The organism is Tritonibacter sp. AK171 (genome assembly GCF_030127025.1).
GTDB classification, from domain to species: domain Bacteria; phylum Pseudomonadota; class Alphaproteobacteria; order Rhodobacterales; family Rhodobacteraceae; genus Epibacterium; species Epibacterium mobile.
This window is the reverse complement of the sequence record NZ_CP126134.1, coordinates 898851-1012360: the sequence shown is the minus strand read 5'-3', so window position 1 is coordinate 1012360 and position 113510 is coordinate 898851. Positions and strand designations below refer to the sequence as shown.

Sequence of the window (113510 nt, the reverse complement as noted above, 5' to 3'; positions counted from 1 at the left end):
TTTCACTTGTCAACGACGGTCCTGTTACAATCTGGCTCGACACCGATGACCGTCCACACAAACCCGCAAGACCGGGGTAACACCCCCCGCTCGAGCCAGAGGATGTGCGGGCTGACATGGGGGCGATAATGGCCGGTTTTCCCGGCACCCCCAGCAAGGTTCAGGCAATTTTCTGGCATTATTCCTTGCCCCAGTGTGCCAAATCGGCAAATCTTGATTCACCATTCAAGAAAAAAGCCGGGGCCTACCCGTAACCTCGACAGGGAGACAACGAATGAACGATTATCTCAAGCACCTCGCACTGGAAGCCGCTCTGGGCCGTATGGGCCGACGCGAATTCCTCGGCCGCGCTGCGGCGCTGGGTGTGGCCGCACTGGGGGCCAACACGCTGTTGGCCACTGCTGCCAAGGCCGCAGGTCCGCAAAAGGGCGGCACCATCCGGGTTGGTATTCAGGGCGGCAGCTCTGCTGACAGCCTTGATCCGGCACTGGCTGCAAATGCCACCGCAACCTCAGTGTCCCGTCTCTGGGGCGAGCCGCTGGTCGAACTCGACCCGATGGGCGGCATCTGGCACCGTCTGGCCGAAAGCTATGACGCCTCTGCCGACGCCCGCGTCTGGACCTTCAAGATCCGTCAGGGTGTAACCTTCTCCAACGGCAAGGAACTGACCGCCGAAGACGTGCTTGCCACGATGGAGCGTCACTCCGGTGAGGAAAGTAAATCCGGCGCGCTCGGCATTATGCGCGGGATCAAATCCATGCGCGCCGAAGGGTCTGATTTCATCATCGAACTGGATGAACCCAACGCCGACCTGCCCTATCTGCTGACCGACTATCACCTGCTGATCCAGCCGGGTGGTGGCAAGGACGATCCGGCGGCAGGGATCGGTACTGGCCCCTACATCCTGAAATCGGTCGAGCCCGGCGTGCGCTTTGTTGCGGAAAAGAACCCCAACTACTGGGACGACTCGCTGGGTCATGCCGACACCATCGAGTTTATCGTCATCAACGACGATACCGCGCGTGTTGCTGCCCTGCAGTCTGGCCAAGTGCATATGATCAACCGCGTCCCGCCACGCACTGCCCGCCTTGTGGACCGTGCGCCGACCATCGACGTGCGCGAAACCGCAGGTCCGGGTCACTATGTGTTCATTGCCCATTGCGACAAAGATCCCTTTGCCAACAACGATGTGCGCATGGCGCTGAAATACGGCATCAACCGTCAGGAAATGGTCGACAAGATCCTGAACGGCTACGGCTCTATTGGTAACGACACGCCGATCAACTCGTCCTATCCGCTGTTCACTGAACTCGAGCAGCGCACCTACGATCCCGACAAGGCGAAGTTCCACATGCAGAAATCGGGCTATGACGGCTCTATTTTGCTGCGGACCTCCGATAACTCCTTCCCGGGTGCGCCGGATGCGGCTGCGCTGTTCCAGCAATCGCTTTCGGCAGCGGGCATCAACCTCGAAATCAAGCGTGAGCCAAACGATGGCTACTGGTCCGAGGTCTGGAACAAACAGCCCTTCTGTACCTCCTACTGGGGTGGCCGTCCGACGCAGGATTCGATGTTCTCAACCGCCTATCTGTCCACCGCAGACTGGAACGACACCCGTTTCAACAACGAGCAATTCGACCAATTGCTCTATGCGGCACGCGCAGAACTGGATGAGGCCAAGCGGACGCAGATGTATGCGGATATGTCCACCATGGTCCGCGACGAAGGTGGCTTGGTCTGCCCGATGTTCAACAGCTTCATTGACGGTGTCAGCACCGAAGTGGACGGCTGGGTCGATGCCAAGACAGGCTTTGAGCTGAACAACTTCTATGCGCCCATGAAAATGTGGGTCAAAGCCTGATATGAATCCGGTTCTAAAGCTACTGGCTCAGCGCATTGCGCTGAGCCTCTTCCTCCTGTTGATGATCTCGGCACTGATCTTTGCGGGCACCATGATCCTGCCCGGTGACGTCGCCCAGTCCATCCTCGGACAATCCGCAACCCCCGAAGCGCTCGCCAACCTGCGCGCAGATCTTGGCCTGAACGACCCTCCGCTTACTCGCTATTTTGAGTGGCTTTTCGGTGCGTTACAGGGTGATCTTGGCACTGCCTTGACCTCTGGACAGGACATCACTTCTGCGATTGGCTCGCGCCTCTCCAACACGCTGTTCCTCGCCTTCTGGGCCGCCATCATTGCGGTGCCTTTGGCCATTTTCCTCGGTCTTTTGGCGGTACGCTACAAAGATCGCTGGCCCGATAAGCTGATCTCAGGCGTCACTTTGGCGTCGATCTCCATTCCTGAATTCCTGATCGGCTACGTTCTGATGTATCTGATCGCCGTGAAACTGCGCTGGTTTCCCTCTGTCGCCATGATCAACGACAGTATGAGCCTGTGGCAGAAGCTCAATTCCATCGCCCTGCCCGTTGCGGTGCTGACGCTTGTGGTGCTTGCCCACATGATGCGGATGACCCGTGCGGCGATCCTCAACGTGATGCAGTCCGCCTATATCGAGACCGCTGAACTGAAAGGGCTTTCGACCTTCAAGGTCATCTGGCGCCACGCCTTTCCCAACTCGGTTGCACCGATTGTGAATGTGGTGATGCTGAACCTTGCGTATCTGGTCGTCGGTGTCGTGGTGATCGAAGTGGTCTTCGTCTATCCCGGCATGGGGCAATATCTGGTGGATCATGTCTCCAAACGTGACGTGCCGGTGGTGCAGGCCTGTGGCCTGATCTTTGCCGCCGTCTATATCGGCCTCAACATGGTTGCCGATATCGTGTCGATCCTGTCGAACCCGCGTCTGAGGCATCCGAAATGAAGAATATACCCGTATCCGCTTTGATCGGGCTGTTTTTCACGGCCCTTTACTTCCTCGGCGCGATCTTTGCGCCGCTCTTGGCCCCCTATGGCATGGCCGAAGTGGTCGGCGACGTCTGGGAACCTTCCAGCGCCGACTACTGGCTGGGCACCGACAACATCGGCCGCGACCTCCTGAGCCGCATGATCTACGGCGGGCGCACCACCATCTTTATCGCCACAATGGCGACGGTGATCTCCTTCACCACCGGTGCGATCCTCGGCATCTTTGCTGCGGTCTCCGGTGGTTGGGTTGACCAGCTGCTGTCGCGCTTTGTCGATCTGATCATGTCGATCCCGACTCTGATCTTTGCGCTGGTGGTGCTGTCGGTCACACCGGTGACCGTGCCTATGCTGATCCTCGTGATGGGTCTATTGGACTCCACCCGCGTGTTCCGTCTGGCCCGCGCCGTTGCCGTCGATATCGAGGTGATGGACTATGTGGAGGCCGCCCGTTTGCGCGGCGAGAAAACCGCATGGATCATCTTCCGCGAAATCCTGCCCAACGCGCTATCTCCGCTGGTGGCAGAGATGGGTCTGCGCTTTATCTTCATGGTGCTCTTTGTCTCCACCCTCTCGTTCCTTGGTCTGGGCGTACAGCCCCCCGAGGCAGACTGGGGCGGCATCGTGAAAGAAAACAAGGACGGTATCGTCTATGGCATCCCCGCCGCCCTGATCCCCGCCTTCGCCATCGCAACCCTTGCGATCTCGGTGAACCTCGTGGCGGATTGGGTTCTGAACCGAACCACATCGCTGAAAGGAGGCCGGGGATGAGCGAACCACTCCTGAAGGTCCGCGACCTGAAAATCGGCGCCACGGTCTATCCGCCCGGCGAAAAACCCCATGACATCGAGATCGTGCATGGCGTCAGTTTTGATCTGATGCCCGGCAAGGTGCTGGGGCTCATTGGGGAATCCGGTGCAGGCAAATCCACCATCGGTCTGTCGTCCATGGCTTACGGTCGGGGCGGCGTGAAGATCACCGGCGGCGAGGTCTGGGTCAACGGGCGCGATATCCTCAAATCCAAACTGAGCGACATCCGCAAACTGCGCGGCGGCGAGGTGACCTATGTGTCGCAATCCGCAGCCGCGTCGTTCAACCCGGCCAAGACAATCATGGAACAGGTGATCGAGGCCGCTGTCGAGCAGGGCAAGTTTTCGCGCAAAGTGGCCGAAGATCGCGCCCGCAACCTCTTTGCCAAGCTCGGCCTGCCCGATCCCGACAACATCGGTGCCCGCTATCCGCATCAGGTCTCCGGCGGCCAGTTGCAGCGCTGCATGACCGCACTGGCGCTCTGTCCTGAGCCCGATCTGGTGGTCTTTGACGAGCCCACGACGGCGCTCGATGTGACCACGCAGATCGATGTTCTGATGGCCATCAAGGAAGCGATCCGCGACACCGGTGTGGCCGCGCTTTATATCACCCACGATCTCGCGGTGGTGGCGCAGGTCTCTGATGACATCATGGTGCTGCGCCACGGCAATACCGTGGAATACGGCACCGTCGATCAGATCATCAACAACCCACAAGAAGAGTACACGCAGGCGCTGGTGTCCGTGCGCTCCATCGAGCATGAGGAAAAGGCCCCCACCGAGGAGCCGGTCCTGTCGGTGCGCAATATCACCGCGCGCTATCAGGGCACCAAATTCGATGTGCTGCACAATGTGAACGTGGATCTCTACCCCGGTCAAACGCTGGCCGTGGTGGGCGAGTCTGGTTCAGGCAAATCGACGCTCGCGCGGGTCATCACCGGGCTGTTGCCGCCACGCGAGGGGGAGATTTACTTCAACGGGCGCACCCTCACGCCGGACTTCAAACACCGCACCCGCGAGGATCTGCGCGAGTTGCAGATGATCTACCAGATGGCGGATGTGGCGATGAACCCACGCCAGACCGTGGGCACCATCATCGGTCGCCCGCTGGAGTTCTACTTCGGCCTCCGGGGCAGCGAAAAGCGCAAGCGGATCATCGAGTTGCTCGATGAGATTGAACTTGGCGAGAGCTTTATGGACCGCTACCCGGCAGAGCTGTCGGGCGGGCAGAAACAGCGTGTCTGTATCGCCCGCGCATTGGCGGCAAAGCCCAAGATGATCATCTGCGACGAGGTCACCTCGGCGCTTGATCCACTGGTCGCCGATGGCATCCTGAAGCTGTTGCTCAACCTGCAAAAGATCGAGGATGTGGCCTATCTCTTTATCACCCACGATCTGGCGACGGTGCGCGCGATTTCGGACAATATCGCGGTGATGTATAAGGGGAAGGTGCAGCGCTACGGCGGCAAAACGCAGGTGCTGAGCCCGCCCTTTGATGATTACACCGACCTTCTGCTGAGTTCCGTGCCAGAGATGAAACTGGGCTGGCTCGAAGAGGTCATCGCCAATCGCAAGATGGAGAGCGCGGGCAACTGATGTCCGCCTCCTGCCAACCGGCAGCGCCCGCTCGATGCGGGCGCAAGACAATAGAAGTCCTGTTCGGCCGCAAGGCCGGACAGCGCCCGACCCTCCCCCCAGGGAGGGCGCTTCACGCCCACCCTAGGCTCGGGCGCTGACCTGAGCACCATAGATCAAACCCCAGCCCAGGACCTCTCCCATGGACCGCAAACTTCTGCTCATCATCCTTGACGGCGTGCCCTACCGCAATTTCCGCCGTCTGTTTGGCAACCTCGAAGGCTGGGTTGCGTCTGGCGACGCGCGCGTCTGGAAACACCGCGCGGTGCTGCCCTCGATCTCCGCGAGTTGCTATGCCTCTATCCACACCGGGGTCAGCCCGCAGGAACATGGCTGCACCGGTAACGGCAATGTCTTTCGCCTCAGCCACGACGATGTGTTCTCTCAAGTGCGCAAAGGGGGCGGCACCACGGGTGCCGTGGCGCATAGCTTCTGGTCGGAGTTCTTCAACCGCTCGCCCTTCGATTATGTGCGCGACATTGAGTATGACGAACCGCAAAGCGCCACGATCAACCATGGCCGGTTTCACTCCATGACCGGTTATGGCCACGACAACCAGATGACCCCCTCGGATGTGGATCTCTTTGCCACGCTCACCAACCTCTGCGGTCGCTTTGATCTGAACTACGGCATGTTGCACACCTGCACGCTGGACAGCATGGGGCACCGGTTCTTTCACGAAAGCGCCGAGATGGACAAAGCCTGCTTTGTCATGGACGAGATGCTCGCGCCTTTTATTCCGCGCTGGCGCGCCATGGGCTATGAGGTGATCGTGACTGCAGACCACGGTCAGGACGACCGCGGCCACCACGGCGGACGCCATCCGCTGCAACAGGAAACTGCGCTTTATTACTTTGGCGATGCCGAAGGCCCGGCTGAGGATGACGTGATCGACCAGCTACAGCTGGCCCCGACGATCCTCAATCGCCTTGGCGCGCCTGTTGCACAGAGCATGAAAGCTGGGGCATTCTTGCGCTGAGGTCACGCATTTCGGCCTCGCCCAGCCTTTCATGAGGTCCGATATGAAGCTCATTGTTACCCTCCTCACACTCGCCGCAGCCGCCCCGGCTGTGGCGGGGGATTACTGCGCCGATCTGTGGTTCACTCGAAACGCCATTATAGATCGTGCGGGATATTGCTTTGGCTCCACATTGGGGCAGCGGCTGTTTGACAATGGCGACTGCATCGCAAAATCCGTGAGCCTCTCTGATGCGGATAAGGGCAAGGTGGCCCTTATTCAGCAACAGGAAAAAGATGCGGCCTGTCGCGTCGACACCAGCCGCACAGCACTGGATCTGCCGGATATTGCCACCCGCAGGCGGCTCATTGACCTCCCCGTCAGCGATGGGTTTGAGAGCGCCTGTATCGGCTGGCTGGGCGATCCGGTGCCCCTGCGCGCAGGCCACAGCCAGAATACGGAGGTCATCGGGCAAATCCTCCCCGGCGATACCATCAGCTATGGCCACCTCCCGGAGGGCGGCTGGACCTATGTCACGATCTCAAGCGGTGACTGGCAGATCAAAAGCGCGGGCTGGTATCACTTTGAGGCCTATCAGGAAACCTGCGCACAATACGCAGGCTAACGCGCTCATACCGCTACGGGCTTGGGCCTCCATGCGCCAACCAAGGCCGCCGCTGCGATTGCAATGATCCCAAGCCATGACAGTGGCGTCGGCACATGGCTGAACAACAAGAGGTCAAACAGCATCGCCCAGATCAACCCCGTGTAGTCAAACACCGCCAGCGCAGATATCGGACTGCGCGCCACCGCCTCGGTCGAGGCAATATGCGCAAGACCGCCAAGCAGCCCTGCCCCGATCAGCAGTGCCCAGACCGATGGCGTCAGCGTCAGCCAGCCAAACGGCAGCGTCGCCAGACCGATCACGCTACAGGTCAGGGCAAAGTAAAACGCAATCGCCGCCGGGGTCTCATTGCGGGTCAGCGCTTTGACATGCACCCGCACCACCGCCATCGTCAGCGCATAGGCAAGCCCTGCCCCGATGCCCCAAAGCGCCCCCTGTCCCGGTGTCTCAAGCGCGTCCCACAAAAAAGCAACCGCGCCCAGCAGCCCCAAAATTGCGCCCAGAATGACCGGAACGCTCAGACGTTCTCCGAGAAAATGCGCCGCCAGTGGCAACGTCAGAACCGGCGCGAGGTAACTCAGCGCCTGAGCATTCGCCACCGGCAACCAGATCAAGGAAGCGAATGAACATAGCATCGCAAAAGCCCCAAAAAGGCTGCGCAGGATATGCCCGCGCGGATTGCGAGTGCTGAGTTGTGCCCTCAGGCCTGCCTGCGCTCCGCCCCGAAGCGCCGCATAGATGGTAATCGGCACTAAGGCCACCGCCGAGCGCCAGAATATGATCTGTCCCAGTTCAGCCTGTTGCCCAACCGCATGGATCAGCGCTGACATTGCGGTGATCAAAAACACCGCCAATATCCTCAACCCGAACCCGTAATGAACTGAAGACGTTACCCCAGAGATCGCGGCATTGGTCACATTGCAAATCCAGACCTAAAATGAATGACCCCGGAGGGCTTAATCCTCGTAGGGCCAGATTTCTTGGCCAAGCCCCTCAATCGCCAGCACGATCCGCTCAAAACTGTCGCGTGCGCGGCCCACGCTGTGACGGGCGCGCAGGTATCCGTGTACCAGTCCCGCCTCATTGATCCACTCTGCCAAGCCCCCTGCGGCGTGGATCGCATCGCGGTAAGCGCGGCAGTCATCGCGCAGCGGGTCGCAATCGGCTGAAAACATTACCGTTGGCGGCAGTCCTGCAAAATCGCTGTCCTGCAATGGCGCATAGGTGGGGTCATTTTGCACCTCGGCGCCGCCGCTGCGAATGCCTGCATAGAATTTGACATCCTCAAGCGTCAGCATCGGCGCCTGCGCATGTTCTCTATACGAGGGCAAAGCATGATCGCCGCCAAGCCCCGGATAGATCAGCACCTGCCCCAGAACGTCATCAATGCGGCCCCGCGCGTGCTGCGCGACACAGGCGCTGAGCATGCCGCCCGCACTGTCGCCTGCCAGCACAACTCCGCCCTCATAGGTCTTGGCGATCCATTCCAGAACCGCCCATGCGTCATCAAACTGCGCCGGGTGCTCATGTTCGGGGGCCAGCCGATAATCCACCGAGACCACGCGATACCCGGTCTGCTCGCAAATTTCAGAACACACATCGTCGTGGCTGTTGAGATCACCCACCACAAAACCGCCGCCATGGCAGTACATCACGGTGCGGGTTGGATCGCCCGCCTCATAGATACGTACGGAAACGGTGCCGACGATGTGCTCGCTCACTTCGACCACGGCAGAACGCGGTTTGCGAAACGCCGCGGCCATTTTGTTGTAGACCTCGCGCTGCTCATCAATCGAGAGATCCACAGAGTCCTCCGGGTAGTGCCGGCCCGTCTCCCGGATAAAGGCCCAGGTCTCTTCGTCGATCAGCTTTTCATAATCCATCACACTCACCGTCGCTGGTGTCACTCAGATGGAGCCTAGGACCGCAAAACCCTGTTGAAAACGGCAAAATGCAAAAAGCACGCCAAACGTGGCGTGCTTTTCAATCTCATTGGGCTGGCTGGGTTGGGTTCAGGCTTTGGCCTCTTCCCACGGGCGGGTGTAGACCGACAGAACATTGCCCACATCCTCGGCGCTGCTGCCGTTCAGGACAACCTGCGCCACCAGACCGCGTTTCTTGTCATCAATCACAGACCCCACCCGCGCATTGAGGCCCGCGCTCTCCAGCGCCCCATCATAGATACGGGTGATCGCATGGCGGCGCAGGTCGGGTTTGAAAATCTTGCCCACTGCGGTCTTGGGCAGTTCAGGCATGATTGTCATGTGTTTCGGGATTGCAGCGCGTTCGCGGACGTGGCGCTTGCAATATTCCAGCAGCTCCTCTTCGGTGGCCGTTGCGCCATCCACCAGTTCGACAAAGGCACAAGGCAACTCTCCCGAATGCGCGTCGGGCTGGCCAATGGCCCCTGCAAAGGCCACCGCATCATGACCCAGCAGCGCTTCTTCGATATCGGCGGGATCAATATTGTGACCGCCGCGAATGATCAGATCCTTGGCCCGCCCGGTGATCCAGAGATAGCCATCCGGATCAACCCGCCCCAGATCGCCGGTGCGCAGGTATTTCTCCTGATAGTAGAGGTCGATGTTCTTATCGGCCTCGGTATAGGTGTGGCCCGCAAACACGCCGGGGGTGGAGACGCAAATCTCACCGATTTCATCCGCGCCGCATTCCTGCATCCCGTCGGGGGTGCCCTTGACGATCTTCACATCGCAATAGGGGAAGGGAATCCCGATGGAGCCCACCTTCTTTTCCCCCTCGACCGGGTTACAGGACACCAGACAGGTCGCCTCGGTCAGGCCGTAGCCTTCGACAATTGTGATGCCCGTGGCTTTTTCAAAACGGCGGAACAGTTCCAGCGGCAAAGGCGCAGAGCCCGAAAACGCGGTTTTTACGGTCGAGACATCCGCATTCACAGGCCGCTGCATCTTGGCCGAAATCGCCGTCGGTACGGTGATGATAAAGGTGATCTTCCAACGCTCGCAGAGCTTCCAGAAGTTGTCAAAAACGCCGTCGCCGCGATAGCCCTGCGGCGTCGGGAACACCACATGCGCGCCAGAGGCCACCGCCGCCATCACGATCACATGGCAGGCAAAGACGTGAAACAGCGGCAGCGGGCACATGATGTTGTCTTCTTCGGTGAACAACAGCGTATGCCCCAGCCAGCCATTGTAAATCAGTCCCTCATAGGTGTGCTGCGCAACCTTGGGCATGCCGGTGGTGCCGCCGGTGTGGAAATAGCACGCCACCCGGTCGCCATCGCTGTCGGCAAATGTCAGCTCGGTAGGTTGCTTGGCCAGCTCACGGTTGAAGTTTTTATAATCCGCATGGGCATGGGCCTTGTTCACCTTGGGGCGAATGAGCGGCACAATCCATGATTTCGGCGGCGTGAGATAGCGGTTGAGATCCACCTCCAGCACGGTTTTGACGTTGGGCGCATGCGCCACCGCCTCGGCCACTTTTTGTGGCACGTCGGTCTTGGGAAAGCCCTTGAGCGTCACCACCACCTTAGCCCCGGTTTCGCGCAGGATGGATGCGATCTGCTCCGGCTCCAGCAGCGGGTTGATCGGGTTCACAATCCCCGCCACCGCACCGCCCAAGAGTGTGATCAGCGTCTCATTGGCGTTGGGCAGCACATAGGCCACGACATCCTTTTCGCCGATCCCAAGCGAGCGAAACAGATTGGCGGCCTGACAGGTCTTTGCCTTAAGCTCGCGCCACGTCAGGGTTTCCGCCTTATCGGTGGGGCCGGAAAAGATCTGATAGCTGACCGCGTCGTTGTTCGGAAAACGCTCAGCCGTGCGTGACAGCAGACCATAGAGCGTACGCGGAACGTCGCGCTCCGCCCAGGTGCATTCCTGTTCGATCGCCGCGACATCCGCCACCGTTGCAAAAGTCATTCAAGTTCCTCCCCTGGGGCGGATCGGCATATGCCAAGCGCCCCCAATCGTCAATTTCGCAACTCACAGGCACATCAGGCGACCTCGCCGTTTTCAACGCAATCGCAGCCCGTGCATCTGAGCCTAATTTGTTCCTCTGAGCCAAGATGATTGGAATTTGAAGACCACGCAAGCGAGACCGTAAATTCACGTAAGGGAACGCTCAAAGTGACGCTGCGCTATTTTGACCGGATCGCAGTCACGCAGGCGCATCACCCCCGGTGGACGTGGCCGCAATCACCCGGATTTCGACCAATGCCCCCTCTCGTCTCAGTCCCGCAACCTCTACCGCGGTCCATGCGGGATATGGCGCGCGGACGTAATCAGACCGGACCTCGTTGAACAAATCGAAATGTTCCCGCAGGCCTAGATGATAGCTCGTCATCTCCACTACAGCGCCAAAATCCAGCCCCGCTTCCCCCAGGACGGCCGCGACCTTGTCAAAGGCTTGCCGGAACTGCTGCTCCGGTGCCTCCGGCATGGTTCCATCCGGGCTGCTGCCGGTCATACCCGTCACAAAGACATGCCCGGCGGACAAAACGCCGGGCGACAGTTTGAGCGCCGCCACGGCCCCCTCTGCGCCTTCTGGAATAAGGGACTGATGTGTCATTTGCCTGCTCCTGCTGAACTCCGCCCCCGCCCGCCCAAATATCAGGCCGGGGGACGTGTTCAGCATAGCAAGACTGTCAAGCCTGCACCTGCCCGTCGGTAAACTGCAGCCGCGCCAGACGCGCATAAAGCCCACCCTCTGCCACAAGGCTCTCATGGCTGCCCACGGCAACAATGCGCCCCTGATCCATAACCACGATGCGGTCCGCCTTTTTGACCGTCGCCAAACGATGCGCCACCACAATGGTCGTGCGGTCCCGGCTCAGGTCATCGAATGCCGCCTGCACCAGACGCTCGCTCTCGGCATCCAGCGCCGAGGTTGCCTCATCCAGCAAAAGCACAGGCGCGTCGCGCAGGATCGCACGCGCAATGGCGATGCGCTGCTTTTGCCCGCCCGACAGCATTACGCCCCGCTCGCCCACATAGGCATCATAGCCTTCCGGCAGGTTCATGATGAACTCATGCGCGGCGGCAGCTTTGGCAGCAGCTTCGACCTCTGCATCCGTCGCATCGGGGCGACCAAAGCGGATGTTGTCACGCGCGGTGGCGGCAAAAATGATTGGGTCCTGCGGCACCAGCGCGATATGACGACGGAAGGCATCCCGCATCAGCGCTGTCAGCGGCACACCGTCCAGACGCACCTCGCCCGATTGCGGATCGTAAAACCGCTGGATCATCTGGATGATCGTGGTCTTGCCCGCCCCCGACGGGCCGACAAAGGCAACCGTTTCCCCCGGCTGAATGGTCAGGTTCACCTGATCCAGCGCCGATGTATCCGGCCGCGACGGATAGGTGAAAGAGACATTATCAAACGTCAACTCACCGCGCACAGGTTCCGCCAAGGTCTGCGCCTGCACCGGGTCGCGCACACTATCGTCGGCCTGCAACAGCTCCACCAGACGCTCCGTTGCGCCTGCGGCACGTTGCAGCTCGCTCCAGATTTCCGAGAGCGCCGCGACAGAGCCTGCCACCATCACCGCGTAGATCACAAATTGCACCAAGGCGCCCTCGCTCATGGAGCCAAAGCGCACATCATTGGCCCCGATCCACAACACGCCGACAACGCCGGAAAACACCAAAAAGATCACAATCACAGTGAGCCACGCCCGCGTCTGGATGCGCCGTTTGGACACCTCATAAGAGGTCTCGGTCATCTCAGAGAAATGCTGGCGGCTCAGATCCTCATGGGTAAAGGCCTGCACGGTCTGCACCGCGCCCAGAGCCTCGCCCGCATTGCCCGAAGAGGCGGCGATCCAGTCCTGATTTTCCTTTGAAATTGCCCGAAGACGACGGCCCAGAAACAGGATCGGCACGATCACCGCAGGCACGATCAACAGCACCAGCGCCGTGAGCTTGGCCGAGGTCAGCAGCATCAAGACCAAACCACCGAGGAAAATCAACAGGTTGCGCAGCGCAACAGAGGCGGAAGAGCCCAGCACCGATTGAATAAGCGTGGTGTCGGTGGTGATGCGGCTCAGCACCTCGCCGGTCATGATGCGCTCAAAAAACGCCGGACTCATGCCGATGATCCGGTCAAACACCGCCTTGCGGATGTCGGCGACCACCCGCTCGCCCAGTTTCGTCACCAGCGCGTAGCGCAGGCCCGTGCCAAAGGCCAACAGCGCGGCCATAATCATCGCCGCCGTGAAATACTGGTTCAACAATGCGGCATCGGTGATGCGAAAGTTATCAACCACCCGCCGCACGGCCAGCGGCAGCGACAGCGACACGCCTGCGGTCAATGTCAGCGCGCCAAGTGCGGCAAAAATCATACCGCGATACGGGCGCATAAACGGCCAGAGCGCCTTTAGAACTCCAATTCGGCGCGAGGTTTCGCGTTCCTCGTTGCTGCCCGCATTTTGCACTGCACGTCGTGCCATGAGCGCTCCTTTGTTCGCCGCCTGAAGTCTGGCACGCAAGGCGCACCCGTTTCGTGCGTGTCATGGCCCTGCACCACTGGCAGGTCAAGGCTGCATTCTCCGCAAGGCTGGGAACAATCGACGCAGCCGCGGGGTAACAAACAGGACCCACCCAAGGGAAAAGTGCCACACCGGCAACGGCTTATCCCCTGTTTTACAGCTAGCCCCCAATCACATATCCTGCGCGGCTGCGCCCATAGGGGAATGCACCGCGCGCTATATTTCCGGCCCAGCCGGGACAGAGCCAACGGGGGGACTTCCCCACCCGATACCTAAAGGGATGCGCTCAGGCTCAGTTTCGTGTAAAAGCCCCGAAACCGTTCAAAATATATATATTATTCAATTCTCTAACAACCATTGCTCAGCCTGCAAAAGGATTACACAAAGATGAAGGTATTTCTCGGCATCGTTGCAGGGGTTTTGGTCGTTGCCATATTGGTGGTGCAATGGGGCTTGTGGGTCTTAAGCGGCTCCCCGGCACCCAATATTCCACCTGCCCGAACACCCGCTCCAGCGGGATTTGATGCCTCTGCATATCAGGACATGGACTCTGTGGTATCGACCGAGGATGCAGATGTCCGGGTCCTCTCCAGCGATATGGGCTTTCGTGAGTATTACACCATCCCAGATCTGGGAGTCACTTACCTGATCCTCTCGACCGCCGAGGGCAAAAAACATTATATATTTCTCAACGCACAGGGACAGGAGATCGGTGAAATCATCGATCAGCCTCAGGCATTTTCCCTGGGTCGATACATCGTGACGCTGGATGGGTATTATGTCGTTTCATCCCAGAGCGTGACTGAGCGTCTTCCATATGTTGATGTCGAAACGCCCTCTGCCGCAGACCTCAAGGCAATGGTCGAGCAAAGCACCCACTACCGCTCCTACTCACGTTCAGAGCTGCCGGGAAATGACTTTGCAAAGGGGATCAATCGCGAGAAGCATGTCATGCTCCACGATGGCGTCTGGAAGCGGTTCACCACCCCTGAGCCGCAGCTCGCAAATTGGAAAGGGACAGATTTTCCGGGCCTTATTCAAACATATGGCGTTTATCGGTCTGGCTACGCCCCCAATATCGAGGATATCGAACGCCTGCGTTTTCGTGTGGAACTCACGCATTTCGACCAGAATGAATTCCTGCCGCGTCGAGGTGCCGCTTTTGGTAGCCCGACAGGTCAAGGGCGCCGGGCGCAATGGATTGGCACAGGATATTACACAGTATTCATCGACGACAAACCTGTGCTGCGCTTTAAGCTCAACAATGATCGTGAATACATCGGCAGAAAGGGCACGGATCTGTTCCCGGCGCTCAGTCCTGAGGGGACGTTCATCTTAATCGAGAAGTCGCATCGCAATGGCAAGAGGCAGGCGCTGATCGTGCGGGATGCGCGATTGAACGAGCGCTGAGCCAGTGCGGCGTTCCCTGCCCGTTTCATTCCATGCGCCATCCCGGAGACCGGAAAGCTCAACACCAGGCGCTGCCTAAAAAATTGACACGTTTAAAATGTTAAGTGAAGTTCGCTTTGCGTGGGCGGTCTAAACGCCGTTATTAATTTCAAAATCATGATTTAGCCATATTTTCACGCAAGGAGAGATTCGAAATTTGCTGTATGTAGGCCTGCGTGAGGAGTGTCAGGACGTTCAGCGTAAGGAGAGAGCAAATGCTGAAGATCTCGCCTGAACTTGCGATATCCGTGGCCGCTCAGAATGATCTGGTGCGCGCGGATCTCCCTACCCGCTTTGCCTCGATCACCATCGTCTCTCTGTTATCGCTGTTTTTCCTGCCCGCGACAGTGCTTGGGGCGGTCTATCTCGCCTATGCGGTGACGGAGATTGTCGGTGTCTTCGTCTATCGTATGCTGGCAAGCGAAGTGACCTGGCGCGGTATTGTGCTGTTTAGCACTTCTGCCTTCCTTGGGGTCTGGATCTTCAATCTGATCCCGCTGCTGTTGTTCCTTGAGCAAGACCCCTTCCTCAAAATGATCGGAGCAATGTTGCTGATCATCGCGCTCAATCATTGCGTGGTGGCCCGCGCGACGTGGATATTCTTCGGTTTTTTGACCACAATCCCGATCATTTGCGTGGTCGGGTTCATCATCGTCAGCTTCCTGAGAGAGTTCGCGACTCCGGCTGAGATGGTGACCACGGCGATCATCACTGTGATCGGTGCCGCCTACATGCTCCATGCCCTGTGGACCCAGCATCGGTTGACCGCACGCCTGCGAGGGGCGCTGGAGGAAGCAGAAGCCGGTAGCCGCGCCAAGAGCCGGTTCCTTGCCGCCATGAGCCATGAGATCCGAACACCCCTCAACGCGATCTGCGGCATGTCGGAACTCATCGACGAGGAAAACAAGGATCGCCCGCTGCTGCAGGAGCGCAGCAAGCTGTTGCGCACATCGGCGCTGGCATTGGCGGGCATTCTCGATGACGTGCTGGATCATGCGAAGATCGAGGCCGGGTTGATGGAGTTGAGTCTGGCGGCTGCGGCACCGGCGGTAGAGATCCGAAGCGCCATAGAGATGTTCCGTGCCTCAGCCGAGGAAAAAGGGTTGCGGCTAGAGTTCACCATAGACGAGAGCCTGCCGGCCTACGCCGAATGCGATGCGCTCCGGCTGCGCCAGGTCATCGGCAACCTGTTGTCGAACGCCGTCAAATATACCGACACGGGTCAGGTGACGGTGCACGCCAGCGCTGTGACAGAGGGCGATCAGGCGATCATTGAGGTCAAGGTCGCAGACACCGGGCGCGGGATGACGCCGGAACAGACCGAGCGACTGTTTCAGGACTTTTACCGGGCGGTCGACAAGAATGCGCCCACCGTGCCCGGCACGGGGCTGGGCCTGTCGATTGCCCGACAGTTCGCGCGGATGATGAACGGTGACATTACCTTGACCACTAGCCCGGCTAAGGGCAGCTGCTTCACCTTCACGTGCCGCGTGCAGGTTCTGGAGATGGCGGCGCTCTCTGGCACCAATCCGCCCACCCAAGATACGATCTTCACCGACCTCGGGGTGCGGTCCATCCTGCTGGTGGATGACACCGCCTCCAACCGTCTGGTGGTACGCTCCTTCCTGAAGGACTTTGATCTTGACCTCATAGAGGCCTGCAACGGCGCCGATGCGCTCGCTATTCTTGATCATTCCTCCGTGGATCTGGTTCTGCTGGACATGAAGATGCCTGTGATGGATGGGCAGGACACCTTGTTGGCCATGACTGCGCGCGGCGGGCGGATTGCCGCGACCCCGGTGGTGATGTTGACCGCAAATGCTGCGCCCGAGGATCGCGAACTGTTCCTGAGCTTGGGCGCGGTCGGCTATATCGCCAAACCGGTCCGCAAGGCACAGCTGCTCGCAGAAATCCAACGTGTCGCCGCTGCCCATGGTCCTAAGCCAATCGAGACCAGACAGAGCGCGCGCACAGGTACCTAAACGCCGCGCGCACGCCGACCTCTCGGGCCGATCATCCCCCCCAAAATGATGCCAAGACCTGCCTCTTGGCCGCCAAATCTCCGTCATTAACGGTTAATTTACCGACTCACCTAAAAGTTGATTAAAATTATTGAAACTGCCGCAGCTGACCTTGGGCGCTGCGGGAAAAGGCGTGGCGATCCATGCGGTCAACTGAAATTACTTTTGATAACTTGAGCGAAACTGGCGACCTGTTCACCGCCCTTCTGCGCGCGCGCTATCACCATTTCATAATGGTGCGCGGCTGGCCGATGCCGAATGTGCGCGGTCTGGAGTTCGACCAATACGACACACCGGAAAGCGTCTATTGCGCCATCCATGATGGGGCCTCGGTGCAAGGTGGCTTTCGCATAACACCAACCACTGCGCGATGCATGAACTCCACCTACATGCTGCGCGACGCACAGCGTGGCCTGCTGCCAGATCTACCGCGGGATGTGCTCGACACAGAGGCACCGCAAGATCCCCATATCTGGGAGGTCAGCCGGGTCTTTGTCTCCGACCGCCTGAAGAGCCGTGAGCGCATGCTTGTACGCCACGCCATGGGGCGCAGCTTTGCGCAGCTTTCACAGAAATGGCGCATCAACGCTTTTCTCTGTCTGACCTCCGTGACATCCGCGCTGTTGACCCGGCGCTCTGGCCTCGAGCTAACGCCAGCCGGTCCTCGCTTTGACGCGGCTGGAGAGATCTGCCAAGCCTACCACCTGAAGGTGCGCAGCCGCACTTCCGAAGGACTGCCTCAGATGCGGGCCGAAGGCATTCGCAACGCGGGCTAGGCAATCAGACCGGGGGCTATTCAGTCGTGTTTCTCTCGCTCCCCTCTCGCCTCTGCCGTCTCGGTGACGGATGCTCCGACGCCCGACCATGAAAAGAATCCTTGCATTGTCGCGACAAAAAGACCATCTGTGACGGGCTAACGTTTCTTCTCTTCGAATTTCTGCTCCCGTGAAAACGGTATCGGTTGGTCGACTTGGATCGACTTTTGCCGACCTGTCGCAATTCCGCGGACAGATTTTTTAGGAGATTACGGATATGGCCAATGGCACCGTAAAATGGTTCAACTCTACCAAAGGCTTCGGCTTCATTCAGCCTGAAGATGGCACTCAGGACGTGTTCCTGCACGTGTCCGCAGTTGAGCGCGCTGGGATTAACCGCATCGATGACGGTCAGAAAGTGACCTACGACCTCGAAAGCGGTCGTGACGGTCGCACGTCAGCCAGCAATCTGGCACTCGCTTGATAGCCATTGCTGGGGAGAAGGACAGATGACCGACGCCCCAGCAAACAAAGACAGCGTGGATATCTTCGGGTATCTATCTGTATCTGCAGCGAAATCAAAAACTGCGGGTGCAATGTCTTCGGCTGATCGAACAACTCAAATCGTCAAGCGACTGCAAGACGAGGAAGCCAAAGCAAACGCAGAAAAGACCGCGCGTCTCAGAGCGTTTCGGAAAAAGAGTGTTCAAAAATCGGGGGAGTGACACGCTCCCTCTATTGCTTCCTTGCACTGTGAGAGCATGTGCAACGTGCAAATCCCTCCAAGCAAATGCGTTGAGTGGCCCCACCTTGCACAAGGTGATCGCTCCGCACCTCGCTTGGAGAACCTGTGGCGAGGCCCGCCTCGCCACAGGCGCTTGCAAGACTTGCAGCTCCCTACCCTGACGCTCGGCAGCGCGTTCATCGCGTGGCGCGAGCGTGCGACCTCCCACAGATGAGATTGCTTGGTGTGTTCCTTGGCTACATGTGAGCGCCATCTCAATCTACCCTCCATCACGTCAAACACATCCGCTCGCTGTAAAACAGACCAGCCACGGCCACACGCAGGCCAAGACCTCCGAGGTATACAGAAAAGGCGTGGAGCGATGTCTCTGGCAAAGGATGCCATGACCAAACGCGAGGAGCTGGATTGAAAGATCTGTCCCAAAGAACTTGTGAACGTGGAACAAATCACCCCTTAAGAGGCTGATATTACTGGCACTTGAGGGAGGATTTGGAGCGGGTAGCGGGAATCGAACCCGCACCTTAAGCTTGGAAGGCTCTTATGATACCATTTCACCATACCCGCTTCGTAGACCGTGATGTATGTGAAGGATTTTTGGCCGTCAACCACATATCCGGGATTTTTGCACCTTGCGGCCATCAGAGCGCCAGTCACACGGGCTTGCGCCAGCTGCGCGCCGCAGATCAAACCACACTATTTCCGCCGCTGACCCTTTCCCAAGTGCAGGCGGCGATCTAAGTTCTGGGTCTCAAAGCAGTTTTAGGACCCACATGAGCGCGCGCCCCCGCATTGCCATTCTCACGTCGCACGGCCAGCCGTCTGCGCCGCCGCCGCCGGAAATCCATCTCGCTGCGGTGGCCGCAGCGGTGCAGGATCATTTGCCGGGGTGGGATGTGCGGTCCGCGACCCTCTCGTCCAAAGGCTTCCTTGAGGCCGCCATGCGCGAAGATGGTGCGGTGATCTACCCGTTTTTTATGGCGCGCGGCTGGTTCACCGGCAAGGTGCTGCCCGGCAGGCTCTCCGGCTGGCGCTACCGTATGGCGACGCCCTTTGGACTGGACCCTGCGCTCCCTGATCTCACGGTGGCGGCGATCCGCGCGGAACTCGCACACCGGGGCTGGCAGCCCGAGGCCTCCGAGATCTTGATCGCCGCCCATGGTTCTGCGCGCGGTCCAAAAGCCGCCGAGGCCGCCGAGGCTTTTGCCGCCAAGCTCCGCCCTGCCCTGCCCGGCCTGCGCCTGATCACCGGGTTTGTCGAGCAATCGCCCTTTATCGCAGAGGCTGCGCGGGACTGTGGCCCCCAAACCCTCTGCCTGCCTTTCTTTGCGCAATCAGGTGCCCATGTGCGCCACGACATTCCCGAGGCCCTCGCTGTGGCCGGTTTTCAAGGCGACCTGCTGCCGGTCCTCGGCGCCCTGCCCGATGTGCCACGCCTGATCGCCAACGCCATCGAACGGGCACAGGGGGCCGAGATGTCACCGGTCGATACCGACTAGCGATTGCGCATATTCCAAGTGCTGCGCCCCTATCGGCCGTCACAACCTGTGTATCAATCAGTGGCAACGTCATGCAGTTATGCTACTGCGGCACCGTGCATTACTGCATCAAACGCCGTGCATTTCGGCGCCAAGACCGACAGCGGCCATTCCACACTGGCGCAGCGAAAAGCTGGCGAAGAGCCCAAGTTGACCGATGCTGCGCGATGAGGGAATGTCTGCGATTGAGATGTTCAACTGGCGGTACGGGGTCAATGGAATGGCAAGTGACAAAAAAGGTACTTTCAGCATTCTGCAAAAAACTGTGGAACAGAAAGACCCAGACGGATTTGAAGAAGCGTTGCGCGCTTGCTTTCCCATCCAACACTGGGACGGAGTTTGCGAATTACTCGCTGAAGCGCTTGTCGCAGATTGGCACTTCCGCCATGAAGATATTGCTCTGGCCATACAAGACTTGAAATGTGCATGTGCCGTGGAGGCGCTTGAACAAAGAGCCGCAAGCAATCCTGATTACCTTGAATGGGACGAAAATCATGCCCTGGCTCGGAAGTGCACTTGGGCTCTCGCAGATATCGGGTCGGACGCTGCCAAACAGGCACTTGAAAGATTGTCAAAGTCGGACATTTTGGTCGTCCGCGGCTTCGCGCAAAAACGTATCGACAACTGGCACCTAGAAATATCGCGCAAGGGTGGTTGATCTTTCGAGTGAAGGAAAAGCAGCCATTCGCGCTCAGGCGACAGACTGCAGCTCCGTTCGCAACCCGTGAACTCAGTTTTCAAAATTGAATGACCACAACACGGAGGTGGGGGTGTCGGCCCTGCCGCTTCTTCTGTGTAAAATCGGGTTCTGTCCATCACTCCCGCTGCGACCCCTTTCAATTGGCATGGCTTTGCCGCCTCTCGCGTACGCGACAGTCAGTTCCATCTGACATTCAACCGCCTCTCGCCCGCAGCCTTTGCCCGCCCCTGTCGACAATTTTTGATCAAATTCTCTTGCCAGAGCCATCTGGCCGCGCCAATGTGTCTTTAGCAAGACAAGGAGCACGCGCATGGACCTCTCTGCGCTCAGAACAATCCGCATCGCCGCCTGTGACCTCAATGGACAGATGCGCGGCAAACGACTTCCCGCTGGCATGGCGGCAAAACTGGGCGAAGGCTCGGCCCGGATGCCGTTCTCGGTCCTAAACGTCGACATCTGGGGCCGCGACATCGAAGACAGCCCTTTGGTGTTTGAAACCGGCGATGCCGATGGCATCCTGTTGCCCACCAAACGCGGCGCGGTGCCGATGCCCTGGCTTGCGACCCCTTCGGCGCTGGTGCCGATGAAAATGGTGCATGAAGATGGTCGCCCCTTCCTTGGCGATCCGCGTCAGGTGCTGGCGCATGTGCTGGACCGCTACACCGAAAAAGGCTGGCAGGTGGCCGCCGCGACGGAACTCGAATTCATCCTGATCGACGACGCAGGCACCGAACCGCTGCCGCCGATTGACCCCCTCACGGGGCGGGCGCTCGATCAGCAATCGGTGCTCTCGATTGCGGAACTGGACGCCTATGACGACTTCTTTACCGATCTCTATGACGGCGCCGAGGCGATGGGCATCCCGGCACAGGATGCAATTTCCGAGGCCGGTCTGGGCCAGTTTGAAATCAACCTGACCCATCAGGACGCCATGCGCGCCGCCGATGACACATGGCTCTTTAAGGCGCTGGTCAAAGGAGTCGCGCGCAAACATGGCTTTGCCGCAACCTTTATGGCCAAACCCTACGCCGAGGAATCCGGCAACGGCATGCATGTGCATTTCTCGGTTGTGGACCGCGACGGCAACAACATCTTTGACAATGGCGGCCCCGAGGGCACGCCTGCGCTACATGCCGCCGTGGCGGGCTGCATCAACGCGATGCGCGACAGCACGCTGGTCTTTGCCCCGCATGGCAATTCCTACGACCGTCTGGTGCCGGGCGCCCATGCCCCGACCTCTGCCGCCTGGGCCTACGAGAACCGCACTGCCGCCATTCGTATTCCCGGTGGCAGCCCCAAGGCGCGGCGCATCGAACACCGGGTCTCGGGCGGCGACATCAACCCCTATCTGATGCTGGCAACCGTCCTTGGCGCGGCCCTCATCGGCATGGAAGATGGCGCGACACCCCCGCCCCCCTCCGAGGGCAATATCTACGACATCGAGGGCCTGCCACAGCTGGCGGGCAGTTGGGCCGAGGCGATTGACCTCTTTGAAAACAGCCCCCTCATCGCGCGCATCCTGCCGCCAATGGCGATCCGCAATCTGGTGATGACCAAACGCCAGGAGCTCAAGGGCTTTGCCGAGCGCCCGGCAGAGAGTCATTGGCTCTCGTGGCTGGAGGCCGTATGAGGCAGGGAGAGACCTCTGTGTCCCGCCCTTGTATTTTGATCATATTTGGTGACCTATGAAGATCGGCATCCTGCAAACCGGCCACGCCCCAGACGAACTGAAATCCGCCTCCGGGAACTATGACGAAATGTTCCGCACGCTCCTTGATGGGCATGGGTTCAGCTTTGACACCTATCCGGTGCTGGATGGTGTGTTCCCCGATAGCGCAGAGGCGGCGGATGGCTGGCTTATCACCGGATCAAAACATGGCGCCTATGAGGATCACGACTGGATTCCCCCGCTCGAAGACCTGATCCGCGAGATCCACGCGCGCAAGATGCCCTTGGTGGGGGTCTGCTTTGGCCATCAGATCATCGCGCAGGCCCTTGGCGGCAAGGTGGTCAAATATGATGGCGGCTGGAGCGTCGGCCATACCGAATATCGCCTGCATGGCGCGCCGGTGCAGCTGAATGCCTGGCATCAGGACCAGGTGGTGGAGCTCCCCGCCGAGGCCCGCGTGATCGGCCAGAGCGATTTCTGCGCCAATGCCTTTCTGGCTTATGGCGACCACATCTGGACCTCGCAGCCGCACCCGGAGTTCGAGAACGCCTTTGTCGACGGGTTGTTGCGCACCCGTGGCAAGGGCGTGGTGCCAGATGAACAACTCAACGCGGCCGGGGCCTCCCTCGATCGCCCGACCGATTCCAACCTAATAGCCAACGAGATTGCCGACTTCTTCAAGAAAGTGAGGACCTGATGCCCACCCCGACGCGCTGGCAAGAGCAACTGCCCGAAGCAGCCAAGACCTATCTGGAGGGCCGTCGTCTCGACGAGGTTGAATGCGTTATCTCAGACCTGCCGGGCATCGCCCGGGGCAAGGCGGTGCCAGCGTCAAAATTTGCCAAGCAGGACTATTTCCACCTGCCCGACAGCATCTTTTACCAGACCATCACCGGCGACTGGGCGGATGCCGCCGACGAGGATGGCTGGATCGAAAAAGACATGATCCTGCGCCCCGACATGAGCACCGCAACGGCGGCTCCATGGACCGGCGACTGGACGCTTCAGGTGATCCATGACGCTTATGACCGTGACGGCGACCCGATCCCGTTCAGCCCGCGCAACGTGCTGAAACATGTGGTTGGCCTCTATGAGGCGCAGGGCTGGAAACCTGTGGTGGCGCCTGAGATGGAATTCTATCTGGTGGCTCGCAACGTCGATCCTGCCCGCGACATCCAGCCGATGATGGGCCGCTCTGGCCGTCCAGCGGCGGCGCGTCAGGCCTATTCCATGACCGCAGTGGATGAATTTGGCCCCGTCATCGACGACATCTATGACTTTGCCGAGGCGCAAGGCTTTGAAATCGATGGCATCACCCAAGAGGGCGGCGCGGGCCAGTTGGAAATCAACCTGCGCCACGGCTCTCCGGTGAAGCTCGCGGATGAGGTGTTTTACTTCAAACGTCTGATCCGTGAGGCGGCGCTGCGCCATGATTGCTTTGCGACTTTTATGGCGAAACCCATCGCGGATGAGCCGGGCTCTGCCATGCATATCCACCATTCGGTGATCGATATTGAGAGCGGCGAGAACATCTTTTCCGGACCGCAAGGTGGCGAAACGGATGCGTTTTATCACTTTATCGCCGGGCTTCAGAACCACCTGCCCGCCGGACTGGCGGTGATGGCGCCTTATGTGAACTCTTACCGGCGCTACGTGAAGAACCACGCAGCCCCGATCAATCTGGAATGGGCGCGGGATAACCGCACCACCGGCATCCGGGTGCCCCTGTCCAGTGCCGCCTCGCGCCGGGTTGAAAACCGCATCGCAGGGATGGATTGCAACCCCTACCTCGGCATCGCGGTATCATTGGCCTGTGGCTATCTCGGCCTGATGGAAGAACGCCGCCCCACCCGCCAATTCAAGGGCGATGCCTATGAAGGCGAAGGCGATTTCCCACAAGTGATGGGTCAGGCGCTTGATCTCTTTGAGGAGTCAAATGCCCTGCATGAGGTGCTCGGCCCCGAATTCGCCCGCGTCTACAGTACTGTGAAACGGGCCGAATACGACGAGTTCCTGCAAGTGATCTCGCCGTGGGAGCGCGAGCATCTGCTGCTGAACGTCTGATCCATTGGTGCTGCGTCCAGTCTCGGGCGCGGCGCATTGGATATTTAAGAGAAGCTGAAAGACCAGCCCCCTGCGATCAAACTCCAGGGGGTGGCAGATCCATGAGGCCGACCCGATGGCGCTGAACCTTCTGCACGCAAACGACCGCCCCGGCAAATATCCCCAAAGCTGGTATGCCGCCACCGCGACGCCGGGGGTGCATTACCCCTCGCTGTCGGGCGGGGTGCGGGCGGATGTCTGCATTGTGGGCGCGGGCTACACGGGGCTTTCCGCAGCGCTGCATCTGGCCGAAGCGGGACGCTCGGTGGTGCTGTTGGATGCGCAGCGGGTGGGCTTTGGCGCGTCGGGGCGCAACGGCGGCCAGCTTGGCTCTGGCCAGCGTCAGGACCAAGAAGCGCTGGAAAAGATGGTCGGGCAACAGGATGCCACCCACCTCTGGGCCTTGGGCGAAGAGGCCAAGGATCTGGTGAAATCCCTGATCGCCAAGCACCAGATCGACTGCCACCTGAAACCGGGCGTCGCCTGGACCGCCGAGAGCGCGCGGGACGTGCGTCATCTGCATGACTATGGCCACCATCTGCAAGACCGCTATGGCTATGATCAGATCGAGGTTCTGGATCAAGACGCCTGCCACGCCATGTGCCCCTCACCCGCCTATAAGGGCGGCATTCTGGACCATGGTGCCGGGCATCTGCATCCGTTGAATTTTGCCCTCGGTCTGGCCCGTGCAGCAACTGCCGCAGGCGCGCAGATTTATGAACGCAGCGAAGTCTTTGCCATCGAGGACGGTCCGCAGGTCGAGGTGCGCACCGGCGAAGGCACCGTGCGCGCCGATCATCTGATCCTCGCCTGTAATGGCTATCTTGGCGGCCTGAACGAACAGGTCGCCGCACGGGTGATGCCGATCAACAATTTTGTCGCCGCGACCGAGCCTCTGGGCGATGCCGCTGCGCAGGTTCTGGCCCGTGACGTGGCGGTGGCGGACAGCAAATTTGTGGTGAATTACTTCCGCCTCAGCCATGATAAGCGGCTGTTGTTTGGCGGCGGCGAGAGCTATGGCTACCGCTTTCCCAGCGATATTGCCGCCAAGGTGCGCGGCCCCATGAGCGAGATCTTCCCGCATCTTCGCGACATAAAGATCGACTACGCATGGGGCGGCACTCTTGGGATCACTATGAAACGGCTGCCCTATCTGGCGCGGGTCTCGCCGCGCATCCTGTCGGCCTCTGGCTATTCCGGGCATGGGGTCGGCACCGCCACCCATGCGGGCCGTCTGATGGCCGAGGCCATTGCCGGCCAAAGCGACGGGTTCAACACCATGGCCCGCATTCCCACCACGCCATTTCCCGGTGGTGCCCGTATGCGCTCGCCGCTGCTCGTGCTGGCGATGACGTGGTTCTCATTGCGCGACCGGCTTGGGATCTGAGCCGGCCTGTCGCGGGAGCCTTACCTGCAGTTTTAGATATCCGGGGGCTCCGCCCACAGGTCTAAATGTTCGGGGGCTCCGCCCACAGTTTTAGATATTCGGGGGGCTCTGCCCCCCGTGGACCCCCGAGGTATTTCCGAAAAGATGAAGCAGACCTAAATCCAGCGAATCTGGTTTATTGCTCAGTGGGCCACCTGCCGCTCTCTGAGGGCAAAAACCTCCGTCTGAAGGCAACAGTTTCGTGAAATTCCTGCCAACTAAACCCCTGAGTACAGGGGAATCCTTGGCTTCCTTGCGCCGTTGTTTTATAATTTTGAAAAGGTAAATTCAGGATTTTGAAATATGAAGCAGGCATCCTCCCCCCAAGTCCCGAACACCGAGGTTCCAAATGTGCATCAGGGCGAGCCAATCCCTGAGGCTGCGCGCGAAGCGATTGAGGCTTTGATGCAATCGGGCGATCTGTTTCGCTACACTGCGCCGCAGGATGCGCCGGTGTCGCTGCTTGAGACAGAGTTTGCCGAGCTTTTGGGCTCCAAATACGCGCTGGCGGTGTCGTCCTGCTCGGCGGCGCTGTTTTTGTCGCTCAAGGCGCTGGACCTGCCCCGGGATGCGCGGGTCTTGATCCCCGGCTTTACCTTTGCGGCGGTGCCATCGTCGGTGGTGCATGCAGACTGCGTGCCAGTGCTCTGCGAGGTGGGCGAAAACTACCGCATCAATATGGCGGATTTTGAGGCCAAGATCGATCAGGACATCGCGGCAGTGATCATCTCGCACATGCGTGGGCATACCTCGGATATGGATGCGATCATGGCGCTCTGTGAGGCGCGCGACATCCCCGTGGTCGAGGACGCGGCCCATTCGCTCGGCACCACATGGCATGGGCGCAATATCGGCACGCTTGGCAAGGTCGGGTGTTTTTCGTTCCAATCCTACAAGATGCTGAACGCCGGCGAAGGCGGTATTCTGGTCACCAATGACGCAGATGTGGTGGCGCGCGCGGTGATCATGTCCGGCGCTTATGAGCACAATTGGCAGAAACACAAACCCGCCCGCGGCGACAATGGCACTGCGCTGGCAGAGGCTTTTGGCCGCTGGCAGAACCTGCTGCCGCTTTATAACCTGCGGATGAGCAACCTCTCAGCGGCTGTCATTCGCCCCCAGATCCCGGAGCTGGCGCGCCGGGTCGCGGATGGGCTGAAGAACCACGACTACGTGGCGGCAAAACTGAATGCGCATGCCAATTTCCACGTCCCCGCGCCTTTGGTGCCGGAGCGGCGCGCCCCGGATTCGATCCAGTTCAATCTGGTCGGCATGGATGATGCGCAGATCGAAGCCTTTGCGCAGGCCACCGCCGACAAAGGCGTGAAGGTCCAGATCTTTGGCCGCTCCACCGACAATGCCCGCGCGTTCTGGAACTGGCAGTTTCTGAAGGATCTGCCAGAGCTGCCCGAAACCCGCGCCATGCTGATGCGCGCCTGTGACGTGCGCCTGCCGGTGCGGCTGACGCAGGAGGAGCTGGATGTGATTGCGCAGATCCTTTTGTCCTCGGTCGAGGAAACCATGGCCCGCGCTGCAGCGGCCTGACCGATCGGTCAGCCTTTCAAACTCCTCAGGGTCGCGTGAAGACGCAGCCCTTTCTTTTTGACCGGCCTGTGCCACCTGCCCCCGCCGCGCGCCAGCGCGGCGCCCGGCCCAACTGGCGGCGCCACATCTTGATGTGGCGCCGCTGGGCGGGAGCGCTCCCGCGCAGCTGCAGGACATCAAAGATGTCCTGCAACCCCTTGGGCCGGGCAGCGCGCCTGCGGCGCGCTGCCCTCCTCCCGGATTTCACCGAACCACAAAAAAGCCCCGGATGATCCGGGGCCTTCTGATCGCAGGTCGCAGTCTATCGCTTAGCTGAGTTTGGAGAGCTTTTCCTGCAACTCCGCCAACTGGCGTTTGATGGCACTGAGGTCTTCTTCGCCTTCGGTGCCGGCGCCTTCTTCACCGCCACCGGTCCAGCCGCCGCCAAAGCCGCCTGTCATTGCCTTGAGGAATGCTTCTTGTTGGGCTTTCATCGCCTCGAACCCCGGGATCTGCGCCATCGGGTTCATGGCGTTCATATTCTCCATCATCTTCGACTGGCTGTCGCGCAGCATATCGAATGAGGCCTGCAAGAATTGCGGCATCACACCGCCACCGGGCACCATATAGCTGCGCACCAGATCATTGAGCACATTGACCGGCAGCACGTTTTCGCCCCGGCTCTCATGTTCCGCAATGATCTGCAGCAGGTATTGGCGGGTCAGGTCATCGCCGGTCTTCAGGTCGAGGATCTGCACCTCGCGCCCGTCGCGGATAAAGCCCGCGATATCTTCCAGCGTCACATAATCGCTGGTCTCGGTGTTGTAGAGCCTGCGGCTGGCATAGCGTTTGATGAGCAGAGGCTTATCCTGTTCCGCCATTCTCTTTTCCCCCGGAATTCTGCGCGTTGCAGAAAATCCTAGGCGAGCCGCTCACAAAAAGAAAGTGCTGAAAGCAAAAGGAGATGCCGCCATTGCCACCACATTGGCCGCTCAGACGGTGCTGCGCCTGCGATATCGCATTGGTCAGCACCTCTTCCTCGACAAAAAACTTGCGAATCGAGACCACGGGGATCGACCTATTAGCTAGGCCCCGGCCACTTCCTCATACAAGGACCCGTTTTTAGTGACCAAGGAACCGATCTACCTGACCGCCCCCGCAGGTGCGCCTGTCGTCGTCTTTGCTGCGGGACGTGGCGGCAACCCAGAACGCCACCTGCCTTTGCTGGAAACGCTGCACCGGGAGGGCTGCACAGTGCTTGCACCGCATTTTCAGATGCTGCCCTCACCCGTCCCGACCGCACAGGATATGGACGGTCGCCTCAACCGGATATGTGACGCAATAGATCGCCACCTTCCCACGCCGCAGTCGCTTGTCGGGATTGGTCACTCCATCGGGGCGACCACATTGCTCGCCCTAAGCGGCGCGCGCGGATATACTAAAGACGGCGCCGCATTCGGAGGCCGCAGCCTGCCTTTTTCCCGGCTCGCGCTCCTTGCGCCGCCCACTGGTTTTTTTCGCGCCCCGCAGGCTCTGCGCCGCGTTTGCATTCCTCTTCAAATCAGGATTGGCGATGCTGACACCATCACCCCAATGCAAAACGCCACGATGATAAAAGACGCCCTTGCAGGACAGGCCCCGGTCGATTGTCGCTGCGATCGCGGTGCAGACCATTTCACCTATATGGACAGCCCGCCGCCGGGCGCGGTGGATGCCCACCCGGATCGTGCCGCTTTTTTGCGTGAACTGGCCTCGGACCTGCGTGCGTTTGCCAGAGGCTAGCCCCCAGTGCCCCTGTCCTTACAGCCAATCGGGCACCACCTCACTCTGCGTTGGTGTCCCAAATGACCGTGCTGCCGCCAAAATTGTTGAACCGCCCACCGACGAAAGTCCGGTGAGCGGGATAGAACCGACCTTCGGCACGCCCTTGCGAGCATGCCGATGCCATCGGTGACATTGCCTCATTCAGCAAGAATGCGTGTGATCAGCTCAAGGGTCGCGCGGACCCGAGCTTCGTTGGGGTAGTTGCGGTTGGCAAGGACCACGACCCCCAGATCTTTGCGAGGGACCAGAGCAATATATGCACCGAACCCGTTCGTGGCGCCCGTCTTGTTCAGGATGATATCCTCATCGGACTGATCCGCCACCTCATGCATCGGTTGGGGATTGAGGATGAAATCATAGCCATTCCCCTCCACCATGCGTTCCGGTGCGGCAGGCCAGGGATAAGCCTCCCAGATCATGGCCTGCGTATAAAGTCGCGTCTGGAACTGCCCCTTCTGAGTGCGAGACACCGCATTTCGGATTTCAGGAGAGACATCCCCCTTCGCAAGCTCAACGTCCAGGAGCGTCAGCATGTCACGCGCAGAGGACTTTACACCATAGGCTTCATCGTCAAGAACGCCGGGTGTGACACGGATTGGCGCATTCGTTTTCCGGTCGTAACCATATGCGTAAGAGGCCGCTGCGTCCTCGGGAACATTGATCCACGTATTCGTCAGCCCGAGCGCGGGGAGGAGATCCGTCTGCAGGGCATCAGCATAGCTCATGCCCATCGCGTCTGAGGTGATGCGCCCCAGCAGGCCAATGCTGATATTGGAGTAGCTGCGCGCTCCCGGTTCAGATGGCTGCCAGTCCGCCAGCCAGTCCACCAGTTGATCGACATCTGCCACCTCACTTGGAACCTGCAAGGGCAAGCCACCAGAATGATGCGTTGCAAGATCCATCAGCGTCAACTCCCCTGCGGGTGCCCCTTGCAGGGCCGGAAGATAGGTCGAGACCGGCGCATCAAGCGACAGCTTTCCCCGCTCCTTGGCCAAGGCCGCCAATGTGACATTGAAAATCTTACTGATGGAGCCAAGCTCGAACAGCGTATCAGGCGTCACAGGCCGCTGGTCCTCGCGCGAGGCCAGCCCGGTTTGATAGAACTGGTGCTGCCCATTATGGGTTACGCCCACGATCAGGCCGGGGATATCGTAGTCCGCGATTGCACTCTCAAAGCTTGCGGCGGCGTCAGTTTCAAACCTCTGCTGGCTGTCTTGCGCAAACACTGGGCTAAACGAAGCTGTCACGATCAAGGTGGAGAGGAGGGAGTTGCGTTTCATGTCTGGTCCATTTCAGTTTTCGAGGCTGAAATATCCGCAGCGGCGCGCAATAAGAAGACGACAACATATTGACCTGCATATAAGCTCAGCTCATGCCAGATCGTCCCGACCTTCCCCTGAATGCCTTGCGTACCTTTGAGGTGGCCGCACGTCAGGGCAGCTTTACCCGCGCCGCCATCGAACTTCGCGTGACGCAAGCGGCGGTCAGTCACCAGATCGCGCGGCTGGAGGATGTGCTGCGCGTGACCCTGTTCCACCGCACCCCTGCGGGGCTGGTCATGACCGACGCCGGACAGGCGCTGTTCCCGGTGATGGAGCGGGGGTTGGATGACATTGCCCGCGTGCTCGACCGCGTTGCCGGTGGCCCGCCGACCGAAATTCTCAACATCGGCGCCGTGACAACCTTCGCCGTGGGATGGCTCATTCCCCGACTTCAGGCGTTTGATCGGGCGCATCCCGGAATCACGCTGCGTCTGTCCACCCACAACAATCGCGTGGAAATCGCCCGCGAGGGATTGGATGCCGCCATCCGCTTTGGCGACGGCCAATGGCCGGGGGTCGAAGCCTATCACATCATGGATGCGCCCATGGCGCCGCTCTGTTCCCCCAATCTGGACATCCAGACCCCGGCGGATATGCGCAAGCACACGCTTTTGCGCAGCTACCGAGCCGACGAATGGTCCGCCTGGTTTGCGCAGGCCGGAGAGGCTTGTCCTTCCCTCACAGGGCCGGTTCTGGACAGCTCGCTTGGGCTGGCGGATGTTGCCGCCGAGGGCTTCGGCATCGCGCTGCTGCCCGTGTCGATGTTCCAACACCATCTTTTTTCAGGTCGATTGGTACGTCCATTCGCAACGACCGTGACACTCGGGAGCTATTGGCTAACCGTGCCCAAGGATCGCCGAATAACGAGTGCTGCAAAGATGCTGCTGGATTGGATGCGCAATGAAGCGGGCGATCACCAACGTGGTGAATGATTAGATCCGGTTTGGCCTCAATCCGCTCGCCGCGTGACACATGAACGCGGGCCGACAATATCGCCCCGGCATAGGTCAGATAGCTAGCCAATCACCCGATACGCACAGGCCGCACACATACAGGCCGCACATACAAAAGGGCAGGCGCGCGGCCTGCCCTTTTCTTCGGGGTCTCATCTCTTGGGAGGAGAGCTAAGTGAGCCCCCGGACTTTCCTTGCGGCGATTATTTCGCAGCAGCAGCTTTTTTCGCAGCGGTGGAGACCTCTTCAGTGGCCTTCTTCACAGCAGCGGTTGCTTCCTCGGACATGTCCTTGCCAGCCGCCATCAGCAGCTCAACGGTGTCCATCTGAACTTTTTTGGCAACTTCAGCAAAGGCCGCCATGTTCTCAGCCGCAACTTCAGCAGAAGCGGATGCGAAATCGGTTGCCGCTTTGGCGTAATCCGCAGGCTCTGCCTTCGCTTTGGAGATTTCACCCATTTTGGTCAGGGTGTCTTTGGTCCATTTGGAGGAGATTTCTGCGTTCTTCTCAGCGGCTTGCAGCGCAACGGAAGACAGCTTTTCGTTCAAAGCTGCGGTGTTCTTGAAGAAATCTTCCATCGCGGATGTGTCAACCGGGAAGGATGCCATCATGTCTTTCATCATAGCGGAAAAATCTTGGGTCTTGGCCATGGTACTCATTCCTTAGTTTACGTGTCCCCGGCCACGAGCCGGTGGGGTCCCGAGCGGGCCACTCCCGCCGTTGCCCACAATATGCATGCCGCAGCGCAGCATTTCAAGAGATTTTTGCTGCGTTGCAGAAAATTCATCCTGTTTTTACGAAACTGCCATCTGCAGTGCCCGCCTTCTGTCCCCACCTGTCCCCGTAGGGGACAGCCTGCACTCATCTGCAGTCTTGGCCCCAATCAGAGCGGCCTATCCCGAATGTACGTGATGCCGCATTTGCACAATTGCGCCCCTGCCCGCGTCCTCAGATTGCCCTCAGACCGCGCTCTGCTCCGAGAGCGATTTATGCGCCAAGGCGGCGATCAGATCGGTGCCGGTCACAATGCCCACCAGACGCTCTTCGTCCAGCACCGGCACCGCATCGACCTCCCCGTCCGCCATCATCGGCAACAGCTGCGCAACCGGTGCATCCGGGCTTACATAGGGGCTGGAAGCATCCATGATATCCGCCGCCCGCAAACGCCCCGTTCGCCCCCCTGCCAGCAGATGCCGCAGCGCCGCGATATATCCGCCCTCCAGCGCCAGCGCCTCGCCCCGCGCTCGGGTGATCAGATGCAACTGAAAGATCACTCCCAGATACCGCTCCCCCTCGCCAACCACCGGGATCGAGGTGATCCGGTGCTGTGCAAACAGATCCGCCACCTCAGAAAGCCGCGCGCCGGGGGAGACTGTGATCAGGTCACACGACATCAGATCCCGCGCCGCAATCGCACCGCTGCCATGGGTCGCGGCCTGCAATTCCGCCGCACTGATCAGCCGCGCCAGATCCTCCACCCCAAGGTTAAAGCTCTGTCGATAACGGTCCAGAAGCGCGCTCAACTCGTCTTGCGAGAGGCCAAGCCGCTCTTGTGCGGGACGATCCCGGGTGCCCTGCGGGCTTGGGTCATCGAACTGGCGAAACGGGTAGCGCCGCCCGGTCAGCCGCGCATAGGCCGCAGCCAGAATCACCAATGCGACCGTCCCCACGGCCACCGGCGCCAGCGCAAACCCAAAGCCCAGCCGCTCCACCGCCTCGGGGCTCATGGCGGCGGTCATCGCAACCGCACCCGCAGGGGGATGCACCGCGCGGCACAGCATGGTAGCCGCAATCGCCAGCCCCACCGCCAGGGCCACCCGCAAGGTCGGGTCCGCTACGCTCAGACAGACCGCAACCCCCACCAGTGCGGCAACCGTATTGCCCACAATGGCCGACCACGGCTGCGCCAGCGGGCTGTTGGGCACCGCAAACAGCAATACCGAACTGGCCCCAAACGGGGCCACCAGATACAGCCCCAGTTGCAGATCCACCGCAGGTGACAGCAGCAACAAACCGATCAGCGCCAGCGCCACCATAGCGCCCGCCCCCGCCCGGAGCGCCTCTGTCGCAGGCACCCGCGCCACTGCCGGACCAAGGGATCGAAGAAACTGCTGCATAGGCTTGGCTCCTGCGGCGCGCTGCCTGCTATCTGCCAGAGGGCACAGGCCCTCTGACCCACCGCAGGCCTGCGGGGTCAATACTTTGGCGCAAAGTTTCACCCTCGGAGGTGAAATGCAATCACCCGCCGCTATTGACCCGAATAGGGGGCAAAGCTGGTGCGATCCGCATCCGTGCGCGCCGGACGCCCCGACATGGGAAAGGCCCGCTGTGGGCAGGCCGGGCGGTCACAGACCTTGCACCCCGCTCCGATGGGGGTCGCCAGATCCGGATTGCGCAGATCAACACCGCGCGCATAGACCAGCCGCTCCGCATGGGCCAGATCGCAGCCCAGCGCCACCGCGAACCGCTTGACCGGCGCTCCAAAGCCACCGGTGCCATGGCTCACCGTGCGCGCGATCCACAGGTAGCTGCGCCCATCCGGCATCTGCGCCACCTGCGTCAGCACCTCGCCGGGGCGGGAAAACGCCTCATAGACGTTCCACAGCGGACAGGAGCCGCCAATGCGCGAGAAATGAAAATCGGTGGCCGATTGCCGCTTGGAGATATTGCCCGCCCGGTCCACCCGGATAAAGAAGAACGGCACCCCCCGCGCCTCGGGCCGCTGCAGGGTCGACAGGCGGTGGCAGGTGGTTTCAAACCCCACGCCAAAGCGATGCGCCAGACGCTCGATGTCATAACCTTCGCTTTCGGCCGCCTCCAGAAAGCTGCGATAGGGCAGGATCACCGCACCAGCGAAATAATTGGCAAGGCCGATGCGCAGCAGCGTGCGGGCATCCTCTCCGGCAAGACCCGCGCCATCCGCAAGCTGCGCGATCACGTCGCCCTGCTCCAGAAATGCCAGTTGCGTGGCCATCTGAAACGCCCGCTGCCCCGGTGTCAGCCGCGACGACAAATGCAACACCCCGCCACTATCGTCAAAGTGACGCAGGGCGCTGGTGTCGTCATCCATCGAAACCCGAATCCCATGCCGCCCCGCCAGCCGCTCGCTCAGCCCCTCTGCCATTCGCCCGGCGCGAATGCCCTGCCCCAGCGCCTCGCCCGCCTCATCAAGCGCCGCGATATAGTTTCGGTTGTGGTAGAAATAGTCGCGCACCGCCTCAAAAGGCGCAGGCTCAGCACCCGTCTCGCCGCTCAGACGCCCAGCCATCAGATCGACCTGTTCAGAGGTGTCCCGCAGCCGGTTTTGCATGCTGATGATCGCCTGCGCGATGCCCGGCATATTGGCCGCAATCTCCCGCACCTCCGCCAACGAGGCCACAGCACCCTGATCCGCCAGCGCGGCCCGCAAGTCCGGGATCAGCCGGGCTTCTTCCGCCTCGGAGAACAGCTGCACATCCAGACCAAAAACCGCGTTGAGACGCAACAACACCGGCACTGTCAGTGGCCGCTGATTGCGTTCCATCTGGTTCAGATAGCTCGGGCTCAACTCCAGCGTCCGGGCCAGCGCGGCTTGGGTCATGCCCCGCTCCTCGCGAAGCCGTCTGAGTCGTACTCCCATATAGGCTTTCTTCACACCATCACCTTCGCAAACTTCGCAAAACTCAATGCAACCCTTCGCAAGATTACGCATTTTCAGTAGTTTAGCCTATGTGTGCGGTTGTGAAAAGGTGGTGTTGCGAAACTTGCGAAGGCCCGGACGGCATGACCCAGCCCCCCTCAATCACCACCTCGGAACTGATCCTGCCGGATCAGGCCAATCACTACGGAACCCTGTTTGGCGGTCACGCGCTGCGGCTTCTGGCCAGTGCAGCCTTTGCCGCCGCCTACGCCACAGCCGGGGGCGCGGTGGTCATGGCGGCGGTAGAGCGGGCGGATTTTTCCAGCCCGGTGCCCGTGGGCAGCCTGCTCGGTCTCGCCGCCCACGTGCTTGAGATCAGGCACAGCTCCATGACCATCACCGTCACCGGCACGCTCGGCGCGGAACACGTGCTGACGGCGCGGTTTGTGATGGTCGCCGTCGATGCCGAGGGCCGCCCCCGCCACATCCCGTCACCCTCCAAAAAGGAAGCGCAGTCATGAAGACGCATGAAGTTCGGACCTATAAATCCGCCGAGGATTTGCCCCGCGAAAACCAACTGGCCTGGAAAATTGCCGAAGTGGCCGCCGATCCGGTCGCGGTGGATGCTGATGTGACCGACATGATTATCAACCGGGTGATCGACAATGCCGCGGTCGCCGCAGCCTCTGTCGCGCGCCGCCCCGTCGCATCTGCCCGTGCCCAGGCCCTGAGCCATCCGATGTCCCCCGGCGCAACCGTTTTTGGCGTCGACAGCGCGCAGCGTGTCAGCCCCGAATGGGCCGCCTACGCCAATGGCACCGCCGTGCGCGAATTAGACTTTCACGACACGTTTCTGGCCGCAGACTACTCCCACCCCGGCGACAACATCCCGCCGATCCTCGCCGTGGCCCAGCATTGCGGTCTGTCTGGCGCGGATCTGATCCGGGGGCTTGCCACCGGCTATGAGATCCAGGTGAACCTCGTCAAAGGCATCTGCCTGCATGAGCATAAGATCGACCATATCGCCCATCTTGGCCCCTCGGCGGCGGCGGGCATCGGCACCTTGCTGAACCTGCCCACAGAAACGATCTATCAGGCGGTGCAGCAGGCCCTGCATGTGACCACCACCACCCGCCAGAGCCGCAAGGGAGAGATCTCCTCGTGGAAAGCCTTCGCCCCGGCCTTTGCGGGCAAAATGGCGACCGAAGCGGTGGACCGCGTGATGCGAGGCGAAGGCGCGCCAAGCCCGGCTTGGGAAGGCGAAGATGGCTTTATCGCATGGCTCCTCTCCGGCCCCGAAGCGGTCTACCATGTGCCGCTGCCCACCTCTGGCGAAGCCAAACGCGCCATATTGGACACCTACACCAAGGAGCATTCCGCCGAGTATCAGTCGCAGGCGCTGATTGATCTGGCCCGCCGCATGGGACCAAAGGTCGGTGATCTCTCTCAGGTCAAATCCATCCTGATCGAGACCTCGCATCACACCCACTATGTGATCGGCACCGGCGCCAATGACCCGCAAAAGATGGACCCCAACGCAAGCCGCGAGACGCTTGATCACTCCATCATGTATATCTTCTCGGTCGCGCTCGAAGATGGTGGTTGGCACCATGAGGCCAGCTACGCCCCCGCCCGCGCCCAGCGCCCGGAAACCAAGGCGCTCTGGCACAAGATCACCACCAAGGAAGACCCCGAATGGACCCGCCGCTACCACGCGCGCGATCCCAAGGAAAAAGCCTTTGGCGGCAAGGTCACGATCACGATGCAGGACGGCTCCACCGTGGTGGACGAACTGGCGCTTGCGGATGCCCATCCCGATGGTGCGCGCCCCTTCAAGCGCGAGCACTACGTCAAGAAATTCCTGACCCTCTCAGAAGGCGTGCTGAGCGTGGAGGCGCAAAAACGCTTCCTGAACGCGGCGGAAGGGCTGGCGGATCTCAAGGCAGGCGCGCTGGACGCACTCAATTTCACGGTCGACGCCGCGCGCCTTGGCGCACCGCGCCCGACTGGCATTTTCGACCGGAGCTGAGGAGGACAGACCATGACACCCCCCACCAGAAAACCAAAGAAATCCGTGGCGCTTTCGGGCGTCACCGCAGGCAATACCGCGCTCTGCTCTGTCGGTCAAAGCGGCAATGACCTGCATTATCGCGGCTATGACATTCTCGATCTGGCTGAGGCCTGCAGCTTTGAGGAGGTGGCGCATCTGCTGATCCACGGGCATTTGCCTTCGGACGCCGAACTGACCAGCTATCGCCACAAGCTGCGCGGCTTGCGTGGCCTGCCGCGCGCGGTGCGCGACACGCTGGAGGCCATCCCGGCAGCGGCGCATCCGATGGATGTGCTGCGCTCCGGCGTCTCGGCGCTGGGCTGCGCGCTGCCAGAGGCCAGCGATCACAACCTTGCCGGGGCGCGCGACATCACCGACCGGCTGATCGCAGCGCAGGGCTCCATGCTGCTCTACTGGTATCACTTCGCCCAGAACGGTCGCCGCATCGAGGTGGAGACCGACGACGACAGTATCGCCGCCCACTTCCTGCATCTGTTGCATGGCGCGCGCGCGACCGAGGCGCAGATCCGCGCCATGGACACCACGCTCAATCTCTATGCCGAGCATGAATTCAACGCCTCCACCTTTACCGCGCGCTCCATCGCCGGAACCGGCTCGGACGTCTACTCGGCTGTGACTGGCGCGATTGGAGCCTTGCGCGGTCCCAAACACGGCGGCGCCAATGAGGTGGCGTTTGAAACCCAGCGCCGATACAGCAACCCCGACGCGGCCGAGGCCGACATTCGCGCCCGCGTCGCCGCGCGCGAGGTCATCATCGGCTTTGGCCATCCGGTCTATACCATCTCCGATCCGCGCAACGTGGTCATCAAACGGGTGGCGCAGCAGCTCGCGCGCGAGGCCGGGTCACTTAAGATGTTCGCCATTGCCGAACGGATCGAACGCGTGATGATGGAGGCCAAACAGATGTTTCCAAACCTCGATTGGTATTCTGCGGTCTCTTATCACCTGCTTGGGGTGCCTACCGCGATGTTCACCCCGATCTTTGTGATTTCACGCACTGCAGGTTGGGGCGCGCATGTGATCGAACAGCGCGAGGACAATAAGATCATCCGCCCCTCTGCCCATTACACCGGGCCTGACAATCGGGCGTTTGTGCCACTTGCACAGCGCGGCCAGATCCTCGCGGCAGCGGCGGAGTAGACCCATGACCTATCTCAATGCCGACACCCTGTCCCAACAGAGCGCAGGCCGCCGTTTTCGCGCCTTGATGGATCAACCGGGCATCCTGCGCCTGCCCGGTGCCCACAATGGGCAGGCCGCCCTACAGGCCCGCGCCGCCGGGTTTGACGGGCTGTATCTCTCCGGAGCCGCAATGACCGCCTCTATGGGGTTGCCCGATCTTGGCATTATCACTGTGGATGAGGTCAGTTTCTTTATTCGCCAGATCGCGCGGGCCTCGGGTTTGCCGCTCTTGGTGGATGGCGACACCGGCTATGGAGAGGCCCTGAACGCCATGCATATGGTGCGCTGCTTTGAGGAAGCTGGCGCAGGCGCGGTCCACCTAGAAGATCAGATCCTGCCCAAAAAATGCGGCCATCTCAATGACAAGCGCCTGCTACCAGCCGCCGATATGGCCGCTAAGGTCGCCGCAGCCACCCGTGCCGCGCGTGATCTGGTGGTGATCGCCCGCACCGATGCCGCCGCCTCCGAAGGGGTCGAGGGCACGGTGGCACGCGCCAAACTCTATATCGAGGCGGGGGCCGATGCGATCTTTACCGAGGCCCTCACCTCAGTTGAGATGTTTCGCGAGATTCGCGCCGCCCTGCCGGGTGTGCGGCTGCTGGCCAATATGACAGAGTTCGGCCGCACCCCCCCCCCTCACCGCGCAGGAGTTTGAGGATCTGGGATATGACATGGTGATCTGGCCGGTCTCTTCGCTGCGCGTGGCGAACCGCGCCCAGCAACGGCTCTATGAGGCCTTGCAGCGCGACGGGGCCACCACCGCGCTGCTGCCCGAGATGCAAACCCGATCAGAGCTTTACCAGACCATTGGGCTGGGAGAATTTGAGGCGCTGGATAAAAGCATTATCGCCTCTGCAGCGCCCAACTGGGCGGGCTGACGGCACCTGACTAGCCCACAGGTCCATCCAGCAAACACTCAGTAACCGCATCAGAGAACTGACGCGGTCGTCCCGCCATCAGAACTGCGCCGGGGTGGTTGGGGTCACGCCGCACGCCGGGCATGCCGTGCTCCAGCAAGGCCTCGGCGCAGGCGACCCAATCGCCCTCGGGGACGGGGCGGTTTTGCGAGGCCCAGCACAGGGTGCCAGAGACATCGTCGCCAAACCCGTGCTGCGCCTGCCACGACGCGCCCCGCTCCAGCAAGAACCGCGTCATCTGCGCATCGCCGCGAAACACCGCCTGATTGAGCGCACTTGCCCCCCAATCACCGCCCTTCACCTCTATCGGCCAACCCAATTCCACCATCAGCCGCACCGCCTTTGATGCGCCCGCTGCCGCGAGTTCCGGCAGCAATGTCAGCTCCGCCTCCTTTAGCGCCGCAATCAGCCCCGGCTCTTGGCTAAGGAGATCACGGGCAACAGCAGCCTCACCCGCAGCACAGGCCGCAAGAAACCGGTCCTGACCGGACATTGCTGTAGGACTGCCCGGTGCGCGCAGCATCTCTGCCACCTCCCGCAGACCATAGCGCAGCGCCAGCTCCCAAAGGCTCTGCCCTTGCGCCGTGCGCGCAGCGGGGTCGCATCCCCCCTCCAGCAATACGGCAACGATCTCCGGTGCGCGCCGCCGCCGGATCGCCCATGCCAGCAGGCCTGCGCCCTGCAACTCCGGCGCACCCGGCGCAGCCTTCAACAACAGCGCCAGCGCAATGGGTGCATGAAAATCCAACACACGATAGAGCGCATTGGTGCCCTCAACCCGCGCTCCGGCCTCCAGCAACAGGCGCAAGCAGTCCACATTCTCCACCGCGTGATAAAGCGACTCGCCATCATTGGGATCAGCGCCCGCCGCCAACAGCATCCGCACCGCCTCCGGGTCACGGATCACCCCGGCGGCCCCATAAAGCGGTGACAGCGGTGTGGTCTCATCCGGCGCATGAAGCGACGCCGGGGGCCAGCGGCTTGCCACGCTTGCGCTGACGTCCGCTCCGGCCTCCAGCAGCAGCCGGATCACCTCCAGCACAGCGGCGCGGTGTTCGTGTTGGCCCAGCAGACCGGAATGACAGGCCGCCATCAAAGGCGTCAGCATCAGGGGCCCGCCCGGTTGGTCGATCCAATCGGTGCCCCTCTGCAGGGCGGCCCGCACCGGCTCCACCGCCCCCGCACCGGCTGCTGTCACCACGCAGCCTTGGGTGATCTCGGGGTGACGCTCAAGAACCTGCGCGGCTGCGCGCGGCTGCGCGCCATCCATATGGCCGCTCAGATCCCCACCATAGGCGCGCTGCGCAAACAGCAGCCGCAGCGCAGGCACATCACTTGCCCGCAGCCGCAACAGCTCCACCATGGCGCGCAGATCCGCCCATGACGCATAGCCATACGCCCGCGCAATGCAGGACTGCGCATCCGCCAGCCGCAAAGCTGCGGCCTTCAGATCCGCATCACTCGCGCCGCGCGCCACAGGAAGATGCCGCCGGAACTGCTCCATCGCCTCGGGCTGGTGCCTGCGATAGGCCGCAAGCAGATCCTTGGCCTGACGTTTCAGATGATCAAGATTGGGAGTCTCGGGAAGAGAGTTCATAAAAAACCTCCGTGCGCATATCACGCCGATGACCCGCAAATTCGGCTGCACAAAGGTTGAAAACCTTAGGTTAGATCTCTCAAGAGGGCTCAGCCCTTCCCGCGGGTCCGGAAGCGGCTTGACCCGCTGCCTGTTCATTCGCGCAATCGGTGCGAGCTGTCAAGGCGCGGGGCGGCACAAGCAAGATCGGGGCCGCTGTTGCGCAGGCGGCGCACGCCCCTCTCACCAGAGGTAAAACCCAGCCTGTCATACTGAAGGCGTCGCGACATCGGGCGGCGGGCTGACACCCCGCTGCCACAGGAGAACAGGCCCCAGAGACCACCCCTTCATTGGGTGCAGGGGATCAGGCTTGATGCGGTGAGTGCCGCACCACCTCTCCGCCTCCCCGGGGATCATATCTCTGGTGGCGGCGCCGCCATTCGCTCTTTTGTGCCATGCAGAGGCTGGCCAGACCGCAGCATTATATAGATCCCTACAGGACATGACGCCCCCGCACTCTCGCAGGTCGGGCGCTTTGGGCGTGCCATAGGCGCGCTCACGATTGTTTCAGAAATCCGACGTAGTGCCGCGGTCTTCGGCCCGCTAAGATGCCGAGAATGGCCGCCCCATATGTATTTCGCCGGAGCCCCAATGCCTGCCCAACAAACCTCGCTGCCCCGCCCTCCCCTTCGGCGACGCATGATCCAGACTGGCGCGATGGCCTCTGTGCTGCTGGCGCTCACGTTTCTTGCGGCCTGCGGACGCAGCCCGACCGAGCGCGAACAAATGTTTCTGGGCACCATCCATGGCGACAGTCTGGATTACAGCCGCATGCGACTGGTGGAGGGCGCCCCCTTGCGCGCGGTCACATTCCGCCGCCCCCAACGCCCGCGTGTCACCTGCCGCGAACGCATTGTCCCGCCACGCCCTGCAGGCGAGATGGTCACGGCCTCTCCGGCAGCGCTCGCGCTGTTCAACCGGATCTTTTTTACCCGCGACTGGTTCTTGCCCGACTACACACCGGAATACCCCGACGCTCTGCATCTGGTAGAGGCCATGCTGCTGGCGCATGAGGCCACCCATGTCTGGCAATGGCAAAACCGCAAATTGACTGGCTACACGCCGCTCAAGGCACTGCGCGAACACAGCACCTCACCAGATCCCTATCTCTTTGATGTGAATGGTCCTGCGGATTTCCTCGCCTACGGCTACGAGCAACAAGGCACCATCGTCGAGGAATACGTCTGCTGCCGCGCCCTCGCCCCCAAAGCCGCCCGGACACGCCGCCTGCACGATATGCTCGCAAAAGTAATGCCGGTCTCAGATCTGCCCCAAAGCCGCGAGCAGGATGTGTACCTGCCGTGGAAAGACGCAACAGTCAAAGGCATCTGTGACTAAGGCCTGAGTTTAGGGGGCGCTGCCCCCGGCCCCTTGGGCCTCCCCCGGGATATTTTCAGTTAGAAGAATAAGGGAGGAAGCACTTTTCCCTCTTCTAACCGCCAATATCCCGGAGCGCGAGGCAGAGCCTCGCTCCCACGGGGCCAGGTTCGGCCACTTAGCTTTGGCGCAAAACGCCCTCTTCCAGATGCAGCACCCGGTCCATCCGCGATGCAAGCTCCAGGTTGTGGGTCGCGATCAACGCCGACAGGCCGGTTTCTGAGACCAGCCGCATCAACACCTCAAACACCTGATCCGAGGTCGCCGGATCAAGGTTTCCTGTCGGCTCATCCGCCAGCAGGATACGCGGGCTGTTGGCCAGCGCCCGGCAAAACGCCACCCGTTGCTGCTCGCCGCCAGAAAGCGCTGCCGGTCGATGCGCGGCGCGGTCTTTCAGCCCCACAAGCGCCAAGAGTTCGGCGCCGCGCGCCTCTGCAGCGCGTTGGGACACCCCATTGGCGAGTTGCGGCAGAACGATGTTTTCCAGCGCCGTGAACTCCGGCAGCAGGTGATGGAACTGGTAGACAAAGCCCACATCCTGCCGCCGCACCCGCGTGCGCTTGCGCTCACCCGCTCCGGTCATGTCTTGCCCGCCGATCTGTACCAGACCGCTGTCCGCCACATCCAACAGCCCCGCGATTTGCAACAGCGTCGATTTGCCCGCACCGGAAGGCGCAACCAGCGCCACAACTTCACCCGCGCGCAGGGTCAGGTCTGCTCCGCGCAGGACCGAGACTTCACCGGGCGTGCCCGCCAGGTAGGTCTTGCTCAGCCCTTCGATTTGCAAGGTGATCTCACTCATAGCGCAGCGCCTCCACAGGGTTCAGCCGCGCCGCGCGGCGGGCCGGGAAAATGGTGACAACAAACGACAGACCCAGCGACAGGCCCACGGCCTTGATCACATCGCCCGCCCGCAGTTCAGCTGGTAGCGCGTAGATGCCCCGGATCGACGGATCCCAGACCCCGCCCCCCATGACGTAATTCACAAACGAGAAGATCGGGTCGATATAGATCGCAAACAGGCAACCAAGGATCACCCCAAGTAGGGTGCCGATCACCCCGGTGATCGACCCGCAGATGAAGAACACCCGCATCACCGACCCTTCGCTGAGGCCAATGGTGCGCAGAATGCCGATGTCGCGCCCCTTGTTCTTTACCAGCATGATGAGGCCGGAGACGATATTCATCGTCGCAATCAGCACCAGAATCGACAGGATCACGAACATCACGTTGTCCTCAACCTCCAGCGCCCGCAGGAATCCCCCCGAACTGTCACGCCAGCTCCAGACGCCATAGCTTTGCCCCGCCGCCCTTAGCAGCGGCAGGATGTATTGATCCACCCGCTCGGGGTCATCAACCATCACCTCGATCTCATCTGCCGCACCTTCGCGGTTGAAATAGCTCTGCGCCTCGGCAAAGGGCAGATAGGCGCGGGTGTTGTCGATGTCATAGCGCCCGGCGGTAAAGACATAGACCACCTCATAGGCGTTCACGCGTGGACTGGTGCCAAAGGCGGTCTTGACGCCGTTGGGCGAGATCAGCTTGACCTTGTCCCCGATGCTGAGGCCCAAGGCGCGCGCAACACCCGATCCAATCGCAACTCCTTCGTCAAAACGGTCGAGATCGCCATAGGCCGCGTCGCTTTGGGCAACACCTGGGATCTCGGCCAGATCCGCCGCGTGGATACCATAGACCTGCACACCGGCGTTGCGGTCGCCCCGGCTCGCCATCACCTGACCTTTGATCAGCGGGGCCGCCTGCAACACGCCGGGCACTTGCCCTACCGCTTCCGCCAATGCGGCATAATCGGTGATGCGTCGATCAAGCGTGCCGGCTTCGGTGACTTCGCCGTGGGCGTAGACCGTAGCATGGGCATTGGCACCCAAAATGGTGCCCACAAATTCCGACCGAAAGCCTGAGCGCACCGCCAGTGTCGCGATCAGCGCAAAGACCGCCAGCGTGATGCCGATTAGGGAAATCCAGGTCATTACCGACACGCCGCCTTCGCTACGGCGGGCGCGCAAATAGCGCCAGGCAATCATCCATTCGAAACGGGAAAAAGGCGCAGGTGCGGCCATTTAGGCGGTCTTCCTCTTGCGATGAAAATGCGGCTCTGCCAAGGCAGAGCGCGTGTCGCGCAGACCCTAGGGGCGCGAGGGTGTGCGGTCAAGCAAGCCTGTCGCGGCGGCGCGCACTGCGGGCAAAGAGACGCCGCACCCCCGCCATCAGCCCCCAGATGAGGCCACCGCCCAAAAGCACCCCCACCGCCGCCAGCATCATTGCATCAAGCGAGACCGGCACCGCAGGTTCAAACGCCTGAAGCGTCGCAGAGGCGATCTCACTTTCGGCAAAGCGCCCCAGATGCAGCGCGCGCTCCACCGGGGCCATGGCGCTCAACTCACGCAAGTCAGACGACAGGCGACCATAGCGGTCGATGGTGGCCGCCATGGTTTCGGCGCGCGCGGCCCCCATGTCGCCACCCTGGGCCAATTGTACCAAAGCGGCATTGCGCTCTAGCCCAAGCGACGCCGCATCGGCATCAAACTCTGCCACCGTGCGGCGCAGCGCGTCCACGTGCCCACCCAGCCGTTGCAGATAGGCCTGCGCATAGGCGGGAAACTGTGACAGGCCCACACCTGCGCCCGCCCCACCCAGCAGTGACACCAGCCGCGTGATCATAGTCATCGTCCTTCTCTCACCCCTCAAAGCCTATAGGCAGGCACAGGCCCAAAGGTTTCAACCCTCGACCTGAACGCGCTATCAAATCGGCCAAAACCTCCCCTGTGAAGGGGGAAAGGGGGGTGCTCCCGCCCCCTTTTGGTGTTTTGCATGCGCAAAACGCCGAAAAGGCGTTGGGGGTGGCGCCGGGCCCAACCGGATCAGGCATGTTTCATGCCCGCAAGACGGGCGGGAGCTTGCCCCGGCCTGCAGAGGTTCAAATGAGTTTTCGCAAAATGCTCCACAAAAACCATAGGCCATGGGCCGACATCCCGGAGTGCGCAACCTTTTGGTAAGCACTCAGGAATCACACTCCCATAGGTAGATTGACCCCTTCACCATATCGATCAGCGCCATGAGGAGATTGATATCATGACCGCAATTTTGCCGGGACAAGATCCTCGGGTCGCACAGATTTTTCAGGACATGGCCAGCAACCAACGCGCCCTCAAGGATGCTGATGAGGTCGAACAGGCAGGTAAACGCGGCCAGGCGGCCATGCACACCGAATATCAGATGCGGGCAGACGACGGTCTCACCGTCAAGGAAGGCATGGGCGTTGGTGACATCAACCTCACCGCCCAGCGCTATCGCCAGCAGGCCGCGGACATGCGCGTTGCCATTGCAAAACTGCGCGATGAAGATCCCGATCACGCGGATTATGCCACCACAATCGCCATGCAGATCCTCGGGCAGGTCAGCACCGGCGACACGATGGCGGATACGATCCTGATGTCGATCGTGGGCGGTGACGCGACGGATGACACGTTCCTCAGCGCCAAATTCGCCATGCCCGATGCGGTGGGCACCGCAGGCGCGGATGAGGTTTCGGTCGACACCGAGGGTATGATCTTTGGCGTCAAGACCGGCGACGGGGCTGATGTGGTCTCGCTCAGCGGTGCGCAGGTCTTTGACGTCAGCACCGATGCCACACCCACCATTGCCATCACGATTGCGGACAAAAATGGCTCCAAAACCTGGAACAGCGCGCAAACTTTTGCCAATAATGACAGGTTGACCATTCAGGCCGGAACCGCGGGGTCCATCAGCACCGGTGGCGGTGACGACAGGCTCACTATTGATGCGGACAACCTCTACAGCGTCTCCGCTGGCGATGGGAACGACAGGCTGCGGATCTCCGCCGATTATGCGCAGGGCATCAACGCCGGTGCAGGCAATGATATCATCAGCTTACACGCCACAATTGCCGAACGCATCAGCGGCGGCGATGGGGCCGATGCGATTGACGTGACGGCGGCGCGGGGCTCTGTGGATGGCGGTGAGGGCGACGATCTGATCCGCATTTCCGCAACCGAAGCCGTGACCGTAAGCGGGGGGCGTGGCAATGACCTGATCGAGGTACGCAACGGCGGCGGCACCGTCACCCTGTCGCGCAAGACCGGGGACGGCGATGATATCGCCATGCTGGCACCGGGGGCGAACCTGACCATTGCCTCTGCCGCGCCCACCAGCATCACCCGCGAGGGCGACAAACTGCTCCTGCGCTATGCCGATGGCGGCAGCCTCACCCTGAGCGGGATTGATCAGGCGGGAGAGATTTCCCTCGCCAATGCCCGCGGCGGTGATCCGGTACCGCTGCAAATCCCACCGGCAGACGCCAATGGTGTCGATCTGAGGATCTGACATTCGGATCTGTCAGAGGCTAGGGTTGCCGCGCCTTCAGATGACCCCCGGACGACATGAGTATTGGTCTGCACGCAGTGGACGCACTCGCGCCCCGGTGTGCGCGCCGTTCACCGGCGTTGCGCGTATCACTCGAACAAAGACATCTGATCTGGATGCGGCTGCGTGGGTGTCACGGGGCTGTCCGCACGAACTGCACCAACCAACGCGCGGAGATCTCTGGCCAAGTCCGGGCACAGCTCTTGCAGACGCGCGGCCTCCTGCGATGCAAAACTGATTTCGCGCGCGCTCATGTGAAACGGCGCATCCTCGTCTGCCTCCAAGGTTTCGAGCATCTCTTCGATTGACCAGCCATCAGACAGAAACCCGAGTGCCCGCTCAAAACTCTCGTACTCGGGATGCACCCAAGCGGTAATTCCGCGCAAATAGTGGGCAGCCTGCGCGCGATCTGCGCCCTCGATCAACCTGTTCAACGCACGGCAGACCTGCACGGCCCATGGTTCGATCCAAACCACCAGCGCCTCAAACAGCGCATCCGCAGGCGGGATCATCGCGGGTGGTGCCGAGACATGCCAATGACCCAGATCCGCCCCCGAGAGCGGCAATCCTTCGTAGGCGCAGTAGCTTGCAGGCGCACGCTTGGCCAGAGCGAGAAGATGGGCGAAAAAATCAAAGAGCGGTGCCACCGCATCCGCGTGGCGACCTGCGATCTGCCAGAGCCACGGCAGTGCCGCCCAAGTGGCCGGGTAGAGCGATTCCTGATGATAAAGGCGATCCCACAGCAACGTGTTGCACAGCTCCGGGTCCCATTGCTCCAAGAGGCTGGAAAGAGGTCCCCGCACATCCTCCACGCCGTAAGCGCCGGGCAAATGGTCCCAAAGCGGATCATCAAGTGAAAGTTGCATCGTGGTAATATCCGAACTGTAATCTGGTCGAAATGTTACACAACATGCGGCATAGAAAAACCCCGCCCGACGGACCTGTCGGGCGGGGTCTCAATCAGGTTCTGCTCAGCGCAATACTAATTCCGGCATTCCCTTAACCAAATCATCTACCGCCTTCATCTGTATCAGGAATTCTTTCAGGCGATCCAATGGCAACGCGCTCGGGCCATCACACTTGGCGTTGTCTGGGTCAGGATGAGCTTCAAGGAAGAGGCCTGCGATACCCACCGCCAAGCCTGACCGTCCTAGTTCAGCAACTTGGCTGCGTCGACCACCAGATGCATCCGCAGTCGCATCTCTGATTTGCAAAGCATGAGTCACATCGAAAATTACTGGCGCATCCCCGCTGTTTTCCCGCATTGTTCTGATGCCGAGCATATCAACAACCAAGTTATCGTATCCAAAACATGACCCCCGTTCGCACAGCATTACGCTGCTGTTGCCACATTCTTTGAGTTTTTCGATAAGGTTCTTAACCTGTGACGGGCTCATGAACTGCGGTTTTTTCACATTTATTGCTGCGCCAGTGGCGGCTACTGCCGCGATCAAATCTGTCTGGCGGGCCAGAAACGCTGGCACCTGCAATATATCGCAAACCTCCGCTGTTGGGGCGGCCTGCGAAACTTCATGCACGTCTGTAACAACCGGCACGCCAAACTCGGATTTGATTTCCGAAAGCACCTTCAATCCTTCGTCCAGCCCAGGCCCTCTAAACGAGTGGATCGACGACCTGTTTGCTTTGTCGAACGAGGCTTTGAATATATAGGGAATGCCCAACTCCTCGGTAACTTTCGCGAATTCTTCTGCAACACGAAGCGCAATGTCACGGGATTCGATCACATTCATGCCGCCTATTAGCGTCATTGGATTGCGGTTCCCTATGGAGATACCGGCTACTGTAACATCTACCAATTGTTGTCTCCTGCTCTCTATCGCGTAGAGACTTCTAACACAGCAAAATCACTATGAAATCCATTGTTTCTTCAACACCGGTCTTGTTGCGAGACGTCGACGACAGACTTTCGTGCCAGCTGCGGCATTAGTCAACAAGGGCTCGAAGCCGATCTTTGCGGATATGCTTAGCGTTCACAGCATTGCTGGCCAAACACAACATTCGACATAGAAAACCCCGCCCGACGGGTCTGTCGGACGGGGTTCTCAATTCTGTATGTGCCGGTGGCTTTAGAAGCCGCGTGGCGTGGGGTGGTTGGCGTAGATCGCGGCGATTTTCTTTACTGCGTCTTCCGGGCTCATCTCTTCGCTTTCGCCGGTGCGGCGGCTGGTCACCTCGACGACGCCGTTCTTCAGCCCGCGCGGTCCGACAGTGATGCGCCATGGCAGGCCGATAAGGTCCATGCTGGCGAATTTGCCGCCCGCACGTTCCTTGCGATCATCATAAAGCGGCTCCAGACCAATGGCGGTGAGCGCGGCATAGAGCTGCTCGCAGGCGGCATCCGCTTCATCGTCGCCCTGCTTGAGGTTCACGATCCCGCAGTGGAAGGGGGTGACACCTTCGGGCCAGATGATGCCCTTGTCGTCGTGGCTGGCCTCGATGATGGCACCAAGAAGACGCGAGACACCAATCCCGTGCGAGCCCATGTGGACCGGCACGCTGTCGCCCTCGGCGGTCTGCACGGTGGCGCCCAGCGCCTCGGAGTATTTGGTGCCGAAGTAGAAGATCTGGCCAACCTCGATACCGCGGGCGACGCGACGGCGGTCTTCTGGCACCGCGTTGAACAGCGCCTCGTCGTGGGTCTCGTCGGTGCGGGCATATCGGGAGGTGAACTCTTCGAGCACGGCCTGACATTGTTCGACACTGTCATAGTCGATCTCGCGCGCGCCAAAGCTCAGATCGGTGATCTCGCTGTCATAAAAGACCTCCGACTCGCCGGTTTCGGCCAGCACGAGGAATTCGTGGGTGTAGTCACCACCAATCGGGCCACCATCAGCGCGCATCGGGATCGCCTGCAGCCCCATGCGTTCATAGGTGCGCAGGTAGGTGACCAGATGGCGGTTGTAAGCGTGCAGCGCGTCCTCTTTGGTGAGGTCGAAGTTATAGCCGTCCTTCATGTAGAATTCGCGCCCCCGCATCACGCCAAAGCGCGGGCGGATCTCGTCGCGGAATTTCCACTGGATCTGATACATCGTCAGCGGCAGATCTTTGTAGCTGGAAACATTAGAGCGGAAGATGTCGGTGATCAGCTCCTCGGCGGTGGGGGTGAACAGCATATCGCGGTCATGGCGGTCGCGGATGCGCAGCATCTCCTCACCGTAAGCATCATAGCGCCCGGACTCGCGCCACAGGTCGGCCGACTGGATGGTGGGCATCAGCATCGGGATGTGGCCCGCGCGCATCTGCTCCTCATGCACGATGCCTTCGATCTTTTTCAGCGCGCGATAACCCAGCGGCAGCCAGGAGTAGATCCCGGCGGCGGACTGTTTGATCATGCCGGCGCGCAGCATGTAACGGTGGCTGACGACCTGCGCCTCGGAGGGGGTCTCCTTGAGGACAGGCAGGAAATAGCGAGACAGGCGCATAATGGCTCCATGCGGTGAAAGATGTTTCGCCCGGTTTAGTGGCTGCGGCGGGTGTGGACAAGAGTTGAGATCAGACCGCCCTGCCCGCCACCTGTGGGCTGCGGCAGTTCTCAACCCTGACAGGCGCTATCACACGCTAGAGTAATCAACATCAAAATATCTCATATTTGATATTTGAAAATTACGCATCCAATTATCGAGCTTCATTTCCCGAGCGTTTGTCAGTTTTGACATCGTCAATCTAACGCAGACCCCTTACGCAATTTTGCGCTCATTTCACGAAATACCAAATTGCGCTCGCCCGGGATGAGCGGAGCATCCCTGCGCCGGGCGTGTTGCGCAACAGGATCTGGCGGCGACGCTTTTCCCCGGTTCTGGTCTGATGGCCCCGAATGCGGCATGCCGCACGCTCCTCTGAGAACTGAACGAGTCGGTCGATTCTGCACCTTTTGAGAGAATTTTCCCCGTGTCTGAGCGCCAAGGCGGGCTAGACATAAAATTTCGCGACGACTCAGATTTCACGCCGCTCGCTGTCATTAAAGCGTATAACCAATTGGCCCCTCGCCATTTTTGGCGAGGCAATACTTCAAGGCTGCAGCAAAGAAAAATTCCCGCCCGAAAAAATAAATTCAATTCAATATAGTTTTTTGACACATTCGCTCCGATTGTGCGTATTCAATGAATGGAATTTAGTCACAATGTCCGGGCTACCCCATTTTTTCGATGCCCGATCCGCAGATGTTAAAGATGTGTTGTTCATGACCCAAGCTGCAAAATTGACGCCTGATCCCTATGATGTGCAGCTGCGCGAGCTGGGGCTTGTGAAACATGAACGTGAAGCCGACATTGACAATCTGACCACGCTTGCGGCGCGGCTCCTGAATGCGCCGACCGCATTGGTATCGGTGGTGCAGCGCAGTCTGGACCGACAGTTTTTCAAAAGCTGCATCGGTCTGCCGGAACTGTCGAGCGAACTGCGCCAGACGCCGCTGTCGCATTCCTTCTGTCAGTTTGTGCAGGATACCAATCAGCCCTTGGTGGTCACGGACAGTCGCAAGGATGCGCAACTGCGCGACAATGCGGCGGTGATTGATCTGGGCATGGTGGCCTATCTGGGCGTACCGATCCACCTGCCGGATGGCAAACCCATCGGGGCGCTCTGCGTGATTGACCGGGTGCCCCGGCAATGGAGCCATGATGACCTGAAAACCATGCAGCAACTGGGCTGTGCGCTGGATGATATGATTGCGCTAAAGCGGGCACGTGATGTTGCAGCGGATGCGGAGGCGCGTGCGCAGCAGGATGCTGAGGCGCGCAAGACCCATCTTGCTCATATGAGCCATGAAATCCGCACGCCGCTCAATGGGATTATCGGCTCGGTCGATCTGCTGATGCGCGGGGCCTCCAGCCTCAATGCAGATCTGCGGGAACAAAACGATCTGCTGCGCACCATCAACCGTTCTGCCCAGAGCCTGCAGCGCCTGCTGAACGATGCGCTCGATATTGCCAAGATCGACGCAGGTAAGCTGGAGCTGGCCCCGGCCGCCTTTGATCTGCGCGAGGTGGTGAATGATGCGGTCAAACTGTTTTCGGCGCAGGCCAGCCAGAAAGGGGTCGATCTGACCCATAGTTTCCGCGAGATTGATGCCAAGGAATGGCGCTATGGCGATCAGTTCCGCTTGTCGCAGATCCTTGGAAACTTGTTGAGCAATGCGATCAAATTCACCGATCAGGGCACGGTTGGCCTGCATCTGCATGGCACCCCTGACGCGCTGCATCTGACCCTGAGGGACAGCGGCTGCGGGATCGCGTCGGATCGGCTGGACAAGCTGTTCCTCCCTTTCACGCAGGCCAGCGCGCATGTGGCTCATGAAAAAGGTGGCACCGGGTTGGGGCTGACGATCGTGCATCAGATGGTGGAGTTGATGCAAGGGCGCATCCGGGCCGAAAGCACCCCCGGCGAGGGCACCATCTTTCACCTCTACCTGCCGTTGCCGGTGACCGACGCCGAGATTGAACCTGTGATCGAAGAGTTCGATTTCGACGTCCCCACCCGCAGGGCAGAGGACTTGCCGCTGCTGGGCAAACGGGTCTTGGTGGCCGATGACAGCCCGGCCAACCGCTTGGTCCTGCAGAAGATGCTGGAAAACCTCGGGGCGAGTGTCGACAAGGCCTATGACGGCAGCGATGCCTTTGGCCGCGCAGTGACCACCCGCTATGACGTGCTGTTGCTGGACATACAGATGCCGGGCCACAAGGGCACCGAAGTGGTGCGCAAATTGCGCGCGCATCCCCGCCATCTTGCCCATTCCGCGCTATGTATCGCCGTCACTGGCAATACCTATGGCGATCAGGTCGAAGAATATCTGGACGCCGGTTTTGACGCTTGGCTCGGCAAGCCGCTGCGCCAGCCGGACTTGTTGCGGGTGCTCTCCCCGCTGATCCCGGATCTCGAAACAGACGCCTAGCCCTCCAGAGGTAGGAACTGAGGCGCTGCAAACGCCAACTCTCTCTTGCAACTGAAGAGAGCATGGGCGATCACAGACGCATCCGCGAACAGCCATAGCGAGGATGCCGGATCATGGCTCTGCCCGCCCGCAAACAATTGAAATACTGGGGCCTTGCCGCAGTCATATTCGCAGTGATCATGTGGGCGCTTGGCAATGTGCTGATGCCCTTTATCCTTGGTGGGGCGATTGCCTATATCATCGACCCGCTCGCCGACCGGCTGGAGCGGGCGGGACTGAGCCGCGAAGGCGCCACTGCGGTGATCACAGTGGGGGCGGTGCTGATTTTCCTCATCATGCTGCTGCTGATCGTGCCAGCCCTGATCAACCAGATGATCGATCTGGTGCAGACCCTGCCGCAGGCGATGTCGAATCTGCGTTCCTTTGCACAGGAGCATTTCCCGTCGCTGTTTGAAGACAACAGCCAGGTCCGCGAGGCGCTGGCGGGACTTTGGAAAATTGTTCAGGACAAGAGCGTCACCTTGCTGCAGACCTTTGTCGGCTCGGCGATGTCGCTTTTGAATATCGTGGTGCTTCTGGTGATCGTGCCGGTGGTGGCTGTCTATCTCTTGGTGGATTGGGACCGGATGGTGGCGCGCATTGATGATCTGCTGCCGCGCGACCATGCGCCGGTGGTGCGCCATCTGGCGCGCGAGATTGACCGGGTGCTGTCGTCTTTTATTCGCGGCATGGGCATGGTCTGCGTGATCCTTGGCAGCTATTACGCGGTGGCCTTGATGCTGGTGGGGCTGAACTTCGGTCTGGCGGTGGGCTTTGTCGCGGGGCTGGTTACGTTTATCCCCTACCTCGGGGCCATTATTGGCGGTGTTCTGGCCATTGGGCTGGCGCTGTTTCAGTTCTGGGGTGCCGTGGAAGGCGCGGATGGCGAGATGATCCGGCAGGGCACCGACTGGCTGCGGATTGCGCTGGTGGCGGGCATCTTTGTGATCGGCCAGATGGTCGAAGGCAATTTCCTGACGCCCAAGCTGGTGGGGAACTCAGTCGGGCTGCATCCCGTTTGGCTGCTGCTGGCGCTGTCGGTGTTTGGCGCATTGTTCGGCTTTGTCGGCATGTTGATCGCGGTGCCGGTGGCGGCGGTCATCGGGGTGGTTGCACGTTTCGCCGTGGATCAGTATTTGCACAGTCGCCTCTATCAGGGGCTCTCACACCGGGATGCCGCCACCCTCGCGTCTGAGGACCAGCGCTCCGACATCTGAAACATAGGGTTCGACCCGCCCGACCCATACGCATAAAACAAGCAGACTGCCGATGTCCGAACAGCTGAGCTTTGATCTCCCGGCGAAACCCGCGCTGGGGCGGGATGATTTCTTTGTGGCACCATCAAACGCCATGGCGGTCGCACTGATCGACCCGGCCTTTGCGTGGCCTTCGGGAAAGCTGGTCCTGACCGGGCCAAAGGGGTCCGGCAAAACCCACCTCGCCCATGTCTGGGCCAAAGAGAGCGGCGCCCGTGTGGTGCCGGCCCGTGCCCTGACCGAGGCCGATGTGCCCGATCTGGCAAGCGGTCCGGTCGCCATCGAGGATGTTCCGGCAATCGCCGAGGATGCGCGGGCGCAAAAGGCACTGTTTCACCTGCATAATATGGTGCTGACCCATGGGCACCGGCTGATGCTGACGGGCCGCCCTGCCCCAAATCTTTGGGGTCTGGGGTTGGCGGATCTGCAAAGCCGGGTGCAGGCGGCGACCCATGCCGCCCTTGAAGCCCCGGATGACGCGCTGCTGGCGGTGGTGCTGGCAAAACTCTTTAATGACCGACAGATCACCCCCAAGCCCGATGTGATCCCCTATCTGGTCGGGCGAATGGATCGCAGCTTTGCCGCTGCGGCAGCGGTGGTGGATCAGTTGGACCGTCTGGCGCTCGCAGAACAGCGCACCCTCAGCCGCGCGCTGGCGATCCGCATGATGTCGAGCGATCAGGAGGGCTGAGGCGATGGGCAAGCCGCAGGAGAGCGACACAGGACAGTTTTGCGCCCTGCCCGCCCCTGTCTCTGTCTTACCTGCGCCTGTGCCTCAGCCCGCTCAGCGACAGCTGATATCGAGACGCAAGGAAATTGCCGCAATGCTGCATGTGCGAATTGACCTGATCGCCTTGATACCCCATTCTTTCCAAAGTCAAAACGCCCCGGAGCCTGCATGACCATTCAGCCCGCTGCCCCGCACCGTGACCTCGATACAGCGACCTCCGGGTCGGACCCGTCAGAGGCCGCGCGATCTGATGCACCGGCAGAGGATTGGGGCCCCTATGGCCGTCCTCTGTTTAATGACCCCGATGCCCGCGCGCTGAGCCGGGTGGGCGTGGTCGATGTGGGGTCGAACTCTGTGCGGCTGGTGGTGTTTGATGGCGCAGCGCGCAGCCCCGCCTATTTCTACAACGAGAAAATCATGTGTGGCCTTGGCGCGGGTCTGTCCGACACCGGCAAGCTTAACCCCAAGGGCCGCGCCCGCGCGCTGGAAGCGCTCAAGCGGTTTCAGATGCTGGCAAAGGGCCTGCTCAAAGACCCGCTCACTGTGGTGGCGACAGCGGCGGTGCGCGACGCCAGCGATGGGCCGGAGTTCTGCGCAGAGGTTGAGGCCGCGACGGGCCTGCGCATCCGCGTCATCACCGGCGAAGAAGAGGCGCGGCTGTCGGCACAGGGCGTGCTCTTGGGCTGGCCCGGTGCCTATGGGCTGATCTGCGATATCGGCGGCTCCTCCATGGAGTTGGCGGAAATCCACGACGGTGAGGTCGGCAAATGTGTGACCTCGAACCTCGGGCCGCTGAAGCTCAAGGACATCAAAGGCGGTCGCCGGGGCCGCAAGGCGCATATCGACGAGGTGATGGCCTCGCTGCGTGACCAGCTTGGCGATCAGCGGGATCGTCTGTTCCTTGTGGGCGGCAGCTGGCGAGCGATTGCGCGACTGGATATGCTGCGGCGCAACTACCCGCTGACGGTGCAGCACGAATATCGCATGACCGCCAAGGACGTGCGCGAGACGGTCAAATTCATTGAAAAGGGCGATCTGGAAAAGCTGCGCTCCGAGTGCGGCGTATCCTCGGCGCGGATGGCATTGGTGCCTTACGCGATCGATGTGCTCTCGCGCCTTATCAAGACCTTTCGCCCCAAGGATATCGCGATTTCCAGCTATGGGATTCGCGAGGGACTCTTGTATGAACAGATGCCCGACCGTCTGCGCCAGCGCGACCCGCTGATTGAGGCGGCGCGCTTTGCCGAGGCCAAGGACGCGCGGGTGCCGGGCTTTGGCAAGACGCTATACACCTTTGTAAAACCGCTGTTTTCCGGCGCGCCCTACGCCAAGATGCGCCTTGTTAAGGCAGCCTGTGTGCTGCATGACGTCAGTTGGCGCGCGCACCCGGATTATCGCGCCGAGGTCTGTTTTGACAACGCCACCCGCGCCAATCTCGGCGGGCTGAAACACTCCGAACGGATCTTTCTTGGGCTGGCGCTGCTGCACCGCTATCGCAACAAACGGCAGGGCACCCATTTCGAACATCTCTACGATCTGCTGCCGCCGGAAAAACAGAAAGAGGCCGAAATCCTCGGCAAGGCGATGCGCTTTGGCGCGATGCTGATGGTGGGCGAGGATCAGGACATCGGGAGCCTGCGCTGGCAGCCTCGCAAACGCCTCCTGCATGTGGAATTGCCCGCCGCCAGCACCGCGCTGTTTGGCGAGGTGGCAGAGTCGCGGCTGATGTCGCTGGTCAACACGCTAAAGGCCGAGGTGCGGGTGACCGTTGCGGGCACACGCGGCGCGCTGTTGGAAAAGGACGCGCGGGACTAGCGCCTATCCGTCGCGTCCCGGCTCGTTCGGATTGCTGGCATAAAGGGCGATCTTATTGCCCTGCGGGTCGCGCAAATAGCCTACGTAGAACCGCGGACCATAAGCGGCGCGAAAGCCCGGCTGCCCCTCGTCGCTGCCGCCCGCGCGCAGCGCTGCGGCGTGGAGGTCGCGGACCTGCGCTTGGCTTTGCGCCTCAAACGCCACCATCGCGCCATTGCCCGCCGAGGCAGGCCGCCCGTCAAAGGTGGGTTTCACGTAATAGTCAGGCGCGACCGGTGACTGCCCGGTTGCTGTCGGCAAGACATAACTCAGCCCCTCTGGCCCCTCTGTTAGCGTATAGCCAAGAGCGGGCATAAAGGCGGAATAGAACCTCTTGGCGCGCGGGATGTCATCCGCGCCGACCGTAACATATGAGATCATGACCTTCTTTCCCCGCGGCAGATCATAGCTCGATGCTGCCGTCCTCAGTCGCTTTTGGCGTGGTCTCGGGCTGTGGGTCCTTGCGGCGGATGATGATGTCGCCGTTGGGCAGGATTTCAGGCATCTCATAGACGCTCCAGTCCTCCACCTGATCGGCGATATCCGCCAGCGCAGGCCCCATTTCGGTGAGGAAGCTGCGCATGGAGGGGCCGATTTCCGCAAAGAGGCGCGCGGCCTCTTCGAGCGTCGGCTCCATCTCGCGGCGCAGCCCCTCGAAGAACAGCTCCATCCCGCGATCCATCAGTGTGGGGCCTTCGTCCGTCGGGGCGTCTTCTGCGGCGAGCGGCAGTGCCAACAGGGCCGCAACCCCGGCCCCAAGGGCAAGGCGGCGAAACATGCGGGGGCGAATATCCTGTGTCATGGCTTAGAGTATAGCGCGCTTCTGTAACAGGCATAGGGGGACAAATCCGCGCCGCTTACCCCCGCCACATCGGCTTGGCGATCTCTTGCCGAAGGGCGGCGCGGGTCCAGCCTGCGTCGTGCAAGGCGCTGTCGGGCGCGCCGAGCAACTCGCGTGCCAGCATCAGGCGCAGACGACGCCGGGCAAGCCACAGCGCCAGCCCCCGCTGATCCTGGGCGTAACAGGTCGGGCGCAAGGGGCGCACGTGCGGCAGGGTCAGAATATCGGCAGACATAAGAGGCTCCTTTGTTCCAATACCGCCAGCTTAGCCCTATAGTGACCACAGAAAAATTGAGTTCTTCTCCTGCCCTTTGGTCTTTCTAGGAACATATGAGACATCTGCCTCCCCTCTCCGCCCTGCCCGCATTCGAGGCCACCGCCCGGCTTGGATCCGTCACCGCTGCGGCCGCCGAACTGGGCCGGACCCATAGCGCCATCAGCAAGCAGCTGCGTCATCTGGGCGAGGATCTGGGCGGCGCGCTGTTTGAAAAGGACGGCACCGGATTGCGACTGACCCAGCGCGGTGCACAGTTGCAGGCGGAGCTGCGGCCCATGCTGGACCGGCTGGATCATGTGGCGCAGCAGTTGCGACAGCAGCAGGATCAGCGCCGGGTGCGACTGGCGGTGAGCGCCACCTTCGCCACCCGCTGGCTGACCCCGCGCCTGCCCCGGTTTTATGCGCAGCACCCCGATGTGGAGGTGGATCTGCTGATGTCCGGACCCCACCGCGACATGCGCGACACCTATGATCTGATCCTGAGCTATGACCGTCTGCGCGGCCCTCTGCGGGACACGCGCAAGCCCGAAATCCTTGGCGATACCTCTTATGGTCCGGTCTGTGCGCCGGGCTATCCGCTGGTGCAATCGCCCGAGGGCTGGCGCGCGGAGCTGCGTTTGGTGCATGCAGGCGCGCCGCAATCCTGGGACGCGTGGTGCCGTCTGAGCGGCATGGCCCTGCTCGCGGCGCGTGAGAGCGCCTATCCGCACCACATCCTCGCACTGGAGGCGGCGGCAGCGGGGCTTGGCGTGGCAGTGGCAGAGCGGCGGCTGGTGGCGGATGATCTGGCCTCGGGGCGGCTGATTGCGCCGCTGGGGTTTGTGCGCGTGTCCAATGGCTTGCAGGCGATTGTCACCCCCGCAGGTGAGACCAGCGGCCAACACAAACATGCGGTGCGCGCGGTGCTGGACTGGCTGCGCGCCAGCGTCGCCGAAGAAAACACACAGGATTAGCCGGAGGCAAACTCCAGATCCAGCGTGACCGGGAAATGGTCTGATGCGGTCAACAGCGCCTGACAGAGCGTGGGCGTGCCATAGCAGGCGGCATCCTCAAACGGGTGCCAGATGCGCCATTTCGGCTGATGCGCCTGCAAGGGTGGCGAGATCATAATGTAATCCAGCAGCGCCTGAAAATACCGCCCTTCCAGATGGTTATAGAACCGCGCTGAGGTCGGCAGCCCCTGTTGATTGGGCCGAAGCAAATGACGCGCGTGGGGGTCAAACAGCTCTGCCCCCATGATGATTTCCACCGAAGAGCGGCCAAAGAGCGCCTCGTAGACATCAAGGCCGGGACCGTCGTTCAAATCCCCCATCACGACCAGCGGATCGCCCGCCTCCAGATGGTCCTCCACCCGCGCCCTGAGCCAGACCGCCTGCGCCAGTTGCTTGCGGCGGTTGGCAATGGAGATCGCGCGGGCTTCTTCCGGGGTGCGCGCGCCATGGGGGGCCTTGGATTTCAGATGCGCGCCGATCAGGCGAAAGGGCATGCCATCCGCCGGGGTCACCATAAGCTCCATCGGGGGTTTGGAAAACCGCACCATATCGGCCTTGGCATCCACGTCGAGGTCGATTTCAAACGTCGCATCAAACCGGGGTGCGCGGGGCGATGAGATGGGCGCATGTTCCGCCTGCATCACATTGGAATCAAACAGGAATGCGATTTCTTGACGGGTGTCATTGGCAAAGCCCATCACCACGTCCCTTGTGCGCAGATCACCCCATTCGGCAAACCGCGTGAGGGCGCGCACGGTGCTTTGACGTTTGCCGGTGTCGGGGCCCTCAATGATGGTAATGCCATCGGCATCAATGGCGCGCAGCACATCGGCAATGGCCTCGGCCTGCGCACGGCGGCTGACCTCGTGACGGGCGGAGGGGGCCGCATCCAGACGCAAGTGATCGCTCTCGTCAAAGAGCGCCTCGAACCATTCGATATTATACGTGCTCAGGCGCATGATCGCGGGCTTGCGCCTTGCCACTGAGGTCTTCCCACGCGCGGTTGATGTCGATCATGCGCTTTTCGGCCAGCCGGATCGCTTCTTGCGGGACGCCGCGCGCGATCATCGCGTCGGGGTGATTGTCGCGCACCAGCCGACGCCAGATGCGGCGAATGTCTTCCATCGGGGTGCCGGGGGCGACGCCCAGCACCTCATGCGGGTCCTTGGGGGCATCCTCGACAAACCGCGCCCGAAGCGAGCGGAACTGTGCCTCGGACTGGCCAAAGATGCGGCTCACCTCCTCAAGGAACACGTCCTCATTGGGGTGATAGAACCCGTCGGCAATGGCGATGTGAAACAGCCCCTCCATCAGGTCACAAAGCGTTTCGGGATCATCCGAGAACATCGCCCGGATGCGGCGGGCATAATCGTCGTAGCCTGCGATATCCTGCCGGGCGAGATTGAAGACCCGCGCCGCCTGCGCCTCATCCTCGGCGGCGATCTGGAACACCTCGCGAAAGGCGGCGACCTCATCGCGGGTCACCTGCCCGTCGGCCTTGGCCATTTTGGCCCCCAGCGCAATCACCGCGATGGTGAAGCCGACGGAGCGTTCCGGCGGCGTGCGCAGGCGGTCGAACACCTCGGCCAGGCTTTCGCCCTGCGTCAGCGCCGCAAGCGCCTCGGTTATGCGGGTCCAGAGTGACATAAGGCCAGTTTAGCCGGGATTGGCTGCGCTGTCAGGCGGGGCAATGCCGTCCTCACGCAGAATTTTCTGCATCAGCACAAGATCGAGCCACTGATCCCATTTGCGCCCCACCTGCGGCAGGCGTCCGACCTCAGTATAGCCACAGGCGGCGTGGAACTGTTGGGCGGTGGGGTTGGCGCTGCTGATGGCAGCGACCATGACGTGGATGCCGCCTTCAATGGCTCGGTTTTCCAGGTCTGTCAGGAGCTTACGGCCTGCCCCTCGTCCACGGGCGGCCTCGGAGAGGTAGATCGACAGCTCTGCCGTGTGGCGATAGCCTTCGCTGCTGCGGAAGCCCGTGTAGGTGGCGTAGCCAAGGAAGTCCCCATCCGTATCTTCGGCCACCAGAATGGGCGGATCACCATAGAGGATATCGTCCTGCCAGTCGCTGAGCGAGCGCGCCTCGGTGGCGAAGGTCATAAGCGTGGTGTCAACGATGTGGCGCTGCAGATGCGTGATCGCCTCGGTATCGCGGTCGCGGGCGGGTCTGATCCGCGTCGTCTGTGCGGCGGTCATGACAGATGGCGCAGCCCGTGCGGCGTGTCGATTTCCGCTCGTAGCGCTGCGGGGCCGGGTTCAAACACCACCCGCGCATCACCAAGCGGCAGCAGCTCTGCCAGAGCCTGCGCCTCCGGGTGGGAGACCACCAGACGACGCAGGCTACAGCCCTGTTGCGTCAGGCGCGGTGCAGGGTGCGGCCCCTGCCACTGGATCAGCGCGGGAAAGATATTGTCATAGGGCAGGATGCCGCTGTTGGGCACCGCCATCTGCCAGCTGAGATCCCCACGGGTGAGCGAGCCCGGCGCACCCGCATCCACCGACAGCGCGGCCAGCGTGCTGGCCAGATCGCTGCTGCGGCAGATCCAATTGGTGATCCGGGCCGCACCTGCAAACCGGTCCAGATCAAACCAGCGCGGCTGACGCTCCGGCGTGGCCTCCGGGTCGATGGCGATGGCCTCCAGATAAAGCCCGTCTGCCAGCCCCAGAAGACGGTTGTGGGTGCCAAAGACCACATGTTCCCCGCCCGGCTGCAGGGGCACGCCAAGTGCTTCCTCGACATGGGCGGTGGCCTCGGCCAACGTGTTGGCGGCAATGGCGAAATGGTCGAGTTCCATGGTGAGGTCCCTTGGCTGGATCGGTGTGGTCCTGGGCGGCAGCCTAGCAAATCCGGGGGGGAAGGAAACCCGCATTGCACGCGGATCGCAGAGGCATGGCGGTCTTGATCTACGGCTTTCGTGTTTTGCGCTTGATCTAAAGTGAGCTTGAGGAATTACGGTGTGAGTCGCCGCCCCGGTTGTGCTGCTCTGCACCCCACGGGACGCACCGACGATGACTGGAGCTCACATATGCACGACCCTCTGACGCCTGAAGACTGGGCAGCAAACCACATCCTTGGCATCTATGAGACGCATCTGCCGGTGCGGGATCTGGACCGTTCGCTGGCGTTTTATACCGGCCAGTTGGGATTAAAGCTGGCGCATCGTCTGCCCGCGCGCAATGTCGCCTTTGTCTGGGCCGGCCCCAAGGAGGTGGGCATGCTGGGCCTCTGGGGGGCGGGCAGCGCGCCGCTGAGCATGACGATGCATTTTGCGTTTCGCGCGACAAAATCCGCCGTGTTGAGCGCCTGTGAGGTATTGCCGAGCCGGGGCATCACGCCGCTTGGCTTTGGTGGAACACCGGTCACCGAACCGGTGGTGTTTGGCTGGATGCCTGCGATGTCGATCTATTTCAAGGACCCTGACGGCCATTCCATCGAGATGCTGCATATGCTGGAAGATGAGCCGGATGCGGGTTTCGGCGTGCAGGGCTATTCCGACTGGCTCAACCGGGCGTAACAGGCGCGATAACCGGGGCCGCTCCCGCCCGTCCCGGTGGCATGGCACATGCCACCACGCCCGTTGGGCGTGGCGCGTCGCACCCAATGGGTGCGACGCGCGCAGCCGACCCTCTCGTTGAGGGTCGGCTGCCACCGCCAGGATGAGACCCAGCGCCCAACGTCAGAACTCTAGTCTTCGGTGATTTCATACGCGCGACGTATGCCCTGCGTTTTTTGGCCCCAGAGGGAGGCCCCTGCCCGCAGTTGATGCGCGTCAAACGCCGTGCGATCCGTAAAACACTCCTCCACCCGCCAGACGGATGGATCATCGGTTTGCGTCACTTCAAAGGACAAGCACCCCGGCTCCGCCCGCGTGAGGCGGATGTGCTCCGGCAGATATTGCGCCACCAGGGCCCGCTCCTGCGCCGAGGCGCAGAAGAGATGACCCGAGAGGTGCAAGCGGCCCTTGGGGGGTGCATCGCTCATATCGCACCCCTCGCGTCAGCTGCGGGCATCGCGGATCAGCTCCAGAATGTCTTGCGCGGCGGTGGGGATATTGGTGCCGGGGCCAAAAATGGCCTTCACCCCTGCCTTATACAGGAACTCATAATCCTGCTGCGGGATCACCCCGCCACAGATCACGATGATATCCTCGGCCCCTTGCGCCTTCAGCTCGGCGATCAGCTGCGGTGCCAGCGTCTTATGCCCCGCCGCCTGAGAGGAGATGCCGATCACATGCACGTCATTGTCGATGGCGTCTTGCGCGGCCTCGGCCGGGGTCTGGAACAGCGGCCCCACATCCACGTCAAAGCCGATGTCGGCAAAGGCGGTGGCGATCACCTTGGCGCCCCGGTCATGGCCGTCCTGCCCCATCTTGACCACCAGAAGACGCGGGCGGCGGCCCTCTTCTTCGGCAAAGGTCTCAATAGATTTCTGGATCGCGGCAAAGCCTTCGTCGCCCTCATAGGCCGCGCCATACACACCGGCGAGGGTTTTCACCTCGGCGCGGTGGCGGCCGAACTCTTTTTCCATTGCCATGCTGATTTCTCCGACTGAGGCCCGGGCGCGGGCAGCCTCGACCGCCGCTTCGAGCAGGTTGCCGCCCTCGGACGCGCGGCGGGTCAGCTCGGCCAGTGCCGCCTCGCAGGCCGCCGTATCACGGCTGGCGCGGATCTGTTCGAGCCGGGCGATCTGGCTGTCGCGCACCTTGACGTTGTCCACATCAAGAATGTCGATCGGGTCTTCCTTGTCCTTGCGGTATTTGTTGACGCCGACGATCACCTCTTCGCCGCGGTCGATCATCGCCTGACGGCGGGCGGCGGTTTCCTCGATGCGCAGCTTGGGCATGCCGGAGGCCACGGCCTTGGTCATGCCGCCCATCTCCTCGACTTCCTGCATCATCGCCCAGGCCTTATCGACGAGCTCTGCGGTGAGGCTTTCGACATAATAGCTGCCGGCGAGTGGATCGACGACATTGGTGACGCCGGTTTCTTCCTGCAAGATCAACTGGGTATTGCGCGCAATTCGGGCAGAAAAATCGGTGGGCAGCGCGATCGCCTCATCAAGCGCATTGGTGTGCAGACTTTGCGTGCCGCCCAGAACCGCGCTCATCGCCTCGTAGGCGGTGCGGATCACGTTGTTGTAGGGATCCTGTTCCTGCAGGCTCACGCCCGAGGTCTGGCAATGGGTGCGCAGCATCTTGGAGCGTTCGGATTTGGCGTCAAACTCCGTCATCACCCGATGCCAGAGCGTGCGGGCGGCGCGCAGCTTGGCGGATTCCATGAAAAAGTTCATGCCAATCGCAAAGAAGAACGACAGGCGGCCTGCAAATTTGTCCACGTCCATGCCCGCCTCGATGGCGGCTTTGACGTATTCGCGCCCATCCGCCAGCGTATAGGCGAGTTCCTGAACGAGGTTCGCGCCCGCCTCCTGCATGTGGTAGCCGGAGATCGAGATGGAGTTGAATTTCGGCATCTCGTTTGAGGTGTATTCAATGATATCCGCAATGATCCGCATCGAGGGTTCGGGCGGATAGATATAGGTGTTGCGGACCATGAACTCCTTGAGGATGTCGTTCTGAATGGTCCCGGAGAGGAGCGCCTTGTCGTGGCCCTGTTCTTCGCCTGCGACGATGAAGGAGGCCAGGATCGGGATCACCGCACCATTCATGGTCATGGAGACCGAAACCTGATCCAGCGGGATGCCGTCAAAGAGGATTTTCATATCCTCGACGCTGTCGATGGCCACACCCGCCTTGCCAACGTCGCCCATCACCCGTTCATGGTCACTGTCATAGCCGCGGTGGGTGGCGAGATCGAAGGCGACGGAGACGCCTTGCTGACCGGCGGCAAGGTTGCGGCGGTAAAAGGCGTTGGATTCCTCGGCCGTGGAAAAGCCCGCATATTGGCGGATGGTCCAGGGGCGGCCTGCGTACATGGTGGCCTTTACCCCGCGGGTGAAAGGGCCAAAGCCTGGCAGAGTCCCCATATGGCCAAGGTTTGCGGTATCCTCAGCCGTATAGATTGGCTTTACGTCGATGCCCTCCAAGGTCTGCCAGGTGAGATCCTCGAGCGGGCGGCCGCGCAGTTCTTTTTCAGCCAGTGCCCGCCAATCGTCCGGTGTCTGGGTCATGCAATCGTCCTCTTGTCAGATCTTCCTGCGCGATTTGGTCAGGCGCAGGTGTGTTGGTGGTCGTGTCCGATTTATTCGGATCTTCGGCCAGTTCAGCGAGGCCATCGGCCCCGCCGACCAGCCACATCATATCATCATAGTAACTCTCGCGCAGGCGCGCGGCCTCAACCTCGGAAAAGGGCATCCAGCGGCCCTCCCCTTCGGGCAGGAGGTTGGTGATGCGCTTTGGCAGTTCTGCACGCAGTTCCGGCAGGCGCAGACTGGCGTTCAGGCGAAAGCTGCCACGCACCCGCGGGCAGTCAACGCCGGTCACCGCCGAAAGCTGTGCTTCGGGCTGCGCTGCGAAAACCTCATGTGCAAAGACCCGGATGCGGGCTCCGGGCATGGCGCAATAAATGTCCTGAATAACATCACGCCAGCTGCGCGTGGCCTCTGCGATGCGCGACAGTGTTCGCGCGTTGGGCAGACGCAGGGAGTGTTCAAGCCGCACCGCCATGGCGGAGGCCCAGAAGCTCTCCGGGCTGCGGATATTGAGCATCACATCCGTAACAGCGCCGGAAAAAGCATGATCCAGCCGAGACAGATGTTCGCCCGCACCGGGATAGAGCGCGCCCAATGCAAAGCACTGTTCCAGCGGTTGCAGCATGGCCGCATCAGAGATCACCACAGCGGCAGTGCCTGCGTTATGCAACCCCGCCAACTGCAAGGAGATCCGCCCGCGCGCGCGTTCAACCGGGTTGCGCCCGGTGACAGAAATCGCCCCCGGCTGCACCCCGTGCAACAGCCCCTTGCGCGTGCGCTCCGGTCCCATGAACGCAATGCCGTGTTGCGACAGGGTTTCGCTTTTGCGGGTCATATAGTTCTGAAAGCTGCGGGTGGCGCAGCGGTGGGCACCGATATGCAAAATGACTTTCATCGCAGGTTCTCCTTGCGCAGGCTGAGGGCTCTGCAGAAAACCATGCGCGAAAGGGGTTCCTTCACGCTTAACAGAAGATGATTTTTTTGTGTCCTTGGGGGTTTCAGCGGTCGCTTTTACGCTGGGAACACATATATTTGCGCTTAGAGGAGAGCCTATGAACAGATTGCAAAGCCTCGCGCTGCTTGCCGCCCTGACCACCCTGCCCTTCACGCTGGCCCTTGCGGCGCAGGAGGCTGACGCCCCGCCGCGCGCGCCGGATGCCGGATTGAGCGAAGACGCCGCCCCCGAAGAGCTGAGCGTTGAAGAGGCCGCGCCCGCATTTGAGATCCGCGATGGATACGACGTGGATATCGAGGAATTCCAGTGGACCCATCGTCCGGTGGTGGTCTTTGCCGACAGCCCGGCAGATCCGCGATACCAAGAGCAGATCGACGAGCTGTTACAAGACATCCCGGCGTTGATGACGCGCGATGTGGTGGTGTTTGTGGACACTGATCCAAAGGCGCGCTCTGCCCTGCGCAAAAAGCTGCGCCCGCGCGGGTTCATGCTGGTTCTGATTGGCAAGGATGGCGGCGTGAAGCTGCGCAAACCGCTGCCGTGGAGCGTGCGTGAATTGAGCCGCAGCATCGACAAGATGCCCACCCGGCAACGCGAAATCGAGGCCCGGCGCGGCGGGTAACCTCTGTTTCGTGCAAAGCGCGCGCCTAGTGGGTGCGACCGCGCGAATAAAACAGACGCATGTTGCGCCGGTCGAAGATCGCGGTGAACTTGGCCTCGGGGTCGAAGATCAGCACCGATGTGGGGTCGAGAAGCGCGTTGAAATAGGCATCTTCCATCTCGACCGCCATGCAATCCTTGCCACCGGTGCCCGAGGACAGCACCCCAAGCCCTAGTGGCAGATCGCGGGTCATGATCTGTTCGGTCACGACAGTGGGCGACATGTTGGAGATTTCGAAGGCCACCGGCTTGCCCTCGGTGATGGCGCGCATGCCCGTGTCGACGTCGCGGACCTTTTTCACCATGGAGGTGATCCGGCTTGCCTTCACCTCGAAGAGGGCGGCGGTGCAATTGACCCGCGAGAAGAAGTAATAGGTCTCTCCCAGCTTCACCCAATCCTGAATTTGCGAGCGGACCTTTTCCTCCTGATCGAGGCTGCAGGCCGCCATCAAAGCAGAGCCAACCAGCACCCCGGTGAGGGTACGCAGAAGGCGGCGAGGACGGGAAAGCGGCACGAGCAAAATCTCCGGCAATATCGGCATGGTAAAAACACCGGCAGGCAGAGACCTGCGGCAGGGCATATGCGTCAAAAATAGGCGCGCGCCCTTCAGAAAGGCTTAACGCCCCGGCCCGGTTGCTGGATTTTTGCGGAAATTTTGGCCCGCACGCGCTGATCTGCTCCGCGCGCGGATGCGGCGGGCTGAGATCAGGGGATATGCGGGCCAAATGGGTCAATGGATCACTCGAATTCGATGATCACATCATCCACCGCGAGGCTGTCGCCAGCGCCCGCGTTGATTTTGGAGACCACGGATTTTTTCTCGGCGCGCAGGATGTTTTCCATCTTCATCGCTTCAATGGTACAAAGCGCCTGCCCTTCCTGCACTTCTTGGCCCACCTCGACGTTGATTTTCACAACAAGACCGGGCATCGGGCACAGGAGCATCTTGGAGGTATCCGGCGGCAGTTTTTCCGGCATCAAAGCGGCCAGTTCGGCCTGACGCGGACGGCGCACATGGACCTTGAGGTCAGCCCCCCGGCTGCGCACCCGGAAGCCTTGGGTGATCTTGTCGACCTTCAGAACCAAGGGCGCACCATCGGTCAGCACATGCGCAAGGCTATCCCCCGGCGTCCAGTCGGAGCTGACGCGGATTTCGCTCTTGTCCTCAAACCGCACGGTGGCGCCTTCGGGATCTGCGGAGATGCGCAGCGCATAAGAGTGATCGCCAATGGCCACCACCCAGTTGTTGCCGACACGGCGTTCGTGGTTATCCATGCGGCCCGAGACCTGCGTGCGGCGGATTTCGGCAACACGGTGCATGGCCGCACAAGACGCCGCAATCCGGCGCAGGTCGCTTTCGGGCAGGTTCACACCGTCAAAGCCCTCGGGGTATTCCTCGGCAATAAAGGCGGTGGTCATATCGCCCGAGACGAATTTAGGATGATCCATCACCGCCGACAGGAACGGCAGGTTGTGACCGATGCCTTCGACCTCGAAACTATCAAGCGCCACGCGCATCGCCTCAATGGCTGCCTCACGGGTCGGCGCCCAGGTGCAGAGCTTGGCGATCATCGGGTCGTAATACATTGAAATCTCACCGCCTTCATAGACGCCGGTGTCATTGCGCACGACCACATCGCCTGCATCCCCCGGTGCCACGCCGGGCGTATAGGCCGCTGTTTCCGCCGGGGGGCGATAGCGGGTGAGACGCCCGATGGAGGGGAGGAAGTTGCGATAGGGATCTTCGGCATAAAGGCGGTTTTCAATCGCCCAGCCGGTGAGTTTGACGTCGTCCTGAGTGATCGACAGCTCCTTGCCAGCGGCCACGCGGATCATCTGCTCCACAAGGTCAACGCCGGTGATGAGTTCGGTCACCGGGTGTTCCACCTGCAAACGGGTGTTCATCTCAAGGAAGTAGAAGTTCTTGTTGCCATCAACGATGAATTCCACCGTGCCCGCAGAGGCATAGCCAACGGCCTTGGCCAGTGCGACGGATTGCTCGCCCATGGCGCGGCGGGTCTCCTCATCAAGGAAGGGGCTGGGCGCTTCTTCGACGACCTTCTGGTTGCGGCGCTGGATGGAGCATTCACGCTCACCCAAGTAAACGCCGTTGCCATGGGCGTCGCAAAGCACCTGAATTTCGATGTGGCGTGGTTGGGTGACGAATTTCTCAATGAAAATCCGGTCATCGCCAAAGGAGTTCGCGGCCTCGTTTTTGGACGACTGGAAGCCTTCGCGCGCTTCTTCGTCGTTCCATGCAATCCGCATGCCCTTGCCGCCGCCGCCCGCAGAGGCTTTGATCATCACTGGATAGCCGATCTCGCCCGAGATCTTCACCGCCTCATCGGCATCCGCGATCAGGCCCATGTAGCCCGGCACGGTGGAAACGCCTGCTTCCTGGGCGATTTTCTTTGAGGTGATCTTGTCCCCCATCGCCTCGATTGCGCCTTTGGGCGGGCCGACGAAGGCGACACCTGCGGCCTCAAGCGCCTCGGCGAATTTGGCGTTTTCCGACAGGAAGCCATAGCCCGGATGCACCGCCTGCGCGCCCGAGGATTTGATCGCCGCCATGACGTTGTCAATGACGATATAGGATTGGTTGGCGGGGGCTGGCCCCACATGCACCGCCTCATCCGCCATTTGCACATGCAGCGCTTGACGGTCGGCATCAGAGTAGATGGCGACGGTCTCAATGCCCATCTTGCGCGCGGTCTTGATGACGCGACAGGCGATTTCCCCCCGGTTGGCGATCAGGATCTTATCAAACATGGGCTGTCCCTTGTGGTCCGTGTTGATGGGTCTGACGCGCGCACAAAAAACCGCCGCGCACGGGGATGTCCCGTGGCGGCGGTGCGCCCGCGTCAAAGCGAGATGTCAGCAGGGCGCGGAGTGCCCGCGCGCCCGAGGCCGGTTTAGCAGCGGCCCGGATTTTCCTTGCAGTAGATGAGGTTGCCAGCAACGCCGACGGCTGCGCCGGTGACGAGGCTGCCGTTGAGCAATGCGGCCCCTGCCGCCCCTGCACCGGCACCATAGAGCACCTGTTCACCGGTGGTATCGCCGCAGGCCGCAACGGCTGCGGTGCCTGCGAGCAGGGCCGCAATGAGTGATTTACGCATCGAAATGCTCCTTTGGATCGTTCTGCATGGTTGAGAGCCAATTTGCCGGTCCAACGCATATCGTCCAGATAAGTTCCGCGCAATCTTGCCGCATGGGCGACAGATCGCCCGCGATAACCACGCGATTGGCGGGCTTTCGCCCATTCTTGAGGCGCGCGTGCGCAGATGCACAGGGATTGCGCGGCGGCAAGGCCAGAGCTTTGATCAATATGCAGATTTTCGCCGCGTACAGCGTCTTTGCCGGATCGGCACAAAGACAGCTGAGACGCGGGAGAGAGAGACCCAAAAGCGGGCAGCTGGCGCGGGGGGGCGCACAGCTGCCCAGTCAGGTTTTGGGGCCAGAACAACAGCCAGAAGGGACGAAAAGGCTGCGTAGGCATATCTACCCTGCCAGCGCCGGAACGCCTTGAAAACCGCGCCGTTAAATCAGCGGGATTATTGGCAGCAGGCCGCGCAAATTCCAGAATGGTTAGCAAAAAGACGCCGATACACGCATGAGGTGTAAAACAACACGCGGATTTCCGCTGCCGTAATGAACCCATTTCGGTAATATGACGCCCCTTTTGCATTCCTCAGCCCCCAAACGCCTCGGGGAAGGAGCGGCGCGCCACGTCAACGTCGATCACCAGAAGCGACTCGTAGCTTTCGGGATCAAAGGGATCATCAACCGCAACCACCTCGCGCCCGAACAGCCAGCTCAGCCGTCCTGCGTCCAGATTGCCACGTTCAAAGGGCTGGTCGCCAAAGTTTTCCCAGAGCGCTTTCATAAAGCCCGCATCCGCCCGCCGATCCGCGGGTTTGCGGTCGCGAAACCGCTCACGCCGGGTGATCGGCGTGATGCCCTTTGGGTTGGGGCGACGGATGACAAATTGGAAATCGGTGCCGGGAAGACGGCCGGGAAAGCCGCGATGTTTTAGCATGGGAGTGCCTCCGGTCCGGCACCCCGCAGGTCGGAAAGGTCCGGCCACAGGGCCGGACCCCTGAAGTGATTACTTGTACTTACCGGTGTAGACCGGCTCTTGAGAGATCGGCTCGGGATCAACCACGACGAACTCTTCTTCGCGCTGACCTGCGCATGCGGAAACTGCGGCCAGCAGGCCTGCGAGGGTGATGAGTTTGATGCTCTTGGACATGTCTGTCTCCTAAGATCATTGCTGAAACCTGCGCGGGCGAATGCCCGCACCTCTGACAATCCGACAGGCAAAAAACCTGTGGACCGAGGCGCATATTTGCGTCCTGCGCGTAGCATAGCGCCATTGGTTTCAAGGATATATGTAAATTCTGCAGTGTCGCCGCCCTGTGGCGCGAAAATCGCAGAAAAATGCCGAAATTGCGTCTCAACCGCCATCAGAACCCCTCCCAGACGCAAGCGTTGTCCTCAACGCGGTAGGTCTCAAAGAACTGGGTGGCCTCAGGCTCGCTGCTGCCGAAGGGCAGAACACGGTCCGAGAGCGAGATGACCACGCGCTCCGGCGCGATCTCATAAAGCCGCAGATAAGGCACCGCGACCTCTGTGCAGAGGTAGTCGATATCGGCGGCTCTGGCGTCCGGATCACCGTCTTTGGCGATCTCGGCTGCAACAAAGCGAAAGCGCGCCCAAAGCGCACCGGGCGCATCATCCAGCAAGACTTCAGACAGTGTCACCGGCTGCGCGGAGGGCACCGGTATCAATGCGGGCATCTGTTCCGTGGTATCCCCCCCCGCACCGGACGCCGCAAAAGACGCCGAGAGCGGAAGCGTGAGACAGGCCGCGATGGTGGCCAGGCGGCAAATTGCGGACAGTTGCGCGCCGCGCAACACAACCCAACGCTGTATGGATTTACCTACCAAATTGCCGCAGCCCCGACCCCAATCAGATTGGGCTCCTCCTGCCGGGGCTGCGGGCGCAGCGCCGGTGGCGCGCGCTAAACTCAGTCTGGCTGAGCCGGAGCATGCAACCGATTCGGCCTCTGTGTCAAATACTGTTACAAATTTGTGCAAGAGCACCCCGCCCCGCCCGATCTGCGCGCAGATTGTAAACATGTTACAAGAATTCAGGGGCTTATTGGGCATATCACTTGCCATTTGGCGTGGTTCTGGCCTGTTTCCATACAGAATGGAGATCATTTTAACCTCCTCTGGGAACGCTTTGCCTGTGCCACCCAACGTGCGCGATGCGCCGGGCACGCCAAGAGAGCCGCAATCTTTGCGCTCAGACCCGGCGCGACCGGGGCGGCAACGCGTCCGCCCGCTTTGATTCGAATCACATCGCCCTCACGAGTGAGCTGAACCACAGGGGAAAACCCCCGCACCCGTTTGAGCATCCGCCACATATCCTGTCGGATCTGATGGGCCAGTCGCAAAGGATCGCCCTCTGGTAGAGTGGTGGACGCCACCACATCAAAGCGCGCGGGCAGTTGGCGCGACAGCGTCAGCTCCCCCTCCCCGCGCGTGATATGCCAGCGCACCGTCATGCGCGCGCCCAACCGGACGCGTACATGACGAGATGGCGAGCACTGCGCTGCGGAACATGCCTCCCATGATATGTGGCCACCGCTGTCATTAACGCGAACGGGTCCCGAAATGGCGTAGCGCGCTGCATTTTTTCGTCATCACCGCCGCTTGGTTGGGGAAGCGATGATCCAGCTTCTGAATTCCTTCTGCAGCCGCTTTCTCTGGCCAGAGCATGCTTACGATGATGTTTCTGTCCTGCGTTCTACCCGCAAACAGATCAGGGGATTTCGAACGCATCACCTGACAGATCTCTTTCATCCGCTTCTCGCTGGTCCCCATGCGCTTAGAGAATGCGCCATTCATGGCCACCACAAAGATATGAGCCTGATTAGAACTCGATTTCGAGTTTCCATCGTCGCGCGACAACGTCGAGGTCAAAGTGGTTTTGCCAGAGTGCAGCAAGCACCAGGTGCTGCCATCCGACAGCGCGTAGGACTGTTGCCCCTTGCAGGCTGCTGAAGGCTGCGCGGCGGCAGCCGGCAGGGCCAGCATCATGAAAATGCACGTGAATAGATAACGCATAAGTCGCTCCTTGATTGAATAGACCTTCTGCATAGGGCAGTTTTTCTCAGAGCGGAATATTGTCGTGCTTTTTCCACGGGTTCGCGAGCTTCTTGCCACGCAGGCTGGCAAAGGCGCGCGCCACGCGGCGGCGGGTGGATTTGGGCTGGATCACCTCATCAATGAACCCCCGCTCTGCCGCCACAAATGGATTGGCAAAGCGGTCCTCATAGTCGGCCGTATGCGCCGCAATCTTCTCGGGGTCGTTCAGATCGGCGCGGTGGATAATCTCGGTTGCGCCCTTGGCGCCCATCACCGCGATCTCGGCGGTGGGCCATGCGTAGTTGAAATCGCCGCGCAGGTGCTTGGAGGCCATCACGTCATAGGCACCACCATAGGCCTTGCGGGTAATGACCGTGACCTTTGGCACCGTGGCCTCACCATAGGCAAACAGGAGCTTCGCACCATGTTTGATGACGCCGCCATACTCCTGAGCTGTCCCCGGCAAGAACCCCGGCACATCCACAAAGGTCAGGATCGGAATTTCAAAGGCATCGCAGAACCGCACAAAGCGCGCCGCCTTGCGCGAGGAGTCGATATCGAGACAGCCCGCCAGAACCATCGGCTGATTTGCCACCACGCCCACACTCTGCCCCTCAAGGCGAATGAACCCGGTGATGATGTTCTTGGCGAAGTCTTCCTGGATCTCGTAGAAATCGCCCTCATCCGCCACTTTGGTGATGAGTTCCTTCATGTCATAAGGTGTGTTGGCGTTTTCCGGGATCAGAGTATCAAGGCTGTCCTCGATCCGCGCGGGGTCGTCAAAGAACGGGCGCACGGGCGGTTTTTCGCGATTGTTCGCAGGCAGAAAGTCCACCAGACGGCGCACTTCGGCCAGCGCTTCGACGTCGTTTTCAAACGCGCCATCGGCGACGGAGGATTTCTTGGTATGGGTGGAGGCCCCGCCCAGCTCTTCGGCAGTGACCTGTTCGTTGGTCACGGTTTTTACAACGTCCGGGCCGGTCACGAACATGTAGGATGTGTCCTTCACCATAAAGATGAAGTCGGTCATCGCGGGGCTATAGACCGCACCACCCGCACAGGGCCCCATGATGACGGAGATCTGCGGGATCACGCCAGAGGCCATGATGTTGCGCTGAAAGATCTCGGCATAGCCCGCAAGTGCATCGACACCTTCCTGGATGCGGGCACCACCGGAGTCGTTCAGACCGATGATCGGCGCGCCGTTCTGGATTGCCATATCCTGAATCTTGCAAATCTTTTGCGCGTGAGTTGCGGAAACCGAGCCGCCCAGCACGGTGAAATCCTGTGAGAACACATAGACCTGACGGCCATTGATGGTGCCCCAGCCAGTGATCACACCGTCGCCCGCGGGCTTGTTGTTCTCCATGCCAAAATCGGTGCAGCGATGGCTGATGAACATATCAAACTCTTCAAAGCTGCCTTCATCCAGCAGGAGTTCGATGCGTTCGCGGGCGGTCAGCTTGCCGCGCGCGTGCTGTGCATCAATGCGTTTTTGTCCACCGCCGAGCCGCGCATTTTCGCGGCGCTCTTCGAGTTCGGCAAGGATATCCTTCATGGCAAATGCCCCCTGATCAGTTTGGGCCCACTGTTTTGAACAGAGTTGAACCGGGTTCGTTGGGGCCGACCCTAGCTTGGCCCCGCCCCTCACCCAAGGCAAATATCGCAAATTTGCAAATACAATGCATACCCATGATGCAAACTAGCAAATTAGCTAATTCAAAGCACAAAATGGATCGTGCGGCCTGCACCGCACTCCACAGAGGAAACGTGCCACTAAGTGACCTGCGACACAGACAGGCTTTGGCGTGGCGCACAAGATTGTACCCTTGAGTGCGGGTTTATTGGACAAGCACCGCTCCGCGCCGTAAACGGTTAACACGCAAACTAAACCGAGACGTATAGTGACACGCAGCACCCCACCGACCATTTGGACCCTGATCCTGCTTTCTGGCCTCTCCGCGCTTGGCATGAACATCTTTCAGCCCTCATTGCCCGGCATGGCCACCTATTTCGGGGTTGAATATCGGCTAATCGCGCTGTCGGTGCCGCTTTATCTGGCTGCAAGCACGGTGATCCAGATCGTTGTCGGGCCGATTTCGGACAAGATGGGGCGGCGTCCGGTGATGATGGCGTCATTGGTGTTGTTCTTGCTGGCCACATTGGGCTGTATCTTTGCAACCACGGCCGAGGGGTTTTTGGTCTTTCGCATGGCGCAGGCGGTGGTCGCCACCTGCATGGTACTGAGCCGTGCCGCCGTCCGCGACATGTATGAGGGACCAAAGGCCGCGAGCATGATCGGCTATGTCACCATGGGGATGACGGTGGTGCCGATGATGGGGCCGGCGCTTGGCGGGATTTTGGATCAGGCCTTTGGCTGGCATGCGAATTTCTGGCTGCTGTTTGCCGCCGCTGCGGTGACGCTGGCGATCTTCTACGCCGATTTTGGCGAGACCGCGACCGCGAGCGGCAAGCCGTTGATCGCGCAGTTTCGCGAATACCCGGCGCTGCTGCGCTCGCCGCGCTTTTGGGGCTACTCCTTGGCGGCGGGCCTATCGTCTGGCAGCTTCTTTGCCTATCTCGGCGGCAGCCCCTTTGTGGGCACCAATGTCTACGGGCTGAACAGCGCCCAGCTGGGGATCTATTTCTCGGCCCCGGCGCTGGGGTATTTCCTCGGCAACTTCCTGTCCGGGCGCTATTCGGAGCGGTTCGGGATCAATGCGATGGTGTTCTGGGGCGCAATCATCAACATCTTTGGCGTCGGGCTATCGCTGACCATCACCCTTGTCGGGATGGACTCGGTCTGGACCTTCTTTGGCCTGATGTGTTTTGTCGGGCTCGGCAACGGTATGGCGATCCCGAACGGCACCACAGGCGCGATCAGCGTGCGCCCGCATCTGGCAGGGACCGCTGCGGGGCTGTCATCGGCGATCATGATCGGCGCGGGTGCGGCGCTCTCGGCCACGGCAAGCTGGCTACTGGTGCCGGGCTCCGATGCTTCGCCGCTTCTGGAGATCATGTTTGGAAGCGGTGTCTGCGGGTTGGTCGCCATCCTCTATGTGATGCGCCGCGAGCGGCAGTTGGGCCTTGCGGCCTGATCCTTCTGACATTTCCAACTGACATTTCCGCCTGATCAGAGGTGTTTCGCTTCGGGCTTTGCGCGGCGCGCGCCCCTGCGGGCCTTGCTTTTTCAAAGCAGGGGCCGTGGGCGGGAGGTCTCCCCTCGCCCTTTCAGGTTGCTCTATGTAGGCGCAATTAAAACCAGCGCAGCTTGCCAGAGTGAGTTTGCAGTTATACAAATTAACTCAGCTCAATTTGCAAAGGTACGCCACATGGCCACCCAAAAGCTCTATGCCGGGGCGAAACTGCGCGAGATGCGCAACCGGATCGGCCTCACCCAGAAGGACTTTGCCGCCAAGCTCGGCGTCTCGCTGCCCTATCTGAACCAGATGGAGAACAACAACCGGCCCGTGTCCACCACCGTGGTTCTGGCGCTGGCACAGGAGTTCGGGCTGGATGTGACGGAGCTGTCGTCGGGGGATAGCGAGCGGCTGATTTCCGACATGCGCGAGGCGATGGCCGATCCGGTCTTTGCCGATGATGTCCCGCCGCTTGCGGATCTGCGTCTCACCGCCTCAAACGCGCCAGCGCTCGCCCGCGCTTTCCTCAGCCTGCACCGCGCGTACCGGCAAACCCATGAACGGCTTGCCTCGCTGGATGAGGCGCTGGGGCGTGCGGATGCGCGCATTCAGGCCAGCCCCTGGGAAGAGGTCCGCGACTTCTTTCACTACTGCGACAACTATATCGACGCCGTGGACCGCGCAGCTGAGCGGTTTTCAGGCAGCGGCGACACACGTATGAACGCCGAAGCCGCGCTGCAACAGATCGGCGTCACCCTCACCCTGCGAGACATGGAGGGGCTGCGCGCCTATGATCCGGAGACCAAGGTGCTGGCGCTCTCGCATCGCTCCGCGCCGCAGACGCGGCTGTTCCAGATGCTCTTGCAACTGGCGTTGCTGCGCTACGGGGATTTGCTGGAAGCAACCTTGGACTTTGCAAAGTTTCAGACCGAGGAAGCGCGCTCCATCGCAAAGATCGGCCTTGCCAACTATTTCGCAGGCGCGGCCCTGATGCCCTACACAAGGTTTCTGGAGGCCGCACAATCCTGCCGCCACGATCTGGAACTGCTGGCGATCCGATTTGGCGCATCGATCGAGCAGGTGGCGCATCGCCTCTCCACCCTGCAACGCCCCGGTGCCAAGGGCATTCCGTTCTTCTTCGTGCGTGTCGATCAGGCTGGCACCATCACCAAGCGCCACTCTGCCACGCGCCTGCAATTTGCCCGTTTTGGCGGTGCCTGCCCCCTGTGGAACGTCCACCGGGCGTTTGAGACGCCGGGGCGATTTCTACGCCAACTGGCAGAGACACCTGACGGGGTGCGCTATATCTCGCTGGCGCGCGATGTGTCGAAACCGGGCGGATCGTTCGGGGCACCGGTGCGGCGCTATGCGATCTCGCTGGGCTGCGAGGTCAGCCACGCGGATGCGCTGGTCTTTGCGGATGGGCTGGATGTGACGCAAGCCTCGGCGTTTGAGCCGATCGGCATTTCCTGCCGGATCTGCGAGCGCCAGCACTGCCACCAGCGTTCGGTGCCGCCGCTGGAGCGACGCCTGTCGGTCGATACCAATGAGCGCAGCGTGCTGCCCTACCGGGTCAACTAGTCACGCAAAAGGGCCGCCCAAATCCGAGCGACCCTTGGTGTTCATCAGGAAGGCTCAGGCCTTGGACAGAATGCCCCAGATCTCATCCTTGAGGGCGGCACGTTTCTTGCGCATGTCGTTCTCGGCCTGCTCGGACACCGGCTCCACATTGGTTTCGGCGCGGTGCACGGCGCGGTTTACCTCGTGATACTCCTCCGAGAGCTTTGCAAAATGCGCATCTGACTGTTTGAGATCGCTCATCAGCGCGGCTTTTTCAGGGAATTCTTCGGCCAGTTCATGCGGGGTATGAGACATCTGTTCGCTCCTTCAATGTGTTGTTTGACAAGAGCTTAGAAGATGACTCGCAGGCACACTTTGACCGGGATCAAGTTTTGGCGGAATTCCAAATCCCAAATGACGTGCGGCCGGCATCGCTGCGATGTCCGGGCCTCAAGTCAAGGTGCCGCACCAGCGCCCGATTTAAAGCGCCGCTACATTTTATGCGGTGTGGTGACAGAGGTTTCGAACTGTGTGAGGAACTGCTCATCTGCTCCACCCCACTCCGATACGGAGCGGCTATCTGATCGAGCACAGGGAGAGGAATACAGGACAGCCTTCAAATCAGGCTGATCTGCTTTGAGCCCTTCACTGCTATAAAGCGTTGTTCGCTGGCTCGGATTATGCGAGCCGTTTCTTCCATGACAGACCTGTATTTGACCGAGCCTGACTTCGAAGCTGAGATTACGATCCTTACCGAAGAGCAGCGAGGGCGCCAAGCGCCGCCACACAACTACATTCGCTGGGATTTCGGCTATGCAGAGGACAATCCTCTAGAGCCGGAGCGCAATCTGGATGCAGAAATCTACATGATTTGGCCAAACTTTCTGGATACCGAAGGCACACCTATTCAGAAGGGCATCCCGCTTGTAGGAACATACAAGGCTTGGATGCACATCTTGGCGAGAGAAATGGTGTGCTACCACCGGAAACGGATATCGGCTGGTCTAAAATTCAATTGCTATGAAGGTGGCCAGATCGTGGCAAGAGGGGTTGTAACAGAGCTTCGGGCCATTTCGCCCAACGGCAACTAAATCTCGCTTTCCGACCAACAGGAATTTCAGATATACCCATAAAAAACCGCCCCACTGCGGATGCAGGGGGCGGCTAGGCGTGACTGACAGTGCAGGTCTCAGCGCTGCGAGGTCTCCCAATCCGGGTTGAACCAAGGCTCTGCGTTTGAGGACGGCAGACGGCGCCCCAGAATATGATCGGAGGCCTTCTCGCCGGTCATGATCGAGGGTCCGTTGAGGTTCCCATTGGTGATGCGCGGGAAGATCGAACTATCGGCCACCCGCAACCCCTCGACGCCGATCACCCGGCATTCGGGGTCAACCACCGCCATCGGGTCATCCACCGCACCCATCTTGCAGGTGCCGCAGGGGTGATAGGCGCTTTCGACGTGTTCGCGCAGGAAACCGTCGATCTCCTCGTCCGTTTGCAGATCGGTGCCGGGCTGGATCTCGTGCTTCAGGTAGGGTTTCATCGCGTCCTGAGCAAAGATCTCTCGCGTGAGGCGCACGCATTTGCGGAAATCGATCCAGTCCTGTTCGGTCGACATGTAGTTGAACAGGATCTTCGGCGCGGCACTGGGATCGGCGCTGGCCAATGTGACCTCACCGCGCGAGGCGGAGCGCATCGGGCCGACATGGGCCTGAAAGCCATGGCCCTCGGCTGCCGCCTGCCCATCATAGCGCACGGCAATTGGCAGGAAGTGATACTGGATGTCGGGGTAGTCGATCCCCTTGTCAGAGCGAATAAAGGCCGCGCTTTCAAACTGGTTTGAGGCCCCGAGCCCGGTCTTGGTAAAGAGCCACTGCGCGCCGACCAAAGCCTTTCCGAAGAGGTTCCAGTATTTATAGAGCGTGATCGGCAATTTGGAGGCGAACTGGAAGTAGAACTCCAGGTGGTCCTGCAGGTTCTGGCCGACGCCGGGGCGGTCTGCGACCACCTCGATGCCGTGTTCAGCCAGATGTTTGGCGGGACCAATGCCCGAGAGCATCAGGAGTTTCGGCGAGTTGAGCGAGGAGGCTGCGAGGATCACTTCCACATCCGCGCGGATCACCTCGATCTGGCCACCGCGCTCGATCTCGACACCAACGGCGCGGCCGTCTTCGATCACCACCTTGCGGGCCAGCGCACGGATCATGGTGCAATTGTCGCGCTTCAGGGCGGGCTTCAGATAGGCGTTGGCGGCGGACCAGCGGCGGCCCTTGTAGACCGTCATCTCCATCGGGCCAAAGCCCTCTTGCTGCTCGCCGTTGTAGTCTTTGGTGACCGGATAGCCTGCCTGCTGCCCGGCCTTCACAAAGGCATCATGCAGCGGGTTGTCGCGCGGGCCGCGGGTGACATGCAGCGGGCCATCTTTACCGCGCCAGTCGGGATCGCCGCCATGGCCGCGGTCGTCCCACGTCTCCATGCGTTTGAAATAAGGCAGCACATCGGCATAGGACCAGCCCGTGGCACCGCTTTCGGCCCAGTGGTTGTAGTCGCCCGCGTGGCCGCGCACATAGACCATGCCGTTGATCGAGGACGAGCCACCGACCACCTTGCCGCGCGGGGTGACCAGCTCGCGCCCGCCCAGATGCGGCTCGGGCTGGGATTTGTAGCCCCAGTCATACATCGACATGTTCATGGGATAGCTCAATGCGCCCGGCATCTGGATGAACGGGCCTGCATCGGTGCCGCCATGTTCGATCACCAGCACCGATTTCCCCGCCTCGCTCAGACGGTAGGCCATGGCGCAGCCTGCGCTGCCGGCCCCAACAATCACGTAATCCGCGTTCATCGCGTCCATTCTCCTGTCACAGGGCCGCACCCGCCGGGGCTGACCACAAGGCATAGCTTCTCAGTTCGCCCGCGTCCTTTTGGGCGACGGGGCGGGTGGGTGGGCGTCGTCCAAAAGGACGCGCCCTATCGTTTAGATGCAGACCTCAGAAGGCTGCTTCGCAATCGCCCATGCGCACATAGACCGACTTCACCTGGCTGAAGTGCTTGATCGCCTCCTTGGAGTTTTCACGCCCCACGCCAGAGGCCTTCACGCCGCCAAACGGCGCTTCGACCGGCGCGTCATTGTAGGAATTGATAAAGCAGCTGCCGGCCTCAAGCTGACCGATCACCCGGTGGGCGCGGGTGAAATCCTTGGTGAAGACCCCGGCGGAGAGGCCGAACTCAGTGTCATTGGCGCGCGCGATCACGTCCTCTTCGCTGTCAAAATCCAGCACGCACATGACCGGGCCAAAGATCTCTTCGCGGGCGATGGTCATATCGTCAGTGACATCGGCAAAGACGGTGGGCTGCACGTAGTAACCCTCCATCTCGGCGCGTCCGCCGCCGCAGATCAGCCGTGCGCCCTCGGATTTGCCCTTCTCGATATAGCCAAGGACGATCTCCATCTGACGTGCGCTGACCATCGGGCCGAAATTCACGCTCTCATCCATCGGGTCGCCCAGTTTGGCGGTGGCCGTACGCTCGGCCAGACGGGCGAGGAATTTCTCCTTAATGTCCTTGTGCACGAACACCCGCGTGCCGTTGGAGCAGACCTGACCGGAAGAGTAGAAATTGCCATTGATGGCACCGGAGATGGCGCTCTCGATGTCGGCGTCTTCAAAGACGATCATCGGAGATTTACCGCCCAGTTCCATGGTCACATGCTTCATGCCGGAAGCCGCTGCCGCGTAGACCTTCTTGCCGGTGGGTACGGAGCCGGTCAGCGAGACCTTGTCGACGCGCGGGTCGGTCACAAGCGCACCGCCAACCTCGCCCATACCTTGGATGACATTATAAAGCCCCGCAGGCGCGCCCGCTTCGATCAGGATCTCGGCCACCTTGAGCGCGCAGAGCGGCGTGGTCTCGGAGGGTTTGAACACCATGGAGTTGCCACAAGCCAATGCAGGCGCACCCTTCCAGCAGGCGATCTGGGTGGGGTAGTTCCACGCGCCGATGCCCACACAGAGGCCCAGCGGTTCGCGGATGGTATAGACCCAATCCTCGCCCAGCGGGATATGCTCGCCGGTGAGGCTTGCCGCCAGACCGCCGAAATACTCCAGCGCGTCGGCGCCGGAGGTGGCATCCGCGACCAGCGTTTCCTGCAGCGGTTTGCCAGTGTCATAGGTTTCCAGAACCGAAAGCTCGTGATTGCGTTCGCGCATGATCTCAGCGGCGCGGCGCAGGACGCGACCCCGCTCGGTGCCGGTTTTCTTGGCCCATTCCTTTTGCGCGGCCTGCGCCGAGGTCAGGGCCTGCTCGATAATGGCCGGGGTGGCGGCATAGACGGTGGCGATCTCTTCGCCGGTGGCGGCGTAGATCACCGGGATCGGGGTGCCGGAGGTATCTTCAACATAGGCGCCATTGATAAAATGGCTGGCTTTGGGCTGAGCCGGATGTGTCATGTCTTTCGCCTCTTTCGTGTTCGAGGTGTCCCGCGCAGGTGCGGGGCGTGATGTTTGGACCTTCGCGGCCAACAGGTGGCGCGCGAAGCTGTGCGGTTTTTTTCGGGGACCGGCACATGCAGGACGGGCGCGCAGGCGTCTGTCGTGGATGGGTCGGCGGTGCAGCGCCCCCGCCGGGGACGCTGCGATGTCACAGGTTTAGTGAACGGTTTCGATCTTGGTGAAATCGAGGTCGTTTTCTTCCGGGCTGGCCTCAATCGCCATGACCTCTTCGCGTTTGTTGACGAAGATATAGATCAGGCAGGCCACGTAGAGACCGATCACCACGGCACCGATCCATTCAATCTGCAGCCACTGGCTTTGGAAGGCGACGGTCAGCGCGAAAAGCACCACCGCATTGCCGATCACATAGACCGGGCGGCCCAGACGGCGCGAGCTGAGGTTGAGGTTGTCAGTGTAGAGACGGATCAGCGAGTCAAAGGAGTTGATCACAAAGATCACGCCCACAACCACCATGGAGATGTTGATGAACAGCGTCGTCGGGATCTCGTTGAGGTGGTAGTAATAGAGCACCGAGAACCACACCGCGAGCGGGATGGACGGGAACACCAGAAGCGAGACCAGCACCTGCCATGTTTTGAGCCCCCCTACAAAGCGCGAGGTGAACTGACCGATCATGATCGACCATGCAAACCACCAGAACAGGTAGAATTCATGGTAGTCGGTGAGCGGCAGCACGAATTTGTGGATATTGGCAAAGTAGCCGCCGATGTTGGAGGCGGTGGAGGCGAACTCGCCCAGCCCCATGCCGGAATAGGCCCACATGCCAAGGATCAACAGCGCAAACAACCCGGTCGAGCTGAGCGACAGGATGCGCACATATTTGATGTCAGTGGACGAAAACGCCGCAAACAGCACCACGAGGAAGGTCACAGCATAAAACGCCGGGATCACCGTCTCGCCGTCGCCCACGAAAGTGGCGTAATAGGGCAGATAGTTCAGGAACAATGCGCCGGTAAAGGCACAGGTGCCGATAATGACGATGTTGTTGATCCATTTGACCACCGGGATCTCGAAGAATTTGACCTTCGGTTCGATCACGCAGAAGTAGAACGTGGTCAGGAAATAAAAGCCCCAAATCAAGAAGCCCCAGAAACCGAACTCCAGCGCCAGCGGGTTGGTGAACCCGTAAGCGGGCTCTGTTGCGGTATCCGCATAGAGCGGGAAGTCCCACGCCAGCGGGAACATCACGAGGCCCACGTCGAGGCCCGATGTGAACAGGATTGCGATAAATGTGAACAGCGGTACAGGCGTCACGCCGACCACCTCCAGATTCCACCACTTGATGACGCAGAATGCCACCAGCGCGAAGGCCAGCAGAATACCTGCAGAGATCAAATACGTCATTCGTTTTCACCTCCCAGTGAATAAGTCGCAGGGGCACCCTCTGGCGCCCGCTTCGGTCGATGTTATTATTATTGGTGGCGTCGGCTGAGTGGCCTGCGCCTGAACAATCTAACCAAATTTTGAATGGCCATTCAAGTTTTGGTTTTTTGAGGTCAATTATTGAAACTTCTGCCCCACTGGCGCACTCTGATTTTATGGCACGTAAACGCATTCGCGACATCCGCAACGAAGAGCTTATTGAAGCAACTATCATCACCGTCCACAAACGTGGCTACGGCACTGTAACCATGGCGGAAATCGCGCGTGAAGCGGGGGCTTCGGCCGCCTCTATCAGCTATTATTTCGGCTCCAAAGAAGGGTTGATGGAAGCCACGATGCGACATCTGTTGCGCAAGCTCAGAGACGCGATGGTCGCAGGCTACGCGCAGGCGCAATCGCCGCTGGAGCGACTCTATGCGGTGATGGATGCGAACTTTGCAGATTCGCTTTACACGGTGCCGCAATGCAGCATCTGGATGCAGTTCTGGGCCAATGCCCCCTACTCCACCAGTCTGGCGCGGCTCCATCGGATCAACCGCGCCCGTGTGCGCAGCCATTTTGTCGCCGAACTGAGCCAGCTGGTGGCCCTCGATCAGGTGGAAACCGCACGTCAGGCGCTGCAAAGCTATATGGATGGTGTCTGGCTGCAGGCCGCTCAATCGGATCAGCCGCTGGATACCCAAGCCGCACGGCGCGCCGCGCATCGGGTGGTGGATCTGGTCACCTCGCGCGAATTGGTCGCCTAGGGTCAGGCTAGGGTCAGGATTGAGGCGCCAGACCGGGGCGCTGCCCCGGACCCCGGGATATTTGGCGTTAGAAGAGAGGCTCAGCCCTCGCGGCGATAGACCAGTTCGGTGCCCCGTGGCAGGTAGGTCAGGGCCAGTTCTTCGTCTGAGATACGGGTGATCTGATAGCACAGGCTGGTGCCTGCGTTATTGTCCCATGTATAGAGGAACACCCCTTCGCCATCGTAGTCAGCACAGCTGTCTTGCAACGAGATATATTCCACCGAGGTTTCCGCGCCCGCATAGGAGTTGATCCGCTCTGCGCCGCTGACGCGGAAGCTGTCGTTGGGATCCATGGTAGAGAGCCACAGCCCCTGCAGGCTTGCCAGGAGCCGGTCAAATCGGTTTTCGGGCTGCACGACCAGGGCGGTGAGGACCAGTTCCGATGTGGTGTCGAAGAGATCCTCGCGCTGGCCATAGAGTTCGACCCGGCGGCCGCGCGGGATCTCCTGCATTTGTTGCCAGAGCTTGCTGGAGGTGCGCCCATCATCATAGACCAAAAAGCGCCGTCCGGTGCCGATGAAGGTACAAAAGCTGGAGTAACTCGCGACCTCGGTTTCACAGCCCTGAAACACCGCCTCGCTGACAAATTGAGGGTGCACTGCGATGCGTGCCGCGCGGTCGGGATCGGCGGGTTTGAGATTGAGGCTCAGACTATGGCTGTAGTCGGGTGTTTCCGGCCCGGTGTCTATGCGTGCGAAATTCTCGTGGCGAAAGCCCCGGCGGGCGCAGGAATCGTCCCCACTGATCGAGAAATCATCGTCATCGACGCAAAACCCCAGCTTGTCGTCAGTGAAGACCCAGCCCTCGGTTTCGACCCGCAAGTAGTAAAACCGGCGCGGCAGCACGCCGGGCACCACCTCGGCGCACTCTCCGACGGGGACTTGCCACCAGCCTTCGGACACCCAGCTGTCAGCGTTCTTATACCCGATGGCGACATTTTGTGGATCGCTGGTGTCGTTGCACAGATCCAGCGCCGCCTGAGCCACAGACGGCAGCACCAGCGACATCGCCAGCACCAACAAAAGCCTAAGATCGGGCAAGGACATAGCGCTACACTTCATACATCTCGACGCGGATATCTATGACAGAAGTGTAACGGGCTGACGACACGGCCTGCGGGAAGTTGTTAACTTTTTTGAAGATATGACGTTTGGTTTCTGCAAACCCGCCGTGTCACCGGTGTTTTGGGCGTAAAATGCTGCGCTTTGGCGTCAGGATTTCACCGCATGTGGCGCAGGAGTGATGGCGCGCCGTTTCAGCACGGCTTCGCGCCAGGTGATGAAGGTGACAGCCGCAAGGATCATACTGCCGCCCAGAACCACCCAGATATCGACGCTTTCGCCAAAGGCCAATGCACCTAGAAGCGTGGCCCAGATCAACTGCAGGAAGGTCACCGGCTGGGTTACCGTCAGCGGGGCCGAGGCGAAGGCCAGCGTCATGGTGTAATGGCCTGCTGTCGCAAAACAGGCGACCCCAAAGAGCACCGTGAGTTCATAAAGCGTGGGCGTTACCCAATTGGCCAAGGCAAAGGGGGCCAGCGCAACGGTCACCCAGAGCGACAGCATCGCCACCACCACAGTGGGGTTTGTGCGCCCCACCATGGTCTTGGCCAAAAGATAAGAGATCCCGAAGGCAAACCCTGTGACCAGCATCGCCAGATGTCCGGGAGAGACCTCGCGGAAACCGGGCCGCAGGATCACCACCACCCCCAACAGCGCCACCGCAACCGCGGCAATGCGGCGAAAGGCCAGCTTTTCGCCCATAAAAATCGCAGCGCCCAGCGTCACATAGACCGGCGAGAGGTAGTTCATCGCCGTGACCTCGGCCAGCGGAATGCGGGTCATGGCAAAGAACCACATGATGACCCCAAGCGCATGTACCCCACCGCGCAACGCGAACAGACCGTGTAGTTTCGGGGTCCAGGCCACCGCCCTGAGCGAGCCGATCATCGGGATCAGGAACACCAGCCCCAGTAAATATCGCAAAAACGCGCTCTCAGCGGGAGGGATGCGCGGTCCCATGTATTTCACCAGCGCCGTCACCGCCACGAAGTTAAGCCCCGTCACCAGCATCCAGAAGACGCCGCGCATGGGATTGGAGGTTGGCTGGGCTGGCTGGCTTGCCATCTCTTTGGTCAGGGTTGCATCGCTCATGGGCGCAAGCAGACACCCATTGCGGGGTCAAGACAACCCTTCACTTGTGAAATATTGTACCTCTTTTTGCGCTGACATGATGGGTACAAGCGGCCATCATGTCAGCGCAGTCTTGCCTGACGTATCGTTCCTGTCGAGACCTCTTGCCTTTCGCGTTCTGGCGCATATGTTTCTTGGCAGGAGCAACAGAGGAAGACCCTACCCATGATCCAGACCCTTGCCGCACTCGCCCTATTTGTGTCGCTGCACGTGGTTCTTTATCATGCCCTCTCCCACCGCCTCCGTCCGTCTCGACAGCCTGCATTGGTCCGCCGCTGACGCGCGACCTGTTCTCTCGGACATCACTCTCAGTTTTCACCCCGGTCGCACCGGGATTGTGGGCCGCAATGGCACCGGCAAGACGACGCTGCTGCGCCTGATAGCGGGGGATCTGACGCCTGCATCGGGTCGTATCGTGACCACCGGCACGGTCGGTTGGATGCGACAGGAGGTGGCCGCGCAGGATCACCTGACGGTCGCGGAGCTGTTTGGCGCGGCCTCCGGTCTGGCGCGGCTGACACGCGCTGAGGCGGGCTGTGCGAGTACCGCCGATCTAGCCGAAGCCGATTGGACGCTGCCCGCCCGGATGGAGGCCGCCATGCAGCGCTGCGGCCTGTCGCTGCGCCCGGAGGCCACGCTGGCGCAGCTGTCGGGCGGGCAGCGCACCCGGCTTGCTCTGGCGGCGCTGCTGTTTCAGGAGCCGGATATCCTGCTGCTGGACGAGCCGACCAATACCCTCGACACCGAAGGGCGCGCCACGGTGCGGCAGGTTCTGCGCGACTGGCGGGGCACCGCGCTGGTGGTGAGCCATGATCGTGAACTGCTTGACGACATGGATGCCATCGTGGAACTGAGCCCGCTTGGGGCCAGCCGCTTTCATGGGCCCTACAGCCAGTATCGGGCGGAAAAGGACGCAGCCTTGGCGGCGGCGCATCATGATCTGAACGAGGCCGAAAAAGCCCGCAAGGACACCGCCCGCCGCGCGCAGGAGGCCGCCGAGCGCAAGGCGCGACGCGACAGCGCGGGCAAGGCGGCGCGGGCGTCAGGAAGCCAGCCCAAAGTCCTGATGGACAAGGCAAAAGAGCGCGCCGAGGCCTCCAAAGGCGCAGGCGTGCGGCTGCGCGAGGCGCGGCAGACGGCGGCGGATGAGGCGCTGGCGGAGGCCCGCGCCCGTATCGAAATTCTGGAGCCGATCCGCATGGACATCCCCGCAACCGGTGTGCAGCCCAGCACGCGCATCCTGACCCTGCAAGGGGTCACCGCTGGCTACGGCACCCGCGACGTGCTGCGGGATCTGTCGCTGGAGATCACCGGGCCGGAACGGATTGCGCTGCACGGCCCCAATGGCTGCGGCAAGACCACGCTTGTGTCGGTGATCCTCGGGCAGCTTGCACCCCGCGCCGGATCTGTGGAACGCCACGCAGATGCCGCGCTATTGGATCAGCATGTGAGCCTGCTGGAGGCCTCCGAGACGCTGGTGGAGAACTTCCAGCGCCTCAGCCCGGAGGCCACCCTGAATGAGGCCCGCGCGGCGCTGGCGCGGTTTCGGTTTCGCGCCGAAGACGGCCTGCAAGTGGCGGGCACACTCAGCAGCGGGCAGCGGTTGCGGGCGGGACTGGCCTGCACCCTTGGCCGCCCGGTGCCGCCGCAGCTATTGGTGCTGGACGAGCCGACAAACCACCTCGACCTAGAAGCGGTTGAGGCCCTGGAGGCCGCGCTGCGGGACTATGACGGCGCGCTCCTCGTAGTGAGCCACGACAGCGCCTTTCTCGACCGGATCACTCTGACCCGGCACATCAGCCTGGGGCCTTAACGGTTTGGCAACGGGATGAATTCCGCGTCATCGCCGGGCGGCAGGTGAAAGCGCGGGTTATTGGCAAAATCCCCGCGTGCCCAGGCCTGTTTGGCCTCTTCAATCTTTTCCTTGGAGGAGGCGACGAAGTTCCACCAGATGTGGCGCGGCCCGCCCATGGTCTCGCCGCCCAGCGCCATCAGCCGTGCGCCCTTCGGCCCGGCGGTGACGGTGATCGCATCGCCGGGGCGAAACACCATCATCTGCCCCGCCTCAAAGGTCTGGCCTGCAATCTCGACCGCGCCGCGGGTGATATAAAGCCCACGATCCTCGTGATTATCCGGCATCGGCAGCTTGGCCCCGGCGTCCAGAATGACATCGGCATAGAAGGTCTCTGACAGCATGGTCACGGGCGCATTCTCGCCCCAGGCGGAACCGAGGATCAGCCGCACGTCCTTGCCCTCGCCCAAAAGATGCGGCAGCGCCTCTTTGCCGTGGTGTTCAAACACCGGCGTCATGTCTTCCTTGTCTTCGGGCAGCGCGATCCATGTCTGGATGCCAAAGAGGCTGCTGTGCCCCTTCCGGGTGGCCTCAGAGGTGCGTTCGGAATGGGTGACGCCATTGCCGGCGACCATCCAGTTGACCTCGCCCGGGTAGATCATCTGATGGGTGCCGAGGCTGTCGCGGTGTTCAAACTCGCCCTGATAAAGATAGGTCACGGTGCCAAGGCCGATGTGCGGATGCGGGCGTACGTCGATGCCGCCGCCGGTGAGGAACTCTGCCGGGCCCATCTGATCGAAAAAGATGAACGGCCCCACCATCTGACGCCGGGGCGCGGGTAAGGCGCGGCGCACCTCAAACCCGCCGATGTCGCGGGCGCGGGGAATGATCAGCGTCTCGATACTGTCGAGGCTGCCTGCATCGGGGCACTTTGGTTCCAGTGTCGGGTTCCAGCTCATGAGCCTGTCCTTTCCTCGCCGCGTCTCCCCTAAACTAGGCCACGCGGGCAACTCTGACAGCCTTTTGGTTTTGCACAGACCCTGCGCGCCCGCTCACATCAGGGCGAGTTTCAACGCCAGCGCCAGCATCACCACGCCGATCAGCGCGTCCAGCACCTGCCATGCGCGGGGCCGCGCAAACACCGGTGCCAGGAGCCGCGCGCCATAGCCCAGCGTGAAAAAGAACACGAAAGAGGCCGTGACCGCGCCAAGGCCAAAGATCCACGCCGGTGTGTATTGTGCCGAAATCGCCCCAAGCAGCACCACCGTGTCGAGATAGACATGCGGGTTGAGCCAGGTAAACGCCAGACAGGTCAGCACCGCAGGCAGGAGCGCGGTCTGCACGCCCTGCCCTTCGGTCCTGAGTGCTGCGCCCCCCGTCCACGCCGCCCGGAGCGCGCGCAGCCCGTACCACGTCAGAAACAGCACGCCGCCAAGGCGCATCGCGGTTTCAAACCACGGCACCGCGGCGGTGAGCGTGCCAACCCCCGCCACCCCGGCCGTGATCAGCAACGCGTCCGAAAACGCGCAGGTCAACACGATGGGCAGCACATGCTGGCCCCGGATGCCTTGGCGCAGCACAAAGGCGTTCTGCGCCCCGATCGCAAGGATCAGGCTAAAGCCAAGGCCAAAGCCTGCCATCAGGGTCGGCAGCATGTCTGCGGTCATCGGAAGGGGCTGCATCGGGCTTTGTCCTTTTGTGTCATTGCGCGACGCCCGGAGGCGGTTGCCTTTGACTAAAGCCGGGCTGAGGCGTAATCAAATTAAAGATACTGACCTCAATTAAGTTTTGCTAATGCGATATGACCCTCTCCAGCTGGCCGCGCTTTCCGCGGTGCTTGATCTTGGCAGCTTTGATGGCGCGGCGGCGGCGCTTGGCGTGACGCCCTCGGCGGTCTCGCAGCGGATCAAGGCGCTGGAGGATCGGGTGGGCACGCCGCTGGTGAACCGTACCAGCCCCTGCACTGGCACCGAAACCGGGCTGCGCATTGCCAAACATGCCGAGGATATCGCCCTGCTGGAGCGCCGTCTCAGCCGGGATCTGTCCTTGGAGACCACCGAAAAACCGGCGCGGCTGAAGGTTGCGGTCAATGCCGACAGCCTCGCCACATGGTTTGTGCAGGCAATGGTCGCGGCAGATGATGTGCTGTTTGATCTGGTGATCGACGATCAGGACCACAGCACGGAATGGCTGCGCCGTGGGGTGGTCTCTGCCGCCGTGAGCGCAGACTCCCGCGCGGTCACCGGCTGTGATGTGCATGCGCTGGGGCGGCTGTCTTATGTGGCAACGGCCAGCCCCGCCTATATGGCGCGGTGGTTCCCGGAGGGGCTGACGACTGAGGCGGCCCGTCGCGCGCCCTGTATGGTGTTCAACGCCAAGGACCGGCTGCAACATCGCTGGCTGGATCGCCATGTTGCACCGGGCATCGTGCCGCCTGCGCATTACCTCTCCTCCACACAGGCGTTTCTGGATGCGGCCGCCGCCGGGCTGGGCTGGGGAATGAACCCGGAGGTGCTGGCACGCCCCTATCTGGCGCGCGGAGATCTGGTGGAGCTGGTGCCCGGCAGCCAGCTGGATACGCCGCTTTATTGGCAGGTGAGCCGGATTATGGCCCCTGCCCTGCGCGAGATCACCCGCGCGGTCCGTTCGTCTGCCGCAGATATGTTGCGACAGGATCGCTAGGCTGGTCGCAGACTGCGGACAGCTGCTAGGCTGGCAGTATGCTGTTGTTGCGTCATCCCAAAGGGTCTTTTGCCCATAGCGTGTGGGTCCGGCTGATTGTGCCGCGCGCGCTGCTGCTGACGGCGTTTTGGAGCATGAACCAGAGCCTGCAACTGCCGGTCTGGCTGGCCTATCTGCTGGTGGCGGGGGATGCGGTTTTCTTGCTGTGGCAGATCGCGCGCTATCACAGCGCGGCCGAGGCCCATATTCGCGACACCGGTGCGATGGCCCCGATCTGGGGCGGCTATCTGCTCTGCCTGTTGGCGATCCTCTCCAGCGCAACCCTTTGGTGGAACACGGTGTTGATTGCACATCGCCCGCCGCTCGAGGAACAACATAGCGAACAGATGCGGCGCGCGCGCGAGGCGCTCTATACCCTGACGCGCAGCCCGGATGGCCGCAGCCTCACCTTTGACGGCGAGATCACCTTTGGGCTGAAGGCGCGGCTTTCTCAGATGTTGGACCTCTCCCCCGGCATTGATGAAATCCGCCTGAGCAGCCCCGGTGGCCACATCTATGAGGCGCGCGGCGCGGCGCAAGTGATCGCGGCGGCTGGGCTCGATACCCTTGTGCAGGGTGAGTGCAGTTCGGCCTGCACCCTTTTGTTCATGGCAGGACATCAACGTCGCCTCGCGCCGGATGCGCGGCTCGGATTTCATGGGTACGGATTGGCCGAGGACGTGAACCTACCCGGCTATGATATTGATCGCGCGCAGGAAAAGGATCGCGCCAGCTTTGTCGCGCAGGGTATGCAGCCAGAGTTTGCCGCGCGGATTTTTGATATGCCCCCGAACCGCATGTGGTACCCGGATGAGCCTATGCTGCGCGCCGCAGGCGTGTTGCGCCCCTAACGCGGCCACACATGAGAGGCCTCCGTCCATGGTAGTTGGCTTGGCGGCTTACAGATTTAGTTGTACTATACAACCATGAATCAGCCCTCTGATACCTCCCGTATCGACAAAATGCGCGCGGCCGCCCGTCACATCATGCGCGAACTTGGCTTTATGCAAAAGGGCTTGGCCGGGACGGATCTTTCACCTTCGGCGGTGCATACGATCCTTGAAATTGGCTATAGCACGGTGGCGACCGCCAGCGCGCTGGGCCCCCTGTTGCATCTGGAGAAATCCTCGGTCAGCCGCCTGCTGCAAAAGCTGGAGTCCGACCAGCTAATTGAGGGGATATGCGATACCGCTGACAGGCGATCACGCCGGTTGAGCCTGACACCAAAAGGGCGCGATCTGCTGCGTGAGCTGGAACACTTCGGCAGGCAGCAGTTTCGCACGGCACTGGATAGAACCTCCGCCGAAGAGGCACAGACAATCGAAGCAGGCCTGACACTGCTCGCCGATGCCTTGCGGGCATCCGGTGCGCAAAAGCAACCTACCGTTCAAGAGGTGCGCTGGCATCAGGGCTACAGCCCCGGTGTCATAGGCACGGTGAGCGCGCTTCATGCTGCATATTATGCGCAAAACTATGGGTTTGGCGCGGTGTTTGAGCGCAAAGTTGCAAGCGAGATGTCTGAGTTCATGTCCCGCATCGAGTCCTCGGCGAATACGGTGTTCTGTGCCTATCAGGGGGAAGAGCTTTTGGGGTCCGTGTCCCTTGATGGGCAGGATTTGGAGGACGGCACCTGCCATTTACGCTGGTTTATCGTCAGCCCCAAGGCGCAGGGTCTTGGGATTGGCGGAAGGCTGATGGAAAAGGCGGTGAATTTTGTGGATACCCAAGGGTATCGCACCACGCGGCTCTGGACCTTCAAGGGGCTGAATGCTGCGCGCCACCTCTATGAAAAACATGGCTTTTGCCTCACCCGTGAGGCGCCGGGCGCACAATGGGGCACAGAGGTGATCGAACAGGAGTTTGAGAGGACCCGCGCATAACGCGCCCGATCTTTCATTCACGCAAGGCTAGATGACCAAAAACGGGGGGGCTCCCGCCCCTCTTTGAGGTGTGGCAAAGCCACCCCCGAAAGCGTTGGGCCCGGCGGGGGCCGCGCCAAAGGCGCGGCCCCCGCCCCCTCGCGATGCGCAAGGCGCAGCGCAAACCCTCAAACAAGGCGGGTCAGATCGCCTTTAGACCAGTAGGCCAGAGACAGAACGGAAACGGCCCCGACCAAAGCAGTCGGAGCCGTCACATCCTACGCGTGATCCGGTCGGATCAGAGCTGCGCCATCACCTCGTCGGAGGCCTCGAAGTTTGTGGTGACGCGTTGCACGTCATCGTCATCTTCAAGCGCGTCGACCAGCTTCATCAGCTTCTGCATGCCTTCCAGATCCAGTTCGGTGGTGGTGGTCGGCTTCCAGATCAGCTTGGTGCTCTCGGATTCGCCCAGCTGTCCCTCCAGCGCGTTGGACACCTCATTGAGGTCCGTGTCGGCGCAAAAGATCACGTGACCGTCTTCGGAGCTTTCGACATCTTCGGCACCGGCCTCGATCGCGGCCATCATGACGGTGTCGGCATCGCCCACCTCAGCCGGGTAGGTAACCTCGCCCTTGCGCTCGAACATGAACCCCACGGAGCCCGTCTCGCCAAGGTTGCCGCCGTTTTTGGAAAACGTCGAACGCACGGTGGAGGCGGTGCGGTTCTTGTTGTCGGTCATGGTTTCGACGATCACCGCAACACCGTTGGGGCCGTAGCCCTCATAGCGGATCTCATCGTAATTCTCCGCGTCACCGCCGGTGGCCTTTTTGATGGCGCGGTCGATCACGTCCTTGGGCACCGAGTTCGACTTGGCTTCCTTGACAGCAAGACGCAGGCGCGGGTTTTTCTCGGGATCCGGGTCGCCCATCTTGGCGGCGACGGTGATTTCTTTGGAAAGTTTGGAGAAGAGCTTGGACCGCGCAGCATCCTGGCGACCTTTACGGTGCTGGATGTTTGCCCATTTGGAATGGCCTGCCATGGTGCATCCTGTGTTTTGATTTCAGAAACTGGCGCTCATATAGCCCCGGAGCGCACAGGCTTTCAAGGCAGGGCTTTGAGGGGAGGCCCTCAGACCGCATGGCGTTGACGGGCGATGCATTGCTCAGAAGGCAGGGTCTGTTGCGCCAAGCCTTGGTCTTTAGTGGATTTTCTGCTGATCTGGTCGGGCAGGCAGAGGAGCCATTGCGATGCAATACCTATCCGGCGATCACGCAGAGCCGAGGGGTTTTATCCCGCAAAGGATAGAAACCCAGAGGCTCAGTCTACGACTTGCGCGCCGTGACGATGCCACTGCACTTGCGGACGTGCGCAGCAAAAACCACGCAGAGCTATGGCCATGGTTTCATCAAGAGATGGGGACCACAGCTGAAGAAGCCAGCCCGGACTGGCAACGCCAGCGGCTGACACGTGATATCGACGCATTAAACCGGCGCCAGCGCTTGCCTTACATCATCTGGCAGCAAAAGCAGCTGATCGGTCGGATCGATGTGATCCCGCATTGGCAAGAGGCGCGTTTCCGGCTCGCTTACTGGATCAGCAACACGCATCAAGCCAAGGGCTATGGCAGTGAAGCGGTCACCGCTGTCACCCAGATGGCATTTCGCGCACTCGGGGCACAGCGTGTCACCACCGGCCATGCCGCCCACAATCGGGCCAGTGCCGCACTCGCACGTCGGCTGGGGTTTCAACCCTATGCCCGCCAACCAAATGCCTGCCTGTTGCCGGATGGCTCACGCGTCGATGGGCTGGGCTACGAGCGGCGAGATCCGAAGCGCTTGCCTGAAGTGGGCGCGCGGTGGCGTTGACAGGCATGGGCCGATTGATGCGGATTTCATTTCAACGCCTTGTCAGCGCCACGCCAGCAGCTAGAGTGGCCGCATGACATTGGACCAGACCCTGCTTTTCAGCCTTTTCGCCGCCGTTTTTGGCCTCCTGCTCTGGGGCAGGTTTCGCTATGATCTGGTGGCGTTTGCCGCGCTGATGGTGGCGGTGGTGCTGGGGCTAGTGAAAACCGAAGACGCCTTTGCGGGCTTTGGTCATCCGGCCACATTGGTGGTGGCACTGGTGCTTGTGGTCTCAGCAGGGTTGGTGAAATCCGGTGCGGTGCATCTGATCACCCGCACGCTGGTCGACCAGAGCCGCGCGCTTGGGGCGCATATCGCCCTGATGGGCAGCGTTGGTGCGGTGCTCTCGGCGTTTATGAATAATGTGGCGGCGCTGGCGCTGTTGATGCCGGTGGATATTCAGACCGCGCGCAAAGCGGGGCGTGCGCCGGGGCAAAGCCTGATGCCCTTGTCCTTTGCCACCATCCTTGGCGGGATGGCCACACTGATCGGCACGCCGCCCAACATTATCATCGCCACGATCCGCCATGACACATTGGGTGAGCCGTTCAAGATGTTTGACTTTGCCCCCGTCGGCCTTGCAGCGGCGGCTGCGGGTCTGGCCTTTGTAGCGCTGGTGGGCTGGCGGCTGATTCCGGACCGCTCTGGGGCGGCAGGCGCAACCGAGAGCCAGCTCGCCCCCTATGTGGCGGAACTGACAGTGCCCGAAGAATCTGAGCTGATCGGCCAGCGGCTCGGCAGTCTGGATACCGAGGCCGAGAAAGCCGATGTGGCCATTCTTGGACTGATCCGAAGCGGCCAGCGTCGCTATGGTCGGGCCTCGGGCGCGCTGTTGCAGGCGGGCGATACCATCGTGCTGGAAGCCACGCCCGAGGCGCTGGATGAGTTCCGCACCACTCTGAAACTCGATTTCTCCGATGCGGCGCGCGAAGAAAAGCTCAAGGCCGCAGGCGATGGGCTGGAGTTGATCGAGGTGGTGGTGCCGGAGCATTCCCGCATTGCTGACCGCAGTGCCCAGGCCGTGGGGCTGGCATGGCGGCAAAGCGCGGTTCTGTTGGGGATCGCCCGGCAGGGCGAGCGGCTGAAAAAGCACCTGCGCCAGACCGAAGTGGCCGCGGGTGACATTCTGCTGATCCTCTGCCCACGTGATCGCGGCGCAGAGGTGGCAGACTGGCTGGGCTGTTTGCCGCTTGCGGCGCGCGGCCTTTCGGTGACGGCAAATGACAAGACATGGTGGGCCATTGGTCTCTTTGCGGCGGCGGTTCTGGCGGCCTCGGTGGGCTTCCTATACTTGCCGATTGCACTGGGGCTGGTGGCGATTGGCTATGTGTTGTTGAAAATCCTGCCGGTGGCAGAGATCTATGACCACGTGGAATGGCCGGTGGTGGTGCTTTTGGGGTCGATGATCCCGCTGGGACAGGCGCTGGAGAAATCCGGCGGCACCGAACTCTTGGCCAATGGGCTGGTGGATCTGACGGCGGGAATGCCCGCGTGGGCGATCCTGACGGTGCTGATGGTGGTGACGATGACGCTGTCGGATGTGCTCAACAATACGGCCACGGCAATTGTGGCGGCCCCGGTGGGGATTTCCATGGCCAATGCACTGGATGTCTCGCCTGATCCGTTTCTGATGGCGGTGGCCGTGGCGGCCTCGGCGGCGTTTCTGACCCCCATCGGACATAAGAACAACACGCTGGTTCTGGGGCCGGGGGGATATCGGTTTGGCGACTATTGGCGCATGGGGTTGCCGCTGGAGATCCTCGTGATCGCCGTGTCGATCCCCGCAATCCTGTTCTTCTGGCCGCTCTGATCAAAGCCACACGAGGGAGGGGGGGGCTCCCGCCCCTTTATGGATGCGGCAAAGCCACCTCCAAAAGCGTTGGGCCCGGCGGGGGCCGCGCCAAAGGCGCGGCCCCCGCCCCCCGCGACGCACGAAGGTGCGGCGCAAAACCTCAAGCCCCCGCCGCGCAAAGTCCCGCTTGTCCGCTTTCGCTCACTGCGCCCGAACTGGCGTGCCCTCACGGCAGCTCTACACGCAAGGATTGCGCGGTGCGGCCCCTTGCGCCTAGGCTCAGACCCAAGGGCATTGCCAATCGGGGAGGAGCGCCATGGCCGCCGCGCAGAGAGACAACAGCGCCGATGTCATCGTGATCGGGGCCGGGCTGGCGGGGCTGGTGGCCGCAAATGAGCTGGCAGACCGGGGCAAGCAGGTGATCCTGCTGGAGCAGGAGCCTGCTCATTTCCTCGGCGGTCAGGCGCATTGGAGCCTGGGCGGTCTCTTCATGATCGACACGCCCGAGCAGCGCCGCATGGGCATTCGCGACAGCCTCGATCTGGCGCGGCGGGATTGGGCGGGCAGCGCGCAGTTTGATCGCCCCGAGGACGACTACCCCCGGCAATGGGCCAAGGCCTATCTGGAGTTTGCCGCTAGCGACATGCGCCCGTGGCTGCACGGTCTGGGCCTGCGCTGGTTTCCCGTGGTGGGCTGGGCCGAGCGCGGCGATGGTCGTGCCGAGGGACATGGCAACTCGGTGCCGCGGTTTCACATCACATGGGGCACCGGACCGGGCGTCGTGGCCCCCTTTGCCCGACGCATTGAGGCGCATATGACCGCTGGTCGCATTGATGCGCGCTTTCGCCATCAGGTCAGCCACATCATCCAGCAGGGCGGCCAGATCAAGGGCGTTTCGGGTGAGGTGCTGGCCGAGGACACCAGCCCCATCGGTGCGCAAACCAACCGGCAGGAGGTGGGCGAATTCGAGGTCTACGCCCCCTCGCTCATTGTGGCCTCGGGCGGCATCGGCGGCAATCTGGAGATGGTGCGCGCCAACTGGCCCACCGAACGCCTTGGCCCCGCGCCCAGCCGCATGGTTTCGGGCGTGCCTGCCCATGTGGACGGGCGCATGCTGAAGGTGGCGCAATCCGCAGGCGGCCATATCATCAATGGTGATCGCATGTGGCACTACTGCGAGGGGCTGAGGAACTGGGACCCGATCTGGCCCAACCATGGCATTCGCATTCTGCCCGGCCCCTCATCTCTTTGGTTTGATGCCCATGGCACCCGGCTCCCCGACCCGGCGCTGCCGGGGTTTGACACGCTGGGCACGCTGAAGGCGATCCTGGCGAGCGGGCAGGATTACAGTTGGTTCATCCTGAGCCAGAAGATCATCCAGAAGGAATTCGCCCTCTCCGGCTCGGAGCAGAACCCGGACCTCACCTCTGGCAAATGGGCAGAGGTGCTGCGCGCGCGGCTGTTGTCCGGCGGCAAGGCCCCGGCCCCGGTGGAGGCCTTCAAGAAACACGGCGCCGATTTTGTGGTGGCGGAGACCCTCTCGGATCTGGTGCGGGGCATGAATGAGATCGGCGATGTGGCGCTGGATGAGGTGCATATCCGGGCACAGATCGAGGCGCGGGATGCGCAGGTCGACAATGGCTTTGCCAAGGACCGTCAAATTCAGGCGATCCATGCGGCGCGCAACTATCGCGGCGACCGGCTCATTCGCACGGCCAAGCCGCACCGTCTTCTGGACCGCGCCAACGGGCCGCTGATTGCGGTGCGGCTGAGTATCCTCACCCGCAAAACATTGGGCGGTTTGCACACCACGCTGGACAGCCAGATGATCGGCGCAGACGGCGCACCACTGCCCGGCCTGTTTGCGGTGGGCGAAGCGGCGGGATTTGGGGGCGGCGGCTATCACGGCTACAACGCGCTGGAGGGCACATTTCTGGGCGGCTGCCTGTTTTCCGGCCGACAAGCCGGACGCTCGGATCAAATCGCCTGATCGACACTAGAAATGATTGCACGCCCGTTGAGCGCATCTTTGGCTGGCGCCATGCCCCTGTGATGAGATACTCAATACCGATGTCCCTACACCCGAACCCATCTATTTTTATGCTCAAACAGACCCTTACGCGGAGTTTTCAAACTTTGCTCCCTATGGTGTGGCATTTGACGGCACATGGTGGCGCACGGTGGAGCACTACTTTCAGGCGATGAAGTTTCATGACGCCGACCACCGCGAACGCATTCGTCGCTGCCATAAGCCAAAGGCGGCCAAAGCCCTTGGCATGACACGCGCCATACCGCTGCGCGCGGATTGGGAAGAGGTCAAGGACGACATCATGCTTACCGCTGTTAGGTGCAAATTCCAGACCCACGCGGCCCCCCGGCAGCTCCTTTTGAGCACCGGGGAGGCACAACTGGTAGAGAATGCGCCGATGGATGCCTATTGGGGCTGCGGCCCGGATGGGCGCGGCCTCAATAAGCTGGGTCAGATCCTGATGACGGTTCGACGCGAGCTGTCAAGCAACGCGAGCGTCGGCAACTCCTGACCGAAGCGCAGGGCGGGTCAGGAAGCGCCCCTCCTGACCACATGCCTTAGCCGCTGGTCTCAACAAGGCTGTCTTTCTTGACTTCGCGGCTGTAGCACAACAGCTCTCTGCCCTCGCTGTCCACCAGGATCAGCGCCTTCGGCTCGATACGGTAGCTGGTCACCTGTGCAAGGAGCGAGAGCACCTTTTCTTCCTGCTCTGCCAGTCCTTCGGGGCAGGCCATCATGGTGCCTGCAAGCTTGTCCGGGAAGCTGATCTCTCGGCCTTTGATCTCCACTTCGCCCATAAAGCGGTTACATCCGGCGCTGGTGCCAAAACGGCCATCCTCAGTAAAGCTCAGATCAAGGCCGCGCCCTTCCAGCGGGGCCTCGCCTTCAATCTGGCTTAGCGTCCATTCGGTATTGGCAAGCGGTGGTTTCGCAGGCTCCGTGGCACGGGTCTGCGCCCCTATTCCAATGGCGGAGGCTGCCACCAGAACGGCGGCGATAAAGGCTCTTCGGGTTGTCTTCATGGGTCCCATTCCCAATTTTGTCTGTCTCGTGGGATAAACGTGGGAAGCGGCGGGTTCCGTCGCAAGGGGAATTGCGAAACATGCAGGCGGGATGCGCGAAAAGACGCGCATCCCAGCGTTCAGGTGCCTAAAGGGGCCACAACAGCGGAATGACCGCCGAGGCCAGCAATCCCATCGAGAGATTGAGCGGAATGCCCACCCGCAGGAAGTCCGAGAACTTGTAGCCGCCGGGGCCATAGACCAGCATATTGGTCTGATAGCCAATGGGCGTGGCAAAGGAGGCCGAGGCTGCAATCATCACCGCAATCACCAGCGGGCGCGGATCAAGTCCCATCGCCTGAGCGAGCCCCACCGCAATCGGCGTAACCACCACGGCCACCGCGTTGTTTGAGACGAGTTCCGTCAGCACAGAGGTCAGCAGATAGACCGCCCAGACGAGGAAAAATGGCGGCAAATCCGCGAGCAGCGGCGAGATCCCACTGACGATGAGTTTGACCGCACCGGAACTTTCCAATGCCGCCCCGATGGCCAACATGGAGAAGATCAGCGCCAGCAAACGCCCGTCGACAAAGGAAAATGCCTCATCCGCGTCGATACAGCGGGTTGCCAGCACCAGCGCCACCGCAAGGATCGACAGCATCAGGATCGGTGCCAGGCCAAAGGCTGCGGCGATCACGATCCCGACCATCGCGGCCACCGCCACTGGCGCATGGCTGCGCCGATAGGCGCGCTGCGTGGGCTGAGAGACATCGGCCATGTCCATCTCGGCGGCGAGGCGCTGGATGTCGCCGGGCGCGCCCTCCAGAAGCAAGGTGTCGCCCACGCGCACCACCAGATCGTCGAGCTGCACGCCGATGTTCTGATTGCGCCGGTGCACCGCCAGAACATAGACGCCATAGCGACGGCGCAGACGCATGGCGCCAAGGCTGCGGCCCACCATACGGCAGCCCGGCGTGATCAGCACCTCGACCGTTTTGGTCTCCACCGCGGAGACCTGATCGACGCGCTTCAGTTCCTTGTTGCGTTGCAGGCTCAGAAGTTCGGTCATCTTGGTGCGCAGAACCACGCGGTCGCCCACCTGAAGCTCCACCCCTTCGAGGTTGCGGCGCAGGGAGTCATCGCCCCGGATCACGTCGATCAACCGCACGCCCGGACGTTTAAAGAGCTGAACACCAGTAACTTCGCGTCCGATCAGGTTGCTGTCGGGGGGGATTACGGCCTCGGTAAAGAACTTCATCTTGGAACGATCCGAGAGCATCATCGCCATGCTGTCCCGTTCGGGCAGCAGGCGCGGCGCGATAAAGCGGAGATAGATCAGCCCCCAAGTGACCACCACAATGCCCAAGGGCGTGACCTCAAAGATCGAGAAGGGCTTCAGACCCTGCGCGCGGGCCACCCCATCGACCAGCAGGTTGGTGGAGGTGCCGATCAAGGTAAGCGTGCCACCCAGAACCGCCGCATAGGACAGCGGAATCAACATCTTGGAGGGTGATACATTGAGCGTGCGCGCGATCTGGATAAAGACCGGGATCATCACCACCACTACGGGCGTGTTGGAGACAAAGGCCGAGGCGATCACCACAAAACCCATCAAAAGCGCAATTGCCATCTTTGGGCTGACCTCGGCCTTTTTGCGGGCCACTGAGGTGAAGGCATCCAATGCGCCCGTGCGCACCAAGGCCCCCATGATCAGGAACATCGCCGCGATGGTCCATGGCGCCGGGTTTGCCAGCACCGGAAGTGCTTCTGCGTAGGGCAACACGCCGGTGATCAGCATGAGCGAGACGCCGCAAATGGCCACCACCTCGGTGGGGTAGGTTTCACGCAGGAAGGCCACGAACATCCCAAGGACGATCAGTAAGGCCAGAATGGCGCTTGTGGTGTCACCCGATTGAAAGAGAAACATACAGATCCACTATGTCAGGGTCGCACCCGCCACACTCCGGGGCGGGGCTTCAGCCAACGGGCAGTTTCACCGATCTGGCAGCGCGCAGCAAGCGATTGTCGCAGCAAAAATTCAGTGAATGCAGCCAGATCGGCGCGTATGGCACATCTGACGGGCTTGCCCCCCATCGCGCAGTTTGCCCGGAAGGGTTCCGGCTGCGCCTTTCAGTGGCCTCACAGTGAAAAATAGGCCCTGCCCGGTTAAGTCGGCCCAGTTAAGCCTGCCCGGTTAAACCTGCCCAGTGGCGGGGGGGCTCCCGCCCAAGACACGCTACTCTGGCTTGCGCCAGAGAAACGGTCTCGGTTGGGCCGGGCCGCGCACGCACAGCGTGCGCGGCCCGGCCCAACGGGAGGAGGGCTTTTGTCAAAAAGCATGACGACGGGCGGGAGGACCACCGGTTTTGCGTAGCGCCCGGGATTAAGGCGCGGCCTGCTGCAAGAGGCCACCCTGACGCACCATCTCGATGCGTTTGGCGGCACCGGTGCGATCGTCGGTTTCCACATAAACGCCCGAAAGCGTTGCAGCACCGCTGGCGGGCGTAAAGCGCCCTTTGGGCATGCCAGTGAGGAAACGGCGCATCGGTTCCGCCTTATCCATGCCAATCACGGAATTATAATCGCCGCACATACCCGCATCGGTCAGATAGGCGGTGCCGCCCTCCAGGATCTGCGCATCGCCTGTCGGCACATGGGTATGTGTCCCAACCACAAGCGACGCCTTACCATTGCAAAAATGCCCCATCGCCATCTTCTCGGAGGTGGCCTCGCAATGCATATCGACAATGATCGCCTGCGCCAGCCCACCGCGTGGATGCGATTTCAGCACGCCCTCGACCGCCCCAAAAGGATCATCAAAGGCGCGTTTCATAAACACCTGCCCCAGCGCCTGCAGCACCAGAACCTTCTGACCGCCGCGTGCGGTGAACAGCCGATGCCCCCGCCCCGGTGCACTCTTAGCAAAGTTCAGCGGTCGCACGATGCGGCTATCCTGCTCGATGTACTGGAGCATGTCCTTTTGATCGAAGGCATGATCGCCAAGCGTCACGCAATCCGCGCCCGCCTCAAACAGGATCTTGGCATGTTCACCCGACAACCCCATCCCGTTGGAGGCATTCTCGCCATTCACCACAACAAAATCGAGCCGCCACTCCTCGCGCAGACGCGGCAGAGTTTCGCTCACCGCCGCACGTCCCGCGCGGCCCATCACATCGCCAAGAAACAGAATTCGCATGCCCCCGGAATAGGCGCAGTGGCGGCGCGCCACAAGGGCAAAGCCTGTGGTTTTCTGCCCGCACTGTCGCGCCTGCGCGCAAACCGTACAGACGTCACTGTTTTGCGCTGGCCAACAATCCCGCCCTTTGCGCAGAATTTCTCCCTCCTATCCTTATGGACCGACCGAAGATGTGCGGCTTTTTAATAAAAGAGTTGCGTACTGGCCGCAGGCCGACAAGTCTGACCCTCATATCCAAGCGCAGCCAATCCCAGCGCCGCTGTAATTTTTTCAGACGAGTCCAAAACATGTCCACACCGGTATTGAACCTTGATCCTGACACCCTCTTGATGGCTTCGCGCGATGCCCGCGCCGCCGCAGAGCCGCTGGCAGCGGAGTATCAAGCCCGCGCACCGTTCAATTATGGCGGTTACGACAACTTCCTGAACCCGGAAATTTTGGAGCGTGTGCGCGAGGAGCTGAAACAGCTGCCAGAAGCTGCCAACAGCTATGATCGCCCACAAGAACGGCTGAAGACCTCTTATGTGCCCGAGCGCCTGCCAATGTATACGCGACAGTTGTTTTATGCACTGAACTCGCGCCCGGTGATTGCCTTTATCGAAGAACTCACTGGCATCAAAGGGCTGATCCCCGACCCTTATTTTGCAGGCGGCGGCATTCATGTGGTGGCCAATGGCGGCCATCTGGATATCCACGCGGATTTCAACCATCACGCAGGCCTCAATCTGGAACGCCGGGTCAATCTGCTGATTTATCTCAACAAGGATTGGCGCGAGGAATATGGCGGCTCCTTTGAGGTCTGGGACGAGAATATGTCTGGGAAGCTGGCCAGTTACGTGCCGCTCTTTAACCGGATGTGCATGTTCTCCACCTCCTCCGAGAGCTGGCATGGCAACCCCGAGCCGGTGAACCACCCCGATGGCGAGCCGCGCATGTCGATCGCGCTCTATTACTACACCGCCACCTGGGACAGCACCCGCAAGAGCCACACCACGCTGTTCAAGCCACGTCCCGGCACCAAGGACCAGCGTGACCGCCAAGTGGCCCGCCGAGAACTGCTGCAAGATCTGCTGCCTCCGGTGCTCCACCGCAAATTGGCATGGCGTCTGGAAAAGCTGGGGTTCTAAGTCGCCAGAACGACGACAGCCCAGCAGAGGCAACGCCGGGCGCGCGCCACGGCGCGCCATGCCGCCCTTAAACTATCCGCGTTTGAAATCCAGCACCCGGCTCTCGGTCACGATCATGTCGAGCGGCTGGTCGGTGGGCTCCAGTGGCAGGCCTTCGGCCTCTTGCGCATCAAAGGCAAAGCCAATTGCAAGGGTGGCGCGGCGCGCACGCAGCCGTTCCAGCGTACGGTCGTAAAAACCGCCGCCATAACCCAGCCGATTGCCCGCAGCGTCAAAGGCCACCAGCGGCACGATCAGGATTTCGGGGTCGAAATAATCGTCCAATTCCGGGACTTTGGCGCCAAAAGGTCCATCGCGCAGCGCGCCCTCTGGTTGCCAGCGGCTGAACTCCAGCGGCAGGCCCGCGCCCTGAATGACCGGCACGCCCACGGGGCCATGGGCCGCGGCCTCAGCCATGACGTCCACCGGGTCGATCTCGGTGCGGATCGCCATATATCCCGCCAGCGGCACGCCTCGATAGCCCGCAAGCACCTCGGCCAGATGGCCCGCCGCGCCGGGGCGTTGCGCCTCAAACGCGCCCTTGCGACGCACAAAAGCCGCCTTGCGCGCCGCAGCCTTGATCGCCGCCAAATCGGCCGCATTGTGATCCGTCTCGCTCATGTCCTGCTCCTGCCGACCTGTTACAGCAGTACCGCACCCGCAAGACCAAGGAAGGCGAAAAAGCCCACAACATCCGTCACCGTGGTCACGAATGCGCCCGAGGCCAGCGCCGGGTCGACACCGATACGGTCAAGAATAACCGGGATCACCGTGCCCGCGAGCCCCGCGACGACAAGGTTGATCACCATTGCGGCAGCGATCACCACCCCAAGCATCGGCGTGCCGAACCAGACCACCCCGATGATGCCCATCACCACCGCAAAGATGGCGCCATTGATCAGGCCCACCAGCACCTCGCGCCGGATCACCCGCCAGACGTTTGATCCGGTCAGGTCGCGGGTCGCCAGCGCGCGCACGGCCACCGTCAGCGATTGCGTCCCGGCATTGCCGCCCATGGAGGCCACGATGGGCATGAGCACCGCCAGCGCCACAAACTGCGCAATCGTTGCCTCAAACTGCGCGATCACCAGTGAGGCAAAGATCGCGGTGACCAGATTTACCGCAAGCCACGGAAAGCGCTGTTTGGTCGTCTCGGAGACCCGGTCCGAGAGGCTCCCCTCGCCGACACCGGCCAGACGCAGGATGTCTTCTTCGTGCTCCTCGTCCAGCACCGCCATCGCATCGTCGATGGTAATGGCACCGACCAGCCGTCCGTCCTCATCCACCACGGGCGCAGAGATCAGGTGATACTGGTTGAAGGCATAGGCCACGTCTTCTTCGTCCTGCGCCGCCGGGATGACCTGAAAGGTCTCCTCGATAATCTCGATCAGGGGCTTGGTGCGGCGCGAACTCATCAGCCGCCCCAGGGTCACCTGCCCCACGGGATGCATACGCGGGTCCACGATGACCACGTGATAGAATTGCTCGGGCAGCTCTTCTGCCTCGCGCATGTGGTCGATGGCCTGCCCCACGGTCCAGTGTTCGGGCGCGGTCACCACCTCGCGCTGCATCAGGCGGCCTGCGGAGTTTTCCGGATAAGAGAGCGATTGCTCGATGGCGACCCGGTCGCTGTCTTCGAGTGCGTCAAGAATCGCTTCTTGTTGTGGTTCTTCCAGATCCTCCAGAAGGTCGACCACATCGTCACTGTCCAGATCGCGCACCGCATCCGCCAGCACCTGCGGGGTCAGGGCGGAAATGACTTCCTCACGGATGGATTCATCCAGTTCCGACAGGATATCGCCGTCGAACTCCTTGTCATAGAGCCGGATCAATCGGCCCCGATCAAACGCGTTGATCTGCTCCAGAAGGTCAGCGATGTCAGCCGGGTGCAGCGGCTCCATCAGGTCAACAAGCGCCTCGCGGTCGTCGCGATCCAGCGCAAAGAGGATCTGCGCGACCCGCTTACGATCCAGCTCGTAAGCGTCTTCGCCCGTGGGTTCTGTCTCGGGGGTGTTCTCGCCTGTGGTCATTCGCAGCCCTCCGGTTTACCTGAGTTACCTGTCTAAAGGATGCATGCGGGCAAAAACAACGGCCCATCAGCAATTTACCCTCACCGCGCAGAGCCCTATCCTCTGTGCAACTGATTTGACAACAGATGTGACACCGCAATGAAACAAGATCTCATTCTTCTGGGCCGGGTGCTGTCTTTTTCGGCATCCCCTTTTGATGCGGCCGGCCCCGAAGCCGCCGTGGAACAGCACGAGGCCATTGCCCTGCGCGGCGGCAAGATCGTGGCGCTTGGCAGCCGTGCTGCGCTCACCAAGGCGCTGCCAGAGGCAGAGATCGTTGATCACGGCAACAAGCTGATCCTACCGGGGTTTGTCGACGCGCATGTGCATTATCCGCAGACCGCGATCATCGCCAGCTGGGGCAAGCGGCTGATCGACTGGCTCAACACCTACACCTTCCCGGAGGAAATGCGGTTTGGCGATGCGGGGTATGCGGCAGAGATCGCGGCGCGCTATCTGGATCTGACCACCGCCTGCGGCACCACAACGGTGGCGAGCTACTGCACCATCCATCCCGAAAGCGTCGAGGCGCTGTTTCAGGCGGCGCAGGCGCGCGGGCAGCGGGTGGTCGCAGGCAAGACCTGCATGGACCGCAACGCCCCCGAGGGCCTGCGGGATACGCCCCAGAGCGCCCATGACGACAGCGCCGCGCTGATCCAGCGCTGGCATGGTGTCGACCGGATTACTTATGCGATCACGCCACGGTTTTCGCCCACCTCAACGCCAGAACAGCTCGAAGCACTCGGCGCACTTTGGGCCGCGCATCCCACCTGTCTGATGCAAACCCATCTGAGCGAGCAACTCGATGAGATTGAATGGGTGCGCAGCCTTTATCCCGAGGCGCGCGACTATCTCGACACTTACGAGCGTTTTGGCCTTCTGCGTGAAGGCGCCATCTTTGGCCACGCCATCCATCTGGAACCGCGCGAACGCGACCGGCTGCGCGAAACCCGCGCAAGCCTCATTCATTGCCCCACCTCCAACACCTTCATCGGCTCAGGCCTTTTTGACATGCAAGGGCTGATACACGAGGGGCAGCGCATTGGCCTCGCGACCGACACCGGTGGTGGATCGAGCTTTTCAATGCTGCGCACCATGGCCGCCGCCTATGAGGTCGCTCAACTGCGCGGCACGCCTTTGCATGCGGCGCAACTGCTGTGGCTGGCGACCCAGGGCTCTGCCACGGCGCTCGGACTTCAGGACAAAGTCGGTAATCTCGCAGTGGGCATGGAGGCTGATATCGTGGTGCTCGATCTTGCCTCGACCCCGGCTATTGCCCAGCGCGCCAACCGCGCGACTGATCTCTGGGAAGCGCTGTTCTCGACGCTGATGATGGGCGATGATCGCGCCATCGCAGAGGTCCGCATCAATGGCCGCAAGGCCCACTGAAGGCCCCGCTGAAACCCCAATAAAATAACAAAGGGCGGCGCCACGGCGCCACCCCAAGCTCTTCTAACTCAAAATATCCCGGAGCGCGAGGCAGCGCCTCGCATCCTCCAACCTTCAAACCAAACGCTCAGGCCCCGTTGGCCAGAGCTTGCGTCATCTCGCCATGCCGACGGATCACCGCCGAGAGGTCCAGCGTGGTCATACGGCCCCAAGCCACCACCTGACGCCCCTCGACAAAAAGGTCGCGCACCTGTCGCGGCCCCGCCAGAACCAATGCCGCCGGATCCCAGCTGCCACTGGATGCAAGGCCAGAGACATCCCAGACCGCCAGATCTGCGCGTTTTCCGACCGCAATACGCCCGCAATCGGGCCGCCCCAACACATCCGCACCGCCCCGGGTGGCAATCTCCAGCGCCTCGTAGGCGGACATGGCATCCGCGCCATTGGCGACCCGTTGCAGCAACATCGCCTGTCGCGCCTCGTCCCAGAGGTTGGCAATATCATTGCTGGCAGATCCATCCACCCCCAGCCCCACTTTGACGCCCGCATCCCGCATCTGGCGCACCGGCGCGATACCGCTGCCAAGGCGACAGTTGGAACAGGGACAATGGGCCACGCCCGTGCGGGTTTTGGCAAAGAGGTCAATCTCTTCCACGTCCAGTTTCACGCAATGCGCGTGCCAGACATCATCGCCGGTCCAGCCCAGTTCCTCGGCGTATTGACCGGGGCGGCAACCAAATTTCGCCTCGCTATAGGCGATGTCCTCGTCATTTTCCGCCAGATGGGTGTGCAGCATCACGCCCTTGTCGCGCGCCAGCACCGCCGCGTCGCGCATCAGCTCCCGGCTGACCGAGAATGGCGAACAGGGCGCGAGCCCCACCCGGCACATGGAGCCTTCGCTGGGATCGTGAAACGCATCCACCACCCGGATCATATCCTCAAGAATGTCGGCTTCGCGCTCCACCAAGGCATCGGGCGGCAGGCCGCCGTCGCTTTCACCGATGCTCATTGCGCCGCGGGTGGGGTGGAACCGCAGCCCAACCTCGGCCGCGGCATGAATGGTGTCGTCCAGCCGTCCACCGTTGGGAAAGAGATAGAGATGATCCGAGGTCAGGCTACACCCCGACAGCGCCAGTTCTGCCAGACCAAGCTGGGTCGAGACCTGCAAATGCTCCGGCCCCATGCGCGACCAGATCGGATAAAGGGTCTGCAGCCACCCAAACAGCAGCGCATCCTGCCCGCCCGGCACGGCGCGGGTGAGGTTCTGATAGAGGTGGTGATGGGTGTTGACGAGCCCCGGCGTCACCACGGTGCCGCTGGCGTCCACGGTTGCCTCTGCCCCTTGCAGACCCTGCCCGATCTCAACAATCACACCGTCCCGAACGCGGATGTCGGCGGATTTCAACACCCGCCGGTCATCATCCATGGTCAGCAGGGTTTCGGCATTTTTCAAAAGAAAATCAGTCACGACTTCACGCTCCAAAATCTGCCCGTTTCATAAGGTGGAGGTGAAGAGACGCCGACGGAATACGGGCAAAGGACTCGGCGCAGATCTATTGCTATCCCAGCCGCCGCTAAAAGAGCAAGTCAGGCAATTTACAAAACTGCTTCTGCAATTGCCTTGAAAACACGCGCTTGCCCGTGGTCCATTACGCGCGCTGCAACAATGCCAGTGCCGCTGCGTGAATTTCCGGGTTTGCAGCAGCAAGTGCGCGACCGCCATCATGGGCCGGGCCGCCCTCCCAATTGGTGACAATGCCGCCTGCGGCCTCGATCACCGCGATAGGAGCTTGGATATCATAGGCGTTTAATCCAGCCTCAATCACCAGATCCACAGTCCCCACCGCCAATAGCGCATAGGCGTAGCAATCCATGCCGAAGCGGGTCAGTTTGACGTGGCGCGCGACACGTTCAAACCCGGCGCGATCCTCGGTGGTGCCGACCTCCGGGAAGGTGGTGAACAGGATGGCATCCCCAAGCGCATTGGTCTTTCGGGTTTGCAACGGGCGCGTGCCATGGGGGCCGATCACCTGAGCATGCCCCCGGCAGCCCTCGAACCGCTCACCGATATAGGGCTGATCAATGACGCCCAGCATCGGGCCGTTTGCATCCGACAGCGCAATCAGCACCCCCCAAGTGGGTGTACCAGTGATGAAACCGCGCGTACCATCAATCGGGTCAAGCACCCATGTCCGCCCGCTATCGCCTGTCGTGGGCGCAAATTCTTCGCCCAGAATACTGTCTTCGGGGCGCAACTCGGCCAGCACGACGCGCATAGCCTCTTCGGCGGCGCGATCCGCAACCGTCACCGGATCAAAACCCGCATCCAGTTTATTGTCTGCGGTGGTGGCCGTGTTACGAAAATGCGGCAAGATCGCTTCTCGGGCCGCATCCGCCAAACGGCGCGCGACTTCCAGATCGGAGAGATTGGCGGAATAGGTCATGACACGAGGCCCCAGTCATTGAATTGGCAAGCCTCAATCGCGTGCCATGAGAGGCGTGAGCATTTCAAGTCCAAAGCACGGGGGCACGCAACCGGGCGCGGGGCCTGCGCATGAAAAAGGCCGCGCAATGCGGCCTAGATCCTTCGTAGTCAGCTGTTGTCTCAGGCGACGTCGCTGAGGACGCGCGCGAGTTCGAACAGTCGGCGACGCTGGTTTTCCGGGATGGCGTAGTAAGACCGCACCAGATCCAGAGCTTCCTTGTCGCCCATGAGATCCGCAGGAACGCGGGCTTTTTCGGGGACCACTTTCGCAGTTTCATCCTGCAGCCCTTCAAAGAAGAAGCTGATATTTACATCCAGCGCGTCAGAAATATCCCAAAGCCGGGAAGCACTGACGCGGTTTGCGCCGGTTTCGTACTTCTGGATCTGTTGGAATTTAATCCCAACCTTTTCTGCCAATTGCTGCTGGGTCATGCCAATAAGCCAGCGACGGTGCCGAATGCGTTTGCCAACGTGAATGTCGACGGGATGTGCCATTTGTAGTATCTCCCAGCTACGGCCTCCAGAAAACTGGTGTGCGGCGCGAAGTTCTACGCCGCAAACCACTGTTCCGGACCCGCATACCGATGGCGCACAAGCCGACATCGGGATCTTTTGGTTAGGGTCAGAAGTTCAGTTATGTGGAAAGTGTACGCTCTTCGTGGTTGAATACAAGTTTTCCAACACGCGCTCTACGAGCCTCGGCAGGCAAATATATGATTTTATGCATCAAAAATTATCGCGAAAGACGGTACAAATACGGTTTGCTGCCACTCACCATAAATGGCGAGGCGTGAAATCGGTGTCAAAACACTCATCTTTGTTTCGAATCACTCAAGTCGGAAAATAACGAGGGAAACCAAAATGCTATCCTTTCGTATAGTAAACCATGGGCAGAGTGGAAATCTGATTGAAACGCCAATTTCACCTCTGGGCCCGGATCAGATCGCTGTTGAAATCCATGCCTGCGCCCTGAACTTTGCCGACCTATTAATGATCAAGGGGAATTATCAGGATACACCTCCCCTCCCCTTTACACCGGGGTTGGAATGCGCGGGTCGGGTCACCGCAATAGGTGCGCAAATTTCGGAATTTGAAATCGACGACCGCGTCGCGGTATTTAGCGGCCAAGATGGATTGGCGGAAATGGGCGTATTTGACGCCAGCCGCGCAGTGCATATTCCCGAAAATGTCAGTTATGACGCTGCGGCTGCGTCCTTGATCGCCTATGGCACCAGCCTGCTTGCCTTGGAGCATCTGGCCAAGGTGCAACCCGGAGAGCGCCTGCTGGTGACCGGTGCTGCCGGGGGCGTGGGGCTCACGGCGGTTGAGATTGGGAAACTCCTTGGTGCAGAGGTGATCGCGCAGGCGCGCGGGCCGGAAAAGCTCAGGGTGGCGCACGCGGCGGGGGCGGACCATCTGATCGACGCCACCGAGGATCTGCGCCAACGGGTCAAGGATCTGGGCGGCGCGGATGTGGTCTATGACGCGGTGGGCGGTGACATCTGGCAGGCCGCGTTTCGCGCCACCAACCCCGGCGGTCGGCTGCTGCCTATCGGATTTGCAGGCGGTGAGGTGCCGCAAATTCCGGCCAATCACCTGCTGGTCAAGAACCTGACAGTGTTTGGCTTTTATCTCGGTGGGCTGGTGAAACTGCGCCCTGAGTTGGGGCGACAGACCTTTGAGCGACTAATGCTGTGGCTGGCCGAAGGGCGGATCAAGCCGCATATCAGTCACCGGCTGCCCCTGTGTGAGACGGCGCAAGGCTTGGAACTCATCCGCAGCCGCGCCGCCACCGGCAAGGTCATCATGCAACCCCAAGCTGGGCTCCGGCGCTGACCATTTCGGTTCCCACGGCGCGCAATCCAGGTTGCGAGAGCCCGGCAAACCCCTGACGGATCAGGCCTGCGAGGTGGTCGACGTATTGCGCCCGTGCCCGCTCTGCGCCGTAGAGGTTGATGTGCTGGACAGGCAATCGTGGCAGGCTGCCACCGTGGTCGATCACCTGTTGATGCGCAGGCTGGGTGCCCTCAAGCAGTACGCCAACGGCCAGATCTGCGCTGACGGTGGCCTCCACGGTGCGGTCAGACTCGCTGTCCACCGCCATTTCCCAAGGGATACCCGCATCATCGAGCGCAGCCGTTGCCAACCCACGGAAGATACAATTGCGGCAGAACCCGATCCGAAGCGGGCGCTGCCGCCACGTCTGCCCACCCAGCGCGCCAATCCATTGGAGCGGCATCTGGTGGATGGCCTCTCCGCCCGCGCCAGCGGCTGTTTCGGTGGTCACAATGAGGTCAAACCGTCCCTGATCGAAATCCATCTTCAGATCGCGCGTATTCGAGGTACATAGGTTCACCTTCACGCGCGGGAACTGCACATTAAAGCGCTGCATCACCATCGGGATCACCGGATGCACCACATCATGGGGCACCCCCAGCGTCACCTCGCCCTCAAAGGCCTGATCGGTCAGGCGGGTGATGATCTCGTCATTGAGGCTCAGCATCTTGCGCGCAAACCCCAAGAGCTGCTCGCCTGCGGCTGTCAGACCGATATTACGCCCCGAACGATCCAGAAGTTCGACCCCCAGCATCTCTTCGAGACGTTTGAGCTGCATGGACACAGCCGACTGGGTCAGATGCAGAAAAGACGCCGCACGCGTGACGCCGCCAGTGTCGGCAACCGCCACAAAAGAACGCAGCGTGGTTATGTCCAAATTTCTCATCATCACACCTTTTGATGTATCACTTCAAAATCATTCGTTTTGAGAATGTATGTGCCTTCTGTATACATCAATATCAGTGATGCAATCAAGCGCATCCATCACAAAACAATCTCAGGAGGCCATCATGGCGAATTGCATTGAACACAGCCGCCCCGTCTATCTGCGGCGCCCCTCGCTCTTTTTATACATCGCTCAGATGTTTGCGCTGCGCCGCCAGCGTATGCATCTGGCCGAACTCAGCGATGAGCAGCTGAAAGACGTCGGTCTGACCCGCGAGGCTGCTGATGCCGAGGCACGCCGCAAAGCATGGGATGCACCGCAATACTGGTTGAGCTGAGGTGCGCTCAGTGCAGACCAAGAACAGAGCCAAAAAACGGCCGGAACCGGCTCACCCCGCTAAGCGGATCCGGTTCCGGTAAAAAACTTGCCAAACTGCCGTTCATTTTACCTCGATTGCAGGCCCGAACCTCTTGAACCTGCGGGCGCAAAAGCCAATATTTGAGGCAACAGGCAGATCCGCGTCGCGGGTGTGCTCTGAGGGAGAATCTAGACGGAGACCATGACACATGGCACAGTTTGACAGCATTCGATCTGCTGCCGGCGCGCGCAGCGCCGAGATCGACGCCGGGCTTCGCGCCCACATGAACAAAGTCTACGGCACCATGTCCGTGGGCACACTTATTACCTTCCTCGCCGCTTGGGCGATTGCAGGCCTGTCGGTCACCTCTGACCCGGCCAATGCCGTCGCGCAACTGAGCTCTGACAGCTATCTGACCAACTTCGGCTACGCGATCTATGCGTCGCCGCTGAAATGGGTGATCATGTTCGCCCCGCTGGCCTTTGTCTTCTTTGGCTTTGGCGCTGCCGTGAACCGTCTGTCCGCCGCTGGCGTTCAGGTTGTCTTCTACGCTTTTGCCGCACTGATGGGTCTGTCGATCTCTTCGATCTTCGTGACCTTCACCGGTGAAAGCATCGCGCAGGTGTTCCTCGTCACCTCCATCGCCTTTGCGGGTCTGTCGCTGGTGGGTTACACCACCAAAAAAGACCTCTCCGGCATGGGTTCGTTCCTGATCATGGGTCTGATCGGCTTGATCGTGGCGTCGGTTGTGAACATCTTCCTCGCGTCTTCCGCGATGGCGTTTGCAATCTCCGTGATCGGTGTTCTGATCTTTGCGGGCCTCACCGCTTATGACACCCAGCGCATCAAGAACGACTACCTGCAGATGGCACATGCTGGCGATCAGGAATGGCTTGGCAAGGCTGCCGTCATGGGCGCGCTGAGCCTCTATCTGGACTTCATCAACATGTTCATGATGCTGCTCCAGCTGCTCGGGAACCGCGAATAACCGCAACTTCCCAACTTACAGACAGCCGGGGCGGATCAGATTGATCCGCCCCTTTTCATTT

Annotated in this window: 104 protein-coding genes, 1 tRNA gene and 1 pseudogene (1 of these 106 only partly in view); 51 read left to right on the top strand and 55 right to left on the bottom strand. The window is 61.0% G+C overall.

Features of this window, described 5'->3' with window-relative positions; translation table 11 throughout:
* The 7 genes from dtd to QNI81_RS04800 all read left to right on the top strand — a co-directional run.
* Nucleotides 1-80, top strand: the 3' portion of a protein-coding gene (gene dtd / locus QNI81_RS04830; RefSeq protein WP_283967554.1) for a D-aminoacyl-tRNA deacylase. Its footprint begins 391 nt before the window's first position; the window shows 80 of its 471 coding nt (coding positions 392-471); the start codon falls outside the window, past its left edge; its stop codon occupies nt 78-80.
* Between the two features lie 194 nt (nt 81-274).
* The gene (locus QNI81_RS04825) at nt 275-1861 is read left to right on the top strand and encodes an ABC transporter substrate-binding protein (protein WP_283967553.1); all 1587 of its coding nucleotides are present in this window, start codon (nt 275-277) and stop codon (nt 1859-1861) included.
* Nucleotide 1862: 1 nt separating this feature from the next.
* Nucleotides 1863-2819 carry an ABC transporter permease gene (locus QNI81_RS04820; protein ID WP_005628642.1) on the top strand — a complete coding sequence of 319 codons (957 nt, stop codon included), beginning with the start codon at nt 1863-1865 and terminating at the stop codon, nt 2817-2819.
* Entirely contained in the window at nt 2816-3631 is an 816-nt protein-coding gene (locus QNI81_RS04815) for an ABC transporter permease (protein ID WP_005628639.1), read from the top strand. The genes QNI81_RS04820 and QNI81_RS04815 overlap by 4 nt, the downstream gene beginning before the upstream one ends.
* Nucleotides 3628-5265: an ABC transporter ATP-binding protein gene (locus QNI81_RS04810; protein ID WP_283967552.1), complete on the top strand. Its 1638-nt coding sequence runs from the start codon at nt 3628-3630 to the stop codon at nt 5263-5265. Before QNI81_RS04815 ends, QNI81_RS04810 begins: the two co-directional genes overlap by 4 nt.
* A gap of 181 nt (nt 5266-5446) precedes the next feature.
* Nucleotides 5447-6283, top strand: a complete 837-nt coding sequence (locus QNI81_RS04805; RefSeq protein WP_168620654.1) for an alkaline phosphatase family protein — start codon at nt 5447-5449, stop codon at nt 6281-6283.
* 43 nt (nt 6284-6326) lie between these two features.
* Complete coding sequence (locus tag QNI81_RS04800; RefSeq protein WP_283967551.1) at nt 6327-6887, top strand: DUF4453 domain-containing protein; 561 nt, start codon at nt 6327-6329, stop codon at nt 6885-6887.
* A gap of 5 nt (nt 6888-6892) precedes the next feature.
* Here QNI81_RS04800 and QNI81_RS04795 read toward each other — a convergent pair whose 3' ends face one another.
* From QNI81_RS04795 to QNI81_RS04775, 5 genes are all read right to left on the bottom strand, one after another.
* Nucleotides 6893-7735: a DMT family transporter gene (locus QNI81_RS04795; protein ID WP_283967550.1), complete on the bottom strand. Its 843-nt coding sequence runs from the start codon at nt 7733-7735 to the stop codon at nt 6893-6895.
* A gap of 108 nt (nt 7736-7843) precedes the next feature.
* Nucleotides 7844-8770, bottom strand: coding sequence for an alpha/beta hydrolase (locus tag QNI81_RS04790; RefSeq protein ID WP_283967549.1), 927 nt, complete (start codon nt 8768-8770; stop codon nt 7844-7846).
* Between the two features lie 129 nt (nt 8771-8899).
* Nucleotides 8900-10786, bottom strand: coding sequence for an acyl-CoA synthetase (locus QNI81_RS04785; protein ID WP_114961341.1), 1887 nt, complete (start codon nt 10784-10786; stop codon nt 8900-8902).
* A gap of 238 nt (nt 10787-11024) precedes the next feature.
* On the bottom strand, nt 11025-11435 hold the full coding sequence (locus QNI81_RS04780; protein WP_283967548.1) for a RidA family protein: 411 nt from the start codon (nt 11433-11435) through the stop codon (nt 11025-11027).
* 76 nt (nt 11436-11511) lie between these two features.
* Nucleotides 11512-13314, bottom strand: a complete 1803-nt coding sequence (locus QNI81_RS04775; protein WP_283967547.1) for an ABC transporter transmembrane domain-containing protein — start codon at nt 13312-13314, stop codon at nt 11512-11514.
* Between the two features lie 426 nt (nt 13315-13740).
* Here QNI81_RS04775 and QNI81_RS04770 point away from each other — a divergent pair, with 426 nt between their 5' ends.
* The 5 genes from QNI81_RS04770 (at nt 13741) to QNI81_RS04750 (ending at nt 18303) form a co-directional block, all read left to right on the top strand.
* Nucleotides 13741-14763, top strand: a complete 1023-nt coding sequence (locus QNI81_RS04770; protein ID WP_283967546.1) for a hypothetical protein — start codon at nt 13741-13743, stop codon at nt 14761-14763.
* Nucleotides 14764-15017: 254 nt separating this feature from the next.
* A complete protein-coding gene (locus QNI81_RS04765; protein WP_283967545.1) occupies nt 15018-16784 on the top strand; it encodes an ATP-binding protein in 1767 nt (588 codons plus the stop codon).
* Between the two features lie 182 nt (nt 16785-16966).
* Nucleotides 16967-17599, top strand: a complete 633-nt coding sequence (locus tag QNI81_RS04760) for an acyl-homoserine-lactone synthase (RefSeq protein ID WP_283967544.1) — start codon at nt 16967-16969, stop codon at nt 17597-17599.
* 256 nt (nt 17600-17855) lie between these two features.
* A complete protein-coding gene (locus tag QNI81_RS04755) occupies nt 17856-18062 on the top strand; it encodes a cold-shock protein (RefSeq protein WP_005628613.1) in 207 nt (68 codons plus the stop codon).
* Between the two features lie 25 nt (nt 18063-18087).
* On the top strand, nt 18088-18303 hold the full coding sequence (locus QNI81_RS04750) for a hypothetical protein (protein WP_283967543.1): 216 nt from the start codon (nt 18088-18090) through the stop codon (nt 18301-18303).
* Nucleotides 18304-18813: 510 nt separating this feature from the next.
* On the opposite strand, the gene QNI81_RS04745 is transcribed toward QNI81_RS04750, so the two are convergent.
* Nucleotides 18814-18887: transfer RNA gene (locus QNI81_RS04745), tRNA-Gly, on the bottom strand.
* A gap of 206 nt (nt 18888-19093) precedes the next feature.
* Here QNI81_RS04745 and QNI81_RS04740 point away from each other — a divergent pair.
* The 7 genes from QNI81_RS04740 to QNI81_RS04710 all read left to right on the top strand — a co-directional run bounded on the left by QNI81_RS04740 (nt 19094) and on the right by QNI81_RS04710 (nt 27301).
* A complete protein-coding gene (locus tag QNI81_RS04740; RefSeq protein ID WP_283967542.1) occupies nt 19094-19819 on the top strand; it encodes a sirohydrochlorin chelatase in 726 nt (241 codons plus the stop codon).
* 196 nt (nt 19820-20015) lie between these two features.
* Nucleotides 20016-20516 carry a hypothetical protein gene (locus QNI81_RS04735; RefSeq protein WP_283967541.1) on the top strand — a complete coding sequence of 167 codons (501 nt, stop codon included), beginning with the start codon at nt 20016-20018 and terminating at the stop codon, nt 20514-20516.
* 352 nt (nt 20517-20868) lie between these two features.
* Nucleotides 20869-22188 (top strand): glutamine synthetase family protein, encoded by a 1320-nt coding sequence (locus QNI81_RS04730; protein ID WP_126136690.1) that lies wholly within the window; start codon nt 20869-20871, stop codon nt 22186-22188.
* A gap of 55 nt (nt 22189-22243) precedes the next feature.
* Entirely contained in the window at nt 22244-22924 is a 681-nt protein-coding gene (locus QNI81_RS04725; protein ID WP_283967540.1) for a type 1 glutamine amidotransferase, read from the top strand.
* Entirely contained in the window at nt 22924-24291 is a 1368-nt protein-coding gene (locus QNI81_RS04720; RefSeq protein WP_126136688.1) for a glutamine synthetase family protein, read from the top strand. Before QNI81_RS04725 ends, QNI81_RS04720 begins: the two co-directional genes overlap by 1 nt.
* Nucleotides 24292-24406: 115 nt before the next feature.
* Nucleotides 24407-25717 carry an NAD(P)/FAD-dependent oxidoreductase gene (locus QNI81_RS04715; protein WP_283967539.1) on the top strand — a complete coding sequence of 437 codons (1311 nt, stop codon included), beginning with the start codon at nt 24407-24409 and terminating at the stop codon, nt 25715-25717.
* A 342-nt stretch (nt 25718-26059) separates the two neighbouring features.
* Nucleotides 26060-27301: a DegT/DnrJ/EryC1/StrS family aminotransferase gene (locus QNI81_RS04710; protein ID WP_283967538.1), complete on the top strand. Its 1242-nt coding sequence runs from the start codon at nt 26060-26062 to the stop codon at nt 27299-27301.
* A gap of 308 nt (nt 27302-27609) precedes the next feature.
* Here QNI81_RS04710 and phaR read toward each other — a convergent pair whose 3' ends face one another.
* Nucleotides 27610-28161, bottom strand: coding sequence for a polyhydroxyalkanoate synthesis repressor PhaR (gene phaR, locus QNI81_RS04705; RefSeq protein ID WP_009176322.1), 552 nt, complete (start codon nt 28159-28161; stop codon nt 27610-27612).
* 244 nt (nt 28162-28405) lie between these two features.
* Here phaR and QNI81_RS04700 point away from each other — a divergent pair, with 244 nt between their 5' ends.
* Entirely contained in the window at nt 28406-29062 is a 657-nt protein-coding gene (locus QNI81_RS04700; protein ID WP_283967537.1) for an alpha/beta hydrolase, read from the top strand.
* 179 nt (nt 29063-29241) lie between these two features.
* Here QNI81_RS04700 and ampC read toward each other — a convergent pair whose 3' ends face one another.
* On the bottom strand, nt 29242-30384 hold the full coding sequence (gene ampC, locus QNI81_RS04695; RefSeq protein WP_283967536.1) for a class C beta-lactamase: 1143 nt from the start codon (nt 30382-30384) through the stop codon (nt 29242-29244).
* A 92-nt stretch (nt 30385-30476) separates the two neighbouring features.
* On the opposite strand from ampC, the gene QNI81_RS04690 reads away from it, so the two are divergent.
* Nucleotides 30477-31358, top strand: coding sequence for a LysR family transcriptional regulator (locus QNI81_RS04690; RefSeq protein ID WP_283967535.1), 882 nt, complete (start codon nt 30477-30479; stop codon nt 31356-31358).
* Between the two features lie 224 nt (nt 31359-31582).
* On the opposite strand, the gene QNI81_RS04685 is transcribed toward QNI81_RS04690, so the two are convergent.
* The 3 genes from QNI81_RS04685 to QNI81_RS04675 form a co-directional block, all read right to left on the bottom strand.
* Entirely contained in the window at nt 31583-32029 is a 447-nt protein-coding gene (locus tag QNI81_RS04685; RefSeq protein ID WP_005638392.1) for a phasin family protein, read from the bottom strand.
* A 309-nt stretch (nt 32030-32338) separates the two neighbouring features.
* Nucleotides 32339-33496 carry an HPP family protein gene (locus QNI81_RS04680; protein WP_283967534.1) on the bottom strand — a complete coding sequence of 386 codons (1158 nt, stop codon included), beginning with the start codon at nt 33494-33496 and terminating at the stop codon, nt 32339-32341.
* A 131-nt stretch (nt 33497-33627) separates the two neighbouring features.
* Complete coding sequence (locus tag QNI81_RS04675) at nt 33628-34959, bottom strand: short-chain fatty acyl-CoA regulator family protein (protein WP_283967533.1); 1332 nt, start codon at nt 34957-34959, stop codon at nt 33628-33630.
* Between the two features lie 182 nt (nt 34960-35141).
* Here QNI81_RS04675 and QNI81_RS04670 point away from each other — a divergent pair, with 182 nt between their 5' ends.
* From QNI81_RS04670 to prpB, 4 genes and pseudogenes are all read left to right on the top strand, one after another.
* Nucleotides 35142-35519 (top strand): acyl-CoA thioesterase, encoded by a 378-nt coding sequence (locus QNI81_RS04670; RefSeq protein ID WP_283967532.1) that lies wholly within the window; start codon nt 35142-35144, stop codon nt 35517-35519.
* On the top strand, nt 35516-37027 hold the full coding sequence (locus QNI81_RS04665) for an MmgE/PrpD family protein (protein WP_283967531.1): 1512 nt from the start codon (nt 35516-35518) through the stop codon (nt 37025-37027). Before QNI81_RS04670 ends, QNI81_RS04665 begins: the two co-directional genes overlap by 4 nt.
* A gap of 12 nt (nt 37028-37039) precedes the next feature.
* Complete coding sequence (gene prpC, locus QNI81_RS04660; protein ID WP_283967530.1) at nt 37040-38209, top strand: bifunctional 2-methylcitrate synthase/citrate synthase; 1170 nt, start codon at nt 37040-37042, stop codon at nt 38207-38209.
* Nucleotides 38210-38213: 4 nt separating this feature from the next.
* Nucleotides 38214-39129 (top strand): annotated as a pseudogene (gene prpB / locus QNI81_RS04655) (methylisocitrate lyase).
* Between the two features lie 10 nt (nt 39130-39139).
* Here prpB and QNI81_RS04645 read toward each other — a convergent pair.
* Nucleotides 39140-40765: an ankyrin repeat domain-containing protein gene (locus QNI81_RS04645; RefSeq protein WP_283967527.1), complete on the bottom strand. Its 1626-nt coding sequence runs from the start codon at nt 40763-40765 to the stop codon at nt 39140-39142.
* A 678-nt stretch (nt 40766-41443) separates the two neighbouring features.
* Here QNI81_RS04645 and QNI81_RS04640 point away from each other — a divergent pair.
* On the top strand, nt 41444-42142 hold the full coding sequence (locus QNI81_RS04640; RefSeq protein ID WP_283967526.1) for a hypothetical protein: 699 nt from the start codon (nt 41444-41446) through the stop codon (nt 42140-42142).
* A gap of 157 nt (nt 42143-42299) precedes the next feature.
* Here QNI81_RS04640 and QNI81_RS04635 read toward each other — a convergent pair whose 3' ends face one another.
* The 3 genes from QNI81_RS04635 to QNI81_RS04625 form a co-directional block, all read right to left on the bottom strand.
* Nucleotides 42300-42983: an ABC transporter ATP-binding protein gene (locus QNI81_RS04635; RefSeq protein WP_009176919.1), complete on the bottom strand. Its 684-nt coding sequence runs from the start codon at nt 42981-42983 to the stop codon at nt 42300-42302.
* Nucleotides 42976-44259: a lipoprotein-releasing ABC transporter permease subunit gene (locus QNI81_RS04630; RefSeq protein ID WP_283967525.1), complete on the bottom strand. Its 1284-nt coding sequence runs from the start codon at nt 44257-44259 to the stop codon at nt 42976-42978. The genes QNI81_RS04635 and QNI81_RS04630 overlap by 8 nt, the downstream gene beginning before the upstream one ends.
* 88 nt (nt 44260-44347) lie before the next feature.
* Nucleotides 44348-44866 carry a DUF2937 family protein gene (locus QNI81_RS04625; protein ID WP_283967524.1) on the bottom strand — a complete coding sequence of 173 codons (519 nt, stop codon included), beginning with the start codon at nt 44864-44866 and terminating at the stop codon, nt 44348-44350.
* A 405-nt stretch (nt 44867-45271) separates the two neighbouring features.
* On the opposite strand from QNI81_RS04625, the gene QNI81_RS04620 reads away from it, so the two are divergent.
* The gene (locus tag QNI81_RS04620; protein ID WP_283967523.1) at nt 45272-46543 is read left to right on the top strand and encodes a calcium-binding protein; all 1272 of its coding nucleotides are present in this window, start codon (nt 45272-45274) and stop codon (nt 46541-46543) included.
* Nucleotides 46544-46671: 128 nt separating this feature from the next.
* Here QNI81_RS04620 and QNI81_RS04615 read toward each other — a convergent pair whose 3' ends face one another.
* The 3 genes from QNI81_RS04615 to proS all read right to left on the bottom strand — a co-directional run bounded on the left by QNI81_RS04615 (nt 46672) and on the right by proS (nt 50025).
* Entirely contained in the window at nt 46672-47448 is a 777-nt protein-coding gene (locus tag QNI81_RS04615; RefSeq protein ID WP_283967522.1) for a hypothetical protein, read from the bottom strand.
* Between the two features lie 105 nt (nt 47449-47553).
* Complete coding sequence (gene kdsA, locus QNI81_RS04610) at nt 47554-48399, bottom strand: 3-deoxy-8-phosphooctulonate synthase (protein WP_283967521.1); 846 nt, start codon at nt 48397-48399, stop codon at nt 47554-47556.
* 270 nt (nt 48400-48669) lie between these two features.
* Complete coding sequence (proS, locus tag QNI81_RS04605; protein ID WP_283967520.1) at nt 48670-50025, bottom strand: proline--tRNA ligase; 1356 nt, start codon at nt 50023-50025, stop codon at nt 48670-48672.
* Nucleotides 50026-50783: 758 nt separating this feature from the next.
* On the opposite strand from proS, the gene QNI81_RS04600 reads away from it, so the two are divergent.
* From QNI81_RS04600 to QNI81_RS04585, 4 genes are all read left to right on the top strand, one after another.
* A complete protein-coding gene (locus tag QNI81_RS04600; RefSeq protein ID WP_283967519.1) occupies nt 50784-52493 on the top strand; it encodes an ATP-binding protein in 1710 nt (569 codons plus the stop codon).
* Between the two features lie 113 nt (nt 52494-52606).
* Nucleotides 52607-53749 (top strand): AI-2E family transporter, encoded by a 1143-nt coding sequence (locus tag QNI81_RS04595; RefSeq protein WP_283967518.1) that lies wholly within the window; start codon nt 52607-52609, stop codon nt 53747-53749.
* A 52-nt stretch (nt 53750-53801) separates the two neighbouring features.
* Nucleotides 53802-54479, top strand: coding sequence for a P-loop NTPase family protein (locus tag QNI81_RS04590; RefSeq protein WP_009177103.1), 678 nt, complete (start codon nt 53802-53804; stop codon nt 54477-54479).
* Nucleotides 54480-54686: 207 nt separating this feature from the next.
* The gene (locus tag QNI81_RS04585) at nt 54687-56333 is read left to right on the top strand and encodes a Ppx/GppA family phosphatase (protein ID WP_046002003.1); all 1647 of its coding nucleotides are present in this window, start codon (nt 54687-54689) and stop codon (nt 56331-56333) included.
* 3 nt (nt 56334-56336) lie between these two features.
* Here QNI81_RS04585 and QNI81_RS04580 read toward each other — a convergent pair whose 3' ends face one another.
* The 3 genes from QNI81_RS04580 to QNI81_RS04570 all read right to left on the bottom strand — a co-directional run bounded on the left by QNI81_RS04580 (nt 56337) and on the right by QNI81_RS04570 (nt 57448).
* Nucleotides 56337-56753, bottom strand: coding sequence for a VOC family protein (locus QNI81_RS04580; protein WP_283967517.1), 417 nt, complete (start codon nt 56751-56753; stop codon nt 56337-56339).
* A 22-nt stretch (nt 56754-56775) separates the two neighbouring features.
* Nucleotides 56776-57150 (bottom strand): hypothetical protein, encoded by a 375-nt coding sequence (locus tag QNI81_RS04575; protein ID WP_009176596.1) that lies wholly within the window; start codon nt 57148-57150, stop codon nt 56776-56778.
* A 79-nt stretch (nt 57151-57229) separates the two neighbouring features.
* Nucleotides 57230-57448: a hypothetical protein gene (locus QNI81_RS04570; protein WP_110364119.1), complete on the bottom strand. Its 219-nt coding sequence runs from the start codon at nt 57446-57448 to the stop codon at nt 57230-57232.
* A gap of 95 nt (nt 57449-57543) precedes the next feature.
* Between QNI81_RS04570 and QNI81_RS04565 the strand changes: the two genes are divergently transcribed.
* Nucleotides 57544-58443, top strand: a complete 900-nt coding sequence (locus QNI81_RS04565) for a LysR family transcriptional regulator (protein ID WP_283967516.1) — start codon at nt 57544-57546, stop codon at nt 58441-58443.
* On the opposite strand, the gene QNI81_RS04560 is transcribed toward QNI81_RS04565, so the two are convergent.
* The 4 genes from QNI81_RS04560 to QNI81_RS04545 are packed head-to-tail and all read right to left on the bottom strand — an operon-like array spanning nt 58440 to nt 61283.
* Nucleotides 58440-59441, bottom strand: coding sequence for an endonuclease/exonuclease/phosphatase family protein (locus QNI81_RS04560; RefSeq protein WP_283967515.1), 1002 nt, complete (start codon nt 59439-59441; stop codon nt 58440-58442). The two genes, QNI81_RS04565 and QNI81_RS04560, sit on opposite strands and share 4 nt — an antisense overlap.
* Nucleotides 59422-60129, bottom strand: coding sequence for a molecular chaperone DjiA (locus tag QNI81_RS04555; protein WP_009176686.1), 708 nt, complete (start codon nt 60127-60129; stop codon nt 59422-59424). Before QNI81_RS04555 ends, QNI81_RS04560 begins: the two co-directional genes overlap by 20 nt.
* A 9-nt stretch (nt 60130-60138) precedes the next feature.
* Nucleotides 60139-60684: a GNAT family N-acetyltransferase gene (locus QNI81_RS04550; protein ID WP_283967514.1), complete on the bottom strand. Its 546-nt coding sequence runs from the start codon at nt 60682-60684 to the stop codon at nt 60139-60141.
* The gene (locus QNI81_RS04545; protein ID WP_283967513.1) at nt 60681-61283 is read right to left on the bottom strand and encodes a VOC family protein; all 603 of its coding nucleotides are present in this window, start codon (nt 61281-61283) and stop codon (nt 60681-60683) included. Before QNI81_RS04545 ends, QNI81_RS04550 begins: the two co-directional genes overlap by 4 nt.
* Before the next feature lie 231 nt (nt 61284-61514).
* On the opposite strand from QNI81_RS04545, the gene QNI81_RS04540 reads away from it, so the two are divergent.
* Nucleotides 61515-62003, top strand: a complete 489-nt coding sequence (locus QNI81_RS04540) for a VOC family protein (RefSeq protein WP_283967512.1) — start codon at nt 61515-61517, stop codon at nt 62001-62003.
* Between the two features lie 170 nt (nt 62004-62173).
* Here QNI81_RS04540 and QNI81_RS04535 read toward each other — a convergent pair whose 3' ends face one another.
* The 3 genes from QNI81_RS04535 to QNI81_RS04525 are packed head-to-tail and all read right to left on the bottom strand — an operon-like array spanning nt 62174 to nt 65531.
* The gene (locus tag QNI81_RS04535) at nt 62174-62470 is read right to left on the bottom strand and encodes a putative quinol monooxygenase (protein ID WP_283967511.1); all 297 of its coding nucleotides are present in this window, start codon (nt 62468-62470) and stop codon (nt 62174-62176) included.
* A 15-nt stretch (nt 62471-62485) separates the two neighbouring features.
* Nucleotides 62486-64615 carry a methylmalonyl-CoA mutase gene (gene scpA / locus QNI81_RS04530; RefSeq protein WP_283967510.1) on the bottom strand — a complete coding sequence of 710 codons (2130 nt, stop codon included), beginning with the start codon at nt 64613-64615 and terminating at the stop codon, nt 62486-62488.
* Complete coding sequence (locus QNI81_RS04525; protein WP_283967509.1) at nt 64578-65531, bottom strand: hypothetical protein; 954 nt, start codon at nt 65529-65531, stop codon at nt 64578-64580. Before QNI81_RS04525 ends, scpA begins: the two co-directional genes overlap by 38 nt.
* A 157-nt stretch (nt 65532-65688) precedes the next feature.
* Between QNI81_RS04525 and QNI81_RS04520 the strand changes: the two genes are divergently transcribed.
* Complete coding sequence (locus tag QNI81_RS04520; RefSeq protein WP_065326077.1) at nt 65689-66213, top strand: DUF4174 domain-containing protein; 525 nt, start codon at nt 65689-65691, stop codon at nt 66211-66213.
* Between the two features lie 25 nt (nt 66214-66238).
* Here QNI81_RS04520 and QNI81_RS04515 read toward each other — a convergent pair whose 3' ends face one another.
* The 9 genes from QNI81_RS04515 to QNI81_RS04475 form a co-directional block, all read right to left on the bottom strand.
* Entirely contained in the window at nt 66239-66766 is a 528-nt protein-coding gene (locus QNI81_RS04515; protein ID WP_283967508.1) for a hypothetical protein, read from the bottom strand.
* Between the two features lie 224 nt (nt 66767-66990).
* Nucleotides 66991-69021, bottom strand: coding sequence for an acetyl-CoA carboxylase biotin carboxylase subunit (locus QNI81_RS04510; RefSeq protein WP_283967507.1), 2031 nt, complete (start codon nt 69019-69021; stop codon nt 66991-66993).
* A 143-nt stretch (nt 69022-69164) separates the two neighbouring features.
* On the bottom strand, nt 69165-69368 hold the full coding sequence (locus QNI81_RS04505) for a hypothetical protein (protein WP_009176242.1): 204 nt from the start codon (nt 69366-69368) through the stop codon (nt 69165-69167).
* A 572-nt stretch (nt 69369-69940) separates the two neighbouring features.
* Nucleotides 69941-70288 (bottom strand): hypothetical protein, encoded by a 348-nt coding sequence (locus QNI81_RS04500; RefSeq protein WP_005619646.1) that lies wholly within the window; start codon nt 70286-70288, stop codon nt 69941-69943.
* A 69-nt stretch (nt 70289-70357) separates the two neighbouring features.
* Nucleotides 70358-70501, bottom strand: a complete 144-nt coding sequence (locus QNI81_RS04495) for a hypothetical protein (protein ID WP_005619648.1) — start codon at nt 70499-70501, stop codon at nt 70358-70360.
* 214 nt (nt 70502-70715) lie between these two features.
* Nucleotides 70716-71198 carry a DUF6497 family protein gene (locus QNI81_RS04490; RefSeq protein ID WP_283967506.1) on the bottom strand — a complete coding sequence of 161 codons (483 nt, stop codon included), beginning with the start codon at nt 71196-71198 and terminating at the stop codon, nt 70716-70718.
* Nucleotides 71199-71470: 272 nt separating this feature from the next.
* Nucleotides 71471-71821, bottom strand: a complete 351-nt coding sequence (locus tag QNI81_RS04485) for a hypothetical protein (RefSeq protein ID WP_165810687.1) — start codon at nt 71819-71821, stop codon at nt 71471-71473.
* An 88-nt stretch (nt 71822-71909) separates the two neighbouring features.
* A complete protein-coding gene (locus QNI81_RS04480; protein WP_283967505.1) occupies nt 71910-72416 on the bottom strand; it encodes a hypothetical protein in 507 nt (168 codons plus the stop codon).
* Between the two features lie 13 nt (nt 72417-72429).
* Nucleotides 72430-73962, bottom strand: coding sequence for an acyl-CoA carboxylase subunit beta (locus QNI81_RS04475; protein ID WP_005619654.1), 1533 nt, complete (start codon nt 73960-73962; stop codon nt 72430-72432).
* 346 nt (nt 73963-74308) lie between these two features.
* Here QNI81_RS04475 and QNI81_RS04470 point away from each other — a divergent pair, with 346 nt between their 5' ends.
* Together QNI81_RS04470 and QNI81_RS04465 are read left to right on the top strand one after the other, a co-directional pair.
* Entirely contained in the window at nt 74309-75502 is a 1194-nt protein-coding gene (locus QNI81_RS04470; RefSeq protein ID WP_283967504.1) for a multidrug effflux MFS transporter, read from the top strand.
* A gap of 234 nt (nt 75503-75736) precedes the next feature.
* Nucleotides 75737-77125, top strand: a complete 1389-nt coding sequence (locus tag QNI81_RS04465) for a helix-turn-helix domain-containing protein (RefSeq protein WP_009177268.1) — start codon at nt 75737-75739, stop codon at nt 77123-77125.
* A gap of 54 nt (nt 77126-77179) precedes the next feature.
* Here the strand turns inward: QNI81_RS04465 and QNI81_RS04460 are convergent, their stop codons facing one another.
* On the bottom strand, nt 77180-77419 hold the full coding sequence (locus tag QNI81_RS04460) for an HP1242/YdcH family protein (RefSeq protein WP_283967503.1): 240 nt from the start codon (nt 77417-77419) through the stop codon (nt 77180-77182).
* Nucleotides 77420-77802: 383 nt separating this feature from the next.
* On the opposite strand from QNI81_RS04460, the gene QNI81_RS04455 reads away from it, so the two are divergent.
* Nucleotides 77803-78195 carry a hypothetical protein gene (locus QNI81_RS04455; protein ID WP_283967502.1) on the top strand — a complete coding sequence of 131 codons (393 nt, stop codon included), beginning with the start codon at nt 77803-77805 and terminating at the stop codon, nt 78193-78195.
* A 98-nt stretch (nt 78196-78293) separates the two neighbouring features.
* Here QNI81_RS04455 and betA read toward each other — a convergent pair whose 3' ends face one another.
* From betA to QNI81_RS04440, 3 genes are all read right to left on the bottom strand, one after another.
* On the bottom strand, nt 78294-79949 hold the full coding sequence (gene betA / locus QNI81_RS04450; protein WP_283967861.1) for a choline dehydrogenase: 1656 nt from the start codon (nt 79947-79949) through the stop codon (nt 78294-78296).
* Nucleotides 79950-80094: 145 nt separating this feature from the next.
* Nucleotides 80095-81552: a betaine-aldehyde dehydrogenase gene (gene betB, locus QNI81_RS04445; RefSeq protein ID WP_283967501.1), complete on the bottom strand. Its 1458-nt coding sequence runs from the start codon at nt 81550-81552 to the stop codon at nt 80095-80097.
* 198 nt (nt 81553-81750) lie between these two features.
* Complete coding sequence (locus QNI81_RS04440; RefSeq protein WP_009176401.1) at nt 81751-82959, bottom strand: BCCT family transporter; 1209 nt, start codon at nt 82957-82959, stop codon at nt 81751-81753.
* A 194-nt stretch (nt 82960-83153) separates the two neighbouring features.
* Between QNI81_RS04440 and betI the strand changes: the two genes are divergently transcribed.
* Entirely contained in the window at nt 83154-83744 is a 591-nt protein-coding gene (betI, locus tag QNI81_RS04435; RefSeq protein ID WP_283967500.1) for a choline-binding transcriptional repressor BetI, read from the top strand.
* An 80-nt stretch (nt 83745-83824) separates the two neighbouring features.
* Here the strand turns inward: betI and QNI81_RS04430 are convergent, their stop codons facing one another.
* Entirely contained in the window at nt 83825-84832 is a 1008-nt protein-coding gene (locus QNI81_RS04430; protein WP_283967499.1) for a DUF1036 domain-containing protein, read from the bottom strand.
* Between the two features lie 165 nt (nt 84833-84997).
* On the bottom strand, nt 84998-85939 hold the full coding sequence (locus QNI81_RS04425) for a DMT family transporter (RefSeq protein WP_283967498.1): 942 nt from the start codon (nt 85937-85939) through the stop codon (nt 84998-85000).
* Nucleotides 85940-86201: 262 nt separating this feature from the next.
* Between QNI81_RS04425 and QNI81_RS04420 the strand changes: the two genes are divergently transcribed.
* Nucleotides 86202-87791, top strand: a complete 1590-nt coding sequence (locus tag QNI81_RS04420; RefSeq protein ID WP_283967497.1) for an ABC-F family ATP-binding cassette domain-containing protein — start codon at nt 86202-86204, stop codon at nt 87789-87791.
* On the opposite strand, the gene QNI81_RS04415 is transcribed toward QNI81_RS04420, so the two are convergent.
* Complete coding sequence (locus tag QNI81_RS04415) at nt 87788-88729, bottom strand: pirin family protein (RefSeq protein ID WP_283967496.1); 942 nt, start codon at nt 88727-88729, stop codon at nt 87788-87790. The two genes, QNI81_RS04420 and QNI81_RS04415, sit on opposite strands and share 4 nt — an antisense overlap.
* A 93-nt stretch (nt 88730-88822) precedes the next feature.
* Complete coding sequence (locus tag QNI81_RS04410) at nt 88823-89452, bottom strand: LysE/ArgO family amino acid transporter (protein ID WP_283967495.1); 630 nt, start codon at nt 89450-89452, stop codon at nt 88823-88825.
* Between the two features lie 112 nt (nt 89453-89564).
* Here QNI81_RS04410 and QNI81_RS04405 point away from each other — a divergent pair, with 112 nt between their 5' ends.
* From QNI81_RS04405 to QNI81_RS04395, 3 genes are all read left to right on the top strand, one after another.
* Nucleotides 89565-90452, top strand: a complete 888-nt coding sequence (locus QNI81_RS04405; RefSeq protein ID WP_283967494.1) for a LysR family transcriptional regulator ArgP — start codon at nt 89565-89567, stop codon at nt 90450-90452.
* Nucleotides 90453-90490: 38 nt separating this feature from the next.
* Entirely contained in the window at nt 90491-91342 is an 852-nt protein-coding gene (locus QNI81_RS04400; protein ID WP_283967493.1) for a COG3904 family protein, read from the top strand.
* A 75-nt stretch (nt 91343-91417) separates the two neighbouring features.
* Complete coding sequence (locus tag QNI81_RS04395; protein WP_283967492.1) at nt 91418-92371, top strand: helix-turn-helix domain-containing GNAT family N-acetyltransferase; 954 nt, start codon at nt 91418-91420, stop codon at nt 92369-92371.
* Nucleotides 92372-92648: 277 nt separating this feature from the next.
* Here the strand turns inward: QNI81_RS04395 and QNI81_RS04390 are convergent, their stop codons facing one another.
* Complete coding sequence (locus QNI81_RS04390; protein WP_283967491.1) at nt 92649-93389, bottom strand: YebC/PmpR family DNA-binding transcriptional regulator; 741 nt, start codon at nt 93387-93389, stop codon at nt 92649-92651.
* Nucleotides 93390-93597: 208 nt separating this feature from the next.
* Between QNI81_RS04390 and QNI81_RS04385 the strand changes: the two genes are divergently transcribed.
* From QNI81_RS04385 to ybiA, 4 genes are all read left to right on the top strand, one after another.
* Complete coding sequence (locus QNI81_RS04385; protein ID WP_283967490.1) at nt 93598-94215, top strand: GNAT family N-acetyltransferase; 618 nt, start codon at nt 93598-93600, stop codon at nt 94213-94215.
* Nucleotides 94216-94288: 73 nt separating this feature from the next.
* Nucleotides 94289-96064, top strand: coding sequence for an SLC13 family permease (locus tag QNI81_RS04380; RefSeq protein ID WP_283967489.1), 1776 nt, complete (start codon nt 94289-94291; stop codon nt 96062-96064).
* A gap of 298 nt (nt 96065-96362) precedes the next feature.
* The gene (locus QNI81_RS04375; protein WP_283967488.1) at nt 96363-98036 is read left to right on the top strand and encodes an FAD-binding dehydrogenase; all 1674 of its coding nucleotides are present in this window, start codon (nt 96363-96365) and stop codon (nt 98034-98036) included.
* A gap of 160 nt (nt 98037-98196) precedes the next feature.
* Nucleotides 98197-98586 (top strand): riboflavin biosynthesis intermediates N-glycosidase, encoded by a 390-nt coding sequence (ybiA, locus tag QNI81_RS04370; protein WP_283967487.1) that lies wholly within the window; start codon nt 98197-98199, stop codon nt 98584-98586.
* A gap of 46 nt (nt 98587-98632) precedes the next feature.
* Here the strand turns inward: ybiA and QNI81_RS04365 are convergent, their stop codons facing one another.
* The 3 genes from QNI81_RS04365 to QNI81_RS04355 form a co-directional block, all read right to left on the bottom strand.
* Nucleotides 98633-99097 (bottom strand): META domain-containing protein, encoded by a 465-nt coding sequence (locus QNI81_RS04365; protein ID WP_283967486.1) that lies wholly within the window; start codon nt 99095-99097, stop codon nt 98633-98635.
* 127 nt (nt 99098-99224) lie between these two features.
* Entirely contained in the window at nt 99225-101003 is a 1779-nt protein-coding gene (locus QNI81_RS04360; RefSeq protein ID WP_009177180.1) for an SLC13 family permease, read from the bottom strand.
* A gap of 456 nt (nt 101004-101459) precedes the next feature.
* Nucleotides 101460-102272, bottom strand: coding sequence for a TIGR00282 family metallophosphoesterase (locus QNI81_RS04355; RefSeq protein ID WP_283967485.1), 813 nt, complete (start codon nt 102270-102272; stop codon nt 101460-101462).
* 287 nt (nt 102273-102559) lie between these two features.
* Here QNI81_RS04355 and QNI81_RS04350 point away from each other — a divergent pair, with 287 nt between their 5' ends.
* Nucleotides 102560-103399 carry a 2OG-Fe(II) oxygenase gene (locus tag QNI81_RS04350; protein ID WP_283967484.1) on the top strand — a complete coding sequence of 280 codons (840 nt, stop codon included), beginning with the start codon at nt 102560-102562 and terminating at the stop codon, nt 103397-103399.
* A gap of 72 nt (nt 103400-103471) precedes the next feature.
* Here QNI81_RS04350 and QNI81_RS04345 read toward each other — a convergent pair whose 3' ends face one another.
* Both QNI81_RS04345 and mgtE read right to left on the bottom strand, forming a co-directional pair.
* Nucleotides 103472-104059: a 5-formyltetrahydrofolate cyclo-ligase gene (locus QNI81_RS04345; protein WP_283967483.1), complete on the bottom strand. Its 588-nt coding sequence runs from the start codon at nt 104057-104059 to the stop codon at nt 103472-103474.
* Nucleotides 104060-104079: 20 nt separating this feature from the next.
* Nucleotides 104080-105468 (bottom strand): magnesium transporter, encoded by a 1389-nt coding sequence (mgtE, locus tag QNI81_RS04340; protein WP_283967482.1) that lies wholly within the window; start codon nt 105466-105468, stop codon nt 104080-104082.
* A gap of 138 nt (nt 105469-105606) precedes the next feature.
* On the opposite strand from mgtE, the gene guaD reads away from it, so the two are divergent.
* On the top strand, nt 105607-106896 hold the full coding sequence (gene guaD / locus QNI81_RS04335) for a guanine deaminase (RefSeq protein WP_283967481.1): 1290 nt from the start codon (nt 105607-105609) through the stop codon (nt 106894-106896).
* Nucleotides 106897-107023: 127 nt separating this feature from the next.
* Here the strand turns inward: guaD and QNI81_RS04330 are convergent, their stop codons facing one another.
* The 3 genes from QNI81_RS04330 to QNI81_RS04320 all read right to left on the bottom strand — a co-directional run bounded on the left by QNI81_RS04330 (nt 107024) and on the right by QNI81_RS04320 (nt 109876).
* On the bottom strand, nt 107024-108364 hold the full coding sequence (locus QNI81_RS04330; RefSeq protein ID WP_283967480.1) for an 8-oxoguanine deaminase: 1341 nt from the start codon (nt 108362-108364) through the stop codon (nt 107024-107026).
* A 181-nt stretch (nt 108365-108545) separates the two neighbouring features.
* Complete coding sequence (gene hisN / locus QNI81_RS04325) at nt 108546-109340, bottom strand: histidinol-phosphatase (RefSeq protein WP_283967479.1); 795 nt, start codon at nt 109338-109340, stop codon at nt 108546-108548.
* Between the two features lie 161 nt (nt 109341-109501).
* Nucleotides 109502-109876 (bottom strand): helix-turn-helix domain-containing protein, encoded by a 375-nt coding sequence (locus QNI81_RS04320; protein WP_005638576.1) that lies wholly within the window; start codon nt 109874-109876, stop codon nt 109502-109504.
* 366 nt (nt 109877-110242) lie between these two features.
* On the opposite strand from QNI81_RS04320, the gene QNI81_RS04315 reads away from it, so the two are divergent.
* On the top strand, nt 110243-111217 hold the full coding sequence (locus QNI81_RS04315; protein WP_283967478.1) for an NADPH:quinone oxidoreductase family protein: 975 nt from the start codon (nt 110243-110245) through the stop codon (nt 111215-111217).
* Here the strand turns inward: QNI81_RS04315 and QNI81_RS04310 are convergent.
* Complete coding sequence (locus tag QNI81_RS04310; protein WP_009177084.1) at nt 111186-112103, bottom strand: LysR family transcriptional regulator; 918 nt, start codon at nt 112101-112103, stop codon at nt 111186-111188. The genes QNI81_RS04315 and QNI81_RS04310 overlap by 32 nt on opposite strands.
* A gap of 124 nt (nt 112104-112227) precedes the next feature.
* Between QNI81_RS04310 and QNI81_RS04305 the strand changes: the two genes are divergently transcribed.
* A complete protein-coding gene (locus QNI81_RS04305; RefSeq protein ID WP_009177138.1) occupies nt 112228-112440 on the top strand; it encodes a DUF1127 domain-containing protein in 213 nt (70 codons plus the stop codon).
* Between the two features lie 229 nt (nt 112441-112669).
* The gene (locus QNI81_RS04300) at nt 112670-113449 is read left to right on the top strand and encodes a Bax inhibitor-1/YccA family protein (protein WP_005630255.1); all 780 of its coding nucleotides are present in this window, start codon (nt 112670-112672) and stop codon (nt 113447-113449) included.
* The last annotated feature ends 61 nt before the right edge of the window (nt 113450-113510 follow it).

Excerpts from the sequence above, each read along its gene's own strand:
- QNI81_RS04505 (WP_009176242.1), bottom strand. The coding sequence starts at position 69,368 with ATGCGTAAATCACTCATTGCGGCCCTGCTCGCAGGCACCGCAGCCGTT.
- QNI81_RS04690 (WP_283967535.1), top strand. The coding sequence starts at position 30,477 with ATGCCAGATCGTCCCGACCTTCCCCTGAATGCCTTGCGTACCTTTGAG.
- QNI81_RS04405 (WP_283967494.1), top strand. The coding sequence starts at position 89,565 with ATGCGATATGACCCTCTCCAGCTGGCCGCGCTTTCCGCGGTGCTTGAT.
- QNI81_RS04775 (WP_283967547.1), bottom strand. The coding sequence starts at position 13,314 with ATGGCACGACGTGCAGTGCAAAATGCGGGCAGCAACGAGGAACGCGAA.
- QNI81_RS04805 (WP_168620654.1), top strand. The coding sequence starts at position 5,447 with ATGGACCGCAAACTTCTGCTCATCATCCTTGACGGCGTGCCCTACCGC.
- phaR (WP_009176322.1), bottom strand. The coding sequence starts at position 28,161 with ATGGCGGAACAGGATAAGCCTCTGCTCATCAAACGCTATGCCAGCCGC.
- QNI81_RS04385 (WP_283967490.1), top strand. The coding sequence starts at position 93,598 with ATGCAATACCTATCCGGCGATCACGCAGAGCCGAGGGGTTTTATCCCG.
- QNI81_RS04685 (WP_005638392.1), bottom strand. The coding sequence starts at position 32,029 with ATGGCCAAGACCCAAGATTTTTCCGCTATGATGAAAGACATGATGGCA.
- QNI81_RS04310 (WP_009177084.1), bottom strand. The coding sequence starts at position 112,103 with ATGAGAAATTTGGACATAACCACGCTGCGTTCTTTTGTGGCGGTTGCC.
- QNI81_RS04760 (WP_283967544.1), top strand. The coding sequence starts at position 16,967 with ATGCGGTCAACTGAAATTACTTTTGATAACTTGAGCGAAACTGGCGAC.
- QNI81_RS04410 (WP_283967495.1), bottom strand. The coding sequence starts at position 89,452 with ATGCAGCCCCTTCCGATGACCGCAGACATGCTGCCGACCCTGATGGCA.
- betI (WP_283967500.1), top strand. The coding sequence starts at position 83,154 with ATGGCACGTAAACGCATTCGCGACATCCGCAACGAAGAGCTTATTGAA.
- QNI81_RS04570 (WP_110364119.1), bottom strand. The coding sequence starts at position 57,448 with ATGTCTGCCGATATTCTGACCCTGCCGCACGTGCGCCCCTTGCGCCCG.
- QNI81_RS04595 (WP_283967518.1), top strand. The coding sequence starts at position 52,607 with ATGGCTCTGCCCGCCCGCAAACAATTGAAATACTGGGGCCTTGCCGCA.
- QNI81_RS04365 (WP_283967486.1), bottom strand. The coding sequence starts at position 99,097 with ATGAAGACAACCCGAAGAGCCTTTATCGCCGCCGTTCTGGTGGCAGCC.
- scpA (WP_283967510.1), bottom strand. The coding sequence starts at position 64,615 with ATGACCCAGACACCGGACGATTGGCGGGCACTGGCTGAAAAAGAACTG.
- QNI81_RS04825 (WP_283967553.1), top strand. The coding sequence starts at position 275 with ATGAACGATTATCTCAAGCACCTCGCACTGGAAGCCGCTCTGGGCCGT.
- QNI81_RS04800 (WP_283967551.1), top strand. The coding sequence starts at position 6,327 with ATGAAGCTCATTGTTACCCTCCTCACACTCGCCGCAGCCGCCCCGGCT.
- QNI81_RS04730 (WP_126136690.1), top strand. The coding sequence starts at position 20,869 with ATGGACCTCTCTGCGCTCAGAACAATCCGCATCGCCGCCTGTGACCTC.
- guaD (WP_283967481.1), top strand. The coding sequence starts at position 105,607 with ATGAAACAAGATCTCATTCTTCTGGGCCGGGTGCTGTCTTTTTCGGCA.
- QNI81_RS04395 (WP_283967492.1), top strand. The coding sequence starts at position 91,418 with ATGAATCAGCCCTCTGATACCTCCCGTATCGACAAAATGCGCGCGGCC.
- QNI81_RS04525 (WP_283967509.1), bottom strand. The coding sequence starts at position 65,531 with ATGAAAGTCATTTTGCATATCGGTGCCCACCGCTGCGCCACCCGCAGC.
- QNI81_RS04560 (WP_283967515.1), bottom strand. The coding sequence starts at position 59,441 with ATGCGCCTGAGCACGTATAATATCGAATGGTTCGAGGCGCTCTTTGAC.
- mgtE (WP_283967482.1), bottom strand. The coding sequence starts at position 105,468 with ATGACCACAGGCGAGAACACCCCCGAGACAGAACCCACGGGCGAAGAC.
- QNI81_RS04590 (WP_009177103.1), top strand. The coding sequence starts at position 53,802 with ATGTCCGAACAGCTGAGCTTTGATCTCCCGGCGAAACCCGCGCTGGGG.
- QNI81_RS04575 (WP_009176596.1), bottom strand. The coding sequence starts at position 57,150 with ATGTTTCGCCGCCTTGCCCTTGGGGCCGGGGTTGCGGCCCTGTTGGCA.
- QNI81_RS04510 (WP_283967507.1), bottom strand. The coding sequence starts at position 69,021 with ATGTTTGATAAGATCCTGATCGCCAACCGGGGGGAAATCGCCTGTCGC.
- QNI81_RS04495 (WP_005619648.1), bottom strand. The coding sequence starts at position 70,501 with ATGTCCAAGAGCATCAAACTCATCACCCTCGCAGGCCTGCTGGCCGCA.
- QNI81_RS04585 (WP_046002003.1), top strand. The coding sequence starts at position 54,687 with ATGACCATTCAGCCCGCTGCCCCGCACCGTGACCTCGATACAGCGACC.
- QNI81_RS04635 (WP_009176919.1), bottom strand. The coding sequence starts at position 42,983 with ATGAGTGAGATCACCTTGCAAATCGAAGGGCTGAGCAAGACCTACCTG.
- QNI81_RS04670 (WP_283967532.1), top strand. The coding sequence starts at position 35,142 with ATGACCCAGCCCCCCTCAATCACCACCTCGGAACTGATCCTGCCGGAT.
- QNI81_RS04485 (WP_165810687.1), bottom strand. The coding sequence starts at position 71,821 with ATGACGGTGCGCTGGCATATCACGCGCGGGGAGGGGGAGCTGACGCTG.
- QNI81_RS04545 (WP_283967513.1), bottom strand. The coding sequence starts at position 61,283 with ATGGAACTCGACCATTTCGCCATTGCCGCCAACACGTTGGCCGAGGCC.
- hisN (WP_283967479.1), bottom strand. The coding sequence starts at position 109,340 with ATGACCTATTCCGCCAATCTCTCCGATCTGGAAGTCGCGCGCCGTTTG.
- QNI81_RS04320 (WP_005638576.1), bottom strand. The coding sequence starts at position 109,876 with ATGGCACATCCCGTCGACATTCACGTTGGCAAACGCATTCGGCACCGT.
- QNI81_RS04440 (WP_009176401.1), bottom strand. The coding sequence starts at position 82,959 with ATGACGTATTTGATCTCTGCAGGTATTCTGCTGGCCTTCGCGCTGGTG.
- QNI81_RS04350 (WP_283967484.1), top strand. The coding sequence starts at position 102,560 with ATGTCCACACCGGTATTGAACCTTGATCCTGACACCCTCTTGATGGCT.
- QNI81_RS04465 (WP_009177268.1), top strand. The coding sequence starts at position 75,737 with ATGGCCACCCAAAAGCTCTATGCCGGGGCGAAACTGCGCGAGATGCGC.
- QNI81_RS04790 (WP_283967549.1), bottom strand. The coding sequence starts at position 8,770 with ATGGATTATGAAAAGCTGATCGACGAAGAGACCTGGGCCTTTATCCGG.
- QNI81_RS04535 (WP_283967511.1), bottom strand. The coding sequence starts at position 62,470 with ATGAGCGATGCACCCCCCAAGGGCCGCTTGCACCTCTCGGGTCATCTC.
- QNI81_RS04625 (WP_283967524.1), bottom strand. The coding sequence starts at position 44,866 with ATGACTATGATCACGCGGCTGGTGTCACTGCTGGGTGGGGCGGGCGCA.
- QNI81_RS04500 (WP_005619646.1), bottom strand. The coding sequence starts at position 70,288 with ATGCTAAAACATCGCGGCTTTCCCGGCCGTCTTCCCGGCACCGATTTC.
- QNI81_RS04615 (WP_283967522.1), bottom strand. The coding sequence starts at position 47,448 with ATGCAACTTTCACTTGATGATCCGCTTTGGGACCATTTGCCCGGCGCT.
- prpC (WP_283967530.1), top strand. The coding sequence starts at position 37,040 with ATGACACCCCCCACCAGAAAACCAAAGAAATCCGTGGCGCTTTCGGGC.
- QNI81_RS04375 (WP_283967488.1), top strand. The coding sequence starts at position 96,363 with ATGGCCGCCGCGCAGAGAGACAACAGCGCCGATGTCATCGTGATCGGG.
- QNI81_RS04425 (WP_283967498.1), bottom strand. The coding sequence starts at position 85,939 with ATGAGCGATGCAACCCTGACCAAAGAGATGGCAAGCCAGCCAGCCCAG.
- QNI81_RS04415 (WP_283967496.1), bottom strand. The coding sequence starts at position 88,729 with ATGAGCTGGAACCCGACACTGGAACCAAAGTGCCCCGATGCAGGCAGC.
- QNI81_RS04360 (WP_009177180.1), bottom strand. The coding sequence starts at position 101,003 with ATGTTTCTCTTTCAATCGGGTGACACCACAAGCGCCATTCTGGCCTTA.
- QNI81_RS04400 (WP_283967493.1), top strand. The coding sequence starts at position 90,491 with ATGCTGTTGTTGCGTCATCCCAAAGGGTCTTTTGCCCATAGCGTGTGG.
- QNI81_RS04420 (WP_283967497.1), top strand. The coding sequence starts at position 86,202 with ATGCCCTCTCCCACCGCCTCCGTCCGTCTCGACAGCCTGCATTGGTCC.
- QNI81_RS04780 (WP_283967548.1), bottom strand. The coding sequence starts at position 11,435 with ATGACACATCAGTCCCTTATTCCAGAAGGCGCAGAGGGGGCCGTGGCG.
- betA (WP_283967861.1), bottom strand. The coding sequence starts at position 79,949 with ATGAACGCGGATTACGTGATTGTTGGGGCCGGCAGCGCAGGCTGCGCC.
- QNI81_RS04430 (WP_283967499.1), bottom strand. The coding sequence starts at position 84,832 with ATGTCCTTGCCCGATCTTAGGCTTTTGTTGGTGCTGGCGATGTCGCTG.
- QNI81_RS04675 (WP_283967533.1), bottom strand. The coding sequence starts at position 34,959 with ATGACCCAAGCCGCGCTGGCCCGGACGCTGGAGTTGAGCCCGAGCTAT.
- QNI81_RS04315 (WP_283967478.1), top strand. The coding sequence starts at position 110,243 with ATGCTATCCTTTCGTATAGTAAACCATGGGCAGAGTGGAAATCTGATT.
- QNI81_RS04555 (WP_009176686.1), bottom strand. The coding sequence starts at position 60,129 with ATGTCACTCTGGACCCGCATAACCGAGGCGCTTGCGGCGCTGACGCAG.
- QNI81_RS04765 (WP_283967545.1), top strand. The coding sequence starts at position 15,018 with ATGCTGAAGATCTCGCCTGAACTTGCGATATCCGTGGCCGCTCAGAAT.
- betB (WP_283967501.1), bottom strand. The coding sequence starts at position 81,552 with ATGACACATCCGGCTCAGCCCAAAGCCAGCCATTTTATCAATGGCGCC.
- ampC (WP_283967536.1), bottom strand. The coding sequence starts at position 30,384 with ATGAAACGCAACTCCCTCCTCTCCACCTTGATCGTGACAGCTTCGTTT.
- QNI81_RS04455 (WP_283967502.1), top strand. The coding sequence starts at position 77,803 with ATGACAGACCTGTATTTGACCGAGCCTGACTTCGAAGCTGAGATTACG.
- QNI81_RS04580 (WP_283967517.1), bottom strand. The coding sequence starts at position 56,753 with ATGATCTCATATGTTACGGTCGGCGCGGATGACATCCCGCGCGCCAAG.
- QNI81_RS04645 (WP_283967527.1), bottom strand. The coding sequence starts at position 40,765 with ATGAACTCTCTTCCCGAGACTCCCAATCTTGATCATCTGAAACGTCAG.
- QNI81_RS04755 (WP_005628613.1), top strand. The coding sequence starts at position 17,856 with ATGGCCAATGGCACCGTAAAATGGTTCAACTCTACCAAAGGCTTCGGC.
- QNI81_RS04520 (WP_065326077.1), top strand. The coding sequence starts at position 65,689 with ATGAACAGATTGCAAAGCCTCGCGCTGCTTGCCGCCCTGACCACCCTG.
- QNI81_RS04345 (WP_283967483.1), bottom strand. The coding sequence starts at position 104,059 with ATGAGCGAGACGGATCACAATGCGGCCGATTTGGCGGCGATCAAGGCT.
- QNI81_RS04355 (WP_283967485.1), bottom strand. The coding sequence starts at position 102,272 with ATGCGAATTCTGTTTCTTGGCGATGTGATGGGCCGCGCGGGACGTGCG.
- QNI81_RS04600 (WP_283967519.1), top strand. The coding sequence starts at position 50,784 with ATGACCCAAGCTGCAAAATTGACGCCTGATCCCTATGATGTGCAGCTG.
- QNI81_RS04305 (WP_009177138.1), top strand. The coding sequence starts at position 112,228 with ATGGCGAATTGCATTGAACACAGCCGCCCCGTCTATCTGCGGCGCCCC.
- QNI81_RS04680 (WP_283967534.1), bottom strand. The coding sequence starts at position 33,496 with ATGCAGCAGTTTCTTCGATCCCTTGGTCCGGCAGTGGCGCGGGTGCCT.
- QNI81_RS04480 (WP_283967505.1), bottom strand. The coding sequence starts at position 72,416 with ATGCAGAAGGTCTATTCAATCAAGGAGCGACTTATGCGTTATCTATTC.
- QNI81_RS04815 (WP_005628639.1), top strand. The coding sequence starts at position 2,816 with ATGAAGAATATACCCGTATCCGCTTTGATCGGGCTGTTTTTCACGGCC.
- QNI81_RS04640 (WP_283967526.1), top strand. The coding sequence starts at position 41,444 with ATGATCCAGACTGGCGCGATGGCCTCTGTGCTGCTGGCGCTCACGTTT.
- QNI81_RS04725 (WP_283967540.1), top strand. The coding sequence starts at position 22,244 with ATGAAGATCGGCATCCTGCAAACCGGCCACGCCCCAGACGAACTGAAA.
- QNI81_RS04390 (WP_283967491.1), bottom strand. The coding sequence starts at position 93,389 with ATGGCAGGCCATTCCAAATGGGCAAACATCCAGCACCGTAAAGGTCGC.
- QNI81_RS04565 (WP_283967516.1), top strand. The coding sequence starts at position 57,544 with ATGAGACATCTGCCTCCCCTCTCCGCCCTGCCCGCATTCGAGGCCACC.
- QNI81_RS04540 (WP_283967512.1), top strand. The coding sequence starts at position 61,515 with ATGCACGACCCTCTGACGCCTGAAGACTGGGCAGCAAACCACATCCTT.
- QNI81_RS04630 (WP_283967525.1), bottom strand. The coding sequence starts at position 44,259 with ATGGCCGCACCTGCGCCTTTTTCCCGTTTCGAATGGATGATTGCCTGG.
- QNI81_RS04785 (WP_114961341.1), bottom strand. The coding sequence starts at position 10,786 with ATGACTTTTGCAACGGTGGCGGATGTCGCGGCGATCGAACAGGAATGC.
- QNI81_RS04810 (WP_283967552.1), top strand. The coding sequence starts at position 3,628 with ATGAGCGAACCACTCCTGAAGGTCCGCGACCTGAAAATCGGCGCCACG.
- QNI81_RS04665 (WP_283967531.1), top strand. The coding sequence starts at position 35,516 with ATGAAGACGCATGAAGTTCGGACCTATAAATCCGCCGAGGATTTGCCC.
- QNI81_RS04460 (WP_283967503.1), bottom strand. The coding sequence starts at position 77,419 with ATGTCTCATACCCCGCATGAACTGGCCGAAGAATTCCCTGAAAAAGCC.
- QNI81_RS04550 (WP_283967514.1), bottom strand. The coding sequence starts at position 60,684 with ATGACCGCCGCACAGACGACGCGGATCAGACCCGCCCGCGACCGCGAT.
- QNI81_RS04710 (WP_283967538.1), top strand. The coding sequence starts at position 26,060 with ATGAAGCAGGCATCCTCCCCCCAAGTCCCGAACACCGAGGTTCCAAAT.
- QNI81_RS04770 (WP_283967546.1), top strand. The coding sequence starts at position 13,741 with ATGAAGGTATTTCTCGGCATCGTTGCAGGGGTTTTGGTCGTTGCCATA.
- QNI81_RS04740 (WP_283967542.1), top strand. The coding sequence starts at position 19,094 with ATGAGCGCGCGCCCCCGCATTGCCATTCTCACGTCGCACGGCCAGCCG.
- QNI81_RS04380 (WP_283967489.1), top strand. The coding sequence starts at position 94,289 with ATGACATTGGACCAGACCCTGCTTTTCAGCCTTTTCGCCGCCGTTTTT.
- QNI81_RS04620 (WP_283967523.1), top strand. The coding sequence starts at position 45,272 with ATGACCGCAATTTTGCCGGGACAAGATCCTCGGGTCGCACAGATTTTT.
- QNI81_RS04750 (WP_283967543.1), top strand. The coding sequence starts at position 18,088 with ATGACCGACGCCCCAGCAAACAAAGACAGCGTGGATATCTTCGGGTAT.
- QNI81_RS04300 (WP_005630255.1), top strand. The coding sequence starts at position 112,670 with ATGGCACAGTTTGACAGCATTCGATCTGCTGCCGGCGCGCGCAGCGCC.
- QNI81_RS04820 (WP_005628642.1), top strand. The coding sequence starts at position 1,863 with ATGAATCCGGTTCTAAAGCTACTGGCTCAGCGCATTGCGCTGAGCCTC.
- QNI81_RS04715 (WP_283967539.1), top strand. The coding sequence starts at position 24,407 with ATGGCGCTGAACCTTCTGCACGCAAACGACCGCCCCGGCAAATATCCC.
- QNI81_RS04720 (WP_126136688.1), top strand. The coding sequence starts at position 22,924 with ATGCCCACCCCGACGCGCTGGCAAGAGCAACTGCCCGAAGCAGCCAAG.
- QNI81_RS04735 (WP_283967541.1), top strand. The coding sequence starts at position 20,016 with ATGCTGCGCGATGAGGGAATGTCTGCGATTGAGATGTTCAACTGGCGG.
- proS (WP_283967520.1), bottom strand. The coding sequence starts at position 50,025 with ATGCGCCTGTCTCGCTATTTCCTGCCTGTCCTCAAGGAGACCCCCTCC.
- QNI81_RS04475 (WP_005619654.1), bottom strand. The coding sequence starts at position 73,962 with ATGAAGGATATCCTTGCCGAACTCGAAGAGCGCCGCGAAAATGCGCGG.